Source organism: Metallosphaera javensis (ex Hofmann et al. 2022) (genome assembly GCF_022064045.1).
In the GTDB taxonomy this organism is placed as follows: Archaea; Thermoproteota; Thermoprotei_A; order Sulfolobales; family Sulfolobaceae; genus Metallosphaera; species Metallosphaera javensis.
On sequence record NZ_JAKNCW010000005.1, the window covers coordinates 45,001 to 156,443 of the forward strand.

The window sequence follows — 111,443 nt, forward strand, 5'->3', positions numbered from 1 at the left end:
GGCCCGGAAGTTTCGGGGCATGCTGACCTGCCGTGGCCCCCTCCTTCCTCCGGTTTAACACCGGCAGTCCTTCTAGTGTGGACCGTCTCCGGAGAGACGATTACCAACTAGAAGTGGGGGTCTCGCTCGTTGCCGGACTTAACCGGACATTTCACAACACGAGCTGGCGACGGCCATGCACCTCCTCTCCGCGAGTCTGGCAAGGTCGTTAGCCTGGCCGTCATCCTGCGGTCTCCCCCGGTGAGATTCCAGGCGTTGACTCCAATTGAGCCGCAGGTTCCACCCCTTGTGGTGCTCCCCCGCCAATTCCTTTAAGTTTCAGCCTTGCGGCCGTACTCCCCAGGCGGCGGGCTTACCAGTTTTCCTGCGGCACCGCGTAGGCACAAAGCCTACGCGACACCTAGCCTGCATCGTTTACAGCCGGGACTACAAGGGTATCTAATCCTTTTTGCTACCCCGGCTTTCGCCCCTCACCGTCGGGCGCGTTCTAGCCGGACGCTTTCGCCACTGGTGGTCCTCCCGGGATCTGAGGATTTCGCCCCTACTCCGGGAGTACCTCCGACCTCTCCCGCCCCCTAGCCTGTAAGTATCACCGCCGTTCCCCGAGTTGAGCCCGGGTCTTTAAACGGTGACTTTACAGGCCGGCTACGGGCGCTTTAAGCCCAATAAACGTCCCGATCACTCGCGGGGCTGGTATTACCGCGGCGGCTGACACCAGTCTTGCCCCCCGCTTATTCCTCCACCTTTCTGGAGTGGAGAAAAGCCCTCTTGCGAGGGCACTAGGGGTAACGCCCTCACGGTTTCCCGCATTGGGGACGTTCCGCGCCTGGTGCGCCCCGTAGGGCCTGGGCCCTTGTCTCAGTGCCCAACTGGGGGCTCCCGCTCCCACGGCCCCTACCCGTTATCGGTTTGGGGGACCTTTACTCCCCCAACAGCCTGATGGGCCGCAGCCCCATCCTTGGGCACCTCTCGACGGGATCAGCCGAGAGGCATTTAGGTAAGGGATCGTTCCAGATTCCCTTACCCGCTCCGGATTAGCCCCAGTTTCCCGGGGTTATCCAGATCCCAAGGGCAGGTTAGCCACGTGTTACTCAGCCGTCCGCCACGCCCTCTTCCCGAGAGCGTACGACTCCCATGGCTTAGCCCTACCCCTATAGCGATCGGGTCCGGCAGGATCAACCGGAATTAGGGCAGCTAACCTTTCACCACCCTCGGTTCCCCTGTCGGAGATGAGAGACCCGGAGTTATTAGCTCCGGGGAACTCAACTCCCCATAAGCGTAACCCCGTGCGGGTGTTTTGCCCGCCGGGGGCATTGCGCAAGATAACTATTATCCTGGAACCTAATATAAAGCTTACGTCCTTATGTGAAGGTGGTTCTGCCTATCCAGTGAGGGAGTTAAGAGTCGATGACCAGTAAGAGAAATCTAAAAAATAGTTTTCGGTGAGAGATGTTACTGAGTGAAAGATAGCGTATAAATTCCGGGCAAGAGAGAAAAGAATTTAGATAGAGAGGGAGAGAGATGAGAAAGTTTATGGAAAATTTCTAGAATAACTTGAGAGTGATGGATGTTTTTTGAATTCCACGAACCAGGGTGTACGCAGGTTGAGGAGAGGGTGGGATGGCAGGTTCCGGGGCGGAGTTAGCTGAGTCTGGATTGGTCTAGAGGGATCTGTCCTGTGGTGTGGATGGGATATGGTGGGTTGAGAGAGTGCAAGTAGGGAGTTGAGGGTTTCCGTGAAGATTGTTGGATGAAGTGTTGCCTGATCCGGATGAGGGACATTGAGTCTGGAGCAGGGTCGTGGATTTGGGGTGGTGAGTGGATAAGACGTTATGAAGGGAGTTTGTGGGTTTTGGGATAGCTTGCATCAAGATGCGTTGGGTGTGGTTACTTTCAGTGCTCAGGATCTCTGGGTGATGCGGTTTCGTCTTATGTGGAGTCGTCACCTAAGATTCCCTAGAGTCTCCGTCGATTTCTCAGGGTGTGGGTTTTCTAAGCCCTGGATATCCCCGGCGAGAAGGATCTCAACTTCTGAGAGCCAGGGGTAGAGATGGAAAGCGAATGAGATCGGGCGGACAACCCTTCCCCGTGACGTGGTAGACTGTACTGAGTGTCCCTGTACTCGGAAAGGAGATGGTGAAAAGGGTGCAAATGAGGTGGTTAAATGAGTTTTGCGAGTAGGCGAGGAGATGACCCTGAGACGGTAAGAGCGTTTTAGACTGGGTGATTTCCCTGTCTTGTGGATGGGGAGTAGCCTCCGGGGGTTCCAGGGATGGGGGAAATCCTTGATAGCACTTTCCTGAAAATCCCTTCAAGTCTATTTTACCTATAATTTCAGTTTTGTCCAATGATCTCCTAGTAAAATTTCACTTTTAAGGTCAATGATATTGCTTATCTATGAATTTTCATTTTCTGCGAACTCTTTTGAAGAATATCTCACTACATCAAAATCCGTAAAGCACTACCTTGAGTGTAAGGGGAGCGTTCTAGGTTGAATTGCAGAAAGGTGATACTCTGGGGGATCCTGATCCAAGGTTTAGTGAGAATAGACTTGCCTGTGAAGGTGGATCTCTCGGTTTGAGGTGTTGTGTTGGGAGTTAGCATAGTGTCGTCAAACTTGCATAAATTCGTCTCATGACGTGGCGACCTCGCATAATTCCTTGAACCTTAAAATATGCTAACATGACGACACTATGGGAGTTAGCAATGTCCGAACCTGTAGCACAGGTAGGCGTCGTGGAGCTCCTGGCCTACCTCGTCCTGGTGGTCCTCGTGTGGGGGTGATCTAATCTCGTTGATTATGGCCTTGGCTATCTCATTCTCCTCCATCTGGAAGAGGGAGCCCATCCAGGACAAGGAGTTGACAAGCTTTTCAGCCAACTCCCTCTCAATTCCCTTGGATGCGAGTATTATCTCTACCCTTATTGCCTTCATGACCGCGTTCAGGGCCTCCATGAAGCTGTCGTAGATGCCGAGCTGGCGGGCGTAACTCTCGAGGTCAGTCATGGACCAGCTCCTGGGGGCCGGGAAGAGAGTGGAGAGGGAGTAGGCAGGCATGGTGGAGTAGGAGCTGGAAGGAGGTAAGGGGAAGCCCATGACGTTAACTCCCTCGCATCCGCCGGTGCACAGTCCGCCAACCAGGACTGGGGAACCGTAGATCAAGGGGTTCTGGGGTATACCCACTAGCCTAGGGTTGGTGAACATCGACTTGATGGTATACACGTCAGCGCTGTCAGGCCCGCAGGGGGTTCCCAGGGCCCCAAGGTTTGGGTAGATCACGGCTGTGGGTACGCCCTCAAGATTCACGTCAGGGAACCCGATTATCCCGGGGAGGAAGAGAGGAGCCTTACCTGAGATGGTGATGATATCCTGCCTCACCTGATTGTTTAGGAAGTACCTGTTCCTGTTGGGAGACTCCTTCACGTAAACCTGCTGGGTAAATCCAAGTGTCTCATTGAAAACGTGCTGAAGTATGTACGGCACGTACGTGGGGATCAATCCCGCCCCTGCCCAGGACAGGTGGTTAAGGGCCTGCTGTATCCCCTCCACCGTCCTATACACCGGGTTCATGTTCATAACACTATCCAGGAACCTCTCCTGCCCTGACAACCTACAGGCCGGGTCGTAGGGTTGCAGGAAGTTCTTCACGTTTCCCTTCACGGGTAACATCATGAGGGGATAATCAACGTTCGCGAGCTTGGCCCCGGCCCCCTTGTTAACGCTGGTCGTGAAGTACGCCCCTCCCTGGGCAACCATGAACCTTTCAGCCCCGTCCAGCCACTCCCTGGCTGCCCCTCCCACGTACACGTAGACGCACTCTTTTCCAGTGCACCTGTCAGTCTTCACCAGGATCCCGTGCCTCACAAAGTTGAACACGTCCGGGGGAGCTTCAGAGGGGGTGGTGGCCCTACCCCTTCTCAACCCTCCCGGAGACCACCTGGTGGGGGTTATGAGGGCGGGAGTCATCCTGTAGAGCGCGTCGTCAAGGCGATTACTGCAGAAGAAGCTCAGCTGGCTGGCCTCGCACTCCGCCTCGCTCGTGACCGATTCTAGCGTGATCCCTATCCCCAGGACTGCTGCGATCCTCTCGAAGATCTGCTCAAGGGGAATAACCTCAACCTGCTCCTGGTTCAAGATTACAACTTCTCCCATGGATCTCACCAGAACCTATCCTTTTTATCCCACTCTCCGCTCTGAAATTATTTATCTCTAGATCAAGACTTTCGCAGGACACACTCATCAACAGCAGCTCAGTGCATTGGTGGTTTTGGTTAATTTTTACTTTCCGACGTGGACACCATTCAGAGAGCACAGGGTAAAAACTTACACAAAGTACTGACGCTAGAAGTTCAGCTGGAGCTACCATGTTCCGCGCTCACGTTACACTACACAGCAGAGGGTATGGGCCCCAACAGGTCTCCCGAATCCAGATGGTCTCGTCGACCCACCGATAAGATCTTTCCTGAAGTGCATTGATGTTCGCGAAGCTTTGTGAGCTACCCTGAAGGGCGAGGTTTTCCAGACATTTATAAAAGCCACATATCTAGTTTAGAGCTATGGGCTTTGGCTTCAAGGAGGCCATGGACGCGGTCATGAAGGCAATAAGGGTGCAGGTAGTACTAGTGTCCATGGGAGTGGATGAGGAGTTAGCCAGGAAGATGGTTGACTCCGTGCCGTGGACAGGATCACTTTTTCGGATGGAGGAGAATGAGATAGCCAAGGCCATAATCAACGAGATTAGATCACCCCCACACGAGGACCACCAGGACGAGGTAGGCCAGGAGCTCCACGACGCCTACCTGTGCTACACGCAGGACCTGTGTTGACGGAATTCTCAAAGCAGATCTGTGCTGTTCAGGCTTGCGACAGGGGAATAACTTGTTAAATATCGGGGGAGATTATCTTAACTCATGATAGTTCAAACCGCGGCTGATGTTTACCTAAGCGAGGCCGATCGTCTCCTGGAGAAAGGGGACGTGGTTCAGGCTAGCGAGAAGTACTATAAGGCAGCGGAGGAGGCAATCAAGCTTCTAGCCGTTTCGAGGAACCTTAGGATAGTTAAGGAAGTGGAAAGAAAGGGGAAATGGAGTCTCGACGATTTACAAGAAGCTGTGAGAGAACTGGAGAAGGAGATTGGGGGAATCGAGGATCTCTGGAAATCCGCTATCTTAATTCTGAGCGCTACTCCTGAACCTTATATTCTTAAAGAGGAGGCTAAGAAAGTGAGAGAGCTTGTCAGAATCTCGGATAAAGCATCTAATACTATCCTGGATTGAGGAGGCTGATCGCTTGCTGGAGAAGGGAGATGCGGTTCAGGCTAGCGAGAAGTACTATAAGGCAGCGGAGGAGGCTGTGAAACTGCTGGCAGTGTCCCGGGGTCTTGAAGATGAAGTTATGCGAAACTCTAGGTCGATACACGAGATTGCGGAGATTCTGGGGTAGTGCGGGACCCCACATGACACGATCACGGGTTGCGGTTCTGCCCAGTTACAGCAAGTCTGGATGCGCAACATATTTTTAACCCTGAAGGACTCCGTATAATAGTGCGGGGATGCCCGAGCTGGTCCAAGGGGGCGGACTCAAGACCGCCAGAGTGATCCGCTGGCGCAGGCCATCCGGGGTTCAAATCCCCGTCCCCGCACGTTGGTGATTCTGGACCTTCTCGAGCTGGTCAGAAGGAAAAATTCATGAAATTGCAGGCCCATACCATAGTTGTCATATTAGCATTTTAAGTTTCAAGGAATTCAATGAGAAGTCGCAAAGCGATAAAACAGAATGTAAGCTTAACGACACTGTAGCAACACAACAAGCGAAGGTTTTGCCTGGAGGTGGTTCAAGCCCCGGAACTACATTTTCTTGAGCACCAGGGATGTCAGCGTTGACTCCACTCCCTTCACTGACCTTATGCTCTCCACAATGTTGTTGAGCTCAGCCGAATCCCTGGCCTCCACCCTGACCACTATGTCGTAATCACCTGAGATCTCCATTACCTCCTTAACCCCCGGGATCACGGCCAGCCTCCTGGTCACGGATGTGGTGTAAACGTTTGAGCCACACTTCACTGAGACCACGGCCTCTATCCTCTCAGGGGGTCTGGGTTTCAGCACCTTCCCGGTCACCTCCTCAGCTATCTCCAGGAGGTCCACGTCCCTGAAGTACCTGGTTCCCTCGCTGGACTTGATCTTTGCGAGGACCTGTTCCATCTCCCTGTCGTCCAGTTTCACCCCCAGTCTTTCAAACCTGTCCTTGAGTGCGTGCTTCCCCGTGTACTTGTCTATGACGTAGTCCCTGGACCTGCCAAAGACCTCAGGCGGCATGAACTCGTAGGTTCTGGGATCGCTCAATATTCCGGCCACGTGAACTCCTGCCTTATGTACGAAGGCGTAATCTCCCGTGATTGGTGTGTTGGGGGGCATAGGTATTCCGCTGTACTTCTCCACAAGGGAGGCAACAGACGACAGCTTGTCCAGCCTCACCACGTCCACGTTAAAGTGATACTTCAGTGCAGCTGCCACGGTCTGGAGAGGCACTATCCCAACCCTCTCTCCGAGACCGTTCACCGTGGCGTGGATTATGGTTGCCCCGCCCTCAACGGCTGCCAGGGCGTTGGCCACAGCCATTCCAAGGTCGTTGTGGGCGTGGATATCGAACTCAACTCCAGGCACCTCCCTCACGAGGTAGGAAAATAGTTCCCTGGTCTTGGTGGGATAGAGGATTCCCACCGTGTCTGCTATGCTCACCCTGTCAGCTCCAGCATCCCTCGCCGTCTTCGCCACCTTAACCAGGTAATCCAGGTCGGTCCTGGTCGCGTCCTCGGCGGTGAACCTGACCTTAACCCCGTGCGATCTGGCGTATTGAACCACGTCCGCAATGATGTTGAGTGCCTCCTCCCTTGTGGTCCTGGTCTTGGCCTTGAGGTGAATGTCGCTGACCCCGTAGAAGATGGCTATCCTGTCAACTTCCAGTTCGCTGGCTACCTCCACATCCCTCTTCACTGCCCTGCTGTGGCCCAGGATTTCTGAGGTTATTTCCCCCTCCCTCTTGAGCTTCACAATCCTCTTTATTCCCTCGTAAATGTCCGGTGAAACCGCCGGATGACCGGCCTCGATCATGGAAACTCCCAGGTCTGACAGGGCCTTGGCTATCTCAACCCTCTGTTCCGTGGTGAACACAACTCCGGGAGTCTGTTCGCCTTCCCTCAAAGTAGAGTCCAGTATACCTACTTTCATCTATCGCACCTAGAAGTTCTAGATCGGTAAGAAACTTATTAATATCTACGTAAAAGACCAGTGAAAAGTTCGAACTAAGATAGGGAGTTTAATATGAGTTCTTTAACGCTTTCTATCCCCATCTTGGGGGAATACTTCTCGAGGATTGCCCCGATCAGGTTGTAGAGGGGCCTGTTCCTTGTGATGGACTCCACGTGATTGGCGTACACGAAGATGAGGGCAGTCTTGATCGCGTTCTTCCTGCTCTCCATTTCCACCTCGGAGAGTATTGCCTCCACTTCTTTGGGGTTTACCTTGGATTTGTACTTTCTGAGCTCCACGAACTCCTCTTGATCCAGGACTGACATGGTTACACCGGCTCAACTATACTAGCAGTTTCTTCTCCCTTAATAATTCTTGCAAGCTTCCCTATCTTGTCAACGCTTGTCACTATCACCCTGATCCTGGACCTCTCCACGATCTTCATGGCCATGGGATCCAGAAGCTCGTATGTCCCCGCCTTGACGGACTGAGTGGACTCCAGGATGGATCTCAACTCGGTTGTGGTGACCCGGGGGAGGAACCTGGCGTTGGGGTTCTTCTTGGGATCGCTGTCAAACACCCCCTCCACCGTGGTGACCATGATCAGATAGTCAGCCGAAATTGCCTCCGCCACCAGGGCTGAGACGGCAGCGGTGGATTGTCCAGGCTGAAATCCTCCAACCACCACCACCTTTCCGTGACCCCAGTACTCCAGGAACTGTTCCAGGCTCTCCGGAATCCTGGCGTAGGCTAGGTCGGGCATGGACATGGCCATGAGGAACGCGTTGAGCCTGGCCACCCAGATTCCAAGGAGGTCGAGGCTTGCCTCGTTCAGGTTCAGGGACCTGCCCAGAGAGATGTATCTCCTCGCGGTGGCCCCTCCTCCCGTCACCAGGGCCACGCGATGACCCTCCTGCACAAGGGACCTGATGGATGACGAGAGTTGGCTCTTGTCTCCTTCAGCATCAAAAAACTTCCCTGTTACCTTGACTACCAGTTTCATCAGGGAAGAATCGGGATCTCAATAAAAAGTTTAAACTGGATAGTCGTCGGGTAGCTTGTGCCTGAAGTACTTCCCCGACTCGGGGTCCTTGAACAGGCCTATCTTGACTCCTTTCCTGCCCTTAGGGGCTAGGGTCCATGCCTTTTCTGGGGCTAGCTCAGCTTCCTTTCCTCCAGGCGTCTTGATCTTGACTGCCTTCTTGTATGTCATGTTCATCAATTTAATGTTGTAGGACTCATATTATAAACCTTTCCATGAGTATCGCAATTGATAATACCATGAGTTTATCAATGACTGACATTGAAGGACTGCCTTAAACTGCGGAACTGGTTCCTCCATCTACTAGGATTCCTGTGCCTGTGATGTAGCTACCCATATCGCTTGAGAGGAAGAGGAGGAGAGAACCGAGGTCCCTCTTCACGTCACCTATCCTGCCAACTGAGATGGGGTCCAGAACTCTCTCCTTCCAAACTTGATCGAAGGGAAGGCCCTTGGATTCGGCGTATCGGGAAAGGGTCCTTCTGGCCCCCTCGGTGGGAAAGCTCCCCATGAGGATGGTATTCACTGTGATGCCATGTTTCCCGTAATCCCTGGAGAGTATCTTGGCGAGCTGGAGGAGGGGTGAACGGGAAACGTCTGCAAGGACTAGAATGCTCTGGGGTTCCCTCACAGTCCAGGAGGAGAGAAAGAAGATCCTGCCCCATCCTCTGGAGACCATGTTGGGGATGACAAGTTTGGTGAGCGAGACTGCGCTGAGCAGATATAACCTGATTGCATGCTCCCAGTCTTGGATCTCGGTGCCTGAAAAAGTGACTGGCTCCCTGGGTGGATTTCCAGAGTTCACCACCAGGATGTCGATTCCTCCCATCACGTGGAGGGCGTATGAGACCAGGGAGTTCAGCGAGTCCAGATTGGTCATGTCTGACTGGGTACCGTAAACCGCTGGGTTAATTCTCCTCAGGTAGTGTAAGGCCCTCTCCAGCTTCTCTCCAGATCTGGAGGTGATTGTGACGATTGCACCATTGGAGGCGAAGGTCTCTGCAACTCCCCTGCCTATTCCCTCCGTGGATGAGGTAACAAGGACTCTTTTTCCCTGAACAGGAAACATCGGGTAAAGAGAGAGGGGAGACGTTAAAAATGTTGGGAAATGAGAGATGCGATTTGCAACTGGGAAACACGAGTTAGATAAGGCTCTTGTAAAGCTCGAGAACCTTAAGGGATACTTCTCTCCATCTCCAGTTCTTGGAGATTTCCCTGTTTCTTTCTCCTATCTCTTTCCTTAGGTTTGGGTCCCTTAGGGACTCTACTGCCTGTTTCAGTTGCTCACAGTTGGAGACCACAAACCCATTAACGCGATCCTTGACTAAAGTGGGAAGAACCTTTGCCCTATCGCCAACAATAACTGGAACTCCCCTAACCATGGCCTCCTTAACCACTAATGGATCCGCCTCGACTTCCGACGTTAAAATGAGCGCAAGAGAACCATCAATCAAGGCGTATTTTTCCTCGTCCGTCACCTGTCCTAGATACTTTACCTTGTTTTCTAGTCCTAATTCCTTTACAGTCCTCATCAGAAGTTCAAAATATTCCCGATCTCTCACCTGTCCCGCCAGCACTAACTTAATGTCCATATTCTCGACGCATTTAACGGCAAATAGTTGGCCCTTTTCGGGACTAATTCTAGCCAAATAGAATAAATAGTCATGTGTTCCTTCCCTTGCTGGGTAGTCAAATACCTTATCTTCTACGCCGTTTGGTATGGTTACAATCTTGCTTCCTTGGAAACCTTTTCTTATCATCTCTTCCTTTTCCCACTCGCTTACTGCGATTATGCGGTGAAGTCTATTTCCCATGTACCTCTGTAACGTATCTAAAATGAGTCCCCTATTTACCACAAAAATGTCGTGTGGAGTTATGACCATGGGAATATCGTAAAATCTTGACTCAAATAAGGTAAACCAAAAGGTGTAAAGGTTCCAGGGACTAAATTTTCTTCCTAGGTTATGAAAATGGAGTAAATCGGGTTCCTTACTAAATCTCCATGTCCTGGGATGCCTTATCACCTTTATCCCGTCTATAACCTCGAGCGGTTTGAGAACACCCTTTTCCTCGTAAGTATCCCTAGTAGTATGTACTTCAACGCCAACCGAAAGCTTAACCAGTTCCTTGCTCAGATTATAAACGTGGACTTCTGTTCCTCCTCTAACAGGAAGAAAAAGAGGTGTGATCATCCATGTCTTTATGACGAAACACCCCTATTTTTTCATGAAGACCTCCAGTACCGAGATGTAGTCGTCCTCCGAGAAGCCCCAGGACTCCGCCATCCTGTAGAGCTGGAGGGCGAGGGAGGACATCGGGGTGATTATTCTCAGCCTCTGAGCCTCCCTATCTATTATCTCAAGGTCCTTTCTCATATGTTTGGTGGCGAATTGGGTCGAGTAGTCCCTGGAGGCCATCTTTCCGGCCTTGATCTCGGATGTGGGAGATCTGGCACTGCTGTACTTGGCGAGGAATTCAGCCACAAGCTTGGGATCCAGTCCGCTCTTGACTCCCAGGTTGAATGCCTCGGCCATAGAGGCCACGTAGGCACCTATGAGCAAGTTGTTAACCAGTTTAGCGTATAGGCCCATTCCGTTCTTACCCATGTATAGCACGGTGGAAGCGGTGTGGGAGAGAAGGTCCCGTATCTCTGGGAATCCATCCTCTGGTCCCCCTACCAGTACCGTTAACCTCTTCTGTTCCACCATGACAGAAGTACCCACCACGGGAGCGTCGTACATCCTTCCTCCGGCGTTGAATACCTGTGTTGCTAACTCCATGCTAAGTGAGGGAGAGATGGTGGACATGTCCACCACAGTTTTACCCCTGACCACAGGGAGGATTTCCGATATCACTTCCTTGACCGCCATGTCGTCAGATAGCATGAGGATTATCACGTCTGACTCCTGAGCCAACTCTCTGACATTCTTGGCTATCTTCACCTGATATTTCTTGGAGAACTCCTCCGCCTTGGAGGTAGTCCTGTTATACACCAGGTCCAGCTTGCCTGCATTTCTTAAGTTGACAGCTATTCTCCAACCCATTACTCCTAATCCGGCTAACCCCACGCGCATAACTTAGTTACTCCGTCTTGGTTAAAAGAGCTCTTATTCTTCTATGCTTTCCCTCTGTGCGAATCAGATCCACAGAGATGATCTCCACGTTCATCTCCTTGATCTTTTCCATGAGCTCGTCGAAATTCCTTGCCTCGACTAGCATATCCTGTATGCCGTCATATATCTCGTGCCCCTTCTTTTCAGTGGAGTAGAAGATCACCCTGTAGGTCCTGGATAGGGGCTTGTTTTCCACGAGCAGATTGAACTCGCTCTTGCCAAGTGAGGAAACCTTAACAAGGGAGTAGCCCATGACCTCCTTTCTCTCCTCATGATAGTCCTCTATTATCAGGGGGTAGGGTTCAAGTATGCGCACATCTGAGGGCTCGGTGAAGGGTATAATAATCTTGTTTCCTATCTCCCTATCCAGCGAATCTCCTCCCCTGGAATACCAGGACGATATGGGGACTCCCCTTGAGAGCCTAGTGTAGAGATAAAGTACCTTCTGGTTCTTCCTTATCACCTCAACGCTCCTGGTATCCAAGTCGTACACCAGTTCTCCCTCAGGATTGTCCATGTCTGGCTCAAAACCAAGCTGAGATAGTTTCTTCCCCACTTCCCTCCTGATCTCAGCCTTCATGCTCTCGTAATACATCAGGCCATTGCCAACGGCGAAGTTGGTCTCCAGTTCCTGCATTCTGGGGGAGAGCCTGACACCCAGCACGTACCTCATGGGAGAGGTTCTCAGGATGGAAAGGGCCTTTGCCACGAAGTCCTCCTTCACCTGTGCCAAGACGTCATTGCAGAGGTAACAGGCTCTCCTCTGAAAGCCCTTTCCAAAATAGTGGGAAAAGAGCGATTCACCTGCTCCCCCCATGTTGAAGAGTACTTCCCTTATCCCCTCCAGGTCGGGGAGTTGATGCTCCTTGATCTTCCTATCAATTTCCAGGATCAGGGAGAGCTTTATGGATCTACCCCTTTCGCTGTTGAGATGACCGTAACCGAGCTTCGCGAAGCATCTGCCCAGACAGGAGTCACAGAGTGGATACCTTTCCAGTAGGGATAGGGCCTGCTCAGCCACCCAGCTGGCCGAAGAGTTTTTCCACATCCTTCTTCCTTCTCTTGAGCATCTTAAGAGTTCTCTGCACCGTATTGAAGTGTTCTATGAGTTCCCTGACCTCCTCCACTTCCGTTCCAGATCCCATGGCTATCCTCCTCATCCTTTGCTTATCAATTATTGAGGGGTTGTCCAGCTCCTGATAGGTCATTGAATTCATGATGGAGAGCCACCTTTGCATTTTCTGCTCTCCCACCTTAACCTGATCTTCAGGGATGTCTCCCATCATGTTCATACCGGGTATAAGTTGAAGGATCTTGGAGAGTGGACCCATCTTCCTCACAGCCACTATCTGCTTGTACATGTCCCTGAGGGTGAGCTTAGACTTACCTGTAATGACTTCCTCCATCTTCTTCTGTATTCCCTCATAATCCTCCATGGCCTTCATTTTCTCAATGATGGCCTCAAGGTCTCCCATTCCCAGAATCCTTGCAACAAATCTCCTTGGGTTGAATACCTCCAGCTCATCTATTTTCTCGCCCACTCCAATGAACTTGATGGGAGCTCCAGTGGCTGCCACTGCTGAAAGAGCACCCCCGCCCTTTGCGGTACCGTCCATCTTGGTAATGATAATGGAACCCACGTTACTGGCCTCGTGGAACCTCTTGGCCAGATCGTAGGCCTTCTGGCCCAGAGAGGCGTCTATAACCAGGATTACCTCGTTGGGCTTGATCTTTTCGTATATATCCTTCATCTCTTCCAGGAGTTTAACCTCCTCACCGTATCCGTGCCTGCCCGCGGTGTCCACAATCACAAGCTCATATCTCTCTGATAGGAACTTCTCCACGCCCCTCTTTGCTATTCCCACGGCGTCCTGGCTCCCTGGCTCTCCGTAAACTGGTACATTTATCTGTTTCCCTATCTGTTGCAATTGTTCCAAAGCCGCGGGCCTGTAGACGTCTGCTCCAACAAGCGCTACCCTGTAACCTCTCCTTCTGTAGAAGTACGCAAGCTTTCCCGCCGTTGTGGTCTTCCCGGTGCCCTGAACGCCCACCAGCATGATGACCCACGGGATCGACTTTGGATTGACCTCTGGCTCCTTGTCCCCTCCAAACAGGGCTGAAAGCTCGTCATAAACTATCTTGATGAACCACTCCCTTCTCTCAAGATTGGAGGGAGGAGTCTCCTTCTTGAGCCTATCCTTAATCTTGCTGGTGAGGGAGAAAACAAGTTTAACCTGCACATCTGACGAAATAAGGGCTTTCTGAATATCCTTAATGAACTCCTCCACAGCTACTTCGTAGGAAGCGTTACCTCCCAAAAATTTCCTTACAGCGTCCCTTATTCCGTCCAACAAGTTACTTTACCCTGACTATCTTTTTCCTTCCCATCACTTCCCAGTACTCCACCTCTGCATCCTTCTTTATCTTGCTGGCCACATCCTCCTCTGTGGGCATATCTATCTCGAAGGTTTCGTAGGTCTCAAGATCCATTATCTGAACCTTGTCACCAACGTTGGAGATCACCTGCCCCATGCGCTTCTCTATGATGGGCACCTCTACCGTGGAGTCCACTGGAGCCATGAGAGTCTTCTTGGCCCCGGTGAAGATGCTGACTGCCACAATGTTGGCCTTGGCACTCCCGTGTTTTCCGGTCTTGGCCTTGGTAACCTCTACCACTCTGCAGGGTTCGCCATCTATAACTATGTAGCTACCTTCTTTCATTTCACCAACTGTGGAGTAATTTATCCCCATTATTATCCAGTTCACCACTTCTACACTAGGCTTAAAACTCTTGCTCTGAGCTTTGGCCCTTCATCATGGATCAGACTAGATTCTTCTTCACAGCAGATTTATTTTGAACCTACGTCCCTAAATAAGTATGCCTTGGAAAATTAGATGTACGGAGTGCGGTTCGGAGCTGTTACTCAACGTAAGTTTTGACATAAGTAAGCAGAAATCAATTTACCATTACTGCAAGGTGTGCAAGAAGAACACTTTTAATGAGATACTTGGCTATTTAGAGGTGGATGAGGAGCCCAATTCAGTTTGATCGATGAAATAACCTGTCTCGTCTGACCATTTCAAACCTTGGTCTTACCCTATGAAGTCCTTGGTCTGAATCTTCTCAGGAATATACTGGAAGGCGAGGAACTTGAGACCCTTACTGGCCATGGCCTCTATTTCCAGCTTGGCCTTCTTCTGTAGGAACATGTTTATCTCCTCCTCCCAGCTCTTGGTCTTGAACCAGCTGTAGTTCTTTATTTCCAGGGCCCTCTTTATGTCGGTCTCCTTGGCCTTTATTATGAAGCTGGACCTCTCCCTCTCGCTGAGGTAGGCTTTCTTCTTGGGAGTCCCAAAGATGTCCCCCATTGACACCCCTAGGAACTTGGCGTCCGGCGTGGCGAGCCTCTCGCTCTCATAGGAAAGTGAGATTGATCCTATCCTGAAGACGCTGTAGATGTACCATCCATAGGGATCGGCGTCTGTCAGGATGTACACCGGTAGCTTCAACTCCTCGTTAAGCCTCCTGAGGAATCTCCTTGTTGCCCTGTCTGGCTGTCCGGCACTGGTGATCAAGATGCACTTATACTTTCTCCAGAAGCCGGCCCTATGCAGCTGTTGAAACACTGCATCCTTCTCCACCACAAGGACGTAATCAGCGTTAACCTCGACGAAGTCTATCAGGTCTGGGGTGGGCTCTATGGAGTAGGCCCCATGCCCCATCTTGCTCAGATCTATTATGTCGTTACCGCTCCTCAGTCTCATGTCTCCAACCACTTTCCCCTTCTCCTTGCTCAGGATCAGCATTTCCTCCCTGAGGAGTGAGGTGAAGACCTCGATGTCTATTATCACGCTGTCCGATTCCTTCTGTTCATCCCAGGTGTTCTCCTCATGGGTCTTTCCCTTGGGATCCCTGAGAATTATGGAGTGCTTCCCCCTGTAATAGAGGTCACGGATGGTTGGATACTCGTCGTTGACGAGGGCGTCATAAATGATACTTCCCATGAGAACTGTCTGCATGAACCTTCTTGCCTCGTTCATGTCCAGAAAGCTTCTCTTCATTTTCTCCTCTCCCAGGAGGAGGAGTTTCCTCTTTTCGTCATATACTGTATTAGCTAGGGTTCGCTTGGGAATTTCCATGACCAGGGGTTCTCCCCTATTTAGCTGATCCAAGAGAGTGAGGAAGTTCTTCTTTAAGGTCTCGGCTGCCCTGCTCCTTGCCTCCTTGTCCACCTTAGATACGAACTCGCTCATAATGTCTCAACCCTGTACGACTTAAATAATTCCAAATCTTTGTCCTTAATATTAAGCTTAGTCACCACAAGGTCAATCATCTTATTCTGTATCTCCTCCTGGACCTTGGGGGCTAACTCCTTCTTTCCATCAGTCACGAAGATGGAAAGGGATCTGGCCAACTCAGGTATGTACTTCAGATAGGTTAGAAGCCTCTTCCTAGCCTCTTCCTCCTTCCGTTTCTCCGTCATGAAGGTCTTAAGAGATCTGGAGGCCTCCATTATTCCGTTCCTGATCTCCTTCTCTATTTCCTCCACATCAGCTATGCTCTCCTTTCCTGCGCTCTTATAGGGCACCTTCGTACTGCAGAGATGAACCATGACGACCAGGGGAAGTTGTTCATCCTCTATTCCATACCTCTTCCAGTCAATCTCTTCAACTACTTTCCATACCACGTCAGATTTCTCGTCATATATGAGGGGGATCTTGTTGGCATACCTCAGGACCGTGGGTTCCTCGGAGGGCTGTATATCCCCACCGTAAGCCAAGCCAACCTCAACTATGAAGGGGTGACCCTGATAGGCCTTGGGTCTCCTGGTCACCGCGCCCACATATTCCGGGTTAAAGGTCTGCTTCAATCCCAGTTCGATCAGGTCAGCCCCAATGGTGGAAAGAGCCTCAGGTGAAGGGGGCCTGAAGTCGGGGAAGTTTTTCATGGCATCTACTAGCTTGGAGAGCTGATCGTCAGTGAGCTTCTGGACCTTCTTCTCAGGATCCAGGCCAGCCATCTCAATTACGCTTAGGGCCGTTTTTTCCCCAACACTCTGGAACTCCTTCACCAGGAAATCCTTCACCGTTGTGTCCTCCTTCTGCCTGGAGATCATGTTCTTGAGTAACTCTATATCCACACCGTAAGGATGGGGTTTTACCTCCTTGGGAGGGGTAGGCATTTTGTTGGTGAGCCTGGGATACAGGGTAACGTTACCCTCAGGGTCCTTAAAGTAGAATTCAGCATAAGGGGTAATGATGTAGGTCCTCTTTATGTACTCGTATACTCTGCTTTTGGCCCTCATCCAGTCTCCAAGGATATACATGGACACCGAGGTACCGTGATAACCGGTATCGTTGTTGACCGATCCCCTCTCATATATGATGGGTTCGTTTTTCGTGACGTCTATCTTCAGCTTAAAACTGTAAATCCTTTTGGAGTTAACTGGCGCGGTGGTTATCTCAATGGGTTTGTCCTGGTACATCTGGCTATAGAGTACAGCTGCCTTAACTCCAAGCCCGTACATTCCCCTTGTCTGTCTGAGAACATACTTCGAGCTGTAAAGTACCCTTCCAAATGCGTCTGGAACCACGTGTGGAGGGATACCTATTCCGTTATCCTCCACGGTGAGCCTGTAAATCTCCTTTTCCTGACTGGTCCTCTCGATCACGACCTTAATTGAGGGAAGAATCTCGTGGACGTCCGTGGCATCAAGTGCGTTCTCCACTAACTCCCTGAGGGCTTGATACATGGCCCTGGCTGGGTTGGAGAAGCCTGCCAGTTCCGGGTTTCTCTTAAAGAACTCCGCCGGCGAGATACTAGTAAATTTCTCTTTAGCTGACACTTAAATCACCATGATAGACATATTATTATGCGACTTAGCTTATTAAGGATGTGGCCAAGAGCGGGAGGGCTAGGGTGGCGTCAGCGTAGATGACAGCCTGCTCCGCGTTTTCCCTTATCTTATTCCAGGAGATTGCCTCCCTGGGCCTAGCTCCGCTGAGGCTTCCATCAAATTCCTGGGCGGTGGTGAGGTAAACCGCGTAATCCAGTCCATCCCTGAATTGGTTCCACCATATGGTGTGATGCTTGCTGATACCACCACCTATGAGAAGGGCTCCGGCCATCTTGCTGGAGAACACCCTATCCTTGATGAGCCTCATGTCCTCAAAGAGGTTTATTCTCAGTCCTGTGAACTGGGACTGAATGAACAGGTTGGTTCCGAAGCTTCCGTCCACAATACCTGGGACAATTATGGGGGTTTTGGTGTCGTAGGCTGCCCTTAAGATGGAATGTTTATCCTCTATCCTCTTGCCAAATTCCCACAGGAGCTCATAGACGGGCCACTCCTTCTTCTCCTTAACCAGGGGAGGAACGATCCTGTTTACAGCGTCCTCTACCACCCCTCCGTAGTCCTCAAAGGGAATGAGTATATTTCCCAGTCTGTGCACGTTTATTCTTCTTAGCTCCTCATCGCTGAACTCGAACGATCCCTTATAGTACTTTCCTCCAAAACTTCGGGCAATGTCATGGTCCACTGTTCCACCAGTTGTAACAACCATGTTAAAGTATCCCCTCCTGATCATGTCTGCAAGGAGACCCCTCAGTCCTGTGGACACAAGGTTAGCTGTGAAGGAAATGAACCTGAGATCACACTCGGAAACTATCCTTTTGAGGATCCTAGATCCCCTGTAAAGGCTCTCTGCGCTGAATCCGTAAATCTTGTTGTAGACCTCAAGGAGGTTGGACCCCTTAAGCTCGTCGAGAGTGACGTCCTGGACTTCCTCCACCAAGATGTCCTCTCTTTTCAACCCTTGGTCACCCCTATTGGTCTAAGTCTCATGACCAGCTTGGCTATCTTAACCTCGTGAGCCACCCTTGCGACTCTGTCCACGTCCTTATATGCTCCTGGAGCCTCCTCAGCTATTACCCTGCGTGTGGCAGCCCTGACTATTATTCCCCTCTCCTCCAGGGATCCCACAACGGAATTTGCAGGGTAGTTCCTTACTGCTGCCTCTCTAGACATCCACCTCCCCGCTCCGTGTGGGGCAGTGAACCAAGTCCTCCTCCCCTCAGGTATACCGGCCATCACGTAACTGGCAGTTCCCATGCTTCCAGGGATCAGGACCACCTGTCCTATATCCCTGTGTTCCTGCGGAATTTCTGGGCTACCCGGTGGAAAGGCTCTAGTCGCGCCCTTCCTGTGAACCAGAACCTTCTTCCTCCTACCTCCTATGTCGTACTCCTCTATCTTGGCTATGTTATGTGCTACGTCATACACGATGTGCAGGTCCAGCTTTTCTGGATCGACCTTGAAGACCCTTCCGAAACTCTCCCTCACCCAGTTGGTGATCAGCTGCCTGTTGCTCCAAGCGAAGTTCGCCCCTGCGACCATTGCCCTAAAGTAGTCCTGTCCCTCCCTGCTGTTGAAGGGAATTGCCGCGAGTTCCCTATCGGGTACCTCTATTCCGTACTTCTTCATGGCCCTCTCCATTATCTGGAGATAGTCGCTGGCTATCTGATGTCCCAAACCCCTGGATCCCGTGTGAATCATAACAGTAACCTGTCCCTCCCTAGTTATCCCCAGGGCTCTTGCTATCCTCTCGTCGTATATCTTGTCAACCACTTGGACCTCAAGGAAGTGATTTCCTGCACCCAGAGTTCCCAGCTGCGCTGCTCCCCTCTGTTTCGCCACTTGGCTAACCTTACTTGGGTCGGCCAGTTCCCAGCTACCCTTCTGCTCAATGTTATTCGTATCCTCGTTCCATCCGTAACCCTTATCCACTGCCCACCTAACGCCTTCCTGGAGCAGGTTATCCAACTCCTGCTGTGTGAGCTTTATCCTACCTTCGCTTCCAACCCCGCTGGGCACGCTTCTGTGAAGTTCCTCCACTACATCAACCAGTTTCGGTTTAATGTCGGAGTAATCGAGGTTGGTCCTCAACAGTCTGACTCCGCAGTTTATATCATAACCTATGCCTCCAGGACTGACTACTCCTTCCTCCTCTATTGAGGTTGCAGCTATTCCCCCTATGGGAAAACCGTATCCCTGATGTCCATCAGGAAGCACGAAAACTGATTCCTGGACTCCTGGTAGACAGGCCACATTGGTCGCCTGCCTCAGTGTCATGTCCTGCTTCATTTTCTCGATAAGCACGTCATCTGCAAAGACTGTGGCTGGCACTTTCATGCAACCATTCCTTTCTATCCTCCACTCAAAGGAGTCCACACGCTTTAGAGAAATATCCATGGAAGATTCAAATCATGTCAATCCTTTTTAAGTAATAAAACTGTTCTCATCACGCTGATGAGTGTGGCGGACCCTGAATCGTGATGAACAAAACTACGCTGATCAAATCCTCTTTTCCGCCCTCTTCTTCATCTCCTCCAGTGCCTCCTGGTGTTTTTCGTAGATTTCCCTAAGTGGAGATGAAACGCAGTCCTCGGGCACTGAAAACACCAGTTCCCTCAGGAAAGAGTACGCGCAGGCCTTACTGTGAAATTCCAGAGTTCTTCCTGCCAGCGACATAATTATTCCTTGTCCTTCAGGGAAAGGCCTACCGCATGTGACACAAACATGGGATTGTGACATATTGACGAGGATAGATTTTATATTTTTAAAAATAACCATAGCTGGTACTGTCCCGCCAAACGATATAATGGTGAAATAGATGAGTGACTCTCTCAGCAAGAAGATATCGAGCCTGATGAAGGAGAGAAACTGGACTAAGATGACCCAGATTCAGGAAATGGCCATGGAACCCATATTGAGGGGATATAACACGCTGATCATAGCGCCCACTGGATTTGGAAAGACCGAGGCCGCTTTACTCCCCATCCTCAGCCTTATGTCGGAGGGAGAGCAGAAACCCGTCTCCATGATTTACATTACCCCACTTAAGGCATTGATAAATGACATTACCATAAGGATAGACTGGTGGGCGTCAAAACTGGGTTTTGTGGTGAATAGAAAACACGGGGAGGTTCCGCAGAAGGAGAAAAACATGAGGCTGAGAAGGGCTCCCCACATCCTTGTTACCACCCCTGAGGGCTTGGAAATAGACATGGACTGGGCGTCCAAGTTCAGGGAGAACTACAAGAACGTGAACTGGGTGGTAATAGACGAAATACACGAGCTCATGGGGTCCAAGAGGGGGGCCCAGCTTTTCGTCCTCCTTGAAAGGCTGAAGGATTTCTCGGGGAAGGACTTTCAGAGAATTGGCCTGTCAGCTACCATCAGCAACGAGGAAGCTGTTGCGACTACGCTCTTCGGTTCTTCAAGTAGGCCCAAAACCATAGTAAAGAGTGAGGCGGGGAAGGAGTTCAGACTCAAGATAAGGTCCATTAGCGATTCGGGTGATATCTGGGTAGCCTCTGCCAAGACCATTAAGGAATCTCTGGAACCGCCCACCCTGGTATTTACCAATTCCAGGTTCCTCACGGAAAGGTTACATGAGGAACTGGAGAAACTGGGGGAGAAGGGGATATTTGTTCATCACTCCTCCATTTCCAGGGATTCTAAGAGCAGTGCGGAGGAGAACCTGAGAAGCGGTAAGGCTGGAGCCGTTCTCTGCACTAAGACCCTTGAGCTCGGTATAGACGTGGGGAAAGTTAAGAAGATAATAATGTATAGACCTCCTCCCTCAGTTGCATCGTTCCTTCAACGATTGGGGAGGAGCGGTCATTGCGTTGGAGGGATACCTTACGGGGAAATCATTTGTGTGCAGGACTTTGATTGTTTAGAGGCACTGGCCATATATTCCCTTTCCAAAAAGGGGAAACTGGAGCCTCCCAGGAGGATCAGACCCCTGGACGTTGTGGCCAGGGAGATACTCGGTATGCTACTCCAGTACTCCTCGGTGAAGTTGGACCGCGTCTTTTCCGTAATTACGGCCTCTCAGGTGTACAGGGACCTGACCAGGGAGGAGTTTGGGAACCTGATCTCCTACCTTCAAAGGAACAACTTGGTGGTTTTGGAGGGAGACGAACTCAAGCTGGGAAAGTCATTCTTCAAGATCTGGACCTTCAACAGATCCAACAATTTTGTGTGGGCCAAGAACTTCTCGGAGTTCTTCTCGCTGATAAGTAACGACGATGCGTTCACCCTGAGGAGTGGAGAGAAGATAATAGGAGAGATAGACGCGATCTACGTATACAAGCATATTCGTCCAGGCGACCTGATCAGAATCAGTGGTAAGTTGTGGAAGGTAGCAAGGATACATAATGGAATGATGATGGTGGACCTGTTACCGGCAGATCGTGGAGAGGGAGAAATACCCATCTGGAAGGGAGAAGGAGTGCCCAAATCCCAACTCATCCCCAGGGAAATACAGGAATTGTTTAAGAATGATAAAATACTGGAGAGTGAGGTTTTAGAGGAGAACGCCAAGGTAAGTTTACGTGCGCTAATGGAGAAATACGTAAAGGGTAAGTTACCGCTACCCTCATCGAACGTAATATACATGACTATAACAGATAAGGAGACCATCTATTCCACGTTAATTGATGAAAAGATAGCCAACACAATAGCCCACATGCTTATGTATCTGGCCACCTCCAAGTACACACTCAACGTTTATACCAGGGCTTCAATCTACGGGTTTTCGATAAACATCACAGACAGGGACCTCCTTAGGGAACTGATCCAGATGAAGGAAGAGAAAATAAGGAGAATACTTTTCAGGTCAATTCTAAGATCTCCGCTCTTCATGTCCGTTGAGAAGGAGATACAGGCCAGCTTTGGTAAAATAGGCAAGATAAACCCAAAGGAGGACAAACTGATAATAAAGGAAGGTCTCAGGCAGACAGTCAAGAGATACTTTAACATAAGGGGGACCATGGCTACACTGAGGAGGATAAGGGAAGGGAAGATAACCATAGTCAGATCTGATTACCTGACACCACTGAGTGAGGCGGTTCTATCACACGCCCCAATCAAGCCGTGGATTTCTGGAATAAACATCCTGATTTACGACGCGCTGAAAGGCGGAGCATATACCGTTCATGAAATTTCTGAGATGTTATCTATTCCCACAAGGAGCCTTGAGGTGAAACTAAAGCAGATGAGAAAGACGAGCACAAAGTATAGGGTAACCAGCTTCGTGGACGTGGATAGCAAGGAGATCAGGTGGTGCACAGTGGAAGAGCTGAAACAACTTGTGAACTCAGATGAGTTCTATACCTCCTTCGCTCCCATCAACGAGGATGAAACTTTCATAGCTGAAATGAGGTCCATCGAAGGTTCCAGTAACACAGAGTTGATATTTAAGCCAAAACAGATATTAGAAAATCCAGAGGAGTTCGCGAAGAGGATTCCAATGGATGAGGTTGGGGAGCTTAGGATCCACGACCCGGTGGATCCCATGATATGTAACATGTCCCCACGATACTATTTCGTGAGGAGGGATATCGTTCCCTATCTCCTCCTAAATGCGTCAGCTTACATTCAGAACCTCAAATATACGTGATGAGAGCCCAAGATATGATTGGATGATACTGGCCCGTGTTACTGAAGCGAGGAATTGAATGTGCAATCAATAGATTTATTTGTCAATCGCGGTTCATGAGTGTAGTGAAAGTCCTAATGGAAAGAGGTACTCAGTTCGTAGTAAGCAGGAATAAGTCCATAGAGGAACAGGTATTAGACATAATCTCCTCATTTAACCAAGGAGTTAAGGACGTGGAGCTCAAGGGTTACGGTAGGGAGATAGATAGAACCGTGGATGTATATAACGTCCTGAAGGAAAAACTGGGAGATGGTGTAGTCCTTGTTGATGTCAGCATAGGTAGTGAATTCAAGGACAGGAGAAGGATATCATATCTCCTGTTCAGACTTAGGAAGAGTTTCTAGACCTTGTAGGTTATGGAGAATCGGAAGCAGTACTGAGGTTGGTTCTAAACTCCCTGTGGAGATTGCATCCATCTTGGAAAGCAGATCCGCGGTGACCTCCTCAGAGGTAAGGTCTGGAAACCTGGAGAGGAATTCGTAGGCATTTATCCCCTTCTTTGTTGCTACTAGGACTGCCTTCTTCTTGCTCTCGATCACGTATCCGTGCCTTAGGAGGGACTGAATGGTTTTGGCATAGGTGCTGGGTCTTCCTATCCTCTTCTCCTTCATATCCTTAATGACATCTGCATAGGTGAGCAATCTCACGTCTGATCCCCTAACCACGCTGATCTCTGCACTGGTCTTTCCCACAGGCACGTCATATAGCCTGTAGGTATAGAGGTTGGAGAAACCGCCATACATTTTCACCAATAGCTCCGCATCCCAGGTTCTTTCTCCCAGCTTCATTCTAAACTTCCTCACAACTCCTTTGGATTCGCGCATCTGGCTGGCCATGAATCTCCTGAATATCATGTCATACAAGGCGAAATGGGCCCACGAAAACTTCACTGAAAGCATTGTGGGGTTCTCAGCAATCTCTCTCTTGAGTGACTCCAGGTCCAGTGGCCTAGTAGGTCTTATGGCTTCATGGGTCCCCTCACTCCCCCATCCCCTGGGCTGATACTCGTGGGATAGGTTCGTCTTCTCCAGATATTCTTTGGCTATCTCCATTCCCCTTCCAGACACATGGTGGCTGTCTGTTCTATGATAGGTAATGAGACCGCTCTCGAAGAGATCCTGGGCAAGCCTCATAACTCTCTCCGCTGGGATCTTGTACCACCTATATGCCTCTATCAATAGGTCGTCTGTGGAGAAGGGTGGAGGTGGCTGTAACGTCTCCTCTCTTTCCTCCACCACGTCAACTTCCACGGTCTTGTCCTGGAGGTTGGGTTTCTCCCTGTGAAACTCCCTGTACACGTAACTTCCTACCTTGACGTTAAGTATCCAACCCATTCTCTGCTTATAATCCACGGTCTTCTTGACTATCCATCCTAGGACCGGAGTTTGCACTCTTCCAGCTCCGTGGTTTCTATCTCCGAACCTGAGCTTGAGCAGTTTGCTCAGTTCAAATCCGATCCATCTATCTTCTATCCTCCTCACCATCTGACTGTAGACTACGTTCATATCCAGGGAAGAAGAGGTCCTCAATGCCTCCACTATGCCACTCCTGGTAACCTCATGATACTTTATCCTAGCTATGTTGGGGTTATACGGAGATATGTTGATGGCAACGTCAAATGCGATCTTCTCACCTTCGGTGTCCGGATCGGTGGCGATGAATACCTGGTCCACCTCTAGGGCGAGCTTTCTCATGGCGTTGATAGTTGAGAGAGAGGAGGAGATCAGGTTGGATCCGCAGTAGGGACAAGTTTCCACTTCCTTACTCACAGATCTTTTACAGCTGGAGCACCTGTATATGTGGGAATAGAAGGGACTGAGCCTGTCCCCCTTGATCTCAACACCGTAGTACCCCTTTTCCTCAAGCGTGAGATCAGTTACGTGGCCCTTTGTGGCCATCACGTCCAGAATGTACACCCTGTTTCCCTCAACCACCACGGTCTCATATACCGGAACTCCTCCTATGCTTCTGCGGGCCGGAAAGCCGAACAGTCTAGAGATGGTCTTAGCTTTAGTGGGAGATTCGACTACCAAAAGTCCCGTTTTAATTTCTATCCTGTTTCCTCCCTCCCTCCTGGTCCTTTCAATCTCCTCTTTTACCTTATCCAGCTCAACGGTTTCGAAGTTTACCGGGGCGAACCCAGGAATCAGGAAGTTCATCTTCCTCTTGAAGAGCTCAAATATAACTTGATCATCCACCAAGATGACGCTCAGGCCCTGCGTTAGCCCCCCATTTAGGAGCCTGCTACTCCTCCCGGAGCCCTGGAGGTAAGTTATGATATCGGGGTACTCTATGAACACTTCCTTTCCCTTCCTAGAGATCTGGAAGGTCTCTCCCACAATGGTTCCGTTCACCTTCTTGAGGGCCTCTTGAGCCTCCTTCACGAGAACCTTCATTTTTTCCAGGAGTGTGCCCAGCCTTCCCTCCAGAGGCTGACCGGTTATCATGGCTATCTTTATGGCCTGAGCCTCAGCTGGGGATAGGCCCAATATCTCTTCCTCAGGAACCTGTATCCCCAAGAGTCTGGACACCCTCAAGAGCGTGAAGGGATTCTTTACAGATTCCTCTGCCCTGGTTCTGGATTTGGGCACTCCATAAAACAGAACATATTTCAGCCTCTTTGGTTCGTCTATTCCCCTTACAGCCACGCCATAATATGAGGCGGAGCCCACAAGGATGTCGGTCTTTCCGTCTGAAAAGTCCTGAAGGAACTTTCTGCCACTGATAGCCAGACCCACTCTGAAGTTCATGGATGTTAGGGTTTCCTTGATCTCCTTCATTTTCTCCTTTCCGTACTCCCTGGAGACCAAGATCAGACCTCCAGGTCCCAGCCTCTGAACCACCTCTTCCAGACTGGTGGAAGTGAATGAGTCAACTATGTTTCGGGCGTAAGTTTGGGCTGTGGAGATATCGAAGCCCGAGATATGCCTCAACGCCTTCTGTTTCACCCCCTTGGGTCTTAGGGTTGCGCTGGCAACAACCAGCTGAGCAATTATCCCCGTGAAGCTCTGTATCTTCCTTTCCAGGAGGGCTATTTTCTCCATTATCTCGTCCTTGTTGTCCTTTAAGTAGAGCATCCTTCTGAGCCTCACCAGCCTCATTGCGTCCTCATACACGTCCTTGGGGATTCCCATTAGCTCGACAAGTTTATCCGTAGTCTTCCCGCTCTTGATTATGGCATCTGCGTCATCAACTGCGATGAAATTTGGCCTGTAATCCCTGATCTGCTCGTAGTTCTTGTTAACGTAACTTACAGTAAGTACAGAGATAGAGTTGGGGTCAACCTTTCCGCAGGAAACGCTTGAGATTGCTCCGATTTTGGAGCATATCTGTTCCTGGAGGGATTTGGTTGGGACTATGTATAAAACTGCCTTGGAGAGGTAAGTTGAATATGAGATCAGGGTGGTTGTCTTTCCCATCCCTGTGGGTGCAGACAGGGAGAAGTTCTCCCTCTCTCCCAAACGCCTGAGCCAAAGCCTCTGCAGTGACCAGGGTTCGTTACCTGTGGCATGTTTAAAATAGTTGATAATCTCATTATACATTTCTGTGGTGTAGTACAGTTCCCAGTATTTTCCCAGTTTCCCGTTATTAACCAAGATATTGTATACAACCCTTATCTTTTCCTCCTGAGGTAAATCCTTGAATGAGTCGACGCTTCCAGGCATGCACGCACTGCACGGTAAACCTGCCAGAGCCCTGTAATCTTCAAGAGGTCCTTGACAGTTGGGACAAGAGCTATGGAATACTGAAGTTATCATTAATTCCTAGCTTGGAAAGGGAAGGGATTTATAAGATAGGACTCCAGATGTTACCAAAACGTTTCGTTTATAAGTTCCAGATAGCGTTGACTGAAAATAGAACGTTTTAAATTCTTATTATTACTCAGAGTTCCCTTATTCACAAACATGATTCATAGTGTCGTCACGTTGACACATTTCAAGTTTCAAGGAATTCAATGCGAAGTCGCGAAGCCATAAAACTAATTTAAAGTTTGACGACACTATGACACGATCAAGGAAAACTTGGATATAAAGTGAAATTATACCAATACTATTACAAAACCTTGAATGGCCGTCCGATTAACTTTTTAAACTTACGATATGGTTATGATCCGCACATAGGTGAATAAAATGAGCGGAACATCTCCTACTCCAAGTAACGTAGTCCTTGTAGGTAAAAAGCCAGTAATGAACTATGTCCTAGCTGCCTTGACTCTGCTAAACCAGGGCGTTCCAGAGATCATAATAAAGGCTAGAGGAAGGGCAATAAGCAAAGCTGTGGATACTGTGGAAATAGTTAGGAACAGATTCCTTCCAGACAAGATAGAGATCAGAGCCATAGGCGTAGGTAGCCAAGTAGTGACCAGCCAAGACGGAAGGCAGTCTAGGGTATCTACGATAGAGATAAGTATAAGGAAAAAGGCATAAACGGTTAGATAGCGATTTTTTACGCCGTTCCAGAGATAATTCTATTTTGGGCACTGAAGGCTTCTTGGCATATATTTAATAGACCACTGGAGATCTTATTATAAGATAGACATGAGTCAACCTACTCATAAGGTAGAATTTGAGGCAAAGGCAAAGATAGGTGAAGTAATGGGAAATCTAGCCTCAATACAGCTCAGGCCAGAGGACCTTTCCAGTCCAATTGCATTTCAGATGGCCATCTCCAGAATATACTCAGAACTCATGAACATGATGAGCAGTGGACCCTCAAAGCATTACGTTGCTGAGGTCAGATTTAACGATTCCATGGGAAATCCCGTGGCCATTGGAGTCGACTTCGGTGATAAGATACCTCCTTTATCAAAACAGGAAGTCAAGGTAAAGGTTATCCTTGAATTCTATGACGAAGACTAGCCCTTCTTTTTAGATATGGTAGAGAAATTAGCTCTAGGTATTCCTCTAGGGGTAAAAGATACATCCTGTCATCCTTATTTATCAGTAAGCCTGCTCTCAGCATGTATCTTATGGTAGATTTTGTTATTTTCTTAGAAAAATACGGATCTAGATGAGAATAGGCCTCAAAGAGAGTGAACCCCGTATCCCTGAATTTCTTCCATAATAAAAAATAAATTACGGCATCCCTTTTCTTCAACCACTTCATGATTGCCTTACATTCCTCCTGTGGTATAATATGCTAAACGATGGATCTCCGCTCTCCCCATGAAACTGTACTGCGATGATCCAATTTCCTCGTCACATCTTGTTACGGCTCAAAGCCTGGTTGCTCATCACGGTCAGACCTTACAAGTCCTATCATAGCCGTTTTATATCCTAGTTTAAGGTTTAGATTTATGCCATATATTCTTGAGGGGAGGATCTGCAGACCCCATGAGGTGAACCTACTGGGCCCTGGAGATCTGGTCACCGTGAAACCCTTCACTGCATTTGTTAGGGGGAAGGCTCAAACATTCCCTCCCCTTTCCGTGGTCTCCCATGAATGCCCTCACATGATAACATCCCCCACTTGGGTAGATGGAGTAAGAGTCGGTGGTAACGTCGTTGTGATGGAGCCGTCCTCGGAGATTGAAGGGGAACTGGAGGTTCTGAGCCATGAATTCCTCCCAGGCTTTACCGCAAGGGAACTCCTCGGTAGATCCAAGTTTAGAGTTGCATCTTCTCTCCCCGGGGTTCCCATAGTCACCGTGCAAGGTCAACCCCTAATCTCGTCAAGGGGAAAAGAGGTTTTCCTGAGTGATGACAGAACCTTGTTACTGGCGCTTGCTCACTCCCTTACTTACTTCCTGTCCTCTAATGAGTAAAACAGGTCATCTAATGAGGTGGATCTCCTCTTCTTCGACTGATATTCCTCGGAGGTTCCCTTAGCTATGAGTTCATAGAGTATTGCTACCTTATTCCCGGAATTATTCCTGAGAAGTCTGCCAAGCCTCTGTATATATTGTCTCTTGGAAGAAGTCCCGGCCACCACGATCCCTACGCTCGCATCTGGAATGTCCAGCCCCTCATCACCCACTGTGGTTAAAACCAGAACACCTGAACTAGCCTGTTTGAACTTCTCCAGAACCTCTTCCCTGTCCTTCTTTGACATCTGACCGGTGAGCATGTAACCACCAATCACCCTGGAAATGAGCTCAGCATGTTCCACGTACTGGGTAAAGATTACAACCTTTTTCCCCCTTTCGTTTTCCACTATCTCCCTGATCTTGGATAGCTTTCCCTTTGTTAGACCTATTAAATACCTTATTCTGTTGTATACCTTTAGGGCTTCTATTGCCTTAACCTCGCCCTCCTTTGCTATCTTGACAATCTCTAGAATCGGCCTTCCCTCCGAGAGCGACCTGAACTTCCTCATGAGGCTCTCATATTCCACTCTCTCCTCGAGGGTTAGAGGAATTTTGATCCTCAGAACCCTGAACTGCGCTAGATAACCCTGAGCCACAAGCTCCTCCACTCCGCGCTGGTATACCAGGCCTCCCATCAGTCTGAAGAGTTCCACGTGCTTTCCGTCTGACCTATAGGGAGTTGCAGAGAGGGCCATCCTGTACTGGGCCACACAGGACAGGGCTATCTCCCTGAACTTCTCCGCGGGAAGATGATGAGCCTCGTCTATTATCAGGAACTGAAACGATGAAAGTTCATCCATATGCTTAATTGCGGTCTGATATGTGGTAATCGTGATTGGGGCAAGCTGTTTCTTCCTGCTATAGTATAAACCGACCTCAACCTCCCCGGTGGTGAATCTCCTGATTGTCTCCTCCCACTGCCTCAGCTGTTCATTGGTAAAAGTCACGATTAGGGTGGGCAAGCCCAACATGCTCATACCCTGCACTCCTATCAGGGTCTTTCCTGCACCTGTGGGAAGGGCTATCACCCCCCTATACCCGTTCTCCTTCCATGCCCTAACTGCCTCGAGCTGATATTCCCTTAGGTTCGCCGTTACCCTCAAGGAAAAGCGATCCTGAGCCAGTTCCAGTCTCTTCACCCTTAGTCCCTCGCTCTCTAGGATCCTCCTGAGCACGTGATAGTAGAATGGCCTAGTCCTGTAAACCCTATCTCTTGGATCGTAGGGTATGCTTATCCTATACTTTCTCAGGATATCCGATATTCTCGTTCTAGCCCTAACCACCAGCTTACTACCTTCCAGCTCAAAAACCACATCATAACCTCCCATTTCCTTCTCTAGGAGATTGAGGAACTCCGGATCAAGCGTTACTCCCACTTCCTCGAGGACTTTCCTTATTTGCTCCAGAGTTATCCCATTTATCCTAGCCCTCTCTGGGTCAACCATGAATTTTGCTCCGTTCTGATCCTCGCCAAGAAATTTTGAAAAGGAAATCAGCTTCTCCAGAACCTCATTGTTGAAGGGCTTCACGTAGAAAGTCTTCAAGGACACCAGATATCACTTCCACAAAGATCACTTTCCTATCCATTCCTACTACCTCGTTGAGCTTTTCAGGTTTATCCACGATGTATATGTTGTAGGCCTTCCCGTCCGATCTCACGAATATACCCAGGGGAGGTAAAGGTAGCTCTTTCTCGCTCATTACCAAGATCTTTATGATTCTTTCGTCAGGGCTTACCCTCAATATGAGGCCTATTCCGTTATCCAGCGTCAACCCAATGAACTCTGCGCCCAAGTAAGTGGCCTCTGATATTCCAAGGTTTAGTGCGTCCATTATTCCTTCAGCTTGAAAGGGGATCTCTGCTGGCCTCATTACATTTATTTCTGAAATCTAGCTAATATTTTGCCATGAACGGAAAGTACGTCCTTGTGATCAGCACGCTACCCGGGATGGAGGAAGGCAAGCGGATTGCAAGAACCTTAGTGGAGGAAAAACTGGCGGCCTGCGTTAACCTAGTTCCTGGTCTCGTCTCCATATACCGATGGGAAGGCAAGGTTACGGAGGACAGCGAGGTTCTTGCACTAATAAAAACCAACTCTGACAGGCTTGACGAACTGATAAAGAGACTCAAGGAACTTCACCCCTACAAGGTCCCTGAGATTCTAGCCCTAGATATAAAGAATGGTTTTAAGTTGTATCTGGAGTGGATAGATGAGAGTGTTTCCAAGTGAAAGTTCGGGTTGATGAGGAGCTCATGAGGAAACTCGAGAGGCTTGCCTTGATCTCCCTTACGGAACAGGAAAGGCAGGAATTCATGAGGGATCTTGCCAGAATTCTTGATTTCTTCAACAAAATAGACGAACTGAACCTTGAGGGCGTGGAGCCCATGTTCCATCCCCTATCCACAGGGAAACTGAGGCCAGATAGGCCTAACCAACCCCTTTCCAGAGATGAGGCGTTATCCAATGTGCCCAAGAAAAAGGATGGGTATATCATAGGCCCTAGTACCATAGGTGGATAACATGATCCTAGAAATGGTGAACGACTTAAGGAATGGAAACTTATCTCCAGATGAGTACGTGGGTAGAACCTTTGAGAGAATAAAAAGGGTGGAGGACAGGGTCAAGGCCTTCGTTACAATAAGGAGAGAAGAAGATGTGCTAGAGGAAGTTAAGAGGGCCGTGAAGGAGGGAAGAAGACTTTCCGGGTTATTGATAGCGGTGAAGGATAATATCTCAACTAAGGGGATAAGAACAACCTGCTCATCCAAGATGCTTGAGAACTATGTGCCCCCATATGACGCCACAGTGATCTTAAAGCTGAGGAAAGAAGGGGCTGTGATACTCGGCAAAACTAACATGGATGAGTTCGCCATGGGCTCAACCACGGAAACGAGCTATTTCGGTCCCACCAGAAATCCTTGGGATCTGTCCAGGACGCCAGGGGGATCCTCCGGGGGAAGCGGAAGCGCGCTGGCTGCAGGATACGTGAGTGTGGCCCTTGGATCAGATACAGGTGGTTCCATCAGGACTCCAGCCTCTTTCACCTCCACCTATGGACTGAAACCGTCCTACGGGACAGTGAGCAGGTACGGACTAGTAGCATATGCCAACAGCTTGGAGCAGATAGGTCCCATGGCAAGGAACTCCGCTGACCTAGCGTTGCTCTTCTCAATTATAGCTGGGAGCGACCAGAGGGACGCAACCACTATAGATTACTCTCCCCCATCTTCCATTAACCCCATAGCAGTCAAGGGCATAAAGGTCGGAGTGCTTAAGGACGTAATGGACGCTTCAGATTCAGGAGTAGCGGGAGTGGTGAAGGACTTCCTCAACAAAATGTCGTCAGAAGGGGCAGTGGTAGAGGAAACCAACCTTGGGATGGTGGACTACGTGCTTCCAACCTATTACATTATCGCGATGTCCGAGGCGAGCTCGAATCTAGCTAGATATGACGGTGTGAGGTACGGCTACTCCTCCAACGCTGAGGGGAACTGGAAAGATGTCTACAGCAGGAACAGGGGTGAAGGATTCGGGAAGGAGGTCAAGCGAAGGATATTGCTGGGATCCTTCATTCTGAGCGCCGGCTATTATGAGCAGTTTTACATTAGGGCACTGAAGACTAGGAGATTAATACGCGACTCTCTGGAAAAATTGTTCAGCAGATATGACATCCTAGTCTCGCCAACTTCCCCAATACTTCCACCAAGGATAGGTGAGGTGATAGATGATCCTGTGAAGATGTACGCAATGGACGTGGCCACGGTCACAGCAAACCTGGCTGCAATACCTGGGCTGTCAATACCTGCAGGGTTTTATAACGGTTTACCAGTGGGAGTACAGCTTATGGGAAGATACCTCTCGGACACCTTCCTGATGGGTGTCTCCCTGTACATGGAAAATATAACTGGATTGAAAGATATTACCGCGCCCTTGTGAGTTACCGTGGTAACATAGCTAAGCATTTTAAACTTGCCGAGTAATCTTGTTTGGTATAATTAATGGCGGTTAAAGGTAGTTTCAGGATTGACACGCTCTCTAAAATACGAGAGGAGATGGAGAAGCAGAGGTATCATCTGATTGGTGGACATAGCGCCTACAAGAAGTGCCACTGGACACATGAGGCTTTAACCAGCGGAAGATATTGTTACAAGGGTAAATTTTACGGTATAGAGAGTCACAGATGTGTGCAGATGACGCCTGTGAGCATGTGGTGCTGGTTCAGGTGCATACACTGCTGGAGATTGGAACCCGAGGATGTGGGACTTGATTGGGATGAAACCAAGATGCCATACATGGATGACCCGGAGTACATTGTGGAGAGATCCATAGAGGAGCACAAGAGATCGGTTTCTGGTTATTTAGGAAGGGAAGGGGTAGAGAACAGTAAGGCACTGGAGGCCATGAAACCTTCACATGTGGCGATAAGCCTCACAGGTGAACCCACTCTCTACGAAAGGATCGGGGAGCTCATTAGGGAATATCATAAACGTGGGATAACGACATTTCTTGTAACCAGCGGTGTCAGGCCTGACGTACTTGCCTCACTGGAGGAGGAGCCATCGCAACTCTTTGTGTCACTACAGGCTCCCAATGAAGAAAAGCACAGGCTGATCAACAGGCCTGTTGTAGCAAACTCCTGGAACCTCGTAATGAAAACCCTCGAAATACTCCCTAGCTTCAGTTCGCCCACGGTGATCAGGATGACCATGATGAAGGAGGTAAATATGGGGGACGATGATGCAAGGGAGTTTGCCAAGTTAATGGAGATGGCCATGCCGACCTACATTGAGGTCAAGGCATACATGCACGTGGGTCCGTCAACCTACAGGCTTACAAAGGACGCAATGCCGAGGCATTCTGAGATCAGATCCTTTGCGGAGAAGCTAGCCCAGCTTACTGGCTATAAAATAATTTCAGAACACGCGCCCAGCAGAATTATTCTCTTGAGCACTCTGGACAGACCCATGCAAATAGGTAACGCGTGGACCGAGAAATGGGACTGGAGAACTCAGGACACCCAAGATGACATTAACGGAGAATATAGGGAGGCTGAAATGGGGTGCACTGAAGAGGGAGATGGTCAGAAACCATGAGTGATGAGTGTTTAATTGCCAAGATAGTCTACCTATCCCTACAGCGGAAGGAAGTTACCCAGCAGGCTATCGCCGAGGAACTTAAAATGTCCCAGCAATCTGTGTCCAGAAAACTCAAGGAGTTAGAGGAAAGGAACCTCATTAGAAGATCCCTCTCAAAGGAGGGGGAGATAATCAGGGTTACGGAGAATGGAGAGAAATTACTAGAGGACTGCCTCTCTATGATGAGGGGAACAATTATCTCATCTCACGTGCTAGAAATGAGGGGAAGGGCAACCTCAGGCCTAGGGGAGGGAAGAATATTCCTCTCCATGCCGTACTACATGGAATCGTTCAAGAAGTTCCTTGGTTTCGAGCCCTATCCTGGAACCCTAAACCTAGTGATTTACGACAGAACATCCTTGGAGAACAGACTCATATTGGATATCTCCAAGGCGATAACCATTCCGGAGCACAAGGAGGAGAACAGGGTATTAGGTGCGGTTAGGGCGTTTCCAGCATCCGTAAACGATCTAAAACCTGCAGCCGTGGTGTTCCCTCTCAGGAGCGTTCACCCAAAGAGCGTTATCGAGGTAATCTCGCCATATCATCTCAGAAAGGAGCTCAATATCAAGGATGGAGATGAAGTGCTCATTCAGGCCTACGCGTGATTACAGTATCTTTCAGTTATCTCCTTTATTATGGCAGATGTACTGCTATGGCCCCACCTATTTATCCTCTGCTCCAGCCTCACCACCTCCACGAAAATACCACGCTTGGCCAATTCTTCCTTTAGGGCTTTTTCGTCCACTTTCTGGTCTGGACCAAGAAAGATTATGTCTGGTTTGACCCTCTCCACGCTTCTGAGAAAGTCGTTCTCGTCACCTAGGAATGCCTCATACACATACCTGATGCTCTTGACAACTTCCAGCCTTTGATTCTCGTCATTTACAGGTTTACGACCCTTCACTCTTTCCGCGTTCTTATCCCTAGACACTGCTACGTACACTCTACCCAGAGAGGCTGCCCTCCTGAGGAACTCTATATGACCTGGATGAATTATATCAAAGGTTCCGCCCACAAACACCTTCTTGGCTCCCTCACCCTCTACTATTTTCAGAGCGTCCACCAAACCCTCCGCGTAGACCACATCCACCAGCGCCGTTTCGAGGTCTCCCTTTTCCAGATAGTATTTTGCGTCCTCCACGTATTGTCTCGCGAGGCTAAGTATCCTTTCGTCTCCCTTGACCTTTTTCAGGGTTTCTTCCATACCATTGATATACTTGATTACCCTATCCCTTAACTCAGGCATTTCAATCCCTCTATCTCCATCTCATATAGGTTTCTGGATGGAACTATTATAATGTGCGGAGGAGCTCCAAATTTTTGATTTAAAGCATCTGATATTTTCATAGCCCTGACGCTCTCATCCTGACATCCGAGCCTTTCTCCTATCACTACCAGATCATCATCCAAGATAACCTTCTCCCCAATATCGCTTTCCATCTTCCTGAGATAAGCCAGGGCTATATCTGCGGTCATGACTCCGGTCTCCTTCAAATCCAAGTAAACCATGGTATGAAGACCCTGCTCCCTATTGGACTTTATTACCCTGTATGGAGTGTAGTCAAGTTTATCCAGTACAGGAAAGGTTACAGTGACTGATTTTCCAAACTTATAGGAAGATAACATAGACCTTGATATCATGTAACAGTGAACTGAAACCCCTGGAATAACGTTGACCCTATGTCCCCTGACCCTGGCGCCGGTGGCTAAGCTCACGTGGGTTGTGGCAATCATGGGGTCTCCAACCACTGCTATTACAACCCTCTTACCTGAGTCCAGTAGTTTATAGATCTCCTTCTCCCTAGTCTCCAACATTTCCCTGGACGCGGGTATAATATCCTTGCCTGTGATTTCCCTGAGCGTTTTCTCATTTAAATCGCAACTAATTGAAGTGTAAACGTCAGCGTAAATCACGTCCGAGTTCTTCATTACCTCCAGGGAGGCGTTAGTAAGAAACCTTTTTGATAGCCCAAGCCCTACAAAGTATATATCCGACATTAAGTTTTCCATGGTGAGAGCTGGAATAAGGGTGTATCGGACTTGGTCAGCATAGTCAGGGACTTAGAGGTGGAGGAGGATTTACCCGTTATCTACGCTAGGCGCCTAAACTCGATCATTCTGTCAGATGTTCACATAGGCTATGAGGAGGAAATGGCTTCAAAGGGGATTTTCCTGCCAAGGATACAGAAGAAGAGATTCCTTGCGATTTACAGGAGGGCTCTGGATGTGTTCAAGACCAATAAGATAATTATTAATGGTGATATGAAGCATAGATTTAACGGGCTTGGTAGGCAGGAGAAGGAAGATCTCACTGAGATATTCAAGGACATGAAGGAAATGGGTGCTTCCGTGAAGCTGGTAAGGGGAAATCACGATAACTATATTTCTCTAGTTGCGGAAAAATTTGATAATGTTGAACTTCTAGATGGGGTTGAGAGTGAGGATTTGTTCATTTTCCACGGACACAGGGAGATAGAGCCTAAGGAGAACAGGATTTATATTATAGGACATGAGCATCCTCGGATCTCAATAAGGGACAAACTGGGATTCGCCAAAAAATTTCCATGCTTCCTGGTCTCACCTCTTGCGGGAAACTCCTATGTAATAGCCCTCCCTGCCCTCGGTGGATATCAATCAGGCAATGATATTTCCCTAGTTCATTCAGGATACATGAGTCCCTTGATGAAAAAGCACGCAATTCTGGAAAAAGCAAAACCCTTTGTAATAGTGGAGAATGAGGGAATAATGGAGTTCCCCGAATTAAACCTTCTAAAAAATATTATACTGTAAACATTCACCAAAATTACTATAAAAGGCTTAAAGATAGACCTCAACATCAAGGGCGCTAATTATCTCCTTGTATCTGTTCCTGATAGTAACCTCGGTGATATTTAGACTCTCTGCAAGCTCCTTCTGGGTCTTCTTATGATCTAGTATGGTGCTTGCCAGATAGACCGAGGCCGCAGCGACTGAGAGGTAACCCTTCCCGCTGGTTATTGCATTCTTCACCAAAATGGACGCTATCTCCGCTGCCATCGTTCCCACATGCTGAGGTAACTTAGCTTTATTGACAATGTCCGGTATGTGTTCCAAGGGGGAAGGTCCTCCGAAGTTAGAGAAGAATGAACCCTTTTGCATTACGTTCTGAACTCTGGCCGAGGCTTTCCAGAAGGAGCTGGAATCCACATTGAAAAGCTTCTTTACCTCATTTAACTGCAACGGAATCTTGTACAATCTGCTCACATAGAATATTGTGGCTGCAATTAATGCGTACATATCTATCCTTCTGGCAAGACCAGAGTCAATCAATCTCTTTATTACCCCGGCCGCCGTCTCCTTAACGTATCCAGGCAATCCCAGCTTGGCAGCCTCACTGTTAAGTTGCGACAGATATGTTACGAGTTTCTTGTCCTTTGATGTAACCCTCGACTTGTTCTGTAGCCTCTGAAGCCTGATCGCCTTCATTCTATCCTTTACTCTTCCGCCTCCGATTAAGGTGGAAAATCCCTGGTCATGAACCCTGTCTGTAACTCCTGCTCCCACTCTTCTTTTCTTGTTCCTGTCGCCCGCATCGAATTCTCTCCATTCGGGACCCTGATCTATGACGTTCTCCTCTATTACAGTCCCATCCCTGGCACATACGTAGTTCCCGCGTTCTGCATCGAAGATAATCTCATTTCCCTGGCAAACTGGACATATCATCTGCCTCACCTTCTGTTTTTCTTGGAATGTTTACGCTGTGGAATTTCAAGAAATAGCTTTCTTGGGGGTGTAGAATCTGATATGGATTCTGCGAGTATGTATGGCCTGTTAACGTTTCCTAGAACATCTAGTACCTTGCCAACTCTCCTTTGACTGGCATCAAGCAATACAAGCCCCGATGGGTCATTTCTGGAATAATCGTAATTCGCATCGGCTTTAATGAGCCACTTATCACCTAGGACAAGTGACTCAAATTCTCCTATGGGAATTATTTTTGTGCTCCTCACAAGTGAAGATAGATGTCATTCCTTCACTTATATCTAGTAGCAGATAATACCAACGTAATTTGACGCGAAGATAATACCTGCTTGGGATGGGGATTACAAGCTTTTTTGTATATAAACGTTCCAGCGATTCACTGCGAATGAGGCAGAAATTAATGATATTTCATTTAATTTAGTATATACTTATCTTTTATCCTACCTGGTCTCAAATTATAAAGAATATAATGTGTTAAATAAAGAATCTTTTTGTTTTGGCATATTTGGTCTCTCACCTTCCTAGTAATTGGGCCTTTGTCTCCTAAGCGTTGTACAGTTGAATGGAGGTATGATAGACTGAACACTTTGTGAACTACTCCACCCTCAAGGATGGGGTTTCTTGGTTCATTGACCATGCTCGATCCCCTCCACCCACAGCGTCGAATGGAACCCATCCTTGACGCCCGGTGTGGGAGGGTTAAGGTGGAATTGGTCTCCGCAAGCTTGACTTCGGTTCCATCCCTAGGTGGCCATCCCATGGCTATTACCACATGATGGGGTTTTGCAGGCCACAGTTGATTTACGCATTATCATTCAAAACCCCTATATATAAGGGGGAGTATCCATTCCTCACGGATGGGTCTTGCACCCCCTTAACTCCAAAAGAGATAAAGGTTCGGAAAATCTCGCCCTTCGGAGCGAGGTAGCTCACTCTATGGGTCTATGCGGTGAATCGGCAGGGCATCTCATCTCACTTCATTGTGATGAAACCATGTCCACCAATCTTGAACAGACATTTGAATCAAGACAATTCTAGGAAAAGTTATTAACGGAGTACTCTTTATGTAACCCTGATGAGCAATCCGCCAGCAGAGGCCACGGAAGAAAGCATTTACAAGAAGATATCTGACGTGAGGAATGAGATTTCAGTCCTTAGGGAGAAAAGATATGCCTCAATTGAGGAGATAAGAAAGTTAAGACAGAAGAAGAGCGAAAAGATAGAGAGATTGAAAGCCGTAAGGTTACAGCTCAAGACTGTTTTCGAGGAATACACCTCAAGGGTAAACGAGTTGAAGGAATTAAAACAGAAGAAGGAACAAATCTTTGAAGTAATTAAGGAAATGAGGAAAGAGTTCGAGGAACTGAGAAACCTCATGAAAAAGACTCAGGGGCTAAACCCAGATCTACTGGAGAAAAGGATAAAGAGCCTTGAATGGAGAATACAGACCTCTTCTCTAACACTTGAAGAAGAAAAGAAGCTGATTCAGAGAATAGCTGACATGGAGAGAAGGCTAAACGAAGCCAAGAAAATCCTCAAGGTAAAGGAGAAGGGTAACGAGGAGAGGGCAGAGTTCCTTGCAAAGAGAATAGAGCTGGCCACTATCAGACAGAGGATATCTTCGTTAATTTCAGAAATTGGTGAGAAAAGGAAGACTTTGAAGAGTTTGAGGGATGAGAGGAACAAGTTGGTTAAGGAGCTTGATGAGTTGACCTCTCAGATAGAGGCTAAGAGTAAGGAAATTGACGAGTTACAGAAACAGATAGAAACAAAAAGTAAGGAGCTTGATGAGCTCATAAAGGCCAGGAAGGCCTTAGAACAGGGAGTTAGTGCCCCCAGGGCTAACGTTGCCGAGATCATGGAGAAGAGGAAGAAGGTTGCAGAGGAGAAACTGAAGAAGGGAGAGAGACTGACGTTCGAGGAAATATACGCCCTTTATGGGGACCATCGGGGTAATAATGAAGACGGCGATAATTTACATTGATATAGACGATGATTTAAGCAGGGCTGGTGTTTCTACCCCAGTTATAGGTGAGACAAAGGCCAGAGAGGCCATAGAGAAGTCATCGAGGTTCTTGGCCTTAGATTCAGACTTCAACACCATGGTAACCGCATTCAACATATACCTTAACATGAAGGAGAACGGGGAAGATGTTGAGATAGTGTTCGTTGCAGGCTCACAGAGAGGTGGGCTAGATTCTCAAATGAGCCTGTCAAAGCAAGTTGATGAGGTTATTAGGTCCGTCAAGCCAGATCAGGCTATCCTGGTATATGATAGCCCGGAAGATGCGAAGGCTATCCCTGTCATTGAGAGCAGGCTGAAAATAGTGGGGATAGAAAGGGTTATAGTGGAACAGCACAGAGGAGTTGAGGAAACTTACATCCTTCTTGGAAAATATCTGAAGAGGCTGGTAACTGAAAGCAGATATTCTAGACTATTTCTGGGGGTTCCCGGGATAATTCTCTTCGTCTCCAGTATATTGGCCATTGCAGGCCTAACCGCTTACGTTCTTCCCTCAATACTTCTGGTCCTAGGAGGAGCCATGCTGGTTAGGGGATTTGGGATAGATGATGCCATTGAAAGATGGTGGGAAAACTCGACCATCATGGTCATTGTGGCAATCCTTTCCTCCATATCCCTGGTGCTGGCCATAATCAACGGTTACCTTGTCGCTTCCACAGCTGGACCTCTCTCCATGAAATCGGTTTCGTCTACATTGCTCGCCATATTGCCGTATCTAACCTTCTCCATCATCATCTTGTACTCCGGTAAACTGTTGTCTAGAGCTCTCTCAAAGGACATAAGGATCTGGCACGATCTCTTGAAGATATTGGCATCCATACTTGCGTATTTTGTCCTCACGGGGCTTCTAAGAAACCTTGAAAGTGGCGCCTACATAATTCAGATACAGTCATTTTACCTTCTTCTTCTTTCATCATTCATTCTCATTGCTACCTATTTTGTTCTTTCCAGCTTTGAGAAAAACAGACTCAAGTCAACTTAAGAAATTCCCTTTAGCTTTTCCCTAACTTCAAGGGGAAGATCGTCCATTTTTAGAACTTTCGCGTCTCTGCTTTTCTTGGCAACCAAGCTGTTAAGTACGATGTATCTTTCTGGACTATTTTCATCCTTGTTCTTAAGAACCCTCAACTTAGCATACCTGGATTTTCCTACCTCCACGTAGACGTACTTTTCGTGTTTAAGAGCCATGGTCTCACTTACACCTCACTATTTTAAATTTCTAATTCCTCTTCTTCTTCCACTGCCTTGATGCAGTCCAGCTCCTCTAATTTGTCAAAGATTTTCTTTACTGCCTTATACACCTCGTCTTCTCTCTTGGCCCCAGTTATCACCATTTTACCACTACTGAAAATTAGAAGGACCACCCTAGGTTCATCCATTCTGAAGATAAGACCTGGAAACTGCTCTGGTTCATACATGTTATTCTCGAGCAGGAAAGCTGCCTTATCCAGATTCACATGAACGTGCATATTGGCGGAGGCAACTATGTTCTGGATCTGTATCTTAGGTTTACCACCTATTCTAATTCCGTATCTTCTAAGGCTCTTTATTATCCTCTTAACCGCCTTGATCAACTCCTCCGTGCTCTTGGCACCGGTAACAACCATTTTCCCGGACTTGAAGATCAGGGAAGTTACCTTAGGACTCTCAAGCCTGAATATTAGGCCTGGAAACTGATCTGGATCATACTCAACGTTTGGAACGCTTCTCTCCATGGCGTAAAGGTCTAGAGTTTGTTCCAAGGTTACTGTTGCTACAATGTTTTCAATACTTATTATTGGCTTATAAGCCGGCGAGTTGGAAATACAGAGTCACCAGTAATATAGTTTTTATACTGCTTTATAAACTCCAGCTTTTTAATTCCCTTGTAATCAAGACAAGTGCAAGGGAAGATTTTTAGAGGGTTCTAATTTTAAGCTAGAGTACTCGAGTGGCTTGGAAGATCCCTTTGCTCAAGATACCCATTAGCCCACAATTTCTACTTCTAGTGAATGATTAAACATGCATGTTGGCTTAACACCTCACGGATGAACGGTAGTAAAGTAAATAAGGCGGTGATCACATATTATAGAATTAGCCAACGCAGGTGTTAGTGCTTTGGAATCAAAAGTTTCAATGGAAAAGGAGGAGTTAATTCACAAGAAAATCCTTGAGAGCGGTGAAGATGGTATTTCTCAACAGGAACTTGCGAAGAAACTAGGTCTATCCACAAGGGAACTTGCTACAATTATAAAGAAATTGATCGACAAAAAGATGATAGCCAAGAAGGCAATAAAGGAGAACGGAAAGAGCGTAATCAAGCTATTCGCCATAAGGACAGTTGAGGAATCGAGCATATATGTGAATCTGGATAGCATAGAGGAGATTCCCTGTTTCTCCTGTAAACTTTTGTTTAAGTGCGATAACGGAGCGCACGTGAATCCTAGTTCTTGTACCAAGCTTTCCTCTTGGATACTCTCCATGGACATGTTAGGTTAATATGTGGGCCTAGCTCGGCTTATTGTGTATTTCACGTTAAAGGCTCCTTAAATACACAATGTGAGGTACCTCCTAATATTTCGGACTACCAAGGTTCTCCGCTTTCTCATGTTTAGACAGAAATTGATTCTTTGTTCAATTCAGTTCTGTTTAGGTGCTAGTCACGTCCTTGCGGATGACATTTTAATGCACTCTATGACCTCTGGAAATTCCCTGGATGTCTTGAATCCCCTGGGGTCGAAATGGGTCCTAACCCCATCTAAGCATTGCAGGAGTGAGAACATGGAAGGCATATTTACCTTTAGCCTGGAAGCCAACACATCGACCCTGTAGTATGGTCCAAATCTATTCTCCATCCCTAATCTTTCCAAAAGTTTAGATATCATCTCAAAATTTTGAAGATAAGAAAATCCCGTGAGCTTGTTTTTCATTTCTTCCAAAAATTCCTGATCGTTAAGCTCTCCAACCCATGCTGGACCATAATACTTCAGTTCCCCACCACAAACAGGACATTTTCGCTCGCATCCTTCAACACTCATGAAGGAGTAACCACATAGACCACATTCATAAAGAGTCCCGAGACTTTCTAGGCTCCTGTCGGCCCTCTTAGCTCCATCCTCCATCTTAACGAATAGCCTGTAATAGTAGTCATGATAGAAACCCATGAGGGGCTTTATTCCCTTTTCCTGCACTGATGCCTCTCTAGCTATTTTAGCCAGTAAGACTCTCAATCCAGCCTCCTTGGAATAACTCAATTTACTCCCAGATACGCCATATTTCCTTCTGGAAGAGGTTCTAGATTTTCCCTCAAGTGCTGAGAGATCGGTGGCAGTCACCCCTAGAACTCCTTTCCTTCTTAAGGACGAGATTGCGGAGAAAAGAAAGGGAGCAGGAGATCCAAAGGGATCCAGATCTGTGTAGCCCACCTTAACCTGATGCATTAGGGAGTTGGCATCGGACTTAACTACCTTACCCTTGACCCCGTTCAGTTCCAAGTTCTTTGAGATTAACTCCACGGATACTGGATTCTTATCATTAAGGATGACCTCTCCCTCAATCCTACTCTCCACGACGTACCTGATTCCCCTAACACCTGTTGCTGACATGGCATCCAAAACAGAAGGCGGAGATACTACCGAAACCGCTAAGACACTAACGTCCCTATTAAAGGTCATTCTGGGGTTGTAAAATACCGGAGACCAAGCTGGATCAAACTTACCTTCCCTAGAGAATTGAGAAGGATCTGGGACAAGAAGCCTTACCTTTCCCTCAATCACTTCTATTAATTTCATTGCTGAGGCTGTCGATGCTTTCGGAGGTGAGAATTTTAAACCCATCCTTATCTAGCCTTTTCGCTGTAGAGTTACTCCTGACCACTATCACCAGTTCTGACATCAACTCATTTGCTATTTTTGATGCCTCTCTCAACTTCTTCTCCATTTGATCCTGGGTCTTTGGTTCCACTGTAACCAAGATCCTTTTTGTGCCCTTGGACGCAACAACGTCCACCGCGGTGAACCTGACGGAAGCTGAGGCAAACCCAGCGTCAGTCAGGTTCTTTGCTATCCTAGAACTGATAGTATCAGCTGATTGGGACTCTGTCTCCAATCTAGGGATGGCATCATCACACACATCACCTATAACCTCATCCCCGAAGAGGTCAATCAGCTTCTCGGCAACTTCTATGGAGACGTCTGACTCGCCGTTTTCATAGTCGTAAATGGTTTTCCTGGTTACACCAAGAATCTTGGATAGATCTCCCATACTGTAGTTCATCTCTGTCCTTTTCCTTCGGAGGACATCTGACCTGATTTTAATGAATATGCCACCTCGTGTTCTATAGATGAAAATTTTCTCCCCTCTCAATGCCTTTGCTAGGCCTTCCACTGATAACCCAACCACGTTATCCTTACCTATTGCTATGTCCTCTTCCGTGTCATCCGTTACCATAACCGGCATGCTCCCCAGCACCGCTGAGAAGTTCTTTAGATCCCTGGTCTCATCCTTGGAGGGCCTATCATTGGATATCTTTATCACGAACCTTCTCAATTTTCCTCTTGCGATTATATCTATGGATTTCCTGTTCTTTTCAGGGTATTCTATCAGAGTATAACTTATACCTTCCTTCTCTAGTACGTCTAGTACCTCGTCCAGCATTCCAGGTATCATTTTAGATACCTTCCTTTTCTTCGTTCACTACAGAAATACTATCATAACCAAGGGTAATAAATATTAATGATTTAAATTCCCTTAAAAGGGATTCCATTTGTCCCACAGAAATTACGTTACCCGAAATGTTAAGGATGGAGGAGATGGCCTTCATATCCCACTCCGATCCATTAATTGAGTACTCTCCAGGAGTGGATAATTTCACCACAATGAAGGGGATTCTCACCATGGACCAAAGATATAGGGGAACAGCACTGGAGAGCTTCTTAACCTCGTCTGGATCAAATTTATGTTTAAAACCATTATTCAGGGTTATTTCCAGTTTTCCATCCATGGCTTCCTTTAGCGTGACGTACTCTGCGGGCATGGAATCTAGGATATCCCTTAATCCCAGTTGGAAAATTTTATCGAACAAGGATCTAGCCCTTGAACTTAGCTAGCACCATAGCGTGATCCTTGTCATATGGATTCAGGTTAACAATCTGCATTATGTCAAAACCCTCATTTCTCAGTTTCTCCGCTTCGGCCTTGAATACCTCCGTGGGATCCTTTGTGACGTCTATGCTTCTGGCCTTTATCGCCAGAAGGAGATGTCCATTATCTTTTAGGAAATATCTTGCATTATATATTGCAATATCTGTCTGATCTGGTTGGGCAATATCCACGTAAAGCACATCAGCATCCTCAACCAAGGACGAGTAGTTCTGTGGAAACCTGGCATCGGCCAGAATTGGGAACAGATTGGGTCTATGCTGAGCAACTAGAATCAGTTCTCTCACTACCCTAGGAGAGAACTCAACGCCGTAAACCTTCCCCTCATTCTCAACTATGTCTGAGATGTGGCTTGGGGTTGTACCTGAGGCTGCACCTAAATAGAGAACCTTTGATCCTTTCTTTACAGGATTTTCCTTCAATCCCTTTAGGATAGCCCCTGCCAACTTACTCCTGAAGGCATTCCATTCCCTATACTCAACCCCGTCATAGTTCACGGTTCTCTCTCCGTACACCGTGAATCCTTTAACCAAGTTCTTTGTGCAAAGCCTCACTGTACCATCGACATAGACGCATTCGTAAACGTTCTCCATTTCGGTTTTTTTAACCGTGTCCAGCAGTTCTGACATAATCACTCAACCTACCTTTTCTTTCCTTTCTTCCCCTTTTTATGTTCTCTTTTATCGAACCTCTTCCCCTCTTCCTTAGGTTGCTGTTTCTTGGGTGGTGGCTGTGCATACTTTGTCTTGATTTCCTCTATTCTCTTGTTCACCTGTTCCACAAGCTGAGTCCCCACAAATCTCCCGCTATAGGCATCTATCCTTGACGCTATTGCCAACTTGGCAGCTAGAGCTCTAGCAATCTTCCCCCTCTGCCATCTTGGAGACACGTGAATCGCTGGATATTGGAAAATGATTCCATGTTTAGGAGGCCTGCTTCCACTCTTAAGTGCCCTGAAGAGCGCTTTTTCTGCTCCTAACACCTGGATGGTGCTAGCTGGCATCTTGGATAGTTCCTCAAGACTGCCCGCCAAGCTCAACAGTCTAGCCCCAAGGGTTGGACCCACCAGCTCAGTCACGTTGGGGGCTACCTCTCTCATGATCGAGTCCAAGTAATCATAAAGTGAGTTCCTGAGCTTGAAAAGAGACAAAATTGTATTTGCCAGATCCCTGATGGAGTTTATATCAGCGTCAGAAATATCTGCTCCTATACTCTTCTTGGCGGCGTCCGCAAGCTTCTTGGCCTTTTGCTCGTTAAGGCCTATCTCGGTTAACGTCTCTACCGTTACATTATCCCTATAGCCAGCTAGAGAGACCACCTTGGCATACTGCTCGTGATCTTCAATCAACTTGTCCGCTTCTGGGAAGTGTATGCTATACCACTCTCTTAACCTTTCTGAGAAAAGGTTAATCGTCTTATCAATGTCATCTATGGCCCTTATGGCCTGTATGGCTAGGAGGTCCCTCTTCTGGGCGGCCTTTCTCAGCTTCCTTCTCGTGTATTCCAAAGAAACCTGGTAAAGGAAATTATATACCTCTCCTGGGTTTTCCGCGAATTTTGCCTTTACTGCAAGTTCAGCGAGGGAGCCCCTCAGGGCCCTAGCCCCCACGTGGTGGGGTTTGGATACGACCTTAACTCCCAGTGACTGCATCCTTGAGCTCTCCGTCTCGCTCTCCACAACTACCTCTGACGGTTTCAATTTCTGAATCAATTCCATAGTGGAGGGCATAGGTTCGCCCTTTTCCACGTTTATTAGAATGTCAACCACCTTGCCCAGTTCCTTTGGATTAAGGACATAATCCAGAAGGTTCCCTGATTCGTCAAAGGCAAAGGATCCTATCGTGTGCTCAGCCAAATAAATTTTCATTGAGTAAAGCCCGGATGTAGGTAAAGCTCTAAGTTTAAATGTCTTGTTTTACCACATATACTGGATAGTAAATGCCATCTCACGGTTCGTTAACAAAGGCCGGGAAAGTTAGGGGACAGACCCCAAAGATCCAACCAAAGGAGAGACATAAGGAAGTGCCGAGGGTCAGAAACAGAATAGAGTACGAGAAGAGAGTTCTTAAGCAATCAACTCAGAAACCACAACGTGCACCCAGAAGGATGTAAGGTTTTTTAAATATTTTCTCTTATACCCTGTAAAATGTTAGAAGGTTATAGGGGAAAGGCTCTAGAGTTACTTTCTTCCTTGGGGGCTGATATAGGGGACGTATTACAGGTCTATAACGATAAGGTTAATGTGAAGGGAATCCTCATGCCGTCATATTCCCGTGACGATTCTGTAGTAGTTCTTAAGCTGGACAACGGGTACAACGCTGGGTTTTCGGTAAATAAGGTCAAGGTCACTCTCGTGGGGAGAGGCAATAGAGCCGTAGAAAGGAAGGGCCACGAAGCGTCTCGTCCTGGAAAAGTGAAGATAATCAGCACTGGAGGTACAATCGTGAGTAAGGTGGAGTACGAGACTGGGGCAGTTAGACCTGCGCTAAGCACGGAGGAGATCATTAGATTCGTTCCAGAAATCGAGGAAATCACCTCGATCTCCGCTGAGGTTCTTTTCAGTATCCTCAGCGAGAACATGAAACCTGAATTCTGGGTAAAGATAGCGGAGGCCGTCAAGAGAGCCTTTGATGAGGGAAGTGAAGGGGTTGTTGTTGCTCACGGAACAGATACCATGAGCTATACCGCTGCGGCCCTAGCTTTCTCCCTGCGTCTGCCAGGGCCTGTGGTACTTGTGGGTTCACAGAGAAGTAGCGATAGGCCCAGTAGTGATTCCGGGATAAACCTTGTTTCATCGATACTGTTGGCCAAGGAGGCTCCCTTCGGAGAGGTGGTGGTCAACATGCACGGGGAAAGCTCAGACACATACACACTGGCCCACAGGGGTGTGAAGGTAAGGAAAATGCACACGAGTAGAAGGGATGCCTTCCAGAGTATCAATGATCACCCCTTGGCCAAGGTGGTTTGGAAGGAAAAGACTGTGAAGGTATTAAGAGACGATTACATCAAGAAATCTGATGGGGTGGAGGTCAACGCGAAATTCGATAGCAGGGTCTTTCTCCTGAAATTTTACCCAGGACTTAAACCCGACATTGTGGAGATTCTACTGTCTGCTGGCTATAGGGGTATAATAATCGAGGGAACTGGCCTTGGTCATACTTCCTCCGATTTCCAGGAGGCCTTTAGAAAGGCAGTTAAGGATGGGATATTCGTGGGAATGACCTCCCAGTGTCTCTTCGGAAGGGTAAACATGAATGTTTATCAGACTGGAAGGTTGCTACAACAATCCGGGGTAGTTCCGCTGGAGGACATGTTGCCCGAGGTTGCACTAGTTAAGCTGATGTGGGCCCTGGGCCAGACCTCAGACCTGAATGAGGTGAAGAGGATCATGTTAACCAACATGGTGGGCGAGTACAATCCAAGACACTCCTTGGATCATTTCCCGAGGTGGAAACATGAGTGAATACGAGAAGATGGGACTAAAGGTGGGGCTGGAAATACATCAGCAGATCAATACGTCCCATAAACTCTTCTGCGAATGCCCCACCACACTGGACGAGGAGAGTCAAGGCAAACTAGAGAGGTACTTGAGACCAGTGGTAAGCGAGTTGGGACAAGTTGATGTTGCAGCCTTCTTTGAGTGGGAAAAAGGGAAGAAAATAGTGTACGAAGTTCCGAGGAAGTCCAGTTGCCTCGTTGAGTGCGACGAAGAACCGCCCCACCCCATGAATTTGGACGCGATTAAGCTGGGTCTTGCCATGACTCTAGCATTCAACGGCGAGCCTGTGGACGAGATCTTCGTTATGAGAAAAACGGTTATAGATGGTTCAAATACCTCAGGCTTTCAGCGTACTGCAATAGTGGGACTTGGAGGGTATATCAAGGACGCTGAGGGCCTGGTGACCATACAGACCATCGCCATAGAGGAAGACGCTGCCAGAAAGTTAGAGGACACCCCCGATTCCGTCAAGTATAACTTGGATAGGCTAGGTATCCCTCTCATAGAGATCTCCACTGGTCCTGACATCAAAACTCCAGAACAGGCAAAGAGGGTGGCACTACTCATCGGTCAGATGCTGAGACTAACGGGGAGAGTGAAGAGGGGATTGGGAACCATAAGGCAAGACCTCAACGTTTCCATAGCTGGTGGAGTTAAAACGGAGATCAAAGGGGTCCAGGAGCTGGATATGATACCGAAGATCATAGAGAATGAAGCTAACAGGCAAAGGGAGCTACTGAAAATTAGGGATGAGTTGAGAACCAAGATTACAAGGGATGATTTTGAGAGGAAAGTGAAGGAGAAAGACCTTACAGGACTTTTCACCTCGTCTAGGAGCAGGCTTATCCAATCTGAGCTCAAGAAGGGCGGTAAGGTCCTTGGTTTACTTGCACCTGGATTTAAGGGAATTCTAGGAAGACAGGTGATGCCTGGAAGAAGGTTCGGGACTGAGGTATCAGATTACGTTAAGGCCCTGGCTGGACTAGGCGGAATATTCCATTCGGATGAGCTCCCCAACTATGGTATAGTGGAGGAAGAGGTTCAGAGAGTGGCTAAGGAGCTTGGAACGGGCGAGCTGGACGGTTTTATATTGGTCGTGGGTCCAGAGGAGAAGGTCAGAAAGGCGTTACAGGTCATTAGGGATAGGTTATCTCAGGCTTTTGAAGGAGTGCCCAAGGAGACTAGGGCAGCCAATGAAGATGGCACAAGCAAATTCATGAGACCTCAACCTGGATCAGCCAGAATGTATCCTGAAACGGATATTCCATCCATTCTTTCTAGGGAATTACTTGAAGATGCCAAGAAGATTATGCCGTCAACCCCGGAGCAGAAACTCAAGGAGCTCATGAAAATGGGTCTAAACGAGGAGCTGGCTAAACAGGTATTGAATAGTCCAAGGCTAGATCAATTTGAATATCTGACCAGAAAATACACCAATGTTTCCCCCACCATCGTTGCCACAACCCTAGAGAACACGCTAAAATACGTCAAGTCCCAAGGAGGTAACATAGACAAGATAACCGACGAGGACATTGAGACCGTAATAGCGAGTGTAAACCAGGGAAAGATAACCAAGGACTCCATTCCCCAGATACTTCTGGAGTACTCTACACCAAACTCTAACACCAAGATTGAGGCAGTCATCTCCAAATATTCCGGAATCTCTGAGGAGGAACTGATTAACTTAATCAGGGAGGTAGTGGCTCAGAACAGGGAAGAGGTGAAATCCAAGGGGGACAAGGCATTTAGCCTCCTCATGGGCAAGGTGATGGAGAGGGTTAGGGGAAGGGTAGAGGGAAAGAAAGTAGCAGAGCTAATAAGGAAAGTAATGAAAGATGAAACCGGATGACGAGTTACCCCCGAGCCTGAACGGTGAAGAAAAGGCATTTGTCTGACGGTGCATAGGATGCTGGAAGAGTTAGGTCTTGGACGGGATCAGTCCATCTACCTAGATGAGAGGCTACAGGCCATGGAACAGCTTCCCCTGGTTTCTAGGATACTGAATCTTTCGCTGGAATGGGACAGGTCGCTTTCCCTTCACGGTCCGGACGGAACGGTGGTTGAGGTCAGAGGGAGAGGGGAGGTCCATGAGGCGATGACACCACTGAGAGAGCATTCAGTCCCTTGGAACTTCCAACGGATTGATCTGGATTCTCTCAAATCCATGGTTAGGGACCTCTTACCCTGCGAAGAGGGGGAAGGATACCTGAACCCTTCTCCCTGGGAAAGGACAGTACTCCACTCTGGTAGACCCGTTAACCTAGCACCTGGGGAAGTGGGCCCTGGCAAGTTTCAGGAAGAGGCGAGTGTAACTGAACTTGTTCAAACTGGATTTTATAACGCCTTTTTTCACTACCTCAATCCCCTGTACATCTCTTCTACCGGATTGAGGTCCTTCTTTTCCATTGAGACGTTCATGGTCTCGATTCAAGGAAGTTCCTCCTCCTACACCCTGTTTTCTAGCAGGCCGTTCACCATGGAATTTGAAACCGGGAAAGTCAAAGTGGACGGAGGTGCCGTTGTAAGGAGGTCCACGAGCTGGAGGGAGGCTAAACCCCACAGAATGGTTTGGGATACGGTTAACCAAGTTGTGGATCTGGATTGTAAGCCCAAGTACAAGGTATCCCTTCTGAGAATAGAGCCTTCCTCCGTTGTACCTCTTCACCTGAAATACGAAAACGGTAGATTACACATAACCCTGCTGAACCTAGATGACAAGCCCGTGGTATCAACCCTTTATCTACCCGCTAGAGTAACAGGTGCATCCTTGCTGGACCCAAGGGATATATCCAGGGAAGGCGTGGAACCTGAATTTGATAGGGTCAAGATCCCCATAAGAAGATGGGGCCTTCTTTCGGCTACTCTTGAGATCAGGAGATTGCTTGAAGCCCTGCTAAAGAAAAAGATCATTTCAACATGAGATTAGTTTCGTAAAGGCAAGAGGGAAGGGATATTCCATTTCTCTTCAGTGCCTTCTTCCCCTCAGCGCAAAGTATACAATAATAGCTCGAAAGCTGAGCGCTACCACCCGAGGAACTTATCTTATCAACCAGATCACCTATCATCTCCATGAGCCTGGGATCCTTCTCTATTATGCTCTTTACTGCCGTACCCCTCTTACCATTCATGTAATTGGCAACTGCAGCCGGGGTTATTCCCATGAGTAATGCTGCTCTATACAGTGGATATCCCTTGTCCTTTACCAGCTTGGTAGCAATAATTGAACGCATTGCTGGCAACAGCTCTTTTACAGAGTACTCGCAAGGTGGAACCAATGACATCGTCTTTACCATTAATCTATTATGAATACATGTATAAAAACATGAATATAGAGCCAGGCTACAATTTAACTGCAGATAGAAGCAGAAAGATTTTCAAAAACTAATAATGTATGATAAGGCTAGAGTTCACACGTCTTGCATCCGCCAGCGAAGTTCTCACTAACCTCCACGAACTTCTTTTCCATTCTGAGGGATGATGGCAAAGCCTTAGACTTCTCCTCCCTTTCCTTCTTTAACCCGAAGTAAATGACCTGCTGAGATTTAGACTTGTCCCTGTACACAGTTATGCCCTTTATTCCTAACTTCCAGGCCGTCATGTAAACCTTCTCCACTGTATCTGCGGGCTCTTCACTCCTCAGATTTATCGTCTTGGAGGTTCCAGAGTCGTTCCACTGTTGCCATGCTGCCTGATGCAGAACGTGATACATGGGTTCCACCTCGTGAGCAGTCCTGAACAGCCTCCTTATGGTCTTGGGCACAAACGGGTTATCACCCACCTCTCCTGTTTCAGCAATTTTCTTGACCACCTCCGGTGTGTCCAGTTCATATTTTCTCAGGTACTCTAGAAAGAGGGGATCAATCTCCATGAACTTTCCAACCGCCACATTCCTGATGAACGCCAATGCGAACAGGGGCTCAATAGATGATGACGTGCCAGCTATTATGGATATTGTACCCGTGGGAGCTACGGAGACCACGGTGGCGTTTCGCAGGCCATGCTTGAGCCTCATGTCCTTGAGGACAGTGACGTCCAGTTTCTCGGCCTCTGACATCAATCTCTTTGCGTATTCTGAGGGTTTACCCCTGATCCCAGAAATGGCCAACATGTCATCAAGTTCCCTAGCTGACTCCCATACATCCTTGTACCTTACTGGGTCGTATGCAGGGAAGGATCCCTTCTCCTTGGCCAGCTCAATGGAAGTCTTCATCGCGTGATAGTAAATGAACTTGGCCAGATAGTAGGACACGTAAACCGCATCAACACTATCATATGGGATACCTAGTTTTATCAGTGCCCTGGCTAGACCCATCACGCCCAGTCCAACCTTTCTAGTCCTCTTGGTTGCCTGCTCTATTTGGGGTAGAGGATATCTATTGGCGTCTACCACGTTGTCAAGGAACCTTACTGCGTATCTTATGGTGTTGGCCAAGTCTTCCCAGTCAATGTATGGATTTCCATCTCTCTCCTTAACGAACTTCTCCAAATTGAGGGAACCCAAATTGCACGACTCCCAGGGCAGTAGCGGTTCCTCTCCGCATGGGTTAGTGGCCTGGATCTTCCCCAGGTACCATGTGGGATGTCTCCTGTTGATCTCATCTATGAAGAGGAGACCTGGATCGCCGGAGTCCCAAGCGCCCTTAACTATTTGCTCAAAGATTGTCCTGGCGTTAACCCATCTTATCACGGCACCCTCCTTCTCCGCTATGGCTAATGCCTCGTCTACCGTGATTATCTTGCTCTCGTCCAGGTAAACTGGTCCCCTTTCCTCCAGCTCCCTGAGTATCTCCTCTTGGACCCACTCCTCACGCATATAGTTCCTTGCTTTGACAATGTAGTATTCGTGATCTGTACCGGGTATCTTGGTCTTCCTCGGGGTTATAAGAGGAACCTGCTCCTCCCTCATCACTGCCTCCATGAAGTAGTCATAAACGCCCACCGAAATGTTGAAGTTCTGAAGTTGAACGTCCTTCAATTCTCCAGTCTTGGCATGGATAAAATCCTCAATGTCAGCGTGCCAGGCATGCATAACGCCCATGTTAGCGCCACGCCTCTTACCTCCCTGTTTCACCACATCTGTGGAAACGTCAAATATTTTCATAAAGGAGACCGGGCCAGATGCAACTCCCGCAGTTGACGCCACAACATCTCCCTTGGGTCTCAGCTCGGAGAAGTCGAATCCAGTTCCCCCACCCTGTTGATGGACCAATGCCATAGCCCTGAGTGTGTCATAGATACCATCTCCCGATGGAGAGGTCATGGAATCCCTGACTGGTAGAACGAAACATGCGGAGAGTATGCCAAGTCTGGTTCCAGAGTTCATGAGGGCAGGAGTGTTGGGCACGAACTTGAGAGAGGACATTATCTCATAGAATTTCTGCATAGCGTCCTGCTGAACATTTTTGTCCTGCTCAACCTTAGCTAGATATGAGGCAACTCTCTTAAACATCATCTGAGGTGTTTCAATATACCTGAGAGTCTCAGGATCCTTCAGCAGGTACCTTGCCTCCAGCACCTTGAGCGCGTTATAGCTAATGAGAAGATCCTTAGGATCAAATTCGCTCCATTTTCCCTTCCCAAATACATGGTTGTAAATCCTGGCCAGAACATATTTTTTGGCTAGATCCATGAGTTCTGGATGCTCCAGGGAACCCTCAATCAGGTTCCTCTCCACAATATCTGCCAGTGATCTAGTATTTATTACATTGTCAGTAGAGTTCTGAACCACATCCTTTGCAATTCCGTCCACTATCTCATCGTGCAAGGGACCGAGCTTTGAGAGGATCTTTTCCAGCTTAAATTCCTCCCTCTTACCATCACGCTTTATGACAGATATCTTAGAGAGGGATAGTACACTGATGTCACTTTGCATGAGAATCTATATACTCTCTACCTTTTTTCATTTAACCATTTTCTTAGCGTGTTATGGTATTATCTCTCGCGGGTATTATTCTGAACTTGCCTTCGAGGGGGCCCTTCAATACAAGTTACCCAGAGATCAGCGTGATCCATCACTATCTTTCAATTTACTATAAAAAAGAGGAAATAGGGCTCTGTCTTTCATGAGTTTAAAATGGCAACCAATTGGGAAATTTCCACGAACTCGCCCAAGAGTTGCAATATTTCCCTTGATGCCTAAAAACGGACCCGCCGGGATTCGGACCCGGGACCTTAGGCTCCGAAGGCCTGCGCTCTATCCTGGCTGAGCTACGGGTCCAATGGAAGATTTACATCTTGGTTAATGAACTTATTCCTAGAACCCTCAGACCGTTTCTCATGACTATCTCCACTCCCTTCACTAAGTTTAACCTGGTCATTCTCTTCTTCTCGTCCTGTTCCTGAAGAACTCTCTCCTTATCATACCAGGCATTGAAGGTGTCAGCCAGGTACCTCAGGTAAGAAACCAGAACCTCGGGTTCCAGGCTATCAGCGGAGTTCTTGAAGGTTTCTGGGAACTTGGCAATTGCCAGAAGCAATCTTCTCTTCTCTCCCGCCAAGTCACCGTAATCTACGTCGAGACTTATCTCACCCGTGAACTTGGAGAGGATGTTATAGGCCCTCACGTACGTATACTGGAGATAGGGCCCGCTATTCTGTTCGAAGTTTGTAACCTTGCCCACGTTGAACGTAATTGGCTTGTCCGCTGAAACTGAGAGAAGGGCATACCTTATTGCCGAGTTGACAATCTCGGGTATGTTAACCTGACCCCTATCCTTTGTCTTCTCCTCCACAGCCTGTTTCACCTTTTCGTAAACCTCATCAAGGGAAACGTAACGGCCCAGCCTTCCGCTCATGGTCATTCCCGGGAGGGTTACCATACTATACGAGTAATGAACCAGATTTTTCGCCATCTCGGGGTAACCCAGAAGGTAGAGGGCGGCCCGGAGCTGTATCTGCGGAACTGTCTGTTGCTCAGCTATTACGTTAATCACTTGATCTGCCTTGCTCGTCAAGAACTTCTTAATGGTATACGCTATATCCCTCACCGTGTAAAGCGTTGTTCCGTCAGACCTGGTCAGAACCAGGGGAGGTATCTCCAGACCTGCCGGAATCCTCAACTCTTTCCTCACCTCGTCGTCTAGATATTTGTCCAGGTCCAGCGCCTCCGTTCCCTTATGTTCTATTCTAGCCCTGGAGCTCAATGCGGATCTCAGCACCGACTTCACTTCGCCGGACCATAGCAGATCGCTCTCGTAATCAAACTCGTCAAATGTGATGTTCAGCTTGCTTAAACTCTCCCTGAACCCATCCAGTACATAATTCACGTACTTTCTGACTATTTCCTTGATCTGTGGGTCCCCGGCCTCATACTTCCTTATGATGTCTGCTATCTTTCCCTCGGGGTCAGGATCATCTCTTATGGCCTCGGCCAGCCTGTCGAAGTATTCCTGGTTCCTGGACCTTATCTCCGAGGCCAGCCCTACCAGCTCATCTCTCTTGGTTACCTTTTCCCTGTACTCTGCGTCCTGTACGGTCTTAAGCTCATCTGTCAAAGCCCTGATTTCAAGGATGATGTTGGTCATAGCATACACGGTTCCAGCCCACAGGTCCTTCTTGGCCTCCTTGGGTGGTTCAGGGTAGCCAAGCTTGGAGAGACCGTAAATCAGGATTGCAACCTGTCTACCGCTATCATTGACGTAGAACCTGGTGATTACCTCATGACCCCTAGCCTTAGAGAGCCTGACAAGGGCATCCCCTATCACGGAATTTCTGAGGTGACCTATGTGAAGCGGGTGAATCGGATTGGCACTGGTGTGCTCCACCACGATCCTTCTGGGTTTCTCCACCCTCTCTATTCCGTAATCTTGATCCAACGACGAGAAGAGTTCCTTGAAGAGCTGAGCCTCATCCAGCTTCAGGTTGAGGAAAGGACCTGAGAGCGAGTGCGACTTAACAAACCTGGACTTAACCTCCAGGTTTTGCGGTTTCTTTCCCAGCGCAGGAAAGGGTATGGCTAAATCTCCCATCTCCTCCCTTGGAGGGTATTCAATTACCTTATAAACCAAGTCCTGCCCTATTCCCAGCTCCTGACCCACTTGGTAGGATATCTCCTGCTTTATCTTCGCTAGAATATCCACTGCCATAGTCCGCTGTTACCCTTTTAACTCTTTAAAGTTAAGACTCATATCATGAAGAAAATAGCCGAAGTCCTAGTGGTAGAGGATTTCACGGGCAAGGGGAGCTCTAGAGAAAGGTTGCAGGAGGTACTGAGCGGGTTAAAGGACGTTGATGCAGTGAACGTGGTGACGGTGCACATTCCGGAATGGAACGAGGAACTTGATTTAACAGGGGTACACGTCATAGTGAGGGAAGTTGCAGAGACGTGATATTTGCCCCTACTATAAGTCAGGTTTTTGTACCTCACCCATGCTAGATACTCCCTCAGATAGCGTAACTAGCCCCAACAGATGTTTCAAATCCTATAGAGGTTGTAGGTATTACCAGGACACGGGAGAGGAGAAGCAGGGTTTGGAACTTTATCAGGGTGTGGATCAAGAGGTCAAGTTCTATCCTAAGGTTAACGTGATGGAGACCCCGTTGGACAGCCAATGTGAACACTACAGACCAGTTAGAACCCAGAGGGGTTACGTGGCCTACTGCAACATATTAGCTAGAGTTCTGACCATAAGCAACGCCTTAATGTGCAACAAGCACTGGCAAACCTGCCCAATTAGAACTAGCTAATCTGTTCCCAGTTTAGCGTACCTTCCGTCTTCCAGCAAAGTCACCTGTCTATTTTCTGACAGGCTGGCTAGGGCTCTCCTTATCTTATCCTCACTTGCGATCCCGGAAAGCTTACTGTGAAGTTCCTTCAGGTTCATGGGCTTCTCCGTGAGGAGATCTAGAAGTATCTGCTTTAGCTCCTCTTCGTTGGGAGCAGTCATGACTACTACGTCCTTGTCAGAATAAACTACCTTGAGCTTACTCTCCACTTCACCCTCACTTTCTTTCGTCTTTCTAGTTTTTTTACTTTTGGCACTCAACGCAGTTCACTAGTATACTACTAGGTTAATCCTCTTTTAAATATTGTGAATACACTTCTAACATCTTCCCTAAAAATAGATAAGGTTTAAGCGTGTTTATTTATGAAAATGGTAATATAAGGTTAATTTTTAGTTATATTTATATAGAGATAGGGAATATAACTACGCACAGTTTAAATATGTATGCAAGAATATTCTGGGCACATTCCTTGTAATAAAAGTAAGATTAGGAATTTTTCTAATTCTGAACACCATGTCTATACACTGTTCACATCCCCCATAACTAATCCTTTTATAGATGAAGGCATAATAACCTCATTAGGCGATTCCGATTTGGGAGATCCAGATTTTCTGAGAAACATTGCAAGCCGGATACTGACTCCAACTGCCCTAGATCTGAAAAGATTGGACGATGTGAGGAGACTGTTGGCAGCTGCGGAATCCAAATACAAGTTCTCCTCTTATGGAGGGGACCCCAAAAGGCTTGTTGAATACTTCCAGAGCCCCGACTTCACGGAACTTGTGCTTGTGCTAGGCGTTGATCTATCCAAGAAATTACTCCAAGAGGTAATCTCTAGCTACTCCGATAAGGATATTCAGGCTGCGGCCAAAAAGGCTCTAGATGAGATAGATGGATACAAAGACTTGGAAGATTCAGACACTCTTCTAATGTATAAAAAATTTTAGGTTTTAACCGAAGGAAGGAGCTCCTCCCATTCCAGCTCCTTCTCCTTCCTCTCCGCCTGGGGTCTTACCCTTACCGCCCTCGGACTTCAACTGGGATGCTGCAATCAGGTCATCAATCTTCAGCACTGAGGTTGCCGCCTCCGTTGAGCTCTTGAGGACTTGTCTCTTCACCCTGACAGGCTCCAGTACGTTAATGGAGAACATGTCGTCAATTATCTTTCCATTTATTACATCTACACCTGCATTGGCCATTCCCTTAACATGCCTTGCCCTCAAGTCCATCAAGGCTGATATGGGCTCCATTCCTGCGGTTTCAGCAAGTATGCTCGGGATCTCCTCCAAGGCATCAGCGTAAGCCTCTATGGCGAGCTGCTCCTTTCCTCCAACAGTCCTAGCGTACTCTCTCAGCTTCATTGCCAGCTCGACCTCTATTGCTCCTCCACCTGGTACTATCATTGGCTCCAACAGGATGTTTCTGAGGGCGTGAAGTGCGTCATTAATGCTTCTCTCAGCCTCATCCAAGGCCATGTCGTTGGATCCTCTCAACAGGATGTTCACTGCTCTGGGGTTCTTAGCTCCCTCAATGAAGACCATCTTGTCGTTTCCTATTCTCCTTTCCTCGACCAGTTCCGCATAGCCTAGGTCCTCTGGAGTCGCGTCCTTGATGCTGCTTATTATTCTAGCTCCAAGAGCCTTCTCCAGCTTCTCAATGTCGCTCCTCTTCACCCTTCTAACAGCGAGTATTCCCTTCTTGGCAAGGAAGTGCTGAGCTATGTCATCAATACCCTTCTGGCACACCACCACATTAGCTCCAATGCTGGCCAGCTTGTCAACCATCTCCTTGAGATACTTGGTTTCCTCGTCTAGGAAAGACTTAATCTGCTCTGGGCTGGTGATGCTTATCTTTGCGGAAATTTCAGGCTTCTCTACCTCCAGAGCCGCATCCAGAACCGCTATCTTTGCCTTCTCCACTCTCCTGGGCATGCCTGGGTGGACAACCTCCTTGTCAAGAACTAGACCGTGGACCAAGATGCTGTCCTCGATTGTTCCTCCCTTCTTCTTATCGATCTTCACCAGATCCAAACTCACATTGTAACCGCCATTGGGTAGTGGCTCGGCTACCTTGGAAACGGCATCAATGATTATGTCCATGATCTTGTTCATCTCGGCCTCGGACTCGGCAATGAACTTGCTGGCCATTGTGGTGTAAACTATCTTCTTGAGGTTGGCCTTAACCGCGGGATCCTGAAGGTTCTTGACGTCTATCTTGGTGGAGATCTGAGTGAGGAGCTCAAGCGCCCTATTGAAGGCCTTCTTGTATCCCTCTATGATTATGGTTGGGTGAACGTTCTGGTCCAAAAGGCCCTCTGCCTTCTCCAAGAGAAGGCCTGCGAGAACCACAGCGCTGGTTGTACCGTCGCCCACCTCAGCGTCCTGAGCCTTAGCGGCCTCAACCAGAAGCTTCGCAGCGGGGTGCTGAATCTCCATTTCCTTGACGATTGTGGCTCCGTCGTTAGTGATGGTCACATCATTGAAGCTATCAATCAACATTTTATCCAATCCCTTGGGACCTAAACTGGATCTGAGCATCTCAGCCAAAGTTCTTGCTGCAAGTATGTTGTTCCTGAGCGCATCCCTACCTGTTGACCTTGAGGTGCCTTCCTTGAATAGAAGAACTGGAACTCCAGCCATTCATTATCACCTTTTCTGGTGTCCATTCAGATCGCTTATATATAAATCTAACTCTTCCATGAGACCCGTAATTTTTCAGTTTCTCTTGGCACTATGAAGCTAACGGGAGACTTTTTTCCTTGGATTCACAGAAATGAATGTGAAATGTGTTAGTTGCGGTGAAGAGGGAGCGGAGATACTGGTGAGCGGGAAGCTCCTCTGTTCCAGATGCTCCAGGCAGGAAGTTTTACACAGGGTTAGAAAGAACCTTGGCAGGGCAGGAATAAATCTAAGGGGGTCACAGGTTATCCTAGCCTATCCAGTATTCTATAAGGAAATAAGCCAATTTTTAAGATATCTAATAGGAAAAGTCTGCCCAAATTGCAATTTTACTATGAACGAGTTGGTTGTGGAAACCAAGAAGGAGATAAATTCCATGATCAGGGACTTGCTCCTGGAGATTGAGAGACGGGCAGAGAATCTGGTCATCCTGCCCTTCACTGCAGACTTCTTCGGGGCCTATCTGGTTTACTCTTCAGCTTCCCTGGAGAATTCTTATCTTTCACTCTATGGCCTCAAGTCTCAGATGCTTGGAAAGACCCTAGTTTCACCCCTTTACGATACCCCCATCACTGAGCTGAGGGGGTTCCAGGAGTTAACCGGGGAGTTAAAGACGGGTGATGAGGTTTTCGACGCGATCCTGAAATGGCTTCACTCGGACTTCAGCGACAACGAGGTCTTCCACACCTTTCCTCCCTCCATTGAGGCAATCCTGAGCAGGTTTTCAAGGTGTAAAAGGTGTGGAGCGGTCATCAGACCTGATGGTGAATATTGTAAAGCCTGTTCAGTTGAGCTTTCTCCTGAGACGTGAGTGTTATCTCGTAAAAGATCTCTGAATTGGATGGCTTGAACCTAGACGGAGGAACGGGTCCTGTGGAGAGGTAAATCAAGTAGCCTGAAGTGATTATCTCCTTCAAACCCTCGGGATCGTATGAATACATTTCCTCCAGCTGTGACATGAGATTCACCGCTTCCTTAATCTCCCTTGTGGAGAGGGAGTAACCACAAACCCTGCACGAGTAGTCAGGCATCACCGCCTCGAACCCGCACCTGGGACATTTCACGGGGGATCTGAGACCAAACAGGTTCCAATTATACTGGAGAATGTCTATCAGGTCCTTTCTTCCCCTCTTCTTGGCCTCAGCGTATAACTGGGGGGCCAGATCAACTATTGGTTTCTTTATATTCACCACAAGGAATTCTAACTGGTCATCGGTTAGCTTGCCTATCTCCACTTCTCGAACGATCCTAACGGCAAGATATTCCATCATTTCATCCCTGGAGGCGTTAAGCCTATTTATAATGGTTCTGGCCTTGGGCTTGGACTTCACCTGACCCACAGCTGAGATAAAGGGTTCCTTCAGGATCTCCTTAAGCAGTTCCTTGTCCAGATTGAGATGAGATATTCCCAGGCCCACTTCAACCTCTTCAAGATATTCGTCAAGGAGCTTCTCAGCATCAACATACTTCTCCTTCTTGGCCTTCTTCTCCCTTCTCGGTTCCTCTTCTTCCTCCTCTTCCTCGTCGTTTTTCTTTCTGGGCACTTTTAATTACACGCCTCTTCCTCAAACTGATTGGGCGAGATCCAAGAAGTCCAGTGGCAAAATTTTCTTCTTAGAAGTGAACTCCTGGTATTTATTGTCCAAGAACTCCAGAAATACTGGACAATTCTCGTATTTTCCATCTCTATTACACTTATTCGAAAGTGAAAGGAAACATTTTGAAGTTTTCTTATCGTAATAGGGACAAACCTTGTAGTAGGCCTTAGCACTCTTCATGATCTTCTCTATCCAGATCTTCTTATGATCCTTCTTCTCTGCCTCCTTCTCAGCCTTTGCCAATGCCTTATTGATCTCGTCCTCGGACATTTTTATTGATTTATTTGACGACAACGGAAACACCTCTCTACATTACCATCTCTTCAACTGGACCAGTTATATAGATTACTACTACTCTTTTCATATTTTCTTGTCAGATTGACTATTACATGTTTGTATAATTATTTGTCATAACGCGTTAGTGATCAACAAGAAATCAGCCATGGTAGAAGTAAGTATTAGCAGTTCTCCAGTTTCCTTTTGACGTTCTGAGAGAAACCTATTCTGAAGCCCAGCTTAGGGTCGTTGTAGAGATAAAGTATCTTCTTGGTTTGTAAGCCTCTCAACACCCTGAAGAGCCAGGCAGAGTCGGCCTTATACTCTTCCTGCAACTGATCCATGTATATGTATGTGGAGCCCCATTGTTTATATCTCTCTAGAAGGAACATTAGAATATCTCTTTCGTCTTCGTCTAATTTCTCTGAAATATCCGATAGACAAACCGCTGGATCCCTGTTTTGTGATTTATTGTCCCTAGATCTGGTTTTGGAGTCAATAAACGACAAAACTTCCTTCTCCTGTTTTTCCGAGCTTTGTTTACTTTTGTTGTTTATTGAGTCCTTAACCTGTTCACCAAGCATTTGCTTGGCAATCACGAGCATTTCCTTAAACCTAGAGTTGGAGTATGATTCAATGATGGCCGTTGCCAAGGACTCACCCTGAGGGGTGAGATACCACCGCCCACCCTCCAGGTAGATGAGCCCCTTCTTTCTCCAGTAGCTCAGGTAACTGCTCACATACTTTGTTTCATATCCCAGATTGGAGGATATCTCCGAGGTTCTGAGGGGCCTAGCGTGGAGAAGAACGAGGATAGCTTCCATAAGCTTGGATCTGGGAGATGCCTTACTCTCCCGCGAGACCTGAATATCCTCCACGCTAGGTTCCCTATCGGACACTGCGATAATGTATAGGCGAATTTGCTTTTAATGGATAGGTAAATTATTGCCTAGGGAATACCATGGCTTTTTTGTCTAAGTGATACTGCATGTAGTAATTGCCATGTATTCGTCATATCCCACTATTACCCTGTAGACACCACTGAACTTGAGGTCCAGCTGTGGATCCCCGGTATCAAACCTGAGGCATTCCAGCTTGCTCAATTTTGTCCTCGATCCGAGAAGAATCAGATCCTCCTTTCTCACCCTTTTCAGAACTTCAGGCCCCAGCTCCTGGTTACCTCTCCCTATGACGAAGCCCTGCCCTCCAATGGGGGTCAGGACCAGCTTTAACTCCCCGGTTAATTGCTTCAAATCCTCGTAGTTTGCATTGTATTTTATCACTTTTCTTCCTTTCATAACATCTATAGACAAAAAATTTGGAGAAAATCCTAAAATTTGCTCTATTCTCTTAACTGTGGTACCAGGGCCCATGATATAGGTCACGTTCTCATTCATGACCTTTTCTAGAAAGAAATAGGCTATGGAATCTATTTCATCTGAGTAGTTGTATTCTTCCTTACTTGGGGTGAGTAAATCTGCAAATGAGATAGTGTTAACTACATGAAATAGTTTAACCACAAATCTCCCTTTTCTATACTCATCCTCGTCCAAGTCCATGACCTCTGCCTTCATTATTTTGGCCTTTCCTTGAACGAATTGAGTTAGGAGCGTTCCGGCGCTCTCAGGGGTTGTGGCAAACACCCCGCTATGCATCTTTACTCCAGCAGGTACACCAAGGATTGGTATATCCCCTGCCACCTCGGCCACGTCTCTCGCGGTGCCATCACCACCCACAAATACCACGATGTTAACTTCCCTGTCCTTCATCTCGTTGACGGCCTCAAGTGTATCCTGCCTAGTTGAGTCGTCTCTCCCGGAGTTCAGGAGAGCATACCTTTTCCCACTACCCTTCATGTACTCCTCTCCCATTTTCCCCTTCGGAACTAGGTATTCCACGTCCGGGGCCCTAGGCAGGAATCTACCAACTCTGTGTGGAATTTCAGGGTTCAGGAGCCTCACTCCATCGCTTCCCTTGAGACCTATCCTTCCCCCGGAACCTGCGTATGGATTAACCAGAAATCCTACTCTCATGTTCTAGGAGAGAAATCCCCACCTTATATGCCAAATGAGTGTCCTGCGGGACTAGGTAGATGATGAGACTCCCCACGGGAAACTGAGCGGAAAGAAGGCTCACCTCCTGAAGAAGGGATTTTATGGAGAAATCCTCAGTTTTAGGCGGGATCTCAATCCCCTGGCTGTCCTTCACGGTGATAAGGGTGGCCTCGGCTCCAATTCTGATGATGAGGTCCCTGAGCTGGATTACTCCCTCCTTCTCCACCAGGTTCTTCCCACCCAGAAGGACCAGCTGGATGGCACTCCAGTTGAGTGAATCTATGCGCACTTCCGATATTCTCACCCTCGATCTCCAGCCCTCCACAAGCTTCCTGCCATTCTCCGTCAGTTCGGTGCCCCCTACCCTATCAACAATTATCAGCCCCAACTCCCTTAACCTCTTCATCATGGTCTTCACCGACGCCTCGCTCAGCCCCAGCCTCTTCATGAGGGTTAGTCTGCCCATTGGTGGTTCGTCATGAATCAGGTTCAAAGCCCACATAACGTAAGCCTCGTCGTAGCTGGGCCTGTTCCCCTGCTTGGGTTTGGTGGCCTCTTGGAGGGCGGAGATACCACTCATACTTTATAATTGCCGTCCTTCACTTTTAAATGATGCTAAAAGGCAATAATCTTCTGTGTCTCCTGGATCTCGACAGATACGATCTACAGAAGTTACTTGACGTCTCCTTTTCCATGAAAGAGAAAGTTATGACCAACTCCGTCCCGAAGGCACTGGAGGGAAAGAGGATAGCATTGTACTTCGAGAAACCCAGCACTAGAACTAGGATCAGCTCCGAGCTGGCCATCTCCATGATGGGCGGAACTGCCATAGTCCTGAGCAAGAACGATGTTCAGCTCTCCAGGGGAGAGCCCATAGAGGATACAGCCAGGATACTGGGCAGGATGGTCCACGGAATAGGAGCGAGGGTTTTGAAGCATGAGACCCTAGAGAAGCTCGCGGAGTACTCAGGGAGGCCCACAGTCAACCTGTTAAGTGACCTATCACATCCGCTTCAGGCCCTCACCGACTTCATGACCATAAAGGAAATCTTTGGGACCCTTAACAAGCCCATGGCTTTCATAGGTGACGGGGGAGATAATGTTCTTGTCAGTCTGATGGCCTTTGTGGCCAAGTTCGGTCTGGAGTTAAGGGTCGCCTCTCCGAAGGAGATGAGGCCAAGGCCCGAAATATGGAAGAGAATAGAGGAGGAGGCGGAGGCCAGTCGCGCCATCATAGAGTTCTATGAAGATCCCTACGACGCAGTTAAGGGAGTGTCCGTGGTGTACACGGACGTATGGGTGAGTATGGGTCAGGAGGCCGAGGCCCAGAGGAGAAAGGAGATCCTCTCCAGGTACAGGGTGACCGAGGACCTCATGAGGTATACATCATCCGACTCCATCTTCCTGCACTGCCTTCCAGCGGTGAGGGGAGAGGAGGTGGAGCAGAGCGTCATAGATGGAAGGAGGAGCAGGGTCTGGGATCAGGCGGAGAACAGGCTCTATACGGCTATGTCGGCCTTCTCCCTCATTTATTGAAGAAATCGTCTATTCTCCTCTGTGAAAGGATCTCCCTGATTGTTCTAATCTCCCTGAGGTTCACCCTCTTCTCCTTGAGTCTGGATTGAACAAGGTCAAGGGCCTCCCCCAAGCTGGAGGTTTTGGCTATTCTGTTCTGAAAGGCCCGTTTCACGGTTTCTCTGATGTGCCAGTTCCCCAAAGGCGCGAAGTAGTCCTTCGTTATCTCCCTGATAATGATCACTCCTGCAGACCTCGAGATGGAGTCCAGGTATTCCAGCACAGAGGTTCTGGCTGCCATATATCCTCCATCTAGGGTATCATAGTTGCCCCAGTAGTCTTCCCGAAGGTCTGTAATTACAAGCTCGCTGGACCAGAGGGCCATCTGATGCCAGATCTCCACCCACGAGGTAGAGTAGGAAGAGGGGTAGAGAACTACGTGAAAGTGGTTTCCAAGGTAACCTTGATAGAACACCATGACCTCATTTATTTGGGGTAACGACACCACGCGATCGTGCAGTTCCTTTCCCACAATGGAGTCCACAGCAGTTATTGCCCACCTTGTGGGAACCAGCTTCCTCCCCTTCCTGGTACCCAGTAGCCCAAGGGAGAGAGCGTCTATGATCCTGTACACATCCTGTCCGCTCTCGTAGAGGGAAACCACTCCCTCAGTTGCCTTCACGTCATCTTGGATCAGTTTCTCAAGCATTCTGGGAAGTTTGGGGTTCTCCACCACCCTGATCTCCTCAGCCTTCACTGAGGGTCCTCTGGGTAGCACGTAGCCATCAAATCTTAACTTGGCCTCAAGCTTTCCAGAGATCCTGCTCTCGGATTGAACGGGTCTCTCAGAAACCACGGCAAGTGAGAGCTCCTTTTCGTATAATTTCCACACGTCGTGAACCTGAACGGAAGAGAAGTTGGAAATTAGAGAGGAGCGATAATTTATAATGTCATATATTGTTGCCTTTCCCCACCAGTTCACGGGATCCTCATAGATCTTGGCCTGTTCACCCACCACACCTGGAGCCACATTGAAACTGAGGGAGACCTTTGGGTAACCCCTTTCCCCCACCACTGCACTGGGAGGAGTGGAACCATCCACTACTCCCCTATCCAGAGATATTCTGGAGGTAGCGTTAACCACTGCCCTGAATCTTTCAGTAATGGGACATGAGGAGAGGCCACACAAGAACTTAGTTCCCTTGCACCTCACGCAGAGTTCCGCGGGTATCCTTCTCAAGTCTCAGTTTCCTCTCTATATACCATTGGGCTATCTTCAATTTAGCGGTTACTGTAAGCCCCACGGGTACGGGTGAGATCTCTCCCCTTCTCAACTTCTCCAGTATCTCATCCACGTTAAACTCCTCACAATCCACCTCGTTGTATGCTGAGCCCATGGACTCCTTCACGTGGGCATCGCTGTTGGCGAGTCCGGGCAATGAGAGCGACCTGCTGGCAATCTCCGCCTTCATGTTTGCCCTTCGCGGAGCCTTTGAATTATATATCTCAATGGCATTAAACTTGAATCTGTATACCTGTTCCCCTATCCCTTTCCTGAAGATGTCAAAGGGATGTGAGGGGAAGAGCACGCATGAGTTCTCCCTGGAGTAGTCCACAAGAAGGGAAAGGTCCTTTGGAGGGTTTGGAGGGAAGTTACAGAGAATAACCACGTGTCCAAATTGGGTTGTGACCTCCTGTCCAGGTATGACCTCTCCCTCAACTCGTGATATGCCCCGGGAAGTATCGTGATCGGTCAGGGCGATATGTATGTCTAGTTTCCTAGCGTACTTAACCAGGGTCTCGGGATCGTACTTCCCATCACTAAAAAAGGAGTGAACGTGAAAATCCACTCTCATACGTAGCCCAGCTCTTTCATGACCTCCAGCGTGAGTATTGTTATTCCCGCTGCGCCTCTGACCAGGTTATCACCTAGCACAACCATTCTGATTGCCCCATTCTCGTTCTTAACCCTTCCCACACTGATGGCCATTCCCTTCTCCGCTCCAACGTCTATCTCAGGCTGAGGCCTATCCTCTCCCTCAAGTACCCTGATAGGGGTCTTGGGGGCCGTGGGTAAGTTCCTTTCCTGAGGTAGAGACTTGAAGGATGAAAGGTCCCTCTTCACCTCCTCCGCATTAACCGGGGAGTCAAAGAACAGGTAGATAACCCCCATGTGACCTACCTTGACGGGAACTCTGGTGGACGTTACCAGTGCCTTGAGCTCCACGTGGCGGATGGAGTCATTAACGAGGGTTCCCAGCATTTTCCCGGACTCCTTAGGTATCTTCTCCTCCTCGCCCTTTATGAAGGGTATAACATTGTTGGTTATGGACATGAAGGAAAGACCGTTATATCCAGCTCCACTCACCGCCTGAAGGGTGGTTATAATCATGTGATTCAAGCGATACTTGAGAAGGGGTTTGATGGGCATGCTCATTATGGCTGCGGTGCAATTGGGGTTCTTCACAAGGAGACCCTTCCAGCCCCTCTTCTGCCTCTGAGTTTCCAGAAGTCTCAGATGCTCCCAGTTTACCTCGGGATTGATAAGCGGAACCTCTGGATCCATTCTGAAGGGACTTGCATTGGACACCACGGTTATTCCTTCCCTAACCAGTTTAAGCTCTATCCCCTCAGCCATCTCGTTTGGCAGGGCCGAGAGTACCACATCCACGTCCTTGTGATCCTCAGGTTCGGTGGACACTATCCTGAGGTCCCTGGCCTGTTCGGGCACCTCACCGCCCTCAACCCACCTTACTGCCTCAATGTACCTCTTGCCTATCTTACCTGGGGATGCACTAACTTTGGTGAGTTCAATGTAGGGATGGGAGGAGAGTAGCCTTACCATCTTTTGCCCTACCATTCCAGTAGCTCCCAGAAGAGATACCCTTAGTTTATCCATTTCACAACAACCTCATGTAAGTCTTTAGCCAGATTAAAACCTTCATCTCTCTTCACCACAAAGGTGGCACTCACGTTCTTCAGTCCCCTGGATATCGAGGCCACCTCAAAGGACGAGGCCTCCCTTAATACCTCTCTAAATAGCTCCCTGTTCCTCAATCCGCATCCCACAACGCTCACTGCGCTCGCATCTTGAACGTTGATACTATCCACATCTCTTAACTCGTGGAGGCGCGCTGAAAGCCTGTCAGCGTTCTTGGAGTCGACTACAATGTGGATTGTTGTCTCGGAAGCCGGCTGGGATAGGGAAATTATGTTAACTCCAGCCTCTCTCGCCTTCTCCATTACTCTCGCTGCAGAGCCTATCTTCCCCACTATATTGGTGCTTTCCACAGAGATCAACTTAAGGTCATCCAGTACAGCAATTCCCTTCAATTTATCCGACGAATCACACGTTCCCTGAACCAGGGTGTAACCCTCGTCGTAAAGTCCCTCTATGTAAACCCTTATGTCCCTGTCAAACATTGGTTCAAAGGTTCTGGGATGAAGCCTCTTAGCTCCCATCTGCGCCAGTTCCATTGCCTCCTCAAGGGAAAGTCTGGATATGGTCTTGGCCCCTGGGAACTTCCTGGGGTCAGCAGTCATGATACCTGGAACTTCAGTTATTAGTCTCACCTCTGGAAACCCAAGCAGTTTACCTAGGAGAGTGGCGGTATAGTCACTACCTCCCCTCCCGACGGTGGTGTATCTCTCTGTTGGGGTCTTGCCTATGAAACCGGGAATTACTACGATCCTAGATGGTATGTCAAGAACCTTTCTCGCCTCCATGGCGGAGAGATCCTCCATAACGTTGGCTTCTCCAAAGGAATCATCTGTCACGAGCAAGGGTTCTGGATAGGACTGGGCGTCCATCTTCCTGCTTCTCAGCATGGCTCCCAGCGTTATGCTGGCCATCCTTTCACCGAAGGAGAGGATGTAATCCCTAACCCTCATCGATATCTCATCCAGCACCTTGATGGACCATGCTATTCTGAACAGCTCGTCGGCCAGCTTGGATAAAGACTTGAAAGCGTTGTCAAATTCCGGTCCGTCCACAACCTTTGACAGGAGCTTGACATGTCTATCATATATCTCGCTGACTATTTCCACTGCCTTATCCCTGTTCTCCGTAGCTTCAATGAGGCTGTTGGTTACTCCCTTCAGGGCGGAGGTCACCACAATCGTCTTATCCCTTGATGAGGAGTAGTGGTTTATCTTGTCAGCTATGAGCTCAAAGTCTTTCTCGTCCTTCTGAATTGATCCACCTATTTTAACCACTAGCATTCAGATCACCCAAAATTATGCTTTCTAAATGGTCTGGATTTACAATTATACGTCTGGCCGAGGATTTTATCATGGAGTCAGGGTCCTTTAGTGCGTGCCCTGTCAGTATCATGACTGTCTTACTTGTCCTGTCCAGAAGTCCGTGCTCCAAGGCCTTCTTATATCCAGCGAAGGACGCCACTGATGCAGGTTCGGCCCCTACCCCCTCCCTTCTGGCCAGTTCCCTTTGGGCCTCCACGATCTCGTTGTCACTGACGTATATTGCAGTTCCCTGCGATTCCCTAATGGCCTTCATGGCCTTCTTCCAATTCACTGGTTTTCCTATCCTTATGGCAGTTGCCACAGTCTCTGGATTTTCCACAAATTGGGGAACGTCCTGGTTGTTCAGAATAGCCCTGGCGATTGGTGAAGCTCCTTCGGCTTGGACACCGACCATTTTGGGTACCCTGTCAATTACTCCCGCATCCCTTAATTCTGTGAAGCCCTTCCAAATTGCATAAATATTCCCAGCATTCCCAACCGGTACGAACACGTAGTCGGGAACCCCTATCTCCTCAGCTATCTCATACGCGATGGTCTTCTGACCCTCCAGCCTCCATGGATTGAAAGAATTGAGCGGATAAACTATTCCCACTTCCTTGTACAGCTTCATCACTGCCTTCATACCGACATCGAAGCTTCCCTCGACTTCTAGGATTGTGGCACCGTACAGGATGGATTGGGCCAGTTTGCCTATGGCAACCTTATCCTTTGGCAGGACTAGGTATATCTTGAGACCAGCTCTCGCGGAGTAGGCAGCCGCTGAGGCCGCCGTGTTCCCTGTGGACGCAGCGACCACGATCCTGTATCCCTCGCTCACCGCAGAACTGATGGCTACTGTCATCCCCCTGTCCTTGAAGCTTCCGGTTGGGTTTGCTCCCTCGAACTTGTAATATACTTCGTTGTTCTCCCTTGACCTGATCAGAGGCGTTCCGCCCTCGCTTATGCTTACAATTTTCTTGTAATTTCCAGCTATTGCAGGGGAGTATCTCCAGACTCCTCTACCTCTTAGCTTGGAGAACGAGAATGTGGAGGGCAATTTTACAGATATCTCAAGTATTCCCCCACATCTTGGGCAAGTGATCATTTTTTGGTCCAATTCACTTTGGAAACCACATTCAATACAACGCATAGATCCTTCTAGTTTGTTTCCAACGACATGTCACCAGCCTGCATGATCGCTGTATGTAAAAATTTAAACTTTATGGGACCTTTGACTCCATGGGTTTCAAGGATCTGCGGGATTATCTAGAGAGCATGCGTTCTAGGGGTAAGCTTATCGAGGTAGAGCATGAGGTCGACGTGAACCTAGAGATAGCGGAGCTGGGAAGAAGGGCCACATACTCCCATCTTCCACCACTCCTCTTCACTAGGGTTAAGGGTTACCCTGACTGGAAAGTCCTAACCAACGTGTATTATTCCATGGAGGGGATTTACGAGTTGTTTGGGACTAGGAACCTTGAGGGGATAGCGGACAGCTTCCTGGCGAGTTTCGGCGAAGTTCCTGTCACGATACTTGACAAGGTCAGATCTCTTCCATCTCTCCTGAAGATGGGAAAATACATGCCCAAGGGTAAGAGAGCCCTCTTCAGGGAGGATAAGAGCCTAAACCTGGAGAGATTACCTGCCACAAAAACATGGCCCAAGGACGCAGGCAGGTACATGACGTTTTCTATTGTAATAACTAAGGACCCAGAAAAAAATGTCAATAATCTAAGTATTTATAGAATACAGATACTGAACGACAGGGAAGCGTTAGTGCACTGGCAGGCGTTTAAGAGAGGATCCCTAGCAGCTTCTAAGTATAGGGACCTAGGCGTGACCAAGGTGCCAGTGGCGATAGTCAATGGGGTGGATCCTATCATAACGTTCACCGCAGCATCTCCTGTACCTCCAGGGCTGGATAAGTACCTGTTCGCCGGGATACTAAGGGATGACGGTGTGGATGTGGTGGAGCTGGACAATGGTATACTGGTTCCTGCACATGCCGAGTCGGTACTTGAGGGTTACGTGGACCTGAACGATCTGAGGCCTGAGGGACCCTTTGGGGATCACCTGGGTTACTACACTCCCCAGGATTACTATCCGGTGTTCAAACTTGAGAAGGCCCACTCCAGGGAGAACCCCATCTATCACGTGACCTCGGTGGGTAAGCCTCCACTGGAGGACGCCTGGATAGGCAAGGGAGTGGAGAGAATATTTCTCCCCTTCTTGAAAATGATAATCCCGGACCTGGTGGACATGAATCTGCCAGAGTACGGCCTCTTCACCAGTATTGGAATATTTTCGATCAGGAAAAGATATCCAGGACAGGCCAGGAGGGCCATGATGTCCATATGGGGCACTGGCCAGCTCAGCTTCCTGAAGCTGGTTATCGTAGTTGATGCTGATGTCAACATTCACGACATGAACCAGGTCCTTTACGCTATTGCCAGTACGGTGGATCCGCAAAGAGACGTCATGATAGTGACCAACGCGTTAAACGATAGTTTAGATCACACTGTCCCCAATCCGCCCCTAGGGAGTAAAATGGGGATAGATGCGACAAGGAAGTTCAGGGAGGAGTTGGGAAAGGACTGGCCAGAGCCAGTTGAAAGTGATCCTGACACGGTTAAACGGGTGTCTGAAGTCTGGGAGAAGATAAGGTCTAAATGGCCAGATCCTCCCTCAAGGTAGATTCGCCTTTCTTGTAGATCACCGTTACCTCCACCACGTCTAGACCTCTTGTGGGTATCTCGAGTTTGTTGGTAATCTTCTCCACTTTAGTCTCGTCCGTGATGGTTCTCCTGCTCCTCTCCTCTGACGGAGAAAGAGAGGTGACGCTGTACTTTACTATTACCTCCCTGATGAGGAGGGGAGCTCCATTTATCGTTTCCAATATAATCCTTTCTCCATCTAACCTAGCCTTGAAGTCCGCCATGTTATCACGCGCCAGTTAACCTGTATTATGTATATTCTATCTTAAACGTTGTTTCTCCCCAAGATAAACAATAGAGCTTACATGACCAGTAAAGTAGAGGACTTCGTGAGGAACTGGAATGGAAGGCAAGAGGCTGGAATTGGAGAGAGAGTTAAGAATGCTTTCAAGCCAAAGCAACCCCTGAAGTATAAGCTGGTCACCTCAAATTACAAGTTGAGAACCACAATTAACAGGTTAGAAGTATACATCTCCAAGATGCAGGAGAGAGACAGAGTTCTGTTTGAAAGGGTTATTTCAGCGCAGATGGCCAAGGACAATGCCAGGGCATCCATGTACGCCAACGAAATAGCTGAGATTAGAAAGATGACGAAGCAAATAATAGGGGTGCAGATTGCCCTTGAACAGGTACAGCTCAGGCTTGAAACCGTAACAGAGGTTGCTGACGTATTTAACAACCTGATTCCCGTGATCGGCGTAGTCAGGGAACTAAAGAATGCCATAAAGGGAGTGATGCCTGAGATCAGTATGGAGCTAGCTGACGTGGAGGAAGGGTTACAGGAGGTCGTAATAGAGGCCGGAGACTTCACTGGTACTAGCATAGAGCAGGCTGCCACTAGCCCAGAGGCAAGGAAGATATTGCAGGAGGCAAGCATGATAGCTGAGCAGAGAATGAAGGAGAACTTCCCTGACCTTCCCGCCTTAGTGACCACAACCCAGAAGGCAGAGAACGGGAACGGGGCTAAATAACTCTCATTCTTTTAATCCTTTCTGTTTTATATGATCTATTTTTTAATCGCTTTAATCTTCTAAGCAGATTTTTAAGTTTTGATTCGAAAAAGATAGTGGGGATATCTTATTGGTTACTCAAATTTTGAAAGAAGAGGGTATCCTTCCTTTATCGAGAGTAAGGAAAGATATGGTAGAGCTTGCAGGGGGAAAGGGGGCTAACCTCGGGGAGCTCCTTAGCCAGGGGATCCGCGTACCCCCTGGCTTCGTTATTACTTCAAAAGCTTACTCGTACTTTCTGGATTATAATGGTTTAAGGGATAAGATTGTTTCAATCCTGAAGGAGGAGGAATCGTCTGAGAAGGCTAGCGAGAGAATAAAACATCTGATTCTCACTTCACAGGTTCCCCATGACCTAGAGGAAATGATATACGGTTCCTTTGATGAGCTTTCTAGGTCAGTGGGTAAGGAGATATTGGTAGCCGTTAGGTCCTCTGCTACGGCAGAGGACATAGAGAGTGCCAGTTTTGCCGGTCAACAGGACACCTATCTCAACGTGAAGAGGGCAAATCTGATCAATATGGTCAAGGCTGTTTGGGCCAGTCTCTATAATGCGAGGGCCATAGAGTACAGGAAGAGCAAGGGGATAGACTCTTCCAAAGTGGAGATGGCCGTTGTAGTCCAGAAAATGGTAAACTCTAGGTCCTCTGGAGTAATGTTCACCCTTAACCCTTCAAACGGCGATAGAAATTTCATTGTAATAGAGTCATCTTGGGGGTTAGGAGAGGCTGTAGTTGGGGGAAAGGTAACCCCTGACGAGGTCATAATTTCCAAATCCGATCTGAAGATCATGGATAAGAGAATAGCTAAGAAAAGCATGAAGATCGTGTACAATCAGGGGAATAACGTCGAGGTTCCGCTTAATGGCGATGAGAGTGAGAGCCCAAGTATATCAGACGAGGAAGCGCTGGAATTGGCTAAATTAGCCCTGAAAATTGAGAGTCATTACGGTATGCCCATGGATATAGAGTGGGCAATAGATGCTGACATGAAGTTTCCGGATAATGTCTTCATAGTACAGGCTAGGCCCGAAACCTTCTGGGCCTCCAAGGGAAAGGAGGTGGTAAAGTCTACTACTCAACCCACAGAGAGGAAGGTTCTTGTTAAGGGACTGGCAGCAAGCCCAGGTATAGCTAGCGGAAAGGCCAGGGTTCTCATGGACGTGAGGGAATCCAAGGACTTCCAGAAGGGAGAAATCCTTGTGACGAGAATGACGGACCCCGACTGGGTCCCCGTGATGAAGATTGCCTCTGCAATAGTTACAGACGAGGGTGGGATAACCAGTCATGCGGCAATAGTTTCTAGGGAGCTGGGGATACCGGCAATAGTGGGAACCAAGGATGCCACAAAGGTTCTGGAGACCGGTCAAGAGATCACGGTTGACGCCACAAGGGGAGTAGTATATGCCGGCAGGATAGTCGCAGAGGAGCCAAAACAGGAGCATCAGGGGACCTCTGTTTCTGGATTGTCTAGGGATGTGCTCCTGAGTCTCTTCCCCGTCACCGGCACAAAAATATACATGAATCTGGGTCAGCCGGACATAATTGAGAAATATCTAGATCTTCCGTTTGACGGAATAGGGCTCATGAGGATAGAGTTTATTGTTAGCGAGTGGATAAAGCATCATCCGCTCTATCTCATAAAAATAGGGAAACCTGACGAGTTCGTGAACAAGTTAGCCGATGGAATAGCTAGAGTCGCGTCAGCCATATATCCAAGACCGGTAGTGGTTAGGTTCTCCGATTTCAAGACCAACGAGTACAGGGGATTGATAGGTGGAGAGGAGTTCGAACCCGAGGAAAGAAACCCAATGATAGGATGGAGGGGAGTTTCCCGATACGTAAGCCAGCAGTATGAACCGGCGTTCAGACTGGAGGTCAGAGCAATCAGAAAGGCTAGGGAAGAGATGGGTCTAAAGAATGTGTGGGTTATGTTCCCCTTCGTCAGAACCACTTGGGAATTGAACAAGGCCATAGGAATCATGGAGGGTGAGGGTCTCAGGAGGAGTGGTGACTTTAAGGTCTGGATAATGGCCGAGGTTCCTTCCGTCATAACCATGGCTGATGAGTTCTCAAAGATGGTTGATGGGTTCAGTATAGGTAGCAATGACCTAGCTCAGCTAACTCTCGGTGTGGACAGAGACTCGGAAATCCTAGGGAGAATGGGCTACTATGACGAGAGGGATCCCGCTGTATTGAGATCCATGAAGAGATTGATCAGGATAGCCCACAAGTACGGAAGGACAGTTTCCATATGCGGGCAGGCTCCCAGCGTCTACCCCGAAGTAACCGAGTTCCTAGTGAAGGAGGGCATCGACAGCATAAGCATAAACCCGGATACGGTAATATACACGAGGAGACTTGTTGCCAGTATAGAGCAGAAGCTTCTTCTAAGAAGAAGGTAACCCAGCGCATTTTTTACATATTCTTCTTGAACCGTTGGAGTAAGCAACGCATTCTTCACATATTAGTCTACCACATGACTCACAGTAGCCTATGGAGAGGTTTCTTCCACAGAGCTCGCACATCGACATTTGGCACACGGAGCATATATTCCCTCTGAAATGGAGGTCACACACCACTCTCCCGCATATACTGCATGCGTTTCTGGCATCCCTTTCCTCACAGATTTCACATTTCAATGAACTTCTTGAACCAGAGATAGGCCTCCTCATCGTCCTTAGCCTGCTTAGGCGGGTGCTTGAAATAGAACGCAGAGACCTCGTTGAGGGGACCCCCTATTCCCCTATCCTTGGCCAGCTTCACTGCCCTTATTACATCCACAAGCACCGAGGCGCAGTTAGCCTTATCGTCCACCTCTAGGGTTGCCTCCACTTTCACTGGTCTTCCAGCAAATCCCGATCCGTTGACGTAAATGTACGCCACCTTGGTGTTTCCAAGAAAGGGGACGTAATCGCTTGGCCCAATTCTTATCCTTCCTTGGGTCTCTATTTCCTGTTCGTTTTCAAGGGTGCTTGTCACGGCCTTGGTCTTGCTTATTCTCTTGGAGTGAAGCCTCTCTTCCGTCTTCATGTTGAGGAAATCTGTGTTCCCTCCCACATTCAACTGATAGGTTTCCTCCACCTTGACTCCCCTCAGTCTGAAGAGCGAGGTAATGGCCCTGTGAAATATTGTGGCTCCAACCTGTCCCTTTACGTCGTCTCCGGCAATGGGCAAACCAAGTTCCTTGAACTTCCTTGGAAATTCCCCTGTGGGATCGCTTGCAATGAAAACGGGAATTGCGTTCACAAAACCTATTCTGGCCTCCAGCGATGCCCTTGCGTAGGCCCTGGAAGCCATCTCGCTACCCACCGGCAACATGTTGACAAGTAGATCCGCTCCACTGCTCTTCAGAGTGTCCACAACGGATTCGAGATTTCCCTCACCAGAGGGATTGAACACGTTAGTCATGTGGGGGGCAACTCCATCCAGCACGGGCCCTGGGGAAACCTCAACTCCCAGTTTATCCATCTCAACTATTCTAGGAGTTATGTTGGGTTTCTCAAATATTGCCTCCGCTACATCCTTCCCTATCTTGTTAACGGAAACATCAAAGGCCGCTACCACCTTAATGTCGGTTATCTTGTACCCGCCTATAACTGGCGTAATCAATCCATCAAAATAGTTCTCTCCCATTTTCCTGTAATATTCTATTCCTTGCACAAGCATGGATGCACAATTTCCAAGGCCAGCAATTGCTATCTTGATCATTGGCTTTTTAGGTTTGTTAGGCAGTTAAAAATATAGTGATGAAAGGGATTTAGCCGAGTAGTGAAGAAGTGGAGCGACACTGAGGTGATATTTTGGGCTTAGCACGGCTTCACGCAATAGTTGAGGGAGAAGTGCAGGGAGTGGGTTTCAGGAGATATGTACAAATTCACGCTGTGAGGCTTGGATTAAAGGGCTATGCAAAAAACTTGCCAGATGGAACAGTTGAGGTGGTGGCCGAGGGTTACGAGGAATCAATTCAGCAGTTTCTCAACTACCTATGGAAAGGACCACCCCTAGCTCTCGTGACCAAGGTAACGCATAAGATGGAGAACTATAAGGGCGAGTTCACCTCCTTCGACACGTATTAGGGGAATCCTATACATTTAAAAAGGACAAAATTATTTAATAGACGGTGTTCTTGTTGCACCAATGGCAAATAGTGAGGAAATAATACCAAGTTATTGGTATAACATTATACCTGATTTACCTAAACCCTTACCTCCTCCTAGGGATCCTCCAGATGCAGAGTTCTCTAGGATAGATCTCCTGAGAAAGATAATGCCAAGTGAGGTTTTGAGACAACAGTTCACGGTGGAGAGGTTTGTCTCAATCCCAAGAGAAGTAAGGGAGGCCTACATAAACATAGGCAGGCCTACCCCACTGGTGAGGGCTAAGAGACTAGAGGAATTTCTCAACACTCCTGCCAAGATATATTTCAAGTATGAGGGGGCAACTCCCACCGGTTCCCACAAGATAAACACCGCTTTACCGCAGGCCTATTTTTCCATGAAGGAGGGAGTTGATCACTTAGTTACTGAAACCGGGGCCGGTCAATGGGGAACAGCCGTGGCCCTGTCGGCAAGGATGTATGGACTTAATTCCACGATTTTCATGGTGAAGGTGAGTTACGAACAGAAGCCACAGAGGAGAACCATTATGCAGTTGTATGGCGCGCAGGTTTTTGCTAGCCCCACATCACACACCGAGTATGGCAAGAAGGTTCTGAATGAGAACCCAAATCATCCAGGCTCCCTTGGAATAGCTATGAGCGAAGCCATAGAGTACGCCCTTTCCAATGGCTATAAGTACCTTGTGGGAAGTGTGTTAGATGTCGTGGTTCTGCATCAGAGCGTTATAGGACTAGAGGCTATGAAGCAACTGCAGGAGCTAGACGAAGAACCGGACGTGTTGGTGGGTTGTGTGGGAGGAGGGAGTAACTTTGGAGGCTTTGCCTTCCCGTTCATCGGATCCAAGAAGGGATCCAAGTACATTGCAGTTGGCTCGTATGAGATACCGAAGTTCAGCAAGGGAGCTTACAACTACGATTTCCCAGACAGTGCGGGACTTTTACCTCTCGTCAAGATGATCACTCTGGGAAGGGATTATGTACCACCTCCAATATATTCTGGAGGGCTGAGATATCACGGAGCTGCTCCTTCTCTGAGCATGTTAATCAAGGAGGGGATAGTGGATTGGAGGGAGTACAATGAGAAGGAGATATTTGAGGCCGCTCAAATATTCCTTCAAACCCAAGGAATAGTTCCAGCACCCGAGTCCTCTCACGCCATAAGGGCAGTCATAGAGGAGGCACGTGAGGCCAAGATCAAGAACGAGAAGAAGGTGATAGTATTCAACCTGAGCGGTCACGGATTGCTGGATCTACCCAACTACGAATCCATAATGAAGAGGATTGGTTAAGCTTGAAGATGCTTGTGTCCTATGCAACGCTCGGCTATCCCAATAGGGAGGACTATCTGAGGCTGGTGAAGGGACTGGTAGAGGCCGGATCTGACATTCTGGAAATAGGTCTCCTGCCCAAGTACGCCAAATACGATGGACCCGTAATTAGGCGGAGCTATAAACAAGTTTCTACTTGGCTGACTGATTTCTGGTCCCTCCTAGAGGAAACTAGAAGAGCAGTAGACGTTCCCCTCGTGATACTGACATATCTGGAGGACTGGGTATCCTCTCTCTCGCAGGTGCTTGCTAAAATGAAAGAGGTGGGAATTGATGGCGTGCTGTTCCCAGATCTTCTCATAGACTTCGTCGATGAGTATGAGAAATACGTTAACGAGATCAAGAGTCACGGTTTAAATGCGGTGATCTTCACATCTCCCTCAGTTCCGGATCCCCTTATACACAAGGTATCCAGATTGTCTGACATGTTCCTCTACTATGGCGTTAGACCCACCACTGGGGTTCCCCTACCTGTTAGCGTAGATTCCCTCATAACCAGGGTGAGAACCTTGGTCAATAACAAGCTAGTGGTGGGATTTGGCCTCTCTGATATAGAGGATATGAAGAAGGCACTTAAGGCTGGAGCGGACGGTGTGGCCATAGGTACGGTTTACATTGAGGAAATAGAGAGGAACGGGGTCGAATCAGCTATTTCTCTAGCTAGAAAGTTCAGGGGGATACTAGATGGAGCCTAGGGAGGTACTCAGGAGATTAACTGAGGGGATCTCTCTTTCCCAGGAAGAGGCCAAGGAGCTGGCAGATTTAATTATGGAGGGATCAATTCCAGAACCCCTGGTTGCTGGAATTCTAGTGGCGCTCAAGATGAAGGGAGAGACTCCTGAGGAAATAATAGGATTCGCCACTTCCATGAGGCAACACGCATTGAAACTGGATTTGAGGAACACCCTTGATACCGCTGGTACAGGAGGAGATGGAATGGGGACAATCAACGTAAGCACAGCATCGGCTCTAGCTGTGAGCTCCCTCTTCCCCGTGGCGAAACACGGCAATAGGGCTGCAAGCAGTAAGAGCGGGAGCGCTGACTTCCTTGAGTCCCTCGGCTATAACATTCAGGTTCCTCCCGAAAAGGCAAAGGATCTGCTTTCGCGGGATAATTTCGTGTTTCTATTTGCCCAGCTATATCATCCCTCCATGAAAAATGTGGCACCAGTAAGGAGAATCTTGGGAGTCAGGACGATCTTCAATCTATTGGGTCCCCTGACCAACCCCGCAGTATCTGAGAGGCAGGTTATGGGAGTTTACTCCCTGCAAGTCATGAGAAAGCTTGCAGAGGCAGCCCTTAAGCTAGGTTACGTTAAGCTTCTGCTGGTTCATGGAGAGCCTGGGTTAGACGAGGTTAGCCCTCAAGGTAAGACCTATATTACGGAAGTCGCAGGGGGAAAGGTTGAGGAGTACACTTTCGATTTCACCGAAATTATTGGTCAACCAGTTCTAGTTTCCAGACTAACAACCACTGATCCTCTGGACTCTGTGAGGAGGGTGTTGAGGGCATGTGCGGGAAAGGATAAGGACGTGGAGAAATTCATCAGGATAAACGTGAGCGTTGCCCTTTACACTGCAGGAGTGGTTTCTGACTTTAAGGATGGATTTGAATTATCAGAGGAACTTGTAAGAAGGTTACCTGAACGAATGGAGATCGTGGTGAGGGATAACGGTGATCTCACCAAGTTCAATACCATAAGGGAGTCGCTATGACCAAGATAAAGATATGCGGTATTGCCACTCTGGATGACGCGGTGGAGATATCTAGATTGGGGGTTAACATGCTTGGTTTCCTGGAGGATCCTGTGAGCCCCAGATACGTTAAAACCCAGTTTTTGAGGATAGTGAGAAGGAGCGTGTCCACTCCACTAGTCTCGGTGAATGTGACACGTCCGCTTCAGGTTATCTTGGAGAACCCCTACGTTGACATGGTTCAGGTACACAGGGTCCTGAGCGAGGAGGAACTTGAGTTGGCTAAGTCGTACTCCAAGAAGACCATTCTTTACGTCCCTTCATCGGAGAGGTACTTGGACTATCTGCGTAGAGTCCTAGACGTTACCAACATGGTTCTTCTGGATCTGGAGAGGAAAGGAGATAGGCCCAACTTTGATTTCCTGTCAAAAGTTCTGAGGGACTATCCAGGACTGGGAGTCGGAGGAGGTATTTCCCCTGATAATGTTAACGATTTCCTGAGACTTGAGCCTGGCTGGCTTGACATATCTAGGGGAGTTGAGGACTACCCTGGGAAAAAGAACCTAAGTAAGGTGAGGAAGATTCTAGAGGCGATTAGATGAAGACCTACCCCATTACGGCATTTGCCCAACCCTATGAGGTTTATCAGTGTATTGAAAGAGACCAGGAAATCGCTGCATTGATGGAGAGCGTTGAGGGTTCCCAGAGTACCGCCAGATACAGCGTAATTGCCTGGGGGGTTAAGAGAAAGATCCAAGTAAATAGAGGAGATGACCTAGAGGAGTCGGTAACCAATGCCCTGAGGGGAGTGGAGGAGGGAGAGCTAAGGTTCTCCGGTGGGCTTCTGGGTTATATTTCATACGACGCAGTGAGAAGGTGGGAGACGATAAGGGACTTAAAACCCATTGCTGAGGATTGGCCAGATGCCGAGTTCTTCCTTCCAGAGAATATCCTGGTCTTTGATCACGCGCTGGGCAAAGTGTTCGTGGAGGGTGATATACCATCAATAGCTGGGTGTTTTGAACAGGACGAGTTTAAGGTCACTCCCTACGACGAATCCATGAATAAGCGGGAGTATGAATCCGGGGTAAATTCGATCCTGGAGTATATCAGGTCCGGATACGCATTTCAGGTCGTTCTTTCTAGATTTTACAGGTATGAGGTACAAGGTGACCCAATGAGGCTGTATCGAAACTTACGAAGGATAAACCCATCTCCCTACATGTTTTACATGAAATTTGGAGAGAGGAGACTAATAGGGTCCAGCCCGGAGCTCCTTTTCTCGGTTCAGAAGGGAATCGCCGAAACCTTTCCAATAGCGGGCACCAGACCTAGGGGAAAGACGAGCGATGAGGATTTCGAACTGGAACAGGAACTTCTTGCCTCCGAGAAGGAGATGGCTGAACACCTGATGCTGGTGGATCTGGCTAGAAACGACATAGGAAAGTCCTGCGTCCCCGGAACGGTGAAGGTCCCTGAGTTTGCCTATGTTGAGAAGTATAGTCACGTGCAACATATAGTCAGCAGGGTTGTGGGTACGTTGAGAAAGGATGCAAGTTCCTTGGACGTTCTAAGGTCCATGTTCCCTGCAGGGACTGTAAGTGGTGCTCCGAAACCCATGGCAATGAACATAATAGAGATGCTGGAGCCTTATAAGAGGGGGCCTTACGCTGGTGCGGTTGGGTTCATCTCCAGGAATTCGGCAGAGTTCGCAATAACAATTAGAACTGCAATGATTAACAGGGATATACTCCGCATACAGGCCGGGGCAGGGATAGTTTACGACTCGGTGCCTGAGCAGGAATACTTCGAAACCGAGCACAAAATGAGGGCCCTGAAGGTAGCTCTTGGGGTGAGCTAATGGACATAACCTTGATAATAGATAACTATGACAGCTTCGTTTACAACATCGCACAGAGTATAGGTGAGCTTGGAAGTTACCCCCTGGTAGTGAGAAACGACGAGATATCTGTGAGGGGTATCGAGAGACTTAGGCCTGATAGAATAGTGATATCGCCAGGCCCCGGATCCCCAGAGAAGTCAGAGGACGTGGGAATAGTTCCTGAGGTTATCAGAACCCTGGGGAAGAGAATTCCAATTCTTGGAGTCTGCCTGGGACATCAGGCCATAGGTTATACATTCGGAGCTAGAATAAGGAGGGCTAGGGTAATATATCACGGGAAACTCAGCACCGTTGTCAGAACTGGAGAAAGCCCCCTATACACCGGACTGCCAACTGAGTTCAGGGCAACCAGGTATCACAGCCTGGTCGTGGATAATGTCACCCCTCCTCTAGCGGTTGACTCGGTCTCCAAGGAGGATGGGGAGATAATGGGTCTACATCATGTGGAGTATAGGATTTACGGTGTTCAGTTTCATCCTGAGAGCGTGGGAACTACCCTAGGACAAAAAATATTTTACAACTTCCTCAACAGAATCTGATAATGCCAAGATATCTTGAAGGATGGATCAAGGAAGTAGTTGAAAATGCCAAGAGGAGACCTTACGTTTCCAGAAGCAGGGAGAAGCCAGTTCTGCAGATAGTTCCAAGGATAAGGACCACGAAAGAAGCAGGGCTTAACCCGGTGATTGCAGAGTATAAGAGGAAGTCTCCCTCCGGATTTTCTGAGGATAGGGACCCTGTTTCATACGCCAGGGAAATGGAGAAGGGCGGGGCTGTGGCCATCAGCGTCATTACTGAAAATACTGTGTTTGGCGGATCCTATGAGTATCTGGAGAGAATAGCACGGAACGTCAAGATTCCGCTACTCATGAAGGATTTTGTGGTCACGGAAAATCAGGTGGATACCGCATATGACCTTGGAGCCGATTTCATTTTACTTATCGTGAGAATTCTCACGGAGAGGGAACTTTCAGGTCTCCTGGAATACGTGAGATCCTATGGAATGGAGGCCTTGGTCGAGGTTCACGACAGGGAAGATCTAGATATAGCCTTGAGGTGCGGAGCGAGTCTCATAGGCGTGAACTCAAGGGATCTCCTCACGCTGACGATTCAGAAGGAGATGGCCATGAAGCTACTGGAGCAGATGCCTTCAACAGTTACCAAGGTGGCCGAGAGCGGGATAGAGTCCGTGGAGGAAATCAGGTTATTGAAGGAGAAAGGAGCGGATGCCTTTCTTATAGGCTCGAGCTTGATGCGTAATCCAGATAAGATTAAAGAGTTTGTTAAGGGGTAGTAGAAGGGGAAAAATGGAAAATTTCGCAAGTTCACTTTCAAGGTTAACCGGAGAGTCAACTCTCCTTTATCAGGAAATAGCTAGGAACGTGGAGAGAACCAAGGGAATAAAAACCATTAACTTTGGTATAGGCCAACCAGATCTACCTACTCCTCAGAGGATAAGGGATGAGGCTAAAGTGGCACTGGATAAGGGTTTCACTGCATACACTCCAGCACTAGGCCTTGACGAGTTAAGATCCAAGATAGCGGAATTTCTAACTCAAAGATACGGGGATCAGATCAGGAAGGAGGAGGTAGCTGTTACCCCTGGGGCAAAGACTGCTCTGTTCCTTGCATTTCTGATGTATGTCAATCCTGGTGACGAGGTGATCATGTTTGATCCATCCTTCTACTCATATGGAGAAGTAGTAAATCTTCTTGGAGGGAAACCGGTTTACGTACCCCTTCACTTCAACGAGAACACAGGTTTCAGCGTGGATATGAACGAGCTAGTTTCCAAGATAACTCCAAGAACCAAGATGATAGTTTATAATAACCCCCACAATCCCACTGGAATGAACTTTAACGATAAACTTGCGAAGGACCTAGTTGATATAGCCAGGGAGAAGAGGTTAATCCTTCTCTCAGACGAGATTTATGACTATTTCGTCTATGACGGTGGATTCAGAAGCGTGTTGCAGGAATCTTGGAGAGACAATGTGATTTACATAAACGGGTTCAGCAAGACCTTTAGTATGACAGGTTGGAGACTGGGGTATATTGTGGCACGAAAGGAGGTCATAAATAAGGTGAGTATACTGGCGTCCAACATATATACATGTCCCACAAGTTTCGCGCAAAGGGGTGCCCTTGCGTCCTTCGATACCTTTGACGAAGTAAAGCATATGATAGACCTGTTCAGGAGGAGAAGGGACGTAATGTTCTCAGAGCTTAAGACCCTCAAGGGAATCAAGGTTTACAAGAGCTCTGGGGCGTTCTACATGTTTCCAGACGTTAGTGAGATCCTGAAGAGAACTGGAATGGACTCAAAGGCTCTGGCAGTGAAAATCATTGAGGAGGGCGGAGTAGTCACTATTCCAGGCGAGGTGTTCCCAGAAAAGGTTGGAAGAAACTTCCTGAGACTGAGCTTTGCCCTAGATGAGGAGAAAATTAAAGAGGGAGTATCAAGGATGAAATTGGCACTGGAGAAACTCACAGGTTGATGAAAAAGTTACGGGTGATCGATGATCAAAACTCCCATGGTCTGAATCACGCGGGAGATATCTTCACGTCCGGTTGCTCCGCCTCTCTATAGGTTATCTCAGTTATTTTGAGCGTTTTCTTGAGATCATCTTCCACTCTCATTAGGTCCTCTAAGAACTGTTTCGGCCCCTGTACCTCCACCTTTATCTGCGAGTTCATGGACATCCTCATCTTCACCTTGTTGGTCCTCACCAGTGAGTTGAACTTCTTGACAGAGTCTCCCATCCTCACCACATCCTCCGCTACCTTGATGTCATCGGTTGAAGGTAAGCTCTCGAGTAGGACGCTCTGTTTCTCGCCGAAAATGAGGGAGTAAATTTCCTCCGTTATATGCGGGGCAATAGGATGCAACAGGATAATTATATCCTTAAGTATCCTTCCCAGAGTGTATATGGCAGACTTATCATCATTAAATAGCCTATGCTTGATTAGTTCAAGATACTCATCAGCTATGGTTTCCCAGAAGTATTCGTAAAGCATGGAAAGTATCACGAAGAAGTCCTGATTTTCGTAGGCTTGAATGGTCTTCTCCACAAACTCCTTGTGCCTAGCCAGTATCCACTGGTCAATGGGGTGTAACATGGCTGGTCTATCCAGTTTCCTGCCGTGTATGAATGGGTAGGCTAGCCTGCTAGCGTTCCACAGCTTCTGAAGAAGTAACTTCTTTCCCTTGACCGTGTCCCACTTGAAGGGGAAATCGTCGCCTATGGAGGCGTCAAGCAGGGTCATCCTTATTGCATCAGCACCAAACTCCTCTATCCTGTCCATTGGAGAGACGTTATTACCCTTACTCTTACTCATCCTAGTTCCATCTGGGCCCAGAACTTGACCGTGTATTACCACTCTCTTGAAGGGCACATTCCCAGCAAGCATTAGAGTTCTAAAGAAAGTGTAGAATAGCCAGGTTCTAATGATGTCAGTACCCTGCAGTCTCACATCCGCTGGGAAGGTCTTGTTGAACCTGAGTTTGTTCTCATAAAACCCAGACAGATAAAGCACAGTCACGCTGGAGTCTACCCAGACGTCAGCTACATGTGTCAATGGTTTCAGTGGAAGTCCACAATGCGGACACTTATCCACGGGTGGATTGCTCTTGGTGGGATCCACAGGCAACGAGGAGATATCAGCTGGAACCAGATGTAGATTATCGCAGTACCAGAAGGGTAAGGGGGTCCCGTAAAGTCTCTGCCTGCTTATGTTCCAGTCCCACTCAATGTTATTTATCCATTCCTCAAGTTTACCTGCCATTCTCTGTGGCTTGAAGTTCATTTTCTTATACTCCTCGAGCAGTCTCCCCTTATAGGGGACAACATCAATGTATACCTGCTCCTTCACCAAGAACTCTATTGGTGAGAGGCAATCACTTCTCTCGGTATGGGATAGGACGTTATGCTTTATGGTCTCAATCTTTCTAACATATCCCTTCTCCTTCAATAATTCCACTATCCTCTTCTTAGCCTCCTCCACCTTCAATCCATCCAGAAAGCCAGTCCCCTTTATTCTCCCCCTCTCGTCCACGAGCTCCGTGACCGGAAGGCTATACTTGAGTTGCCATCTTATGTCCTGGGGATCGCCGTATGTACTTATCATCACAGCTCCTGTTCCAAAGTCCTTCTCCACATCCGGATCAGCTATTATCTGAACTTCCTTCTCAAAGAGCGGAAGTATTGCCTTCTTTCCCACGAGGTTCTTGTAACGCTCATCCTGGGGATTTACGGCAACAGCCTGGGTAGCTCCTAGAAGTTCAGGACGTGTTGTGGCAATGACTATTTCCCCACCTTCCTTCAGGGGAAATCCAATGTAGACTAGAATACCCTGTTTCTCGAGATATCCCACTTCACTCTGCGCCACTGCAGTCTCGCATTTGGGGCACCAGTACACAGGCCCCTGTTTCATCCTTATCATTCCCTTCTGATGCATCTCAATTAGACTTCTCTGTATAACTCTCCTGTAGTTTGGGTGGTATGTCCTATACTCAAATTGCTCCCAGTTGGGCCTATATCCCAGCCTTATCATGGCAGATTTCATTTTTCCTATCATGTCCTCGGTCCATTCCACGCACTTCTTCAGGAACAGCTCCCGGTTCTCCTTGGGTATCCCAAGCTTGTACTGGACCTTGAGCTCCGTTGGCAGGCCTTGGGTATCCCATCCCTGGGGGAAGAGGACGTTATAACCTTGAAGTTTCTTGAATCTGGCCATTGCGTCGGCTATGGTAACCCAGTAGGCATGGCCCATGTGTAGCTCTCCGCTTGTGAACGGGGGAGGGGTATCAATGAAGAAAACAGGCTTCTCGGAGTTCTCATCAAACTTGAATATCTTTTCCCAGTATTCCTGGGTTAACCAAAGTTTCTGCCATTTGGGTTCAATATCCTTGGGACTATAATGCTTGGGCCATTCCTCCATTCTCTTTAAAATCTCATCCTGGGACAACAATAACAGATCACCGCTAACTAGAATATAAAAACGTGCTTACAAAGAACCTTTTATACTTTTCGACAATGTATAGTTGATGTTAAGGGTTGCTATCATAGGTGGAGGGGTGGGTGGATCTCTCCTGGGTTCACTACTTCACGATGCTGGACATGATGTTACCCTATTCGATATCAAGGAGAGGTACTTCAAGCCCTGTGGTGACATAGTTCCCAATGTCTACAAACCTCCCTTTCCCTGGAAGGTTGAGTATGAGATAAGGGACTTCGCATTTTATCTGGACGGGGAGAGGATCTATGACGTGAGTTACAGGAGTCCCAAATGGCTTACCATAAACAAGAGCGAATGGATAAACTCCATGAGAGCGAAGCTGAGGCAGGTTGTGGGGAACGAAAAACCTAAGCTTGATAACTACGACGCAGTGCTCGATTCCAGAGGTCCCTATCCCATGGATAGGGAAGTGGTATATACCACAAGGGTAATAATGAAGGTTGAGGATTTTAACCCAGAGGCCATCCTCGAGTTTAACACTAGACTAACTGGATTCTACTGGATATTTCCAGCGGGGGAAGGTTTACTTAACGTGGGTGCCGGGTTCCTTGAGGAAAAGAACTCAAGGAGGCTTCTCTTGGAATATCTGAGGGAAAGGTTCACAAAGTATGAGATCATTGACGTCAGGGGCGCCCCAATATCCATAGGCAAGGTCGTCAAGAAAGAAGGTAGAATAGGGGAGGCCAGGGGACTGGTCTTTCCCCTGAGCGGGGAGGGAATAAGACCCTCGGCTATCTCAGCTGAAATAGCCTTTAATGCCCTGAATAGGGGAAAGCCTCTGGAGCAGGAATTGGAAAAGGGGCTCTCCACCATAGAGTCGAGAATATCCATCCAATCCTTGCTACTTAACTGGTATAGGAAGTCTAACATCTCCATGAGGAGGATAATGTTAAGGCATTTCCTCAGGAGTGAAATCTTAATAGATGCGTTCCTTGAGGATAAACTTGACTTTCAGGGAATCAAGGAGTCTATGGAGCTGATTAAAAGTGGTGGAATTAGTACTTGAGCAATCTAAGAGCAAGTCTGGAAAGCACGCGGTGAGGTCCCTGCTATTTAAATGGGATAACGAACCGAAACAACTCAATCCCAAGGGCACAAAGATACCTCCGCTCTACAAAGATGGAGAGGCCGTTCTGATCAACCTGAAGGAAAAGGGAATATTCATTTACGCAAGGTTTGTCAGGAACCTCAGGGGAAGGGTAAGGGGGAAGCTGATGGTAATTAAGGACGGAGCTGTGTCCCTGGAGATGAATTACCGAAAGCTAAAACTGAAGAGAATATCAGGCGACGCCAACCTTTACCCCTATGTTAAGGCAGTAATGGACACGCTCAAAATCCCCATCAAGAGAACTAACCTAAAATGAGGGGAATTTCTTGTTTGAGGTTCTTTTAGGCGTTCAGACGGATCCTCAACGTATAAGGGACATCTTCAAGGACATGGTTAAAGTGCTTGAGGGTATATGTGTTCCCGTGAGAATTGGAGCATCCTTCCTCTGTTCTCCTTCCTCTTCGTCCCTAATCACCGTGTACCTCGCTGAACAGGAAATGAGACCTATGTATCTGGCGTTCAGAATAAAATCCAAGGATTCGCAGGACATCGTGAATTTTTCAGAGAAGATTAACCTCAAACTGAAGGATTATGGAGTGCACCCAACCCTCATTAACTCGGACTCCACTTCCCTGTGAATCTCCTCCGCGGAAGGGTTCGAGGAGTTCAATTCCACCACGACATTGCATATGACTGCCACTCCGTTCACGGGACAGAGCACTATCTTTCTAATGACCCCGAACTTGGTTTCTATGGTAGCGTCAAGATATTCAAGTTCCTTGAGTCTCTTTTTGCACGGTATGGAAAGGTCTAGAAAAACTAACCTCTTATCCCCGTCCTTGATAAACGAAACCTTGAAGTGATTCACGTAAAAATTCTCTATCATACTGCGGGTACCAATTCAGTGTTGCAGTATGGGCACCTGCCCTTCAAACTTCTCTTATCGGCCTCACAGAAGTATGCTCTGTACTTTTTCTCACATTTGGGGCATTTATACACCACGTCTATGCCCAGCCTTAAAGTTCTGTCACATATGGAACAGTAAACCTCAAACCAGCCAAGATGACCATAAGCGTTAGTTCCCTTCAGTCTCAAGCTCATTTTTATCGTAGAAGTATGAAGTCTCTCCTGTTATAAAAGTTTCCGGGTAGGCACGTAGATGCTTTGCACAAGATCCATGAACTCAAGGCTAGTCCCGCCTGAAGCTCCTTTAAGCGAATGCCTTTCCACTTGGTTCCTCGTGACCCTATCAACCCTCACGTAATTGCTCAATATCCGGATTAAAATCCTCATAATTAACATAATCGATTTTACTATAACAGTGTCTTCTCAGGGTCTTACCAACTGGCTGTAGGAGAAGTTTAATTACACACATTAACCGTTAATATGATGGGTCAATTTGGATGCTACCATAATCTATTATGATCCAGTTACTGTGCCCGTCTTTCCTGACGTGTCACTCGTGGGGGTAAAGTATGAGAGAGAGGAGAAGAGATCGGTGAATTCAGTTGAGGAGATGGAGCAGATAAGTGTGCAGGGAAAAGTCGTCTTAGTGAGGGCTAAGGGTACAGTATCCCTTAATGTGGGTCTTAATGTGACCTACCCCTTTAGCGAGATAGTTAACGTGAAACGTGTTGGCGTTCCACGTGAATTTGCCAATGAGGGAGTGAAAGTTGAGTACAAAGAAGTCCTAGAGCCCTACGGATATGTTGGCATAAACATCAATTTCTCTCCATCCCTTCCCTTCGTTATAGTGGAGACGGAACAGGGTAGCAGAATAATCTCCCTCTCCTCCATACAGGACACAAAACCCGAGATTCCAAGAGAATCTAAAACCCCAGAGAAAAAGAGGAAAAGACGTGTTAAGAAAAGTCGTAAGAGACGCAAGGTTAAGAGCAAGGGTTCTAGAAAGAGTAGAGGAGTTTAGGTTAAATAATAGGGCGAGCGAGAAGGTCTGGTTCAGGGAACTGGTTCTCTGCATACTCACGGCTAACTCAAGCTTCATCGGGGCCTTCACAGCCCTTCAGTCCTTGGGAGATCTCATCCTTTACGGATCAGCTGAGGAGATATCCAAGGTTCTCAAGGAAACGGGCTACAGGTTTCCAAACCTTAAGGCAAAATACATCGTTAGGAGCAGATCGCATTACGGCAAGCTTAAGGAGATTGGGCGGGTAGCCGATAAGGATCAGATTGAGGCTAGGGAGATGTTACTGGAAGTCCAGGGTCTTGGAATGAAGGAGGCCAGTCACTTTCTCAGGAACATGGGATATCTGGACTTGGCAATAATTGACAGACATATATTACGCTTTTTCTCCGATTATCTGGAAGACCGCAAAATCTCCTCAAGGAAGAGGTACCTAGAACTGGAGTCTGTACTCAGGGGTATAGCATCAGCCCTGGACCTTCCAGTGGGAGTGCTGGACCTCTACATCTGGTATCTCAAAACGGGCAAGATAGCCAAGTAGGTATCCTCATTTACTCTAGTTAGAAAAAAGTATATAAACTAGTGAATATCGATTAAAGTGACTAAACATGAATGGCCAACCGGTTACTACGCGTGACCAACACTATTTTAATCAATATTATGTTTCTAAATATTTCTATTTCTCTATTTCCCTTTCATCTATTTCATCATCACTCTCATCCTGTTAAATAATTCTCTTGAAGGTGAACAAGGATGGCAGATAACTTTATGGGTGGTTCTCTAGCTAAAGAAAATCTAACCATACTAATAACCGATCCAATTGACGAGTACATGATAAGGACACTGAAAACCAAGGGTCTCAGGGTAAACTATCAGCCCGATATAGATAGGGAGGAGTTACTGAAGGTAGTGGAGAACTATGACGTACTGGTGGTCAGGAGCAGAACCAAGGTTGACAAGGAGGTCATAGAGAGAGGGAAGAGGTTGAGGGTTATAGCTAGGGCAGGAATAGGTGTGGATAACATAGATACGGAGGAAGCCGAGAGGAGAAAGATCAGGGTCGTATATGCGCCAGGTGCTTCTACCGATTCCGCTGCAGAGTTGACGATAGGTCTAATGTTAGCCGGAGCTCGCAACATGTTTACCTCCATGACCTTGGCTAAGTCTGGTATATACAAGAAAACTGAAGGAGTCGAATTGAGTGGAAAGACAATTGGAATAATAGGATTCGGAAGAATAGGGTATAAGGTTGGGGTTATTGCAAAGGCCATGGGCATGAACGTCTTGGCGTACGATGTAATCGATGTCTCCAATAGGGCTGCGGAGATCGGAGCTAGAGCGGTTTCCTTGGATGAACTGGTTACCCAGTCCGACGTGATTAGCATTCATGTGACTGTAGGGAAGGACGCTAAACCAATACTGACCTCCAGAGAGTTTGAAATGATGAAGAAGGGAGTCATCATAGTCAACACAAGCAGGGCAGTGGCTGTTGACGGAAAGGCCCTCCTTCATTACATAAAGGAGGGAAAGGTTATGTCCTACGCCACAGACGTGTTCTGGCACGAACCACCAAAGGAGGAGTGGGAGCTAGAACTGCTCAGGCACGAAAGGGTCACAGTCACCACCCATATAGGGGCACAGACCAAGGAGGCACAGTACAGGGTTGCCGTCATGACCACGGAAAACCTGTTGAGGGCTTTACAGGAGCTCGGTGTTAAACTTTGATGCTCATTCCAGGTCCAGTAAACGTTCCAAGAAGTGTGGCCCAGAATTCCACAGTCGTGGTTAATCATAGATCCGAGAAGTTCAGAGGAGTGGTTGCTCAACTTGAGCACCTTTTAAAGGGTGCGTTTTTCTCCTCTAGGGTTGCCCTGCTCACTGGATCTGGAACTCTTGCTGTGGAGTCCATGGTGTTCTCCCTTCTGAAGAAGGGGGAAAAGGTCATCGTGTTGACTTACGGGGAGTTCAGCGAGAGATTGCTGGACTCGGTAGTAAGAAGGGGTACCTCTGCAGTAGTGTATAGGAAACCCTTCGGGGAGATATTTTCGGAGGAGGAGATAAAGGAGATACTTGATACCAACAAGGACGCTACGGCCCTAGCATTTGTTCATAACGAGACCAGTACTGGTATAGCATTCAGGAATTTGAGGAGGGTTGTGAAATTGGCTAAGGATATGGGACTGAAGGTTCTGGTGGACTCCGTTTCAGGTTTCGGTGCCTACGAAATAAGGGTAAACGAGTGGAACATAGACGCAGTAGCAACAGGTAGCCAGAAGGCGCTAGCCTCTGTCCCAGGCATGGGCCTGGTCGGGCTATCGGAGGAAGGAATCCGCAACCTTCAGGACGATGCGCCAAACTACCTCAACCTCAAGCTTCACCTTAAATTCCAGGATAGAAGGGAAACTCCTTTCACTCCTGCAGTGGGCGTATTCTTTTCTACACTGAGAGCCACAGAACTTCTTCACCAGGAAGGCGTTGAGAGGAGATGGAAGAGACATGAAGCATGTGCCAGGTTCGTGCGAAGTATAACTGCCAAGGCAGGTTTCTCTTTACTTGGAAATGAGAGTAATTTTTCCAATACAGTGGTAGCTGGGGCTCCTCCAGTTTCACCTAAATCCATGATAGAGGAACTTTCGAAGAGAGGAATAGAGATCTCAGGGGGAATTGGCGAGCTCAAGGATAAGATAGTGAGAATAGGAACTCTGGGAATGATAGATGATAGGGCCGTACTCAGATTGAGATACGCACTGTCGGATATACTTAAGGTAGATTTGAACGATGTCCCCTCTGCAGACTGCAAACTTCCAGATTCTATAGCTCAAGAAATGGACTGGGATAACTAATTTTTTATTTATTTAAAACAGGTGTCTCGTATGAGTCAAGACGAAGCTCCAGGGATTAACCCTTTGACGCAGGTTTATGTGGGGAGCTGGAGAGACAGGCTTACTTCCTACGAGAGGGCACGAATAATTAGTGCCAGGGCACTCCAGCTGGCCATGGGTGCTTCTCCCCTTATTGATGTTTCCTCAGCTGGACTTGAAGGAGCTAGCTCACTTAGGATAGCTGAGGAAGAGTTTAGATCCAACCTCTTACCCATTAGTGTAAGGAGGAGGTTTCCCAACGGAAAAGTTGAGCTTATCTCTGTAATGAAGCTTAGCTCAAAGAAGCCTTAATCTGGCGATGATGTGAGTCATGCCAAATGATCGGTGAAGACAAACCTGGGGTATCTGAGTATATTGGATTAGGCATCACGAACCAAGTTAAGAAATCGTTAAAACCTCTGAGAACTCTAAAAAATTTAAAAAGGCTATAAAGCCTTGAACTTTTCGTGCCACGCTGCGTATGCCTTTAACATATCCTGGTTAACGCTTGGCTTCCTGACCTTAAGCACTTCCCTGAAATCATCCATGTTTATCGCTCTGGGCTCCTGCAGGTTCTTTTCAAACATTTCCTTCACCACTCTCATGTGAGCCGATTGAACTATGTCTCTAATATCACTGGCCGTATATCCATCAGTCAATTCAGCAAGTTCCTCAAGGTTCACGTTTGGATCCAGCTTCACCTTGGAAGAGTAATGCTTCAATAACTCTAACCTGTGGGCCTTGTCTGGAAGGGTGATATATATCCTCTTCTGGAATCTTCTCAGGAACGGTTCATCCAATCTCCACGGCTTATTGGTCGCCCCTATGACATACACTCTGGAAATCTCGTTTTTGTCGGCTAATCCGTCCATCTCCTTGAGGAATTGGTTCCTAACCCTGGCCTCTCCACCCACCTCTGATGTGTAGGAGGCAAGCAACGCATCCAGCTCATCTATGAAGATGATGGCAGGTTTGTTCTCCTTTTTAGAGAGCTCCCTGGCAGTCTTGAATATCTTGGCTACGTTCTTCTCCGCCTCTCCAAGCCACTTTGACATGATTGAGGCCGCATCCACATGAATGAACTCCGAGTCAAGTTCGTTTGCTACTGCGGCCGCTATCATGGTTTTTCCACATCCTGGAGGACCATACAATAAGATCCCCCTAGGCCAGCCCAACGGGAAGAGGTCTGGTCTCTTGCTAGGATAAACTACTGCCTCCTTCAGAGCTTCTTTCACGTCCTCTAGTCCAACAATTTCGTTCAGGGTCACCTTGGGTTTTTCCTTCATGACTATCTCTTCTTCACTTTTTTCAGTCTCTTCTCCTCCCTCCGGAACCATTTGGTTTAGCGTATCCAGCCTCTTCTTGTACTCGTTGATCATCTGCTCATAGGCGTTCCTGGCAACCATATCAGGGTAGAGGGTAACGATCTGTGTAAGCACCTCAATCGCCTTCTTGTAATTGTTGATGGCATCCTCCCTTCTCCCCTCCTTGTCAGCCCTAACCGCGGCTATGGCATACTTCCTTGCCATTTCTTCCAGCATCACCTGGGCACTCATCTGAGTCAGGCCTCCAGTGCTATTAGACCCTTCTTAGCTAGGTTGTTCAGTATCCCAAGGACTTCATTCTTGTCCACCCCATACTCCGCAGCCACCAGGGACACATCAAGTATACCCCCACTGTTCCTTATAAGGGTCAGAAGTTCCTCCTCTCCTATCTTTCTTCTAACCACCTTGGGTTCGGATGGAGGATACGGAAGCCCTATCATACTAGGCTCCATGGGAGTTACACTCTCCTTGGGAGGATGAGGTAAATCGAGCTTGGGCATCCTTTCACTGATCTTAGTTTCAGCTGTCTTTCTGGCCTCATCAAGTATCCTCCTTGCCTCATCGTCTACCGTAGGGACAAGAGATCTATCGCTTACCGTCATTCCCGTTTCGACGGCAATGCTATTCACGCTACTTATAATCGAATCCAAAGCTATGGCCACTTCTGGAGCCACTCCTCTTACTTGCTCCTTCAAGCTCTCCAAAGTCCTTCCTACGGGACCAATCATGGAAGACACCCCCTGGATATCGTGAATGGTTTCCAATCTAATCCTAACCTTCTCTATGGCCAGCCTCGCAGTGTAAACTATTTTCATGATTTTCCTTATTTCCGAAATTTCCTGAGCGTAAATGGTAGCCCTGGTCATCTCCCCGTTCTCCTGGGACCTCACTACCTTGTCGAAGAGGTCCTTGTCCCTATCCTCCAGCTTCCTCATGGTTTCGTCGAGCTTGTCCTGCTGATCTCTCAATTTAATAGAAATTTCAGTTAATTTGGAAGATAACAACATCTGTTCATCTTTCTTCCTTGTAATGTTGAAAAGTAAGCTTAACTTCATCCTAAAGAAATAGGTTGGTCACTGTGTGCTTAAGACTTTAACAGGTATTGGTGTAGGTAATTCCGTCCTGCTAAGATCGGGCTTTGTTGATGACTCGGTTCCATTGGTGAGGGACCCTGCTCCTTTTATATCTAACCCACTATCTCTATCACTCAGGTCCAGTTTCTCCATGGTCTTTCTTATGTCATCCTTCTCTACAATGTAACTCTCCTTAGCCTGCCTCAGTATCTCTATGGAGCCCTTGTATGCACTCTCAGTCAGTTCAGCTGCTATATAACTCATTTTCACTGCGATCATTGCCCTGTCTATATGAGTGATCTGATCCTCCACTTCATTGAGTCTGCTCTTTAGCTTGCTTTTAATTTTGGCATAATCCTCCCTTATTTTCACCATTTCGGAATCAAGTTTCCTTTTCATATCATCATAGGAAGACTTTGGAATTTCCTGCTTTGCGTATAACTCCTCTAGTGCCCTCTGCCTCTTCCTTATTTTCTCCATTTGCATTATAGATTTCATAGAGTCGGCCTTCCAATCGGGAAGGATAGCCAGTACATCATTAACCAGTGATATCCTGGACGGATCTAACGTGGAGAAAGTGTTCCCGTATGCAACCTCTATCCCGGTCACCGTTCCGTCCACTTCTGTATAAACATGGACAATGTAGCCTACCTCTCTCCCGTAAACGTCCTTCACCTTTTGACCTATGAATTTCATTAAATTATCATACGATATAGCCATAGGTATTACTCCTCAAAAATAGAGGTTACTCCAAGAATGGCTTAAAAGGCTTAGTGCCCCTCAGAGTAGGTTGTTCTTCATCTAATACGCGCTTTTAACCTTCATCATTGGTAAAGGTAATTCCGGGGGACAATTTAAATAAACTTTCCATGTCTAATAAAAGGTTTGATCATGACGTTACAGACGCTTGTAAACGTAACAAATCAGTTGTTCCATCCATTAAGCTTCAACACTGAGCCTTTATCAATAACACTGATAGCAATGGGGCTCATAGTGCTGTTCCTGGTGGCCATAGGGGGAATGGTTTACGGTCTCTTCAAGGCAGTTAAAGCTGTACCCAACTTAACCACTAAACAATTCATTCTCTTCCTCCTGCTGTTGGCCGTTGGTCTGGTAGTGGTAGGGATATTGCTGCCGTAAACTAGAGTCTCCTGCCAAGATATTCAAATCCAAATTCGTTTTCAATTTCAAGTAATCTGTTATATTTTGAAGTTCTTTCCCCTCTTGAGGGTGCTCCTGTTTTAATGAAGTCGCTATTCAGTCCCACAGCCAGATCGGCAATGAAGCTATCTTCAGTTTCACCGCTCCTGTGACTGACCACGGTCTTTATGGAGTTGTCCCTTGCTAAATCGAAGAATTCGATGGTCTCAGTTAGCGTTCCGATCTGGTTTGCCTTGACGATAACTCCTTTTGCGGATTTCATCTCAATTCCTTTCCTCAGGTATTTCACGTTTGTAGTGAAGATATCATCTCCAGTAATAATGACATTCTTGATCCTATTTTGTAACTCGGAATATCTACCGAAATCGTTCTCCTCAAATGGATCTTCCAGATACAGTAAAGGGTAACGACTTGCTATGTCCGCATAGAAATCTATCATTTCATCTGGGGACTTAGCTGTATTGTCTATTTCATACACTCCCTTCTCAGGGTTGTAAAAGTCCGATGCAGCAGCATCCATTCCCATGAAGACTCTACCCTCCATTCCTGACCTCTTAATTGCCTCATATACGAGCTTTAGCGCATCCTCAGTCACACTAAGAGGTGGGGAGATCCCTCCCTCATCACCTAAGGCAGTGTATATCTTTCCGTACCTTTCTGTGACCAGGGATTTCAGTGTTTTATAGATCTTTGTGGAGGCAACCAAGGCCTCTTTGAGGGTATCAAACTTAGCTGGAATGATCATGAATTCTTGGATCTTCAACATGTTACCGGCGTGTAGTCCCCCATTCAAGATGTTCAGCAGTGGTACCGGTAGCGTATGTGTTCTAGCCCCACCAATATACATAAAGGGCTCCAATCCCATGGAAAGGGACGCGGTCTTGGCTACAGCAATGGATGTAGCTATAGTGGCGTTAGCTCCTAACCTGGACTTGTTCTCCGTTCCGTCCAACTCTATCATCAGCTTATCTATTCTTCCCTGTTCTCTCACATCCAGTCCCGTGAGTGCAGGTGAAATGTAATAGTTTATGGAGTCCACAGCTCCTTTGACCGAACCATCCTTGTCCCTGAGCTCTATAGCTTCCCTGGTACCTTTGGAAGCCCCTGAGGGCGCATCACCTGTTGCTCTAACTCCGGACTCCAAAGTGACCTTGGCCCTAACAGTTAGATTTCCCCTAGAATCAATGATCTCGTAACCCTGGACCTTAGCTATTGAGAAACCGTTCATCATTTTAATTCATTGCTACTCATCATACACAGGCTAAAATGTTAATGGTGCCGATAGCCCTCTTCCTGTTTTACGGCGTGATGTCGCCCGTATATTACCATTTATTGAAGGATAAAATGAGCAATCAAACGGCGTTCACAATAACTTGGATCACGGCACCCTTTCTGGCCTCCTATCCCTACCTCGTGTCCTATCTATACATTCTTCCTATTATTCTCGTGTTAAATATCATAGGATACGTTCTAGTGATACGAAGAAGTTACAAATATATTTATAATGGATTACTTTTCCTTACTGCCTCCATTATAACGATACTATTTTTTAAACTGTTACCTTACATATAACTCCATATGCCCAAGAAGAAACAAAGTGAACCGGACGTTTGTCCCAACTGCGGGACTAAGGCAGAGAAGCCCATAAAGACGTGGAACTTGGTATCTCCTCTTCCTGACGCGTACGGTAGAATAACCATTACCGTAATGGGTTCATATGAATGTCCCAATTGCGGTCACAGATGGAGAGCGGTGGTCTCCAAGATAAGGGCAGGTGGATCAGAGGTAGAAGTGGAGGGAAAGAAGGGCGTGAAGAAGTTTGGAGGAGAGAAGAAGGAGCAGAGAACCGATGAAGGAGAGGTAATAGAGCTGGATTTAGGCGATCTGGATGAAGAAGAGTGATATAGCGATCATCATTCTTATTGCGTTGGTTTATATCGTGTTTTATTCTAACATAGTGAGTTCTGCTAGCGTGGAAGGAGTATCAATGTATCCGATTTTTCAGAACGGGGCCCTGACCTTCTATCAGCCTCCAACTCACGTAACTTATCACTCAATCATAATATATAGGTCGCCACAGCTTCACACCTACGTGATCCACAGGGTCATAAGGGTTGACGGAACATACTACGTAACCCAGGGGGTGGATAAGATATCCAATCCTCAACCCGATAATCAGATAGGGTTAGAGCCGGCCCCTGGTGTTCCCTCCAGTGACGTGATAGGAAAAGTGACTCAAATAGATGGATATGTTATTTCCATCCCTTATCTAGGTTACCTATCTATCCTACTTTCTTCCCTGGTTAGGTAACCTAGACCTGAGAACTCTGTATGTTGGAGTTACTGTGCTAGGATGATTTGCCTTCACCTGATCCAGTCTACCCACCGCAGTGTTCTGGGGAGTGGAGGTTATGGCTGAAGGATTGGTGTAGGCTTTTTCCACAATCTCCTTGATCGCCTCAGCGAACTGGTCTAAGACCTCTACGGGCTCCGTTTCTGTTGGTTCTATCATGAGAGCTTCCTCTACATTGGGCGGGAAGTATATGGTGGGCGCGTAGAAACCCCTGTCAAGTAGTGCCTTAGCCACATCGAATGCAGTTACCCCTGTCTCTTCAGCCAGTTTCTTAGCACTGAACACGACCTCGTGCTTTCTGAACCTGTGAGGAGCCATTAATTCCAGTCCCTTAACCCCCCTCAGTTTAGCTATTAGATAGTTTGTGGCCAAGGTACTCATTTTCCCAATCATGGATACTCCTTTACCACCAAGGCCAAGAATGTAGGCATAGGATCTCATTAGGTTACCGAAGTTACCGTTGAAGACAGAGATCTTACCTATGGACCTCTCGGGCTTGACCAGAGAGTATCTATCTCCCTTGACCACCACGGGGTAAGGGAGGTATTCAACCATTTTACCTTTGGCGCAGACGGCTCCAGCCCCTGGACCCCCACCCCCGTGGGGGACCCCGAAGGTCTTGTGAAGGTTAAGATGAACTATGTCAAATCCCATGTCTCCGGGCCTCACTATTCCCAGTATTCCGTTCAGATTGGCTCCATCGTAGTAGAGTACTCCGTCCACGGAGTGAACTAGATCGGCTATCTCCTTAATGTTCTCCTCAAAGAGTCCCAAGGTGTTGGGATTGGTCAGCATGAACCCTGCAACGTTCTCTGATATAGTTCCCTTGAGCACGTCAAGGTCAACCAGTCCCTCCTGGTTGGACTTAATGTAGATTACCGAGAAGCCAGCCATGGCTGCGCTAGCGGGATTTGTTCCGTGAGCCGAGTCGGCAACCAGCATTTCCTCCCTCCTCCTGTTCTGCTCTCTATGGTATTTCCTGATCATCAGGACTCCAGCCAGCTCACCTGCGGATCCTGCAGGAACCTGTAGACTGCATTCATCCATCCCCGTGGCCTCAGCCAGCCACCTCTGCATTTCATACATTACCTCCAAGTTCCCCTGAACAGTCTCTTGATCCTGCAGTGGGTGGGTTCTCTCAAACACTCCTGTCTCCTCCTCTATCTTGGGATTGTACTTCATGGTGCACGATCCCAATGGCATCATTCCCGTATCAACGCCAAAGCTCATCTGGGAGAGCCTAATGAAGTGCCTAACAACCTCGAGTTCTGAGACTTCTGGCAGCTCAGGTTCCCTTCCTCTCCTGATCTTCTCAGGTAACTTGGTCTCTGCCTCAATATTCTCCTTGGGCACAAGAAATCCTTGCCTTCCCTTTCCCTTGTATTCGGTGATAAGGGGCTCATCCCAATACGCTTGCCTCCACATTCAGGCCACCTCTTTTATGGCGTTAATTAGGTCATCTATTGCCCTCTTGGTGTGGACTTCAGTTACACAAAACAGTGCCTCCCTAGGACCCAGTTTCAATCCACCATGAATGCCCCTCTTGAGCAACTCTGAGTGAATTCTATCGTAATCGGATCTGAACACAAAGGTGAATTCCTCAAAGAAGTCAGATTCCCACTTCCTAGTGCCAAGCTCCTCATCCTCCATCCTCTTCAAAGCGTAATGGGATCTCTTGTAAATCTCGGTAGCTAACTCCTTTATACCGTTCCTTCCAAGGAGGGATAGGTAAACAGCGTTGGCCAGGGCTATGAGAGCCTCATTAGTGGTGATGTTTGATGTTGCCTTCTCCCTTCTCGCGAATTGTTCCCTCGTCTGAAGAATCAGGGTAAACCCTCTTTTCCCGTTAACGTCCTGCGTCATGCCCACGATTCTTCCAGGCATCTGCCTCACCAATTTCATGTCCATCCTAGTAGCGAGGATACCGCTGTATGGACCTCCAAAGTTGAGCGGTATCCCTAACTCCTGGCCATCCCCAACTGCTATGTCAAACCCAAGTTCACCCGGACTCTTTATCAGTCCCAGGGAGAGCGGGCTCACCCCTACAATACTCACCACGTTATTCTTCCTCGCCCACTCAGTCACGTATTCCAGTTCAGTCTCCACTACCCCAAAGAAGTTGGGCTGTTGAACGTACACGGAGGAGATCTCGTCCGGATTGAGGGAGGATAGGAAATCAAGATCCACTTTGCCGTCCTTTCCTGTGGGAACCTTGACCACTTCCAGTTCCTTACCAGATATCCAGGTTCTGAGCACCTGTTCGTGTAGCGGGTTAATGGATTCTGGAACCACTACCTTTCTTCTCCCGTTGATCCTGTGCGCCATGAGAACCGCCTCGGCCAGGCTACCTCCCCAGTCGTAGTGGGACGAGTTAACCACATCCATCTCCAGAAGTTCAGCCATGAGGCTCTGATACTCGAACAGGGCCTGCAGGAGACCCTGATTTACCTCAGGTTGATAAGGCGTATACGCAGTGTAGAACTCCGACCTGGTCAGAATGAACTTAATCACGGAAGGAATTGAATGGGGATATGCCCCAGCGCCAAGAAAAGGGGGATATTTTAACTTTAAGTTCCTCTCAGCCACTTGGCCTAATCTCCATCTTATTTCCTCCTCGGATAAAGGAGAGTCGTAACCCACCTTCAGTTCTCGTCTCAATATTAGATCCTCTGGAACGTCCTGAAAAAGCTCGTCAATTTCCTCTACGCCAATTTCCCTTAACATGTCCTGAATCCTAGATATATTTGGAAGCCAGGGATGGTTGTCCATTTAAACTCCATCAGCAAATATCAAACAATAGAAGGCGGTTATGAATGTTTTGGACTCCCTTGATTAACTTTGAGGAAAAGTTAGGGGCAAGTCTGGGTGAGTTTGCAGGTTGGAAAATGCCCATGACCTACTCCTCCTATCAGGAGGAGCATATGGCTGTCAGGACCAAGTCAGCCTTTTTCGACCTATCCCACATGGGTAGATTGAGGGTTACAGGAAAACTACAGGAATTTGAAAATCTCATTGCAAAGAAGATCTCTGACTCTCCACCTGGCAACATGATTGGTCCAACGGCCTTTCTCAATGACAGGGCCGGTTTTGTGGACGACGTAATGACCTACAAGGTTTCCGAATCGGAGTTTCTTGTGGTCACCAATGCGATAAACAGGGAGAAGGTGATAAACTGGATCAGGAAGAACTCCGCCTTAGAGGTACAGGACTTAACCTTCGACTTGGTCATGATAGCTCTTCAGGGCCGGGGGATTTGGGAAGTGGTGGAGAAACCGGACCTTTCTCCTCTACAGTTCAAGTTAAACGCCAAGTTTGAGGGTCATGAGGTTTTCCTTTTGAGTAGATCTGGATGGACCGGTGAGGACGGAGTAGAATTTTGGGCAAAACCTGAGGTGGCCCAATCAATTCTGGAAAGGCTCATAACCCGAGGGATTAAAGGGGCCGGTTTAGTCACGAGGGATAGTTTGAGGCAGGAAATGGGTTTCGTCCTATATGGGGAGGATATTGGAGAGGATGTGAATCCAGTGGAAGCCAGATACTGGGTTTACTCCCTAGAGAAGGACTTCATAGGGAAAAGTGCTCTCCTGGAGATCCTAAGAGCAGGCGTGGATAAGCTGAGAATTGGTTTAAAACTACCCAAGAATCAAAGAGTTATCCCCAGGAACTCCTCTAAGATCAAGATCGCAGGAAAGGAAGTGGGTTACGTAACGAGCTCTACCTTTTCTCCCTATCTGTCTAGGGTTATAGGAATGGGATACCTGAGTTCCAGGCATTTTTTAGTGGGCGGAAATGCTGAGGTTGAGGTGAGAGGGAAGGATTATAGCGTTAAATTGTCAGATTTCCCATTATTAAAATGAGGCGCTTAATTTGAGCGAAATTAAGGTTGGTAAATACGTTCTTAGAAGTGATCTACTTTATACCGAGAGCGACGAGTGGGTTAAGTTAAATGGAACGGAGGCAGTTGTCGGGATAACGGATTACGCTCAGAAAAAACTCAGGGATATTGTGGGGGTAGATTTACCCAAAAGAGGACAGAGGGTCTCCCTTGGGGAAGTGATTGCGGTGGTGGAATCAGTAAAGGCGGCGGCAGACATTTACTCGCCACTCTCTGGGGAAGTGATAGATGTGAATGAGGAATTAGTGTCCAGTCCAGAGCTAATAAATAAGGATCCCTATGGCTCAGGCTGGTTATTCAAGTTAAAAATAACCAATCCAGAGGAAAGTAAAAAGCTTCTCCCTGCAGAATTATATGCGGAGAAGATTAAGGGTGATTGATGTGGAGGAAGGATTTGAAGTAGAGGAAAATTATGTTCCGGATTTGAGGAAACCCTCGTACATGATTGTGGGTATACCTGATGCGGGTCTAGTCGGAGAGATTGCTACAGAATACATGATCAGCAAGGGACTGGTCCAGGAATATGGCCAAGTATTTTCTAGAAAGTATCTTCCCCCTATACTGCATGTTGATGATGGAATTGCCAAATCTCCCCTGAGGCTCTATCACGGAAAGGATCTCAACATAATCGTTGTTCACTCATGGACAGCGCTTCCGGTTAACGCTGCCTATCCACTGGCCAAGTTTATAACAGAGTATGCCATCAGATACGGTATCAGCTCGGTTATCTCCATAACTGGGTTGCCCATACCCAACAGGCTTGATATAGATAAACCAACTGCCTACTGGATAGCAAATTCCAAGGATTTGGCCTCAAGTCTGGGCGGACTCGACAACGTTCAGAAGTTCGGCCAAGGTTACATTTCCGGTCCATACGCTCCAATTCTTTATGAGACTGCAAAGAAGAACATAGGCAACTTCGCCATAGTCGTGGAGTCTTTTCTGGACATACCAGATCCCGAAGCTTCAGCTGTTGCCCTAGAAATAGTAGGAAAATACCTTGGATTCACCATAGATACTAGCGCCCTTTTACAGGAGGCTGAGGAAATCAGATCTAGGATTAAGGGCTTGATGGAGCAAACAAAGAGGGAACTTCCCACCTATTCCTCAGGAAAACCAATGACCTACGCGTGAAAGACATGCCTGCATATAAGGACCTTTACGACATGGTAAAGAAGGCCATAGAGGCGGAAATGAGGGAAATGGAAAACATGGTAGAGCTAATGTCCAACGAAATAAGGGAGGCCGTGGAAAGGGAGAGCTGTCTGGTTCCACTTTACAGTGAACTGAGAAGGGAGAACGAGCTAATCTACATAGTGGATGTGCCCCACCTGAAAGAGGAGACCATATACGTTAAGCTGAATGGGCAGAACCTTGAGCTTTCCTGCACCAACTCAAGGGGAGTGAAGTACAGGCTAAACCTGAAAGTTCCCAAGGAATTGGAAGGGTCGGAGATCAAGGTCTCCAGGGTGAAGGGAAGGATAACCCTAAGGCTTATCAAGGCGAATACTAAATGATAATTTGAAAGTTTCAGTGTTGCTATAAATTTGGTTTCTAACTTTATTTGTGCTCATATAAAAGGTCAAAACTTTACGAGAGATAATAAAAGTCCCTTTTTCAAACTCTTATGAAGGCGTTGCAACATGTTTATAAACGCCGTTTAAGATAACTAGTTAAGGGATAATTTTGGAGGAGCTTAATAACGCCAAGGATATAGAGACTAGGAAGGTTCAGAAGCTCGGCTCATCCTCCCTTTTCATTACATTACCCAAGAAGTGGATCAATAGGTGGAACGTTAAACCGGGAGACAAGATCCTGATAGAGGTGTCAAGTGATGGCTCTCTTAAGCTGATTGCAGAGAAGATAAAGATGGAGAATAATCACAGGTCCATCAAGATTGATGTTGACTCATTGAAGCAACCAATTCCCAGCATTATCCCATGTCTCTACACCCTTGGATACGACGAAATCATCCTGGAATCCAAGAGATCCATTCAACCCAAGGACGTTGAGGACCTCATTCAAGTAACAAAGCAGATAGTTGGAGTCGAGGTAACGGAAACATCCGAGAACAGAATCAAGGTGGAGTGCCTCTTGGACACTGAAAAGGTTGGGATAGAGTCCCTTCTCAGAAGGATGCTCAACACTGTTGCCAAGAGAGTTGACGAGACCATAGCCCTGATATCAGGGGAAACGCCAAGGGAGAGCTCAGGGAATCATGAGGATCTGCGCAGGCTATATTACATGTTAATGAGAAGAGTCATGGGAAGCAGATACGAGACCGCCAAGAATATGACCAAGAACACCCTTATCGTGATAAATACCACTACCCTCCTTAACGTGGACACTGTGATAGATAAATTGATGGACGCAATCAGGTCATCCAGCCCTAGTAAGGAGGAATCTCAGGTCCTTGTCGAGACGCTGAAAAAGGTCAACGATCTCTTGGACGAGGTTATAATGACCGTTCTATTTCCCAGCACCAAGAGGGTTCTAAACGGTCTTAACTTAGTCAGAGAATCTAGGCTCAACTTATCTCAGCTAAACAATACTCCGGTCGTAGAGTACATCAAACAGATAGTGGGACTTCTGGAGAGCGCTCTAGAGAATTCGTCCTGTACACTGTTCCTGGAGGATATGCCTTGGATAGAAAGAAACTTAACTTAAAATGCAATAAATGGTGTGTGGTGAATTGACAATGTCTACACTTAAGGTTGAAAACCTTCACGTTGAGGTTGAGGGTAAGGAAGTTCTTAAGGGAGTTACATTTGAGGTCAAGAGCGGAGAGATTCACGCTCTGATGGGTCCCAATGGAAGCGGTAAAACCACCCTCTCACTGGCTCTCATGGGTCATCCCAAGTATAAGATTACCAGGGGTTCAATCACACTCGATGGTGAGGACATAACCAACCTAGAAACTGACGAGAAGGTCAAGAGAGGGCTATTCCTAGCTTTTCAAAACCCCATAGAGATAAGCGGAGTTAAACTCTCCACTCTTCTAGTGGCTGAACATAACAGAGTGTCAGGCTCCAATAAGTCAGTGTCGGAGATAGTGGCCGATGTTAGGAATATAGCTAAGGCTGTCGGCCTCAACGAGACTCTTCTAAACAGGGGAGTCTTTGACGGCTTCAGTGGTGGTGAGAAGAAGAGGACCGAGATCCTTCAGATGTTGCTCATGAAACCTAAATTCGCAATCTTGGATGAGCCTGACTCTGGAGTTGACGTTGATGGACTGAAGATAATTTCAGAGGGTATAAAGAAGCTCAGGGCGGAGAACAATACGGGTTACGTGATAATCACGCATTACAGGAGAATCCTTGATTACGTCAATGCAGACAAGGTCCACGTTCTGTACAGGGGAACAATCATAGCCAGTGGCGGAATGGAGCTCGCAAAGCTCATTGACGAGAAGGGATACGAGGGAGTAATTAAATCTCACGGTTAATTTTTAAACTTTAATTTTCGTTTAGCTTAATTTAGTTGAGAAGATATAATAGAAAGGCTTATAGCTTATCTTTAACACAGTTAAAGATGGTAAGAAAGATGACAGAAGAGAAACTATCGCTGGACATGAACGAGATTCTTAACGCGTCCATCGAGGCGAAGTATGAGAAGCTGGATCAACGCGAGTTTCATAGAAGGATAGTTGAGTCAGGACTAACCAAGAGCACGATAGAGGAGATCTCCAAGATAAAGAAGGAGCCAGAGTGGATGCTGAGGCTCAGGCTCAAGTCTCTTGAGCTCTTTGAGAAGATTCCAACCCCAAACTGGTTGCCTGATGTGTTGGGTTCGCTTAACGTCTCGAGCCTTGAACTTTACGTAAAACCAGACGTTGATCAGACCAATAGCTGGGATCAGATCCCAAAGGAGATAAGGGAGTACTATGATGTCCTTGGGATACCGGAGTCGGAGAAAAAGTACCTGGGAGGGCTAGTGGCAGTCTTTGAGTCCGAGCCCATTTACTCCAACGTGAAGGAGGAGCTGACCAAGAAGGGCGTCATAATGATGCCACCAGAGGACGCATTGAGAAAGTACCCTGACTTCATGAAGGATTACTTCATGAAGATCTTCCCAGCATCTGATCACAAGTTCGCTGCGTTACATGGTGCCCTCTGGAGTGGAGGAGTCTTCGTTTACGTCCCTAAGGGAGTTAAGATAACCACTCCTGTGGAGGGCTTCTTCATCATTGGCAGGGAGATGGAGGGCCAGTTCGAGCACACGCTGATAGTTGCAGATGAGGGATCATATCTTCACTTCATCGAGGGTTGTAGCGCCCCACAGCTTAGGAAGTTCTCATTCCACGACGGAATGGTCGAGCTTTACGCCAAGAGGAACGCAAAGATAAAGTTCACCACCATCCAGAACTGGAGCAAGAACGTAATAAACTTCAACAACAAGAGGGCATGGGCAGATGAGAGCGCAAACATAGAGTGGGTTGAGGGTTCCCTGGGCTCCAAATACAGTTTCGTGTACCCAACCACGATCCTGAGGGGTCCAAACGCAAGCTCCACCAGTCTGGTGGTAACCCTGGCCTCAGGTGAGGGAGAGTGGAAGGACAGTGGATCCAAGATGATACACGCAGCACCCAACACCAAGAGCAAGATTGTGAACAAGAACATAGGGTTCGGTGGCGGGGTCAACATATACCGTGGACTTATCAAGGTTAATAAGGGAGCCAAGGGGGCTAAGGCATTCGTCAAGTGCGACTCACTAATGCTGGACGAGAAGACCAAGGCCTATACCTTCCCGCATAACCAAGTCCTTGAGGACGACGCTGACGTAGCCCATGAGGCACATACCTTCAGGATGAGCGAGGATCAGCTGTTCTACTTGATGAACAGGGGTATAGGAGAGAAAGAGGCAACATCAATGCTTGTGCTGGGCTTCATTGACGAGATCATGAAGGAGCTACCCTTCGAATACGCCACCATGCTTAACAAGGTTATTAAGCTGGAGCTGGATAAGCTGGGAGCAGTGGCATGAATGCCTGTTGTTGACCAAGAAAGTTTCCTCAAGTATATCTCCTCTTTGGAATCCAAAACAGAACGAGAAGAGATTTTTCAGAAGTATCTAACCTTACCATATCAGGTCATCAGCGACTCTCCCACAATAAAGCACTACACGGAATGGTCAGTTTTCGATACCCTCAACCTTGAAATGAGGGCTACCCCTATTAAGGATCTTACAATCCCACTGGAAGGTTACACGTCATTTGTGATTGGTAACAACACTCCTTTGAACTTCTCACCCATTGACTCTGTTAACTCTGGCCTTGTTAAGCCAGAGGATCACAAACTCGTGGCTCTAACCCTGGCAGGCTCCAGAAAGGTGCTCATTAACAGGGGAGGGAAGTATCTAGTTTACAACAGGTGCCAGGGGAAAATCTTTTGCCCCGTTCTCGTGGAGGTAAGTGTTCCTGACGGGGATAACGTTGACGTGATCTACTACTCCGATAGTTCAGACGGGGCAATGCCTTCTGCGGTGATCTCCCTAGATGTACCGAAGGGCTCATCCATGTCCTTCTCCATTGTTAACTCGAGCCGGGATTCCTATGCGTTCACCTACACCAAGGGCTCAATCAAGGGAGAAATCAATTCCTCAATTTTCTCAGTGGGTCAATCCCTGGGCCACACAGAGTACCACGTAGAATTATCGGACGAAGCTGTTGCCAACTTTAACGCCAAGAGCCTTGGAATAGGAAACAACAGGGTTAACGTGTTGGCAAACGTCAACCATGTGGGAAGGAAAAGCGTCAGTAACGGTGTGTTAAAGGCCGTAGCCTCCGGTAGTTCCTACACCGTGATCAGGGGAGATGCGGTCATAGGCGAGAACGCCATTGATTCCTCCACAACGATCCTCGGGAGGGCACTGATCATAGGAGATGATGCTAAGGCAGTCGTTGCGCCCATGCTCGAGGTGAAAACAGGAAAGATAATCACGGCAAAACACTCGGCCTCAGCTTCCAAGGTAAATGAAGATCTAATTTTCTACCTAGAAAACAGGGGGTTGGACAAGAGAAGCGCGGAGGGGTTAATAATCAGGGGCTTCCTTACTGATGATAACGACAACGACATAATCAGGAAGCTTGTGGAGGATGCGATCACCAAGATGGGATACTAATACTTTCGTCTAACCCTCCGTCTATTCCTATTTGTGAATGGTCCAATATATTCCGGTTTTCTAAGGTAGTAATACCGAGAGAATGAGAGTAATCACGTTTAAAGCGGAAGAGGATCTGTTGCTGAAGCTAGATCTCTATGCGGCTAACAAGAGGACTCCAAGGAGCGAGATCATCAGGGATGCGCTCAGGAAGTATCTAGAAGCCGCTGGCGGGATTTGAACCCGCGACCGCCGGCTGGCTTGGGAAACCTTACAAGGCCGGCGCTCTGGCCAGGCTGAGCTACAGCGGCACGTTATAACTATTTTTCATGAACCCATTAAAATCTAACTCATCATATGTTGGCAGACCAGTCCTCTATTGAGCAGAGAGAGTTGAAGATTTGGTTTTCTCATCTATCGTCCGCATGGATTTTCATTAGTGAAATACTGGATATTGCTTGTATATTGTTCCATTTCTATTTTCCCTCTAACTGGTCTAAAAACGTTGTCAACACGAGAGGAAGCCTGCCCGCCATACATTCAACGTTAAAGACCCCTTAAGCAGGCACCATGAAACCCCCCTAAAAGTACCAGGGCAAAGAGTTGGGCTAAATGTGACACCATGGTGCCGCCGCGGGGATTTGAACCCCGGACGACCGGATGACCCAGCACCCGTATGAGTCCGGCGCTCTGGCCAGGCTGAGCTACGGCGGCACTTCTAATGAGGTCATTATGCCTAAAAATTTTCCTCTACTCTATACCATTACCCCATGTCACTAACCCTCACATGACAATTTCCTTGAACCTTAGCCTCACGTGCAATGTAGCCATCACTAGTCCCAGAATCAGTGAGAGTAGGGCCAGCTCCATCAACTTACCGTTCAAGGGCATGGGGGAGTAAAGGGTAGCCCCCTGGATTAGGATCAGGGCAAGACCAAGTATCATTCCACCAAGTATGGCGCCTTTAGTTTTCGCGTCTACCTGCGAGAACTGTAGTCTCCTTCTCCACAGCTCACCCAAGGCGTAGAAGATCACTATCCCCACGTCTATGAGGAAATACCTCACGAATGCGGTGTACAGGAAATCTTCCCACCAGCTCACCAGGTTGTTAATTTCGTATAACTGGATGAAAATGAAACTACCGTAAAACACTGTCCAGTCCGCAAGTCTGCTATTCTTGAATGGGCCATATATCCTGATCCACGGCATCCTCTCAACCTCCCTGAGTCCAGGATCCGCAGTTCTGTTCACGAGGGTGGCCGGATCCTCCAAGTACCACATTACTCCCTTGCTTTTGGATACCTTTCCATCATAGTGAAGTTTGAACGTCCTGATGAATCTTCCAAGGGGGAAGAAAAGTTCAATCCCTCTGTCTGTGGGGGAGGTTAAGAGGTCTAATCCAAAGTGCAGAAACATTCCCAGACCCAGATAGAAGTTGAAGTACATAACTGCCAGTCCCACGAAAACGTTATGAAAGAGTGCCCTGTGAAGCTGGTACTTTGCAAATATCTTTCTCCTTGTGAAGATGTACTCCCTGTCCAGATCAGGCAGAGCTGCCCCTATTCCGACCAGGACTGCAAGGGGGATATTGTGAAATAGAGCTAGGCCCACCGCAAGCGCGAAAGCTATATGTGAGTTCAGATTCATGGGAGGAAAACTCGTGCTTACCTTTTAGTTTTCTCGTATGTTTGGTGGAGTGGGCACTATTCTTACATGATAATACGGCGTTCGATTACGATAGGGATTTATATTTCTTGATGGAGGAATGAATATGGCGCAGATTGTTGGATCAATTTCAGGGCTGGGAGCCGTACTGGGACCCGTGATAGGGCTGGAGATAAGCCTCGACGTGAAGCAGGAGGAGTGCCTCCAGCAGGGGTTGAGGAGCTACTTCTCCCTTTATGGGCGGGGAAACGCGCAGAGATATGAAGTTTACCCCGCTATTGCTACCTCATCCTCCCTGAGGATGTCGGCGGATAACGACCCGGACAGGGTGTACAGGCAGGGCATACTCTTCAGAACGGAGGACGCGGGGGAGTGGTACTACGTGGGCGGGGTATCTCCCCGCTGGAGTTATGACAGGATAGTGGCGTATCAGGGCGGGAGCAAGGCGACCTCCTCGGGAAAGGTGAAGGTGGGAATCCTGGAGAGGTTCGCCGAGACCGGGGTGGGAGTTTTCCCCATGGAGAAGTTGAGGGTTCCCTCCACGTGGTACAACCCGGCCCAGTTCAGGGACTGTGGCGGTATCCTGGGGGTAGTGTGGAACGCGCTTTCGAGATACCAGGTAATCTTCATGGGAATGATGACCGAGGCGCCGTTCTTGCGAATGGCATATCTAACCAAACAGCTCTTATACCGCGATAAAAACGGAAATTATCGCCTATCCAAGCAAGGCGAAGATATAATGAGGATGGTCTCAGATGATTACCCCTTCATTTACGAGGGGATAGGGGCTTCTCCTGGAAGACCTCTGCAGATCGGTGGTCTCCCAGTAGCTAACACCCGCTTCCCCTTCTTCACGTTGAACGGGATGAGCCAGGAGGTCAAGGCCATATGCGAGCAGATCCT

116 protein-coding genes, 4 tRNA genes, 1 rRNA gene and 2 pseudogenes (1 of these 123 running past the window's edge) are annotated in these 111,443 nt (G+C 47.8%); 61 read left to right on the plus strand and 62 right to left on the minus strand.

Annotated elements, in window-relative coordinates; translation table 11 throughout:
* The 3 genes from L3N51_RS05340 to L3N51_RS05350 form a co-directional block, all read right to left on the minus strand.
* A 16S ribosomal RNA gene (locus L3N51_RS05340) occupies window positions 1–1,186 on the minus strand (it extends 311 nt beyond the left edge of the window).
* A gap of 838 nt (window positions 1,187–2,024) precedes the next feature.
* Window positions 2,025–2,348 carry a hypothetical protein gene (locus L3N51_RS05345; RefSeq protein WP_238025942.1) on the minus strand — a complete coding sequence of 108 codons (324 nt, stop codon included), beginning with the start codon at window positions 2,346–2,348 and terminating at the stop codon, window positions 2,025–2,027.
* 352 nt (window positions 2,349–2,700) lie between these two features.
* The gene (locus tag L3N51_RS05350; protein WP_238025943.1) at window positions 2,701–4,152 is read right to left on the minus strand and encodes a hypothetical protein; all 1,452 of its coding nucleotides are present in this window, start codon (window positions 4,150–4,152) and stop codon (window positions 2,701–2,703) included.
* 404 nt (window positions 4,153–4,556) lie between these two features.
* Between L3N51_RS05350 and L3N51_RS05355 the strand changes: the two genes are divergently transcribed.
* The 4 genes and pseudogenes from L3N51_RS05355 to L3N51_RS05370 all read left to right on the plus strand — a co-directional run bounded on the left by L3N51_RS05355 (window position 4,557) and on the right by L3N51_RS05370 (window position 5,641).
* Entirely contained in the window at window positions 4,557–4,826 is a 270-nt protein-coding gene (locus L3N51_RS05355) for a hypothetical protein (RefSeq protein WP_238025944.1), read from the plus strand.
* Between the two features lie 84 nt (window positions 4,827–4,910).
* A complete protein-coding gene (locus L3N51_RS05360; RefSeq protein WP_238025945.1) occupies window positions 4,911–5,276 on the plus strand; it encodes a PaREP1 family protein in 366 nt (121 codons plus the stop codon).
* A pseudogene (locus L3N51_RS12745) lies at window positions 5,233–5,388 on the plus strand (PaREP1 family protein); the annotation flags it as partial. The gene L3N51_RS05360 and the pseudogene L3N51_RS12745, both read left to right, overlap by 44 nt.
* 157 nt (window positions 5,389–5,545) lie before the next feature.
* Window positions 5,546–5,641, plus strand: a tRNA-Leu gene (locus tag L3N51_RS05370).
* 205 nt (window positions 5,642–5,846) lie between these two features.
* Here the strand turns inward: L3N51_RS05370 and lysS are convergent.
* The 10 genes from lysS to L3N51_RS05420 form a co-directional block, all read right to left on the minus strand.
* Window positions 5,847–7,229: a homocitrate synthase gene (lysS, locus tag L3N51_RS05375; protein ID WP_238025948.1), complete on the minus strand. Its 1,383-nt coding sequence runs from the start codon at window positions 7,227–7,229 to the stop codon at window positions 5,847–5,849.
* Between the two features lie 74 nt (window positions 7,230–7,303).
* Window positions 7,304–7,576 carry a hypothetical protein gene (locus tag L3N51_RS05380; RefSeq protein ID WP_238025949.1) on the minus strand — a complete coding sequence of 91 codons (273 nt, stop codon included), beginning with the start codon at window positions 7,574–7,576 and terminating at the stop codon, window positions 7,304–7,306.
* Window positions 7,577–7,578: 2 nt separating this feature from the next.
* Window positions 7,579–8,253: a UMP kinase gene (pyrH, locus tag L3N51_RS05385; protein WP_238025950.1), complete on the minus strand. Its 675-nt coding sequence runs from the start codon at window positions 8,251–8,253 to the stop codon at window positions 7,579–7,581.
* A 30-nt stretch (window positions 8,254–8,283) separates the two neighbouring features.
* A complete protein-coding gene (locus L3N51_RS05390) occupies window positions 8,284–8,463 on the minus strand; it encodes a chromatin protein Cren7 (RefSeq protein ID WP_012021704.1) in 180 nt (59 codons plus the stop codon).
* Window positions 8,464–8,566: 103 nt separating this feature from the next.
* Window positions 8,567–9,361 (minus strand): SDR family oxidoreductase, encoded by a 795-nt coding sequence (locus L3N51_RS05395; RefSeq protein ID WP_238025951.1) that lies wholly within the window; start codon window positions 9,359–9,361, stop codon window positions 8,567–8,569.
* A 73-nt stretch (window positions 9,362–9,434) separates the two neighbouring features.
* Complete coding sequence (gene agl16 / locus L3N51_RS05400; protein ID WP_238025952.1) at window positions 9,435–10,484, minus strand: glycosylation protein Agl16; 1,050 nt, start codon at window positions 10,482–10,484, stop codon at window positions 9,435–9,437.
* Window positions 10,485–10,508: 24 nt separating this feature from the next.
* Window positions 10,509–11,366, minus strand: a complete 858-nt coding sequence (locus L3N51_RS05405) for an NAD(P)-dependent oxidoreductase (protein WP_238025953.1) — start codon at window positions 11,364–11,366, stop codon at window positions 10,509–10,511.
* A gap of 7 nt (window positions 11,367–11,373) precedes the next feature.
* Window positions 11,374–12,453, minus strand: a complete 1,080-nt coding sequence (locus L3N51_RS05410; protein WP_238025954.1) for a pseudouridylate synthase — start codon at window positions 12,451–12,453, stop codon at window positions 11,374–11,376.
* On the minus strand, window positions 12,419–13,759 hold the full coding sequence (locus L3N51_RS05415) for a signal recognition particle protein Srp54 (RefSeq protein WP_238025956.1): 1,341 nt from the start codon (window positions 13,757–13,759) through the stop codon (window positions 12,419–12,421). The genes L3N51_RS05410 and L3N51_RS05415 overlap by 35 nt, the downstream gene beginning before the upstream one ends.
* A gap of 1 nt (window position 13,760) precedes the next feature.
* On the minus strand, window positions 13,761–14,156 hold the full coding sequence (locus tag L3N51_RS05420; RefSeq protein WP_238026064.1) for a translation initiation factor IF-5A: 396 nt from the start codon (window positions 14,154–14,156) through the stop codon (window positions 13,761–13,763).
* A 127-nt stretch (window positions 14,157–14,283) separates the two neighbouring features.
* On the opposite strand from L3N51_RS05420, the gene L3N51_RS05425 reads away from it, so the two are divergent.
* Window positions 14,284–14,454 carry a hypothetical protein gene (locus L3N51_RS05425; protein ID WP_238025958.1) on the plus strand — a complete coding sequence of 57 codons (171 nt, stop codon included), beginning with the start codon at window positions 14,284–14,286 and terminating at the stop codon, window positions 14,452–14,454.
* A gap of 44 nt (window positions 14,455–14,498) precedes the next feature.
* Here L3N51_RS05425 and L3N51_RS05430 read toward each other — a convergent pair whose 3' ends face one another.
* From L3N51_RS05430 to L3N51_RS05450, 5 genes are all read right to left on the minus strand, one after another.
* Entirely contained in the window at window positions 14,499–15,662 is a 1,164-nt protein-coding gene (locus L3N51_RS05430; protein WP_238026065.1) for a DNA topoisomerase IV subunit A, read from the minus strand.
* Window positions 15,656–17,251 (minus strand): DNA topoisomerase VI subunit B, encoded by a 1,596-nt coding sequence (locus tag L3N51_RS05435; RefSeq protein ID WP_238025960.1) that lies wholly within the window; start codon window positions 17,249–17,251, stop codon window positions 15,656–15,658. Before L3N51_RS05435 ends, L3N51_RS05430 begins: the two co-directional genes overlap by 7 nt.
* Before the next feature lie 34 nt (window positions 17,252–17,285).
* Window positions 17,286–18,218: a deoxyhypusine synthase gene (locus tag L3N51_RS05440; RefSeq protein ID WP_238025961.1), complete on the minus strand. Its 933-nt coding sequence runs from the start codon at window positions 18,216–18,218 to the stop codon at window positions 17,286–17,288.
* Window positions 18,215–19,657 carry an RtcB family protein gene (locus L3N51_RS05445; RefSeq protein ID WP_238025962.1) on the minus strand — a complete coding sequence of 481 codons (1,443 nt, stop codon included), beginning with the start codon at window positions 19,655–19,657 and terminating at the stop codon, window positions 18,215–18,217. Before L3N51_RS05445 ends, L3N51_RS05440 begins: the two co-directional genes overlap by 4 nt.
* Before the next feature lie 102 nt (window positions 19,658–19,759).
* Complete coding sequence (locus L3N51_RS05450; protein WP_238025963.1) at window positions 19,760–19,936, minus strand: hypothetical protein; 177 nt, start codon at window positions 19,934–19,936, stop codon at window positions 19,760–19,762.
* A gap of 142 nt (window positions 19,937–20,078) precedes the next feature.
* On the opposite strand from L3N51_RS05450, the gene L3N51_RS05455 reads away from it, so the two are divergent.
* Window positions 20,079–22,874, plus strand: a complete 2,796-nt coding sequence (locus tag L3N51_RS05455; RefSeq protein WP_238025964.1) for a DEAD/DEAH box helicase — start codon at window positions 20,079–20,081, stop codon at window positions 22,872–22,874.
* A 104-nt stretch (window positions 22,875–22,978) separates the two neighbouring features.
* Window positions 22,979–23,257 carry a DNA-binding protein gene (locus L3N51_RS05460; RefSeq protein WP_342765755.1) on the plus strand — a complete coding sequence of 93 codons (279 nt, stop codon included), beginning with the start codon at window positions 22,979–22,981 and terminating at the stop codon, window positions 23,255–23,257.
* Here L3N51_RS05460 and rgy read toward each other — a convergent pair.
* Complete coding sequence (rgy, locus tag L3N51_RS05465) at window positions 23,222–26,671, minus strand: reverse gyrase (RefSeq protein ID WP_238025965.1); 3,450 nt, start codon at window positions 26,669–26,671, stop codon at window positions 23,222–23,224. The genes L3N51_RS05460 and rgy overlap by 36 nt on opposite strands.
* 372 nt (window positions 26,672–27,043) lie before the next feature.
* Here rgy and albA point away from each other — a divergent pair, with 372 nt between their 5' ends.
* The 3 genes from albA (at window position 27,044) to L3N51_RS05480 (ending at window position 28,677) form a co-directional block, all read left to right on the plus strand.
* Window positions 27,044–27,340, plus strand: a complete 297-nt coding sequence (gene albA, locus L3N51_RS05470) for a DNA-binding protein Alba (RefSeq protein WP_238025966.1) — start codon at window positions 27,044–27,046, stop codon at window positions 27,338–27,340.
* A gap of 111 nt (window positions 27,341–27,451) precedes the next feature.
* Window positions 27,452–27,772 carry a hypothetical protein gene (locus L3N51_RS05475; protein ID WP_238025967.1) on the plus strand — a complete coding sequence of 107 codons (321 nt, stop codon included), beginning with the start codon at window positions 27,452–27,454 and terminating at the stop codon, window positions 27,770–27,772.
* A 437-nt stretch (window positions 27,773–28,209) separates the two neighbouring features.
* Window positions 28,210–28,677: a hypothetical protein gene (locus tag L3N51_RS05480; protein ID WP_238025968.1), complete on the plus strand. Its 468-nt coding sequence runs from the start codon at window positions 28,210–28,212 to the stop codon at window positions 28,675–28,677.
* Here L3N51_RS05480 and L3N51_RS05485 read toward each other — a convergent pair.
* Together L3N51_RS05485 and L3N51_RS05490 are read right to left on the minus strand one after the other, a co-directional pair.
* A complete protein-coding gene (locus tag L3N51_RS05485; RefSeq protein WP_238025970.1) occupies window positions 28,653–30,269 on the minus strand; it encodes a DEAD/DEAH box helicase in 1,617 nt (538 codons plus the stop codon). The genes L3N51_RS05480 and L3N51_RS05485 overlap by 25 nt on opposite strands.
* The gene (locus L3N51_RS05490) at window positions 30,229–30,591 is read right to left on the minus strand and encodes a hypothetical protein (RefSeq protein WP_238025971.1); all 363 of its coding nucleotides are present in this window, start codon (window positions 30,589–30,591) and stop codon (window positions 30,229–30,231) included. The genes L3N51_RS05485 and L3N51_RS05490 overlap by 41 nt, the downstream gene beginning before the upstream one ends.
* 35 nt (window positions 30,592–30,626) lie before the next feature.
* Here L3N51_RS05490 and cutA point away from each other — a divergent pair, with 35 nt between their 5' ends.
* From cutA to L3N51_RS05520, 5 genes are all read left to right on the plus strand, one after another.
* Window positions 30,627–30,950 (plus strand): divalent-cation tolerance protein CutA, encoded by a 324-nt coding sequence (cutA, locus tag L3N51_RS05495; RefSeq protein ID WP_238025972.1) that lies wholly within the window; start codon window positions 30,627–30,629, stop codon window positions 30,948–30,950.
* Window positions 30,947–31,240 (plus strand): Asp-tRNA(Asn) amidotransferase subunit GatC, encoded by a 294-nt coding sequence (gene gatC / locus L3N51_RS05500; RefSeq protein WP_238025973.1) that lies wholly within the window; start codon window positions 30,947–30,949, stop codon window positions 31,238–31,240. The genes cutA and gatC overlap by 4 nt, the downstream gene beginning before the upstream one ends.
* Window position 31,241: 1 nt before the next feature.
* On the plus strand, window positions 31,242–32,657 hold the full coding sequence (gene gatA / locus L3N51_RS05505) for an Asp-tRNA(Asn)/Glu-tRNA(Gln) amidotransferase subunit GatA (RefSeq protein ID WP_238025975.1): 1,416 nt from the start codon (window positions 31,242–31,244) through the stop codon (window positions 32,655–32,657).
* A gap of 62 nt (window positions 32,658–32,719) precedes the next feature.
* A complete protein-coding gene (twy1, locus tag L3N51_RS05510; protein ID WP_238025977.1) occupies window positions 32,720–33,814 on the plus strand; it encodes a 4-demethylwyosine synthase TYW1 in 1,095 nt (364 codons plus the stop codon).
* Window positions 33,811–34,464 carry a CTP-dependent riboflavin kinase gene (locus L3N51_RS05520; RefSeq protein WP_255776161.1) on the plus strand — a complete coding sequence of 218 codons (654 nt, stop codon included), beginning with the start codon at window positions 33,811–33,813 and terminating at the stop codon, window positions 34,462–34,464. The genes twy1 and L3N51_RS05520 overlap by 4 nt, the downstream gene beginning before the upstream one ends.
* Here the strand turns inward: L3N51_RS05520 and L3N51_RS05525 are convergent.
* Together L3N51_RS05525 and dph5 are read right to left on the minus strand one after the other, a co-directional pair.
* Window positions 34,455–35,111 carry a cytidylyltransferase family protein gene (locus L3N51_RS05525; protein WP_238026068.1) on the minus strand — a complete coding sequence of 219 codons (657 nt, stop codon included), beginning with the start codon at window positions 35,109–35,111 and terminating at the stop codon, window positions 34,455–34,457. The two genes, L3N51_RS05520 and L3N51_RS05525, sit on opposite strands and share 10 nt — an antisense overlap.
* Window positions 35,093–35,857, minus strand: coding sequence for a diphthine synthase (gene dph5 / locus L3N51_RS05530; RefSeq protein ID WP_238025978.1), 765 nt, complete (start codon window positions 35,855–35,857; stop codon window positions 35,093–35,095). The genes L3N51_RS05525 and dph5 overlap by 19 nt, the downstream gene beginning before the upstream one ends.
* A 42-nt stretch (window positions 35,858–35,899) precedes the next feature.
* On the opposite strand from dph5, the gene L3N51_RS05535 reads away from it, so the two are divergent.
* On the plus strand, window positions 35,900–36,649 hold the full coding sequence (locus L3N51_RS05535) for a metallophosphoesterase (protein ID WP_238025979.1): 750 nt from the start codon (window positions 35,900–35,902) through the stop codon (window positions 36,647–36,649).
* Between the two features lie 27 nt (window positions 36,650–36,676).
* Here the strand turns inward: L3N51_RS05535 and L3N51_RS05540 are convergent, their stop codons facing one another.
* Entirely contained in the window at window positions 36,677–37,561 is an 885-nt protein-coding gene (locus L3N51_RS05540; RefSeq protein ID WP_238025980.1) for a transcription initiation factor IIB, read from the minus strand.
* A 5-nt stretch (window positions 37,562–37,566) separates the two neighbouring features.
* Complete coding sequence (locus tag L3N51_RS05545) at window positions 37,567–37,848, minus strand: Gar1/Naf1 family protein (RefSeq protein WP_238025981.1); 282 nt, start codon at window positions 37,846–37,848, stop codon at window positions 37,567–37,569.
* A gap of 827 nt (window positions 37,849–38,675) precedes the next feature.
* Between L3N51_RS05545 and L3N51_RS05550 the strand changes: the two genes are divergently transcribed.
* Window positions 38,676–39,584 (plus strand): coiled-coil protein, encoded by a 909-nt coding sequence (locus tag L3N51_RS05550; RefSeq protein ID WP_238025982.1) that lies wholly within the window; start codon window positions 38,676–38,678, stop codon window positions 39,582–39,584.
* Window positions 39,559–40,605, plus strand: coding sequence for a DUF373 family protein (locus tag L3N51_RS05555; protein WP_238025983.1), 1,047 nt, complete (start codon window positions 39,559–39,561; stop codon window positions 40,603–40,605). Before L3N51_RS05550 ends, L3N51_RS05555 begins: the two co-directional genes overlap by 26 nt.
* Here the strand turns inward: L3N51_RS05555 and L3N51_RS05560 are convergent.
* Together L3N51_RS05560 and L3N51_RS05565 are read right to left on the minus strand one after the other, a co-directional pair.
* A complete protein-coding gene (locus L3N51_RS05560; RefSeq protein ID WP_238025985.1) occupies window positions 40,602–40,811 on the minus strand; it encodes a DUF5622 domain-containing protein in 210 nt (69 codons plus the stop codon). The two genes, L3N51_RS05555 and L3N51_RS05560, sit on opposite strands and share 4 nt — an antisense overlap.
* Before the next feature lie 23 nt (window positions 40,812–40,834).
* On the minus strand, window positions 40,835–41,398 hold the full coding sequence (locus tag L3N51_RS05565) for a TATA-box-binding protein (protein WP_080512771.1): 564 nt from the start codon (window positions 41,396–41,398) through the stop codon (window positions 40,835–40,837).
* 322 nt (window positions 41,399–41,720) lie between these two features.
* On the opposite strand from L3N51_RS05565, the gene L3N51_RS05570 reads away from it, so the two are divergent.
* Entirely contained in the window at window positions 41,721–42,101 is a 381-nt protein-coding gene (locus L3N51_RS05570) for a winged helix-turn-helix domain-containing protein (protein ID WP_425597958.1), read from the plus strand.
* 161 nt (window positions 42,102–42,262) lie between these two features.
* Here the strand turns inward: L3N51_RS05570 and L3N51_RS05575 are convergent, their stop codons facing one another.
* Genes L3N51_RS05575 through L3N51_RS05595 form a run of 5 tightly spaced genes read right to left on the minus strand, consistent with a single transcriptional unit; the run spans window position 42,263 to window position 46,629 of the window.
* Window positions 42,263–43,393 carry a tRNA (guanine(26)-N(2))-dimethyltransferase gene (locus L3N51_RS05575; RefSeq protein WP_238025986.1) on the minus strand — a complete coding sequence of 377 codons (1,131 nt, stop codon included), beginning with the start codon at window positions 43,391–43,393 and terminating at the stop codon, window positions 42,263–42,265.
* Window positions 43,371–44,270 (minus strand): helix-turn-helix domain-containing protein, encoded by a 900-nt coding sequence (locus tag L3N51_RS05580; RefSeq protein ID WP_238025987.1) that lies wholly within the window; start codon window positions 44,268–44,270, stop codon window positions 43,371–43,373. The genes L3N51_RS05575 and L3N51_RS05580 overlap by 23 nt, the downstream gene beginning before the upstream one ends.
* Window position 44,271: 1 nt before the next feature.
* Window positions 44,272–44,685: a DUF61 family protein gene (locus tag L3N51_RS05585; RefSeq protein WP_238025988.1), complete on the minus strand. Its 414-nt coding sequence runs from the start codon at window positions 44,683–44,685 to the stop codon at window positions 44,272–44,274.
* 4 nt (window positions 44,686–44,689) lie between these two features.
* Window positions 44,690–45,391 (minus strand): fibrillarin-like rRNA/tRNA 2'-O-methyltransferase, encoded by a 702-nt coding sequence (locus tag L3N51_RS05590; RefSeq protein WP_238025989.1) that lies wholly within the window; start codon window positions 45,389–45,391, stop codon window positions 44,690–44,692.
* Between the two features lie 11 nt (window positions 45,392–45,402).
* Window positions 45,403–46,629, minus strand: coding sequence for a C/D box methylation guide ribonucleoprotein complex aNOP56 subunit (locus L3N51_RS05595; protein WP_238025990.1), 1,227 nt, complete (start codon window positions 46,627–46,629; stop codon window positions 45,403–45,405).
* A gap of 71 nt (window positions 46,630–46,700) precedes the next feature.
* Between L3N51_RS05595 and L3N51_RS05600 the strand changes: the two genes are divergently transcribed.
* Genes L3N51_RS05600 through L3N51_RS05615 form a run of 4 tightly spaced genes read left to right on the plus strand, consistent with a single transcriptional unit; the run spans window position 46,701 to window position 51,181 of the window.
* Window positions 46,701–46,874, plus strand: a complete 174-nt coding sequence (locus L3N51_RS05600) for a 30S ribosomal protein S30e (protein ID WP_238025991.1) — start codon at window positions 46,701–46,703, stop codon at window positions 46,872–46,874.
* A gap of 34 nt (window positions 46,875–46,908) precedes the next feature.
* Window positions 46,909–48,225, plus strand: a complete 1,317-nt coding sequence (gatD, locus tag L3N51_RS05605) for a Glu-tRNA(Gln) amidotransferase subunit GatD (RefSeq protein ID WP_238025992.1) — start codon at window positions 46,909–46,911, stop codon at window positions 48,223–48,225.
* Complete coding sequence (gene gatE / locus L3N51_RS05610) at window positions 48,218–50,110, plus strand: Glu-tRNA(Gln) amidotransferase subunit GatE (protein ID WP_238025993.1); 1,893 nt, start codon at window positions 48,218–48,220, stop codon at window positions 50,108–50,110. The genes gatD and gatE overlap by 8 nt, the downstream gene beginning before the upstream one ends.
* Window positions 50,111–50,167: 57 nt before the next feature.
* Complete coding sequence (locus L3N51_RS05615; RefSeq protein ID WP_238025994.1) at window positions 50,168–51,181, plus strand: hypothetical protein; 1,014 nt, start codon at window positions 50,168–50,170, stop codon at window positions 51,179–51,181.
* Here L3N51_RS05615 and L3N51_RS05620 read toward each other — a convergent pair.
* From L3N51_RS05620 to L3N51_RS05635, 4 genes are all read right to left on the minus strand, one after another.
* Complete coding sequence (locus tag L3N51_RS05620; protein ID WP_238026070.1) at window positions 51,168–51,542, minus strand: transcriptional regulator; 375 nt, start codon at window positions 51,540–51,542, stop codon at window positions 51,168–51,170. The genes L3N51_RS05615 and L3N51_RS05620 overlap by 14 nt on opposite strands.
* A gap of 119 nt (window positions 51,543–51,661) precedes the next feature.
* Window positions 51,662–54,133 carry an adenosylcobalamin-dependent ribonucleoside-diphosphate reductase gene (locus L3N51_RS05625; protein ID WP_238025995.1) on the minus strand — a complete coding sequence of 824 codons (2,472 nt, stop codon included), beginning with the start codon at window positions 54,131–54,133 and terminating at the stop codon, window positions 51,662–51,664.
* Between the two features lie 270 nt (window positions 54,134–54,403).
* Window positions 54,404–54,478 (minus strand) — tRNA-Arg (locus L3N51_RS05630).
* A gap of 10 nt (window positions 54,479–54,488) precedes the next feature.
* The gene (locus L3N51_RS05635; protein ID WP_425598003.1) at window positions 54,489–56,339 is read right to left on the minus strand and encodes an arginine--tRNA ligase; all 1,851 of its coding nucleotides are present in this window, start codon (window positions 56,337–56,339) and stop codon (window positions 54,489–54,491) included.
* Window positions 56,340–56,390: 51 nt separating this feature from the next.
* On the opposite strand from L3N51_RS05635, the gene L3N51_RS05640 reads away from it, so the two are divergent.
* On the plus strand, window positions 56,391–56,588 hold the full coding sequence (locus tag L3N51_RS05640) for a hypothetical protein (RefSeq protein WP_238025998.1): 198 nt from the start codon (window positions 56,391–56,393) through the stop codon (window positions 56,586–56,588).
* Complete coding sequence (locus tag L3N51_RS05645) at window positions 56,575–56,946, plus strand: hypothetical protein (protein ID WP_238026000.1); 372 nt, start codon at window positions 56,575–56,577, stop codon at window positions 56,944–56,946. Before L3N51_RS05640 ends, L3N51_RS05645 begins: the two co-directional genes overlap by 14 nt.
* On the opposite strand, the gene L3N51_RS05650 is transcribed toward L3N51_RS05645, so the two are convergent.
* A complete protein-coding gene (locus L3N51_RS05650; protein ID WP_238026001.1) occupies window positions 56,943–57,245 on the minus strand; it encodes a hypothetical protein in 303 nt (100 codons plus the stop codon). The two genes, L3N51_RS05645 and L3N51_RS05650, sit on opposite strands and share 4 nt — an antisense overlap.
* Before the next feature lie 333 nt (window positions 57,246–57,578).
* On the opposite strand from L3N51_RS05650, the gene L3N51_RS05655 reads away from it, so the two are divergent.
* Window positions 57,579–57,932 carry a hypothetical protein gene (locus L3N51_RS05655; protein ID WP_238026071.1) on the plus strand — a complete coding sequence of 118 codons (354 nt, stop codon included), beginning with the start codon at window positions 57,579–57,581 and terminating at the stop codon, window positions 57,930–57,932.
* 3 nt (window positions 57,933–57,935) lie between these two features.
* On the opposite strand, the gene thsA is transcribed toward L3N51_RS05655, so the two are convergent.
* Complete coding sequence (thsA, locus tag L3N51_RS05660) at window positions 57,936–59,624, minus strand: thermosome subunit alpha (RefSeq protein WP_238026003.1); 1,689 nt, start codon at window positions 59,622–59,624, stop codon at window positions 57,936–57,938.
* Window positions 59,625–59,757: 133 nt separating this feature from the next.
* Between thsA and L3N51_RS05665 the strand changes: the two genes are divergently transcribed.
* Complete coding sequence (locus L3N51_RS05665) at window positions 59,758–60,474, plus strand: hypothetical protein (protein WP_238026005.1); 717 nt, start codon at window positions 59,758–59,760, stop codon at window positions 60,472–60,474.
* Here L3N51_RS05665 and L3N51_RS05670 read toward each other — a convergent pair.
* The 5 genes from L3N51_RS05670 to L3N51_RS05690 all read right to left on the minus strand — a co-directional run bounded on the left by L3N51_RS05670 (window position 60,416) and on the right by L3N51_RS05690 (window position 64,171).
* On the minus strand, window positions 60,416–61,207 hold the full coding sequence (locus L3N51_RS05670) for a hypothetical protein (RefSeq protein ID WP_238026007.1): 792 nt from the start codon (window positions 61,205–61,207) through the stop codon (window positions 60,416–60,418). The two genes, L3N51_RS05665 and L3N51_RS05670, sit on opposite strands and share 59 nt — an antisense overlap.
* Window positions 61,208–61,228: 21 nt before the next feature.
* Window positions 61,229–61,555 carry a hypothetical protein gene (locus L3N51_RS05675; protein WP_238026009.1) on the minus strand — a complete coding sequence of 109 codons (327 nt, stop codon included), beginning with the start codon at window positions 61,553–61,555 and terminating at the stop codon, window positions 61,229–61,231.
* Window positions 61,556–61,719: 164 nt separating this feature from the next.
* The gene (locus tag L3N51_RS05680; protein ID WP_255776174.1) at window positions 61,720–62,361 is read right to left on the minus strand and encodes a replication initiator protein WhiP; all 642 of its coding nucleotides are present in this window, start codon (window positions 62,359–62,361) and stop codon (window positions 61,720–61,722) included.
* 150 nt (window positions 62,362–62,511) lie between these two features.
* Complete coding sequence (locus L3N51_RS05685; RefSeq protein ID WP_238026011.1) at window positions 62,512–63,570, minus strand: ATP-NAD kinase family protein; 1,059 nt, start codon at window positions 63,568–63,570, stop codon at window positions 62,512–62,514.
* On the minus strand, window positions 63,548–64,171 hold the full coding sequence (locus L3N51_RS05690) for a DUF4443 domain-containing protein (RefSeq protein ID WP_238026012.1): 624 nt from the start codon (window positions 64,169–64,171) through the stop codon (window positions 63,548–63,550). Before L3N51_RS05690 ends, L3N51_RS05685 begins: the two co-directional genes overlap by 23 nt.
* A 32-nt stretch (window positions 64,172–64,203) precedes the next feature.
* Here L3N51_RS05690 and argF point away from each other — a divergent pair, with 32 nt between their 5' ends.
* The gene (argF, locus tag L3N51_RS05695; RefSeq protein ID WP_238026072.1) at window positions 64,204–65,127 is read left to right on the plus strand and encodes an ornithine carbamoyltransferase; all 924 of its coding nucleotides are present in this window, start codon (window positions 64,204–64,206) and stop codon (window positions 65,125–65,127) included.
* Here the strand turns inward: argF and L3N51_RS05700 are convergent.
* Genes L3N51_RS05700 through thrC form a run of 5 tightly spaced genes read right to left on the minus strand, consistent with a single transcriptional unit; the run spans window position 65,117 to window position 70,498 of the window.
* Window positions 65,117–66,346 (minus strand): Nre family DNA repair protein, encoded by a 1,230-nt coding sequence (locus L3N51_RS05700; protein ID WP_238026013.1) that lies wholly within the window; start codon window positions 66,344–66,346, stop codon window positions 65,117–65,119. The genes argF and L3N51_RS05700 overlap by 11 nt on opposite strands.
* Entirely contained in the window at window positions 66,300–66,962 is a 663-nt protein-coding gene (locus tag L3N51_RS05705) for a PHP-associated domain-containing protein (protein WP_238026014.1), read from the minus strand. The genes L3N51_RS05700 and L3N51_RS05705 overlap by 47 nt, the downstream gene beginning before the upstream one ends.
* Entirely contained in the window at window positions 66,959–68,005 is a 1,047-nt protein-coding gene (asd, locus tag L3N51_RS05710) for an aspartate-semialdehyde dehydrogenase (protein WP_238026015.1), read from the minus strand. Before asd ends, L3N51_RS05705 begins: the two co-directional genes overlap by 4 nt.
* On the minus strand, window positions 67,993–69,327 hold the full coding sequence (locus L3N51_RS05715) for an aspartate kinase (protein WP_238026016.1): 1,335 nt from the start codon (window positions 69,325–69,327) through the stop codon (window positions 67,993–67,995). Before L3N51_RS05715 ends, asd begins: the two co-directional genes overlap by 13 nt.
* A complete protein-coding gene (gene thrC, locus L3N51_RS05720) occupies window positions 69,314–70,498 on the minus strand; it encodes a threonine synthase (protein WP_238026017.1) in 1,185 nt (394 codons plus the stop codon). Before thrC ends, L3N51_RS05715 begins: the two co-directional genes overlap by 14 nt.
* Before the next feature lie 89 nt (window positions 70,499–70,587).
* Here thrC and L3N51_RS05725 point away from each other — a divergent pair, with 89 nt between their 5' ends.
* Window positions 70,588–72,042, plus strand: coding sequence for a UbiD family decarboxylase (locus L3N51_RS05725; protein WP_238026018.1), 1,455 nt, complete (start codon window positions 70,588–70,590; stop codon window positions 72,040–72,042).
* On the opposite strand, the gene L3N51_RS05730 is transcribed toward L3N51_RS05725, so the two are convergent.
* Complete coding sequence (locus L3N51_RS05730; protein ID WP_238026019.1) at window positions 72,014–72,286, minus strand: hypothetical protein; 273 nt, start codon at window positions 72,284–72,286, stop codon at window positions 72,014–72,016. The two genes, L3N51_RS05725 and L3N51_RS05730, sit on opposite strands and share 29 nt — an antisense overlap.
* An 81-nt stretch (window positions 72,287–72,367) precedes the next feature.
* On the opposite strand from L3N51_RS05730, the gene cdvB1/B2 reads away from it, so the two are divergent.
* Together cdvB1/B2 and ppsA are read left to right on the plus strand one after the other, a co-directional pair.
* A complete protein-coding gene (gene cdvB1/B2, locus L3N51_RS05735; protein ID WP_238026020.1) occupies window positions 72,368–73,033 on the plus strand; it encodes a cell division protein CdvB1/B2 in 666 nt (221 codons plus the stop codon).
* A gap of 109 nt (window positions 73,034–73,142) precedes the next feature.
* Window positions 73,143–75,476, plus strand: a complete 2,334-nt coding sequence (gene ppsA, locus L3N51_RS05740; protein WP_255776164.1) for a pyruvate, water dikinase — start codon at window positions 73,143–73,145, stop codon at window positions 75,474–75,476.
* A 226-nt stretch (window positions 75,477–75,702) separates the two neighbouring features.
* Here the strand turns inward: ppsA and L3N51_RS05745 are convergent, their stop codons facing one another.
* Window positions 75,703–76,782, minus strand: a complete 1,080-nt coding sequence (locus L3N51_RS05745; protein ID WP_238026021.1) for an inositol-3-phosphate synthase — start codon at window positions 76,780–76,782, stop codon at window positions 75,703–75,705.
* A gap of 92 nt (window positions 76,783–76,874) precedes the next feature.
* On the opposite strand from L3N51_RS05745, the gene L3N51_RS05750 reads away from it, so the two are divergent.
* The 9 genes from L3N51_RS05750 (at window position 76,875) to L3N51_RS05790 (ending at window position 84,615) form a co-directional block, all read left to right on the plus strand.
* Window positions 76,875–77,150 (plus strand): acylphosphatase, encoded by a 276-nt coding sequence (locus L3N51_RS05750; RefSeq protein WP_238026022.1) that lies wholly within the window; start codon window positions 76,875–76,877, stop codon window positions 77,148–77,150.
* Between the two features lie 61 nt (window positions 77,151–77,211).
* The gene (locus L3N51_RS05755) at window positions 77,212–78,480 is read left to right on the plus strand and encodes a TrpB-like pyridoxal phosphate-dependent enzyme (protein WP_238026024.1); all 1,269 of its coding nucleotides are present in this window, start codon (window positions 77,212–77,214) and stop codon (window positions 78,478–78,480) included.
* Between the two features lie 8 nt (window positions 78,481–78,488).
* Window positions 78,489–79,214, plus strand: a complete 726-nt coding sequence (gene trpA, locus L3N51_RS05760; protein ID WP_238026074.1) for a tryptophan synthase subunit alpha — start codon at window positions 78,489–78,491, stop codon at window positions 79,212–79,214.
* Window positions 79,204–80,235: an anthranilate phosphoribosyltransferase gene (trpD, locus tag L3N51_RS05765; RefSeq protein ID WP_238026026.1), complete on the plus strand. Its 1,032-nt coding sequence runs from the start codon at window positions 79,204–79,206 to the stop codon at window positions 80,233–80,235. Before trpA ends, trpD begins: the two co-directional genes overlap by 11 nt.
* Window positions 80,232–80,816: a phosphoribosylanthranilate isomerase gene (locus tag L3N51_RS05770; protein WP_238026027.1), complete on the plus strand. Its 585-nt coding sequence runs from the start codon at window positions 80,232–80,234 to the stop codon at window positions 80,814–80,816. The genes trpD and L3N51_RS05770 overlap by 4 nt, the downstream gene beginning before the upstream one ends.
* Window positions 80,813–82,075 carry an anthranilate synthase component I gene (locus L3N51_RS05775; RefSeq protein WP_238026029.1) on the plus strand — a complete coding sequence of 421 codons (1,263 nt, stop codon included), beginning with the start codon at window positions 80,813–80,815 and terminating at the stop codon, window positions 82,073–82,075. Before L3N51_RS05770 ends, L3N51_RS05775 begins: the two co-directional genes overlap by 4 nt.
* Window positions 82,075–82,656 carry an aminodeoxychorismate/anthranilate synthase component II gene (locus L3N51_RS05780; protein ID WP_238026030.1) on the plus strand — a complete coding sequence of 194 codons (582 nt, stop codon included), beginning with the start codon at window positions 82,075–82,077 and terminating at the stop codon, window positions 82,654–82,656. The genes L3N51_RS05775 and L3N51_RS05780 overlap by 1 nt, the downstream gene beginning before the upstream one ends.
* 2 nt (window positions 82,657–82,658) lie before the next feature.
* Window positions 82,659–83,411, plus strand: coding sequence for an indole-3-glycerol phosphate synthase TrpC (gene trpC, locus L3N51_RS05785; RefSeq protein ID WP_238026031.1), 753 nt, complete (start codon window positions 82,659–82,661; stop codon window positions 83,409–83,411).
* A gap of 13 nt (window positions 83,412–83,424) precedes the next feature.
* Window positions 83,425–84,615 (plus strand): pyridoxal phosphate-dependent aminotransferase, encoded by a 1,191-nt coding sequence (locus tag L3N51_RS05790; protein ID WP_238026032.1) that lies wholly within the window; start codon window positions 83,425–83,427, stop codon window positions 84,613–84,615.
* 46 nt (window positions 84,616–84,661) lie between these two features.
* Here L3N51_RS05790 and L3N51_RS05795 read toward each other — a convergent pair whose 3' ends face one another.
* Entirely contained in the window at window positions 84,662–87,058 is a 2,397-nt protein-coding gene (locus L3N51_RS05795; protein WP_238026075.1) for a valine--tRNA ligase, read from the minus strand.
* Window positions 87,059–87,164: 106 nt separating this feature from the next.
* Between L3N51_RS05795 and L3N51_RS05800 the strand changes: the two genes are divergently transcribed.
* The 3 genes from L3N51_RS05800 to L3N51_RS05810 are packed head-to-tail and all read left to right on the plus strand — an operon-like array spanning window position 87,165 to window position 88,822.
* On the plus strand, window positions 87,165–88,142 hold the full coding sequence (locus tag L3N51_RS05800; RefSeq protein WP_238026033.1) for an NAD(P)-binding protein: 978 nt from the start codon (window positions 87,165–87,167) through the stop codon (window positions 88,140–88,142).
* A complete protein-coding gene (locus tag L3N51_RS05805; protein ID WP_238026034.1) occupies window positions 88,123–88,500 on the plus strand; it encodes a hypothetical protein in 378 nt (125 codons plus the stop codon). Before L3N51_RS05800 ends, L3N51_RS05805 begins: the two co-directional genes overlap by 20 nt.
* 10 nt (window positions 88,501–88,510) lie before the next feature.
* Window positions 88,511–88,822, plus strand: a complete 312-nt coding sequence (locus L3N51_RS05810) for a hypothetical protein (RefSeq protein ID WP_238026035.1) — start codon at window positions 88,511–88,513, stop codon at window positions 88,820–88,822.
* Here the strand turns inward: L3N51_RS05810 and L3N51_RS05815 are convergent.
* Window positions 88,774–89,070, minus strand: coding sequence for a hypothetical protein (locus L3N51_RS05815; RefSeq protein ID WP_238026036.1), 297 nt, complete (start codon window positions 89,068–89,070; stop codon window positions 88,774–88,776). The genes L3N51_RS05810 and L3N51_RS05815 overlap by 49 nt on opposite strands.
* Window positions 89,067–89,285, minus strand: a complete 219-nt coding sequence (locus L3N51_RS05820) for a hypothetical protein (protein ID WP_238026037.1) — start codon at window positions 89,283–89,285, stop codon at window positions 89,067–89,069. Before L3N51_RS05820 ends, L3N51_RS05815 begins: the two co-directional genes overlap by 4 nt.
* Before the next feature lie 298 nt (window positions 89,286–89,583).
* Between L3N51_RS05820 and L3N51_RS05825 the strand changes: the two genes are divergently transcribed.
* The 5 genes from L3N51_RS05825 (at window position 89,584) to L3N51_RS05845 (ending at window position 93,281) form a co-directional block, all read left to right on the plus strand.
* Window positions 89,584–90,111, plus strand: coding sequence for a hypothetical protein (locus L3N51_RS05825; protein ID WP_238026039.1), 528 nt, complete (start codon window positions 89,584–89,586; stop codon window positions 90,109–90,111).
* Complete coding sequence (locus L3N51_RS05830; protein WP_238026040.1) at window positions 90,044–90,649, plus strand: N-glycosylase/DNA lyase; 606 nt, start codon at window positions 90,044–90,046, stop codon at window positions 90,647–90,649. The genes L3N51_RS05825 and L3N51_RS05830 overlap by 68 nt, the downstream gene beginning before the upstream one ends.
* A 212-nt stretch (window positions 90,650–90,861) precedes the next feature.
* Window positions 90,862–91,833: an NAD(P)-dependent oxidoreductase gene (locus L3N51_RS05835; protein WP_238026041.1), complete on the plus strand. Its 972-nt coding sequence runs from the start codon at window positions 90,862–90,864 to the stop codon at window positions 91,831–91,833.
* Window positions 91,830–92,951, plus strand: coding sequence for a pyridoxal-phosphate-dependent aminotransferase family protein (locus tag L3N51_RS05840; protein ID WP_238026042.1), 1,122 nt, complete (start codon window positions 91,830–91,832; stop codon window positions 92,949–92,951). Before L3N51_RS05835 ends, L3N51_RS05840 begins: the two co-directional genes overlap by 4 nt.
* A 30-nt stretch (window positions 92,952–92,981) precedes the next feature.
* Window positions 92,982–93,281, plus strand: a complete 300-nt coding sequence (locus L3N51_RS05845) for a DNA-directed RNA polymerase subunit K (protein ID WP_238026043.1) — start codon at window positions 92,982–92,984, stop codon at window positions 93,279–93,281.
* A gap of 134 nt (window positions 93,282–93,415) precedes the next feature.
* Here the strand turns inward: L3N51_RS05845 and cdvC are convergent, their stop codons facing one another.
* From cdvC to cdvA, 3 genes are read right to left on the minus strand one after another with little or no spacing between them, the layout of a single operon-like run.
* On the minus strand, window positions 93,416–94,525 hold the full coding sequence (gene cdvC, locus L3N51_RS05850) for a cell division protein CdvC (protein WP_238026044.1): 1,110 nt from the start codon (window positions 94,523–94,525) through the stop codon (window positions 93,416–93,418).
* Between the two features lie 5 nt (window positions 94,526–94,530).
* Window positions 94,531–95,349, minus strand: a complete 819-nt coding sequence (locus L3N51_RS05855; RefSeq protein ID WP_425597957.1) for a cell division protein CdvB — start codon at window positions 95,347–95,349, stop codon at window positions 94,531–94,533.
* An 18-nt stretch (window positions 95,350–95,367) separates the two neighbouring features.
* On the minus strand, window positions 95,368–96,087 hold the full coding sequence (gene cdvA / locus L3N51_RS05860) for a cell division protein CdvA (protein WP_238026046.1): 720 nt from the start codon (window positions 96,085–96,087) through the stop codon (window positions 95,368–95,370).
* A gap of 261 nt (window positions 96,088–96,348) precedes the next feature.
* On the opposite strand from cdvA, the gene L3N51_RS05865 reads away from it, so the two are divergent.
* Window positions 96,349–96,507, plus strand: coding sequence for a hypothetical protein (locus tag L3N51_RS05865; RefSeq protein WP_238026047.1), 159 nt, complete (start codon window positions 96,349–96,351; stop codon window positions 96,505–96,507).
* Window position 96,508: 1 nt separating this feature from the next.
* On the opposite strand, the gene eno is transcribed toward L3N51_RS05865, so the two are convergent.
* Entirely contained in the window at window positions 96,509–97,759 is a 1,251-nt protein-coding gene (gene eno, locus L3N51_RS05870; protein WP_238026048.1) for a phosphopyruvate hydratase, read from the minus strand.
* 347 nt (window positions 97,760–98,106) lie between these two features.
* Here eno and L3N51_RS05875 point away from each other — a divergent pair, with 347 nt between their 5' ends.
* Complete coding sequence (locus L3N51_RS05875; protein WP_238026049.1) at window positions 98,107–98,430, plus strand: chromatin protein Cren7; 324 nt, start codon at window positions 98,107–98,109, stop codon at window positions 98,428–98,430.
* Window positions 98,411–98,839 (plus strand): signal peptidase I, encoded by a 429-nt coding sequence (locus L3N51_RS05880; protein ID WP_238026076.1) that lies wholly within the window; start codon window positions 98,411–98,413, stop codon window positions 98,837–98,839. Before L3N51_RS05875 ends, L3N51_RS05880 begins: the two co-directional genes overlap by 20 nt.
* On the opposite strand, the gene gcvPB is transcribed toward L3N51_RS05880, so the two are convergent.
* Window positions 98,816–100,306 (minus strand): aminomethyl-transferring glycine dehydrogenase subunit GcvPB, encoded by a 1,491-nt coding sequence (gene gcvPB, locus L3N51_RS05885; protein WP_238026050.1) that lies wholly within the window; start codon window positions 100,304–100,306, stop codon window positions 98,816–98,818. The two genes, L3N51_RS05880 and gcvPB, sit on opposite strands and share 24 nt — an antisense overlap.
* Complete coding sequence (gene gcvPA / locus L3N51_RS05890; protein ID WP_238026051.1) at window positions 100,307–101,650, minus strand: aminomethyl-transferring glycine dehydrogenase subunit GcvPA; 1,344 nt, start codon at window positions 101,648–101,650, stop codon at window positions 100,307–100,309. It abuts the gene before it with no gap.
* 44 nt (window positions 101,651–101,694) lie between these two features.
* Here gcvPA and gcvT point away from each other — a divergent pair, with 44 nt between their 5' ends.
* The 9 genes from gcvT (at window position 101,695) to L3N51_RS05935 (ending at window position 109,116) form a co-directional block, all read left to right on the plus strand.
* Entirely contained in the window at window positions 101,695–102,738 is a 1,044-nt protein-coding gene (gcvT, locus tag L3N51_RS05895) for a glycine cleavage system aminomethyltransferase GcvT (RefSeq protein ID WP_238026052.1), read from the plus strand.
* A 10-nt stretch (window positions 102,739–102,748) separates the two neighbouring features.
* Window positions 102,749–103,156 carry a glycine cleavage system protein GcvH gene (gene gcvH / locus L3N51_RS05900; RefSeq protein WP_238026053.1) on the plus strand — a complete coding sequence of 136 codons (408 nt, stop codon included), beginning with the start codon at window positions 102,749–102,751 and terminating at the stop codon, window positions 103,154–103,156.
* The gene (locus tag L3N51_RS05905) at window positions 103,149–103,910 is read left to right on the plus strand and encodes a proteasome assembly chaperone family protein (RefSeq protein WP_238026077.1); all 762 of its coding nucleotides are present in this window, start codon (window positions 103,149–103,151) and stop codon (window positions 103,908–103,910) included. Before gcvH ends, L3N51_RS05905 begins: the two co-directional genes overlap by 8 nt.
* A gap of 5 nt (window positions 103,911–103,915) precedes the next feature.
* Entirely contained in the window at window positions 103,916–104,293 is a 378-nt protein-coding gene (locus L3N51_RS05910) for a CS domain-containing protein (RefSeq protein ID WP_238026054.1), read from the plus strand.
* A 169-nt stretch (window positions 104,294–104,462) separates the two neighbouring features.
* Window positions 104,463–105,443 (plus strand): AbrB/MazE/SpoVT family DNA-binding domain-containing protein, encoded by a 981-nt coding sequence (locus tag L3N51_RS05915; protein WP_238026056.1) that lies wholly within the window; start codon window positions 104,463–104,465, stop codon window positions 105,441–105,443.
* Window positions 105,444–105,474: 31 nt separating this feature from the next.
* Window positions 105,475–106,221, plus strand: a complete 747-nt coding sequence (gene sufC, locus L3N51_RS05920; protein WP_238026058.1) for a Fe-S cluster assembly ATPase SufC — start codon at window positions 105,475–105,477, stop codon at window positions 106,219–106,221.
* Between the two features lie 98 nt (window positions 106,222–106,319).
* Window positions 106,320–107,759, plus strand: coding sequence for a Fe-S cluster assembly protein SufB (gene sufB / locus L3N51_RS05925; RefSeq protein ID WP_238026078.1), 1,440 nt, complete (start codon window positions 106,320–106,322; stop codon window positions 107,757–107,759).
* Window positions 107,760–108,896, plus strand: coding sequence for a SufB/SufD family protein (locus L3N51_RS05930; RefSeq protein ID WP_238026060.1), 1,137 nt, complete (start codon window positions 107,760–107,762; stop codon window positions 108,894–108,896).
* Window positions 108,897–108,978: 82 nt separating this feature from the next.
* Complete coding sequence (locus tag L3N51_RS05935; protein ID WP_048057707.1) at window positions 108,979–109,116, plus strand: ribbon-helix-helix protein, CopG family; 138 nt, start codon at window positions 108,979–108,981, stop codon at window positions 109,114–109,116.
* On the opposite strand, the gene L3N51_RS05940 is transcribed toward L3N51_RS05935, so the two are convergent.
* The 3 genes from L3N51_RS05940 to L3N51_RS05950 form a co-directional block, all read right to left on the minus strand.
* A tRNA-Thr gene (locus tag L3N51_RS05940) sits at window positions 109,098–109,186 on the minus strand. The two genes, L3N51_RS05935 and L3N51_RS05940, sit on opposite strands and share 19 nt — an antisense overlap.
* A gap of 312 nt (window positions 109,187–109,498) precedes the next feature.
* Window positions 109,499–109,589: transfer RNA gene (locus L3N51_RS05945), tRNA-Met, on the minus strand.
* Between the two features lie 69 nt (window positions 109,590–109,658).
* Entirely contained in the window at window positions 109,659–110,522 is an 864-nt protein-coding gene (locus L3N51_RS05950; protein ID WP_238026061.1) for a metal-dependent hydrolase, read from the minus strand.
* A gap of 124 nt (window positions 110,523–110,646) precedes the next feature.
* Here L3N51_RS05950 and L3N51_RS05955 point away from each other — a divergent pair.
* A pseudogene (locus L3N51_RS05955) lies at window positions 110,647–111,443 on the plus strand (hypothetical protein); the annotation flags it as partial.

Excerpts from the sequence above, each read along its gene's own strand:
- L3N51_RS05770 (WP_238026027.1), top strand. The coding sequence starts at position 80,232 with ATGACCAAGATAAAGATATGCGGTATTGCCACTCTGGATGACGCGGTG.
- L3N51_RS05820 (WP_238026037.1), bottom strand. The coding sequence starts at position 89,285 with ATGAGCTTGAGACTGAAGGGAACTAACGCTTATGGTCATCTTGGCTGG.
- L3N51_RS05665 (WP_238026005.1), top strand. The coding sequence starts at position 59,758 with ATGAATGTGAAATGTGTTAGTTGCGGTGAAGAGGGAGCGGAGATACTG.
- L3N51_RS05775 (WP_238026029.1), top strand. The coding sequence starts at position 80,813 with ATGAAGACCTACCCCATTACGGCATTTGCCCAACCCTATGAGGTTTAT.
- L3N51_RS05550 (WP_238025982.1), top strand. The coding sequence starts at position 38,676 with ATGAGCAATCCGCCAGCAGAGGCCACGGAAGAAAGCATTTACAAGAAG.
- L3N51_RS05730 (WP_238026019.1), bottom strand. The coding sequence starts at position 72,286 with ATGGCGGACTTCAAGGCTAGGTTAGATGGAGAAAGGATTATATTGGAA.
- lysS (WP_238025948.1), bottom strand. The coding sequence starts at position 7,229 with ATGAAAGTAGGTATACTGGACTCTACTTTGAGGGAAGGCGAACAGACT.
- gcvPA (WP_238026051.1), bottom strand. The coding sequence starts at position 101,650 with ATGGACAACCATCCCTGGCTTCCAAATATATCTAGGATTCAGGACATG.
- L3N51_RS05620 (WP_238026070.1), bottom strand. The coding sequence starts at position 51,542 with ATGTCATTGGTTCCACCTTGCGAGTACTCTGTAAAAGAGCTGTTGCCA.
- L3N51_RS05600 (WP_238025991.1), top strand. The coding sequence starts at position 46,701 with ATGCCATCTCACGGTTCGTTAACAAAGGCCGGGAAAGTTAGGGGACAG.
- L3N51_RS05705 (WP_238026014.1), bottom strand. The coding sequence starts at position 66,962 with ATGAGAGTGGATTTTCACGTTCACTCCTTTTTTAGTGATGGGAAGTAC.
- L3N51_RS05780 (WP_238026030.1), top strand. The coding sequence starts at position 82,075 with ATGGACATAACCTTGATAATAGATAACTATGACAGCTTCGTTTACAAC.
- gatA (WP_238025975.1), top strand. The coding sequence starts at position 31,242 with ATGATCCTAGAAATGGTGAACGACTTAAGGAATGGAAACTTATCTCCA.
- L3N51_RS05490 (WP_238025971.1), bottom strand. The coding sequence starts at position 30,591 with ATGAGGCCAGCAGAGATCCCCTTTCAAGCTGAAGGAATAATGGACGCA.
- L3N51_RS05790 (WP_238026032.1), top strand. The coding sequence starts at position 83,425 with ATGGAAAATTTCGCAAGTTCACTTTCAAGGTTAACCGGAGAGTCAACT.
- sufC (WP_238026058.1), top strand. The coding sequence starts at position 105,475 with ATGTCTACACTTAAGGTTGAAAACCTTCACGTTGAGGTTGAGGGTAAG.
- L3N51_RS05475 (WP_238025967.1), top strand. The coding sequence starts at position 27,452 with ATGAGTCAACCTACTCATAAGGTAGAATTTGAGGCAAAGGCAAAGATA.
- L3N51_RS05355 (WP_238025944.1), top strand. The coding sequence starts at position 4,557 with ATGGGCTTTGGCTTCAAGGAGGCCATGGACGCGGTCATGAAGGCAATA.
- L3N51_RS05835 (WP_238026041.1), top strand. The coding sequence starts at position 90,862 with ATGGCAGATAACTTTATGGGTGGTTCTCTAGCTAAAGAAAATCTAACC.
- L3N51_RS05950 (WP_238026061.1), bottom strand. The coding sequence starts at position 110,522 with ATGAATCTGAACTCACATATAGCTTTCGCGCTTGCGGTGGGCCTAGCT.
- L3N51_RS05680 (WP_255776174.1), bottom strand. The coding sequence starts at position 62,361 with ATGGAAGCTATCCTCGTTCTTCTCCACGCTAGGCCCCTCAGAACCTCG.
- L3N51_RS05445 (WP_238025962.1), bottom strand. The coding sequence starts at position 19,657 with ATGGATATTTCTCTAAAGCGTGTGGACTCCTTTGAGTGGAGGATAGAA.
- gatE (WP_238025993.1), top strand. The coding sequence starts at position 48,218 with ATGAGTGAATACGAGAAGATGGGACTAAAGGTGGGGCTGGAAATACAT.
- L3N51_RS05845 (WP_238026043.1), top strand. The coding sequence starts at position 92,982 with ATGAGTCAAGACGAAGCTCCAGGGATTAACCCTTTGACGCAGGTTTAT.
- L3N51_RS05405 (WP_238025953.1), bottom strand. The coding sequence starts at position 11,366 with ATGCGCGTGGGGTTAGCCGGATTAGGAGTAATGGGTTGGAGAATAGCT.
- L3N51_RS05540 (WP_238025980.1), bottom strand. The coding sequence starts at position 37,561 with ATGATATGTCCAGTTTGCCAGGGAAATGAGATTATCTTCGATGCAGAA.
- argF (WP_238026072.1), top strand. The coding sequence starts at position 64,204 with ATGCTAAAAGGCAATAATCTTCTGTGTCTCCTGGATCTCGACAGATAC.
- cdvB1/B2 (WP_238026020.1), top strand. The coding sequence starts at position 72,368 with ATGACCAGTAAAGTAGAGGACTTCGTGAGGAACTGGAATGGAAGGCAA.
- asd (WP_238026015.1), bottom strand. The coding sequence starts at position 68,005 with ATGGATAAACTAAGGGTATCTCTTCTGGGAGCTACTGGAATGGTAGGG.
- L3N51_RS05390 (WP_012021704.1), bottom strand. The coding sequence starts at position 8,463 with ATGACATACAAGAAGGCAGTCAAGATCAAGACGCCTGGAGGAAAGGAA.
- L3N51_RS05640 (WP_238025998.1), top strand. The coding sequence starts at position 56,391 with ATGAAGAAAATAGCCGAAGTCCTAGTGGTAGAGGATTTCACGGGCAAG.
- albA (WP_238025966.1), top strand. The coding sequence starts at position 27,044 with ATGAGCGGAACATCTCCTACTCCAAGTAACGTAGTCCTTGTAGGTAAA.
- L3N51_RS05795 (WP_238026075.1), bottom strand. The coding sequence starts at position 87,058 with ATGGAGGAATGGCCCAAGCATTATAGTCCCAAGGATATTGAACCCAAA.
- trpA (WP_238026074.1), top strand. The coding sequence starts at position 78,489 with ATGCTTGTGTCCTATGCAACGCTCGGCTATCCCAATAGGGAGGACTAT.
- L3N51_RS05910 (WP_238026054.1), top strand. The coding sequence starts at position 103,916 with ATGCCTGCATATAAGGACCTTTACGACATGGTAAAGAAGGCCATAGAG.
- cutA (WP_238025972.1), top strand. The coding sequence starts at position 30,627 with ATGAACGGAAAGTACGTCCTTGTGATCAGCACGCTACCCGGGATGGAG.
- dph5 (WP_238025978.1), bottom strand. The coding sequence starts at position 35,857 with ATGTCGGATATATACTTTGTAGGGCTTGGGCTATCAAAAAGGTTTCTT.
- gcvPB (WP_238026050.1), bottom strand. The coding sequence starts at position 100,306 with ATGTGGAGGCAAGCGTATTGGGATGAGCCCCTTATCACCGAATACAAG.
- L3N51_RS05520 (WP_255776161.1), top strand. The coding sequence starts at position 33,811 with ATGAGTGATGAGTGTTTAATTGCCAAGATAGTCTACCTATCCCTACAG.
- L3N51_RS05555 (WP_238025983.1), top strand. The coding sequence starts at position 39,559 with ATGAAGACGGCGATAATTTACATTGATATAGACGATGATTTAAGCAGG.
- trpD (WP_238026026.1), top strand. The coding sequence starts at position 79,204 with ATGGAGCCTAGGGAGGTACTCAGGAGATTAACTGAGGGGATCTCTCTT.
- twy1 (WP_238025977.1), top strand. The coding sequence starts at position 32,720 with ATGGCGGTTAAAGGTAGTTTCAGGATTGACACGCTCTCTAAAATACGA.
- L3N51_RS05480 (WP_238025968.1), top strand. The coding sequence starts at position 28,210 with ATGCCATATATTCTTGAGGGGAGGATCTGCAGACCCCATGAGGTGAAC.
- L3N51_RS05715 (WP_238026016.1), bottom strand. The coding sequence starts at position 69,327 with ATGCTAGTGGTTAAAATAGGTGGATCAATTCAGAAGGACGAGAAAGAC.
- L3N51_RS05745 (WP_238026021.1), bottom strand. The coding sequence starts at position 76,782 with ATGATCAAGATAGCAATTGCTGGCCTTGGAAATTGTGCATCCATGCTT.
- cdvA (WP_238026046.1), bottom strand. The coding sequence starts at position 96,087 with ATGGCTATATCGTATGATAATTTAATGAAATTCATAGGTCAAAAGGTG.
- L3N51_RS05560 (WP_238025985.1), bottom strand. The coding sequence starts at position 40,811 with ATGGCTCTTAAACACGAAAAGTACGTCTACGTGGAGGTAGGAAAATCC.
- L3N51_RS05580 (WP_238025987.1), bottom strand. The coding sequence starts at position 44,270 with ATGATACCTGGAATGCTGGACGAGGTACTAGACGTACTAGAGAAGGAA.
- L3N51_RS05930 (WP_238026060.1), top strand. The coding sequence starts at position 107,760 with ATGCCTGTTGTTGACCAAGAAAGTTTCCTCAAGTATATCTCCTCTTTG.
- trpC (WP_238026031.1), top strand. The coding sequence starts at position 82,659 with ATGCCAAGATATCTTGAAGGATGGATCAAGGAAGTAGTTGAAAATGCC.
- L3N51_RS05755 (WP_238026024.1), top strand. The coding sequence starts at position 77,212 with ATGGCAAATAGTGAGGAAATAATACCAAGTTATTGGTATAACATTATA.
- L3N51_RS05815 (WP_238026036.1), bottom strand. The coding sequence starts at position 89,070 with ATGATAGAGAATTTTTACGTGAATCACTTCAAGGTTTCGTTTATCAAG.
- L3N51_RS05800 (WP_238026033.1), top strand. The coding sequence starts at position 87,165 with ATGTTAAGGGTTGCTATCATAGGTGGAGGGGTGGGTGGATCTCTCCTG.
- L3N51_RS05450 (WP_238025963.1), bottom strand. The coding sequence starts at position 19,936 with ATGTCGCTGGCAGGAAGAACTCTGGAATTTCACAGTAAGGCCTGCGCG.
- L3N51_RS05875 (WP_238026049.1), top strand. The coding sequence starts at position 98,107 with ATGCCCAAGAAGAAACAAAGTGAACCGGACGTTTGTCCCAACTGCGGG.
- L3N51_RS05865 (WP_238026047.1), top strand. The coding sequence starts at position 96,349 with ATGGGGCTCATAGTGCTGTTCCTGGTGGCCATAGGGGGAATGGTTTAC.
- L3N51_RS05380 (WP_238025949.1), bottom strand. The coding sequence starts at position 7,576 with ATGTCAGTCCTGGATCAAGAGGAGTTCGTGGAGCTCAGAAAGTACAAA.
- eno (WP_238026048.1), bottom strand. The coding sequence starts at position 97,759 with ATGATGAACGGTTTCTCAATAGCTAAGGTCCAGGGTTACGAGATCATT.
- cdvC (WP_238026044.1), bottom strand. The coding sequence starts at position 94,525 with ATGAGTGCCCAGGTGATGCTGGAAGAAATGGCAAGGAAGTATGCCATA.
- agl16 (WP_238025952.1), bottom strand. The coding sequence starts at position 10,484 with ATGATCACACCTCTTTTTCTTCCTGTTAGAGGAGGAACAGAAGTCCAC.
- L3N51_RS05625 (WP_238025995.1), bottom strand. The coding sequence starts at position 54,133 with ATGCAAAGTGACATCAGTGTACTATCCCTCTCTAAGATATCTGTCATA.
- L3N51_RS05690 (WP_238026012.1), bottom strand. The coding sequence starts at position 64,171 with ATGAGTGGTATCTCCGCCCTCCAAGAGGCCACCAAACCCAAGCAGGGG.
- L3N51_RS05410 (WP_238025954.1), bottom strand. The coding sequence starts at position 12,453 with ATGTGGAAAAACTCTTCGGCCAGCTGGGTGGCTGAGCAGGCCCTATCC.
- L3N51_RS05395 (WP_238025951.1), bottom strand. The coding sequence starts at position 9,361 with ATGTTTCCTGTTCAGGGAAAAAGAGTCCTTGTTACCTCATCCACGGAG.
- thrC (WP_238026017.1), bottom strand. The coding sequence starts at position 70,498 with ATGCGTTGTATTGAATGTGGTTTCCAAAGTGAATTGGACCAAAAAATG.
- L3N51_RS05685 (WP_238026011.1), bottom strand. The coding sequence starts at position 63,570 with ATGAGAGTAGGATTTCTGGTTAATCCATACGCAGGTTCCGGGGGAAGG.
- L3N51_RS05725 (WP_238026018.1), top strand. The coding sequence starts at position 70,588 with ATGGGTTTCAAGGATCTGCGGGATTATCTAGAGAGCATGCGTTCTAGG.
- gcvT (WP_238026052.1), top strand. The coding sequence starts at position 101,695 with ATGTTTTGGACTCCCTTGATTAACTTTGAGGAAAAGTTAGGGGCAAGT.
- rgy (WP_238025965.1), bottom strand. The coding sequence starts at position 26,671 with ATGATAACTTCAGTATTCCATAGCTCTTGTCCCAACTGTCAAGGACCT.
- L3N51_RS05350 (WP_238025943.1), bottom strand. The coding sequence starts at position 4,152 with ATGGGAGAAGTTGTAATCTTGAACCAGGAGCAGGTTGAGGTTATTCCC.
- L3N51_RS05455 (WP_238025964.1), top strand. The coding sequence starts at position 20,079 with ATGAGTGACTCTCTCAGCAAGAAGATATCGAGCCTGATGAAGGAGAGA.
- L3N51_RS05425 (WP_238025958.1), top strand. The coding sequence starts at position 14,284 with ATGCCTTGGAAAATTAGATGTACGGAGTGCGGTTCGGAGCTGTTACTC.
- L3N51_RS05575 (WP_238025986.1), bottom strand. The coding sequence starts at position 43,393 with ATGAAATTAATAGAAGTGATTGAGGGAAAGGTAAGGCTTCTTGTCCCA.
- pyrH (WP_238025950.1), bottom strand. The coding sequence starts at position 8,253 with ATGAAACTGGTAGTCAAGGTAACAGGGAAGTTTTTTGATGCTGAAGGA.
- L3N51_RS05420 (WP_238026064.1), bottom strand. The coding sequence starts at position 14,156 with ATGGGGATAAATTACTCCACAGTTGGTGAAATGAAAGAAGGTAGCTAC.
- L3N51_RS05855 (WP_425597957.1), bottom strand. The coding sequence starts at position 95,349 with ATGAAGTTAAGCTTACTTTTCAACATTACAAGGAAGAAAGATGAACAG.
- L3N51_RS05360 (WP_238025945.1), top strand. The coding sequence starts at position 4,911 with ATGATAGTTCAAACCGCGGCTGATGTTTACCTAAGCGAGGCCGATCGT.
- sufB (WP_238026078.1), top strand. The coding sequence starts at position 106,320 with ATGACAGAAGAGAAACTATCGCTGGACATGAACGAGATTCTTAACGCG.
- L3N51_RS05595 (WP_238025990.1), bottom strand. The coding sequence starts at position 46,629 with ATGAAAATTTATTTGGCTGAGCACACGATAGGATCCTTTGCCTTTGAC.
- L3N51_RS05935 (WP_048057707.1), top strand. The coding sequence starts at position 108,979 with ATGAGAGTAATCACGTTTAAAGCGGAAGAGGATCTGTTGCTGAAGCTA.
- thsA (WP_238026003.1), bottom strand. The coding sequence starts at position 59,624 with ATGGCTGGAGTTCCAGTTCTTCTATTCAAGGAAGGCACCTCAAGGTCA.
- L3N51_RS05615 (WP_238025994.1), top strand. The coding sequence starts at position 50,168 with ATGCTGGAAGAGTTAGGTCTTGGACGGGATCAGTCCATCTACCTAGAT.
- gatD (WP_238025992.1), top strand. The coding sequence starts at position 46,909 with ATGTTAGAAGGTTATAGGGGAAAGGCTCTAGAGTTACTTTCTTCCTTG.
- L3N51_RS05590 (WP_238025989.1), bottom strand. The coding sequence starts at position 45,391 with ATGTCAGAACTGCTGGACACGGTTAAAAAAACCGAAATGGAGAACGTT.